Annotated in this window: 102 protein-coding genes and 2 pseudogenes (1 of these 104 running past the window's edge); 74 read left to right on the forward strand and 30 right to left on the reverse strand. The window is 70.4% G+C overall.

Annotation, left to right across the window (positions count from 1 at the left end; genetic code table 11):
* The first annotated feature begins 376 nt into the window (after positions 1-376).
* From uvrC to pgi, 12 genes are all read left to right on the forward strand, one after another.
* Positions 377-2,497 carry an excinuclease ABC subunit UvrC gene (gene uvrC / locus ACFZBP_RS28975; RefSeq protein ID WP_391417340.1) on the forward strand — a complete coding sequence of 707 codons (2,121 nt, stop codon included), beginning with the start codon at positions 377-379 and terminating at the stop codon, positions 2,495-2,497.
* On the forward strand, positions 2,494-3,510 hold the full coding sequence (gene rapZ / locus ACFZBP_RS28980) for an RNase adapter RapZ (protein WP_383445100.1): 1,017 nt from the start codon (positions 2,494-2,496) through the stop codon (positions 3,508-3,510). Before uvrC ends, rapZ begins: the two co-directional genes overlap by 4 nt.
* The gene (yvcK, locus tag ACFZBP_RS28985) at positions 3,507-4,574 is read left to right on the forward strand and encodes a uridine diphosphate-N-acetylglucosamine-binding protein YvcK (protein WP_383445103.1); all 1,068 of its coding nucleotides are present in this window, start codon (positions 3,507-3,509) and stop codon (positions 4,572-4,574) included. The genes rapZ and yvcK overlap by 4 nt, the downstream gene beginning before the upstream one ends.
* A complete protein-coding gene (gene whiA / locus ACFZBP_RS28990; protein ID WP_062719176.1) occupies positions 4,565-5,554 on the forward strand; it encodes a DNA-binding protein WhiA in 990 nt (329 codons plus the stop codon). Before yvcK ends, whiA begins: the two co-directional genes overlap by 10 nt.
* Positions 5,555-5,705: 151 nt before the next feature.
* Complete coding sequence (locus ACFZBP_RS28995; protein ID WP_391417343.1) at positions 5,706-8,660, forward strand: M14 family zinc carboxypeptidase; 2,955 nt, start codon at positions 5,706-5,708, stop codon at positions 8,658-8,660.
* Positions 8,661-8,889: 229 nt separating this feature from the next.
* Positions 8,890-9,900 carry a type I glyceraldehyde-3-phosphate dehydrogenase gene (gene gap / locus ACFZBP_RS29000; protein WP_062713766.1) on the forward strand — a complete coding sequence of 337 codons (1,011 nt, stop codon included), beginning with the start codon at positions 8,890-8,892 and terminating at the stop codon, positions 9,898-9,900.
* A 155-nt stretch (positions 9,901-10,055) separates the two neighbouring features.
* The gene (locus ACFZBP_RS29005; RefSeq protein WP_383445110.1) at positions 10,056-11,267 is read left to right on the forward strand and encodes a phosphoglycerate kinase; all 1,212 of its coding nucleotides are present in this window, start codon (positions 10,056-10,058) and stop codon (positions 11,265-11,267) included.
* Between the two features lie 6 nt (positions 11,268-11,273).
* Positions 11,274-12,050, forward strand: coding sequence for a triose-phosphate isomerase (tpiA, locus tag ACFZBP_RS29010; RefSeq protein WP_062719180.1), 777 nt, complete (start codon positions 11,274-11,276; stop codon positions 12,048-12,050).
* 147 nt (positions 12,051-12,197) lie between these two features.
* Entirely contained in the window at positions 12,198-12,428 is a 231-nt protein-coding gene (gene secG / locus ACFZBP_RS29015) for a preprotein translocase subunit SecG (protein WP_009300451.1), read from the forward strand.
* Between the two features lie 201 nt (positions 12,429-12,629).
* Positions 12,630-12,965: an RNA polymerase-binding protein RbpA gene (locus ACFZBP_RS29020; protein ID WP_003976875.1), complete on the forward strand. Its 336-nt coding sequence runs from the start codon at positions 12,630-12,632 to the stop codon at positions 12,963-12,965.
* 164 nt (positions 12,966-13,129) lie between these two features.
* Entirely contained in the window at positions 13,130-14,389 is a 1,260-nt protein-coding gene (locus ACFZBP_RS29025) for an MFS transporter (protein ID WP_391417346.1), read from the forward strand.
* A 52-nt stretch (positions 14,390-14,441) separates the two neighbouring features.
* Positions 14,442-16,097: a glucose-6-phosphate isomerase gene (pgi, locus tag ACFZBP_RS29030; RefSeq protein ID WP_383445115.1), complete on the forward strand. Its 1,656-nt coding sequence runs from the start codon at positions 14,442-14,444 to the stop codon at positions 16,095-16,097.
* 137 nt (positions 16,098-16,234) lie between these two features.
* On the opposite strand, the gene ACFZBP_RS29035 is transcribed toward pgi, so the two are convergent.
* From ACFZBP_RS29035 to ACFZBP_RS29045, 3 genes are all read right to left on the reverse strand, one after another.
* On the reverse strand, positions 16,235-18,517 hold the full coding sequence (locus ACFZBP_RS29035) for an FtsX-like permease family protein (RefSeq protein WP_391417349.1): 2,283 nt from the start codon (positions 18,515-18,517) through the stop codon (positions 16,235-16,237).
* 1 nt (position 18,518) lies between these two features.
* Positions 18,519-19,283 (reverse strand): ABC transporter ATP-binding protein, encoded by a 765-nt coding sequence (locus tag ACFZBP_RS29040; RefSeq protein WP_383445712.1) that lies wholly within the window; start codon positions 19,281-19,283, stop codon positions 18,519-18,521.
* Between the two features lie 173 nt (positions 19,284-19,456).
* On the reverse strand, positions 19,457-19,972 hold the full coding sequence (locus tag ACFZBP_RS29045) for a PadR family transcriptional regulator (protein ID WP_383445121.1): 516 nt from the start codon (positions 19,970-19,972) through the stop codon (positions 19,457-19,459).
* 136 nt (positions 19,973-20,108) lie between these two features.
* On the opposite strand from ACFZBP_RS29045, the gene ACFZBP_RS29050 reads away from it, so the two are divergent.
* From ACFZBP_RS29050 to ACFZBP_RS29070, 5 genes are all read left to right on the forward strand, one after another.
* Complete coding sequence (locus ACFZBP_RS29050; protein ID WP_391417352.1) at positions 20,109-21,380, forward strand: extracellular solute-binding protein; 1,272 nt, start codon at positions 20,109-20,111, stop codon at positions 21,378-21,380.
* 135 nt (positions 21,381-21,515) lie between these two features.
* Positions 21,516-23,150 carry a glycoside hydrolase family 13 protein gene (locus tag ACFZBP_RS29055; protein WP_383445126.1) on the forward strand — a complete coding sequence of 545 codons (1,635 nt, stop codon included), beginning with the start codon at positions 21,516-21,518 and terminating at the stop codon, positions 23,148-23,150.
* A gap of 59 nt (positions 23,151-23,209) precedes the next feature.
* Positions 23,210-24,547 (forward strand): extracellular solute-binding protein, encoded by a 1,338-nt coding sequence (locus ACFZBP_RS29060; RefSeq protein WP_391417355.1) that lies wholly within the window; start codon positions 23,210-23,212, stop codon positions 24,545-24,547.
* A 6-nt stretch (positions 24,548-24,553) separates the two neighbouring features.
* Positions 24,554-25,918: an ABC transporter permease subunit gene (locus tag ACFZBP_RS29065; RefSeq protein ID WP_391417357.1), complete on the forward strand. Its 1,365-nt coding sequence runs from the start codon at positions 24,554-24,556 to the stop codon at positions 25,916-25,918.
* The gene (locus tag ACFZBP_RS29070; RefSeq protein WP_391417359.1) at positions 25,915-26,754 is read left to right on the forward strand and encodes an ABC transporter permease subunit; all 840 of its coding nucleotides are present in this window, start codon (positions 25,915-25,917) and stop codon (positions 26,752-26,754) included. Before ACFZBP_RS29065 ends, ACFZBP_RS29070 begins: the two co-directional genes overlap by 4 nt.
* Before the next feature lie 368 nt (positions 26,755-27,122).
* Here ACFZBP_RS29070 and pgl read toward each other — a convergent pair whose 3' ends face one another.
* The 5 genes from pgl to tkt are packed head-to-tail and all read right to left on the reverse strand — an operon-like array spanning position 27,123 to position 33,995.
* Entirely contained in the window at positions 27,123-27,905 is a 783-nt protein-coding gene (gene pgl / locus ACFZBP_RS29075; RefSeq protein ID WP_391417360.1) for a 6-phosphogluconolactonase, read from the reverse strand.
* Entirely contained in the window at positions 27,902-29,215 is a 1,314-nt protein-coding gene (gene opcA, locus ACFZBP_RS29080; protein ID WP_391417362.1) for a glucose-6-phosphate dehydrogenase assembly protein OpcA, read from the reverse strand. Before opcA ends, pgl begins: the two co-directional genes overlap by 4 nt.
* The gene (zwf, locus tag ACFZBP_RS29085) at positions 29,212-30,750 is read right to left on the reverse strand and encodes a glucose-6-phosphate dehydrogenase (protein ID WP_383445145.1); all 1,539 of its coding nucleotides are present in this window, start codon (positions 30,748-30,750) and stop codon (positions 29,212-29,214) included. The genes opcA and zwf overlap by 4 nt, the downstream gene beginning before the upstream one ends.
* 4 nt (positions 30,751-30,754) lie before the next feature.
* The gene (gene tal, locus ACFZBP_RS29090; protein ID WP_383445148.1) at positions 30,755-31,873 is read right to left on the reverse strand and encodes a transaldolase; all 1,119 of its coding nucleotides are present in this window, start codon (positions 31,871-31,873) and stop codon (positions 30,755-30,757) included.
* Between the two features lie 34 nt (positions 31,874-31,907).
* Positions 31,908-33,995 carry a transketolase gene (gene tkt / locus ACFZBP_RS29095; protein ID WP_383445152.1) on the reverse strand — a complete coding sequence of 696 codons (2,088 nt, stop codon included), beginning with the start codon at positions 33,993-33,995 and terminating at the stop codon, positions 31,908-31,910.
* Between the two features lie 362 nt (positions 33,996-34,357).
* Here tkt and ACFZBP_RS29100 point away from each other — a divergent pair, with 362 nt between their 5' ends.
* The 4 genes from ACFZBP_RS29100 (at position 34,358) to ACFZBP_RS29115 (ending at position 37,772) form a co-directional block, all read left to right on the forward strand.
* Positions 34,358-35,326, forward strand: a complete 969-nt coding sequence (locus ACFZBP_RS29100; RefSeq protein WP_391417365.1) for a heme o synthase — start codon at positions 34,358-34,360, stop codon at positions 35,324-35,326.
* An 83-nt stretch (positions 35,327-35,409) separates the two neighbouring features.
* On the forward strand, positions 35,410-35,700 hold the full coding sequence (locus ACFZBP_RS29105; protein ID WP_383445158.1) for a hypothetical protein: 291 nt from the start codon (positions 35,410-35,412) through the stop codon (positions 35,698-35,700).
* 206 nt (positions 35,701-35,906) lie between these two features.
* Positions 35,907-37,013 (forward strand): amidohydrolase family protein, encoded by a 1,107-nt coding sequence (locus ACFZBP_RS29110; protein WP_391417368.1) that lies wholly within the window; start codon positions 35,907-35,909, stop codon positions 37,011-37,013.
* An 18-nt stretch (positions 37,014-37,031) separates the two neighbouring features.
* Positions 37,032-37,772, forward strand: a complete 741-nt coding sequence (locus ACFZBP_RS29115; RefSeq protein WP_391417370.1) for a nucleotidyltransferase — start codon at positions 37,032-37,034, stop codon at positions 37,770-37,772.
* 1 nt (position 37,773) lies between these two features.
* Here ACFZBP_RS29115 and ACFZBP_RS29120 read toward each other — a convergent pair whose 3' ends face one another.
* The 4 genes from ACFZBP_RS29120 to ACFZBP_RS29135 all read right to left on the reverse strand — a co-directional run bounded on the left by ACFZBP_RS29120 (position 37,774) and on the right by ACFZBP_RS29135 (position 41,384).
* A complete protein-coding gene (locus ACFZBP_RS29120) occupies positions 37,774-38,766 on the reverse strand; it encodes a heme A synthase (protein WP_383445715.1) in 993 nt (330 codons plus the stop codon).
* Positions 38,767-38,838: 72 nt separating this feature from the next.
* A complete protein-coding gene (locus ACFZBP_RS29125) occupies positions 38,839-39,555 on the reverse strand; it encodes an ABC transporter permease (RefSeq protein WP_391417611.1) in 717 nt (238 codons plus the stop codon).
* 62 nt (positions 39,556-39,617) lie between these two features.
* Positions 39,618-40,541, reverse strand: a complete 924-nt coding sequence (locus ACFZBP_RS29130) for an ATP-binding cassette domain-containing protein (protein ID WP_391417372.1) — start codon at positions 40,539-40,541, stop codon at positions 39,618-39,620.
* 45 nt (positions 40,542-40,586) lie between these two features.
* Positions 40,587-41,384: an AAC(3) family N-acetyltransferase gene (locus tag ACFZBP_RS29135; RefSeq protein ID WP_391417374.1), complete on the reverse strand. Its 798-nt coding sequence runs from the start codon at positions 41,382-41,384 to the stop codon at positions 40,587-40,589.
* Positions 41,385-41,545: 161 nt separating this feature from the next.
* On the opposite strand from ACFZBP_RS29135, the gene ACFZBP_RS29140 reads away from it, so the two are divergent.
* The 8 genes from ACFZBP_RS29140 (at position 41,546) to ACFZBP_RS29175 (ending at position 48,122) form a co-directional block, all read left to right on the forward strand.
* On the forward strand, positions 41,546-42,298 hold the full coding sequence (locus ACFZBP_RS29140) for an ArsR family transcriptional regulator (protein ID WP_391417376.1): 753 nt from the start codon (positions 41,546-41,548) through the stop codon (positions 42,296-42,298).
* The gene (gene sufB, locus ACFZBP_RS29145) at positions 42,295-43,719 is read left to right on the forward strand and encodes a Fe-S cluster assembly protein SufB (protein WP_383445176.1); all 1,425 of its coding nucleotides are present in this window, start codon (positions 42,295-42,297) and stop codon (positions 43,717-43,719) included. Before ACFZBP_RS29140 ends, sufB begins: the two co-directional genes overlap by 4 nt.
* A 62-nt stretch (positions 43,720-43,781) precedes the next feature.
* Positions 43,782-44,963: a Fe-S cluster assembly protein SufD gene (gene sufD / locus ACFZBP_RS29150; RefSeq protein ID WP_383445179.1), complete on the forward strand. Its 1,182-nt coding sequence runs from the start codon at positions 43,782-43,784 to the stop codon at positions 44,961-44,963.
* Positions 44,963-45,280: a non-heme iron oxygenase ferredoxin subunit gene (locus tag ACFZBP_RS29155; RefSeq protein ID WP_031057580.1), complete on the forward strand. Its 318-nt coding sequence runs from the start codon at positions 44,963-44,965 to the stop codon at positions 45,278-45,280. The genes sufD and ACFZBP_RS29155 overlap by 1 nt, the downstream gene beginning before the upstream one ends.
* Before the next feature lie 7 nt (positions 45,281-45,287).
* The gene (sufC, locus tag ACFZBP_RS29160; protein WP_383445182.1) at positions 45,288-46,052 is read left to right on the forward strand and encodes a Fe-S cluster assembly ATPase SufC; all 765 of its coding nucleotides are present in this window, start codon (positions 45,288-45,290) and stop codon (positions 46,050-46,052) included.
* Complete coding sequence (locus ACFZBP_RS29165) at positions 46,049-47,305, forward strand: cysteine desulfurase (RefSeq protein WP_234764571.1); 1,257 nt, start codon at positions 46,049-46,051, stop codon at positions 47,303-47,305. The genes sufC and ACFZBP_RS29165 overlap by 4 nt, the downstream gene beginning before the upstream one ends.
* Before the next feature lie 20 nt (positions 47,306-47,325).
* Positions 47,326-47,793 carry a Fe-S cluster assembly sulfur transfer protein SufU gene (gene sufU, locus ACFZBP_RS29170; protein WP_030049075.1) on the forward strand — a complete coding sequence of 156 codons (468 nt, stop codon included), beginning with the start codon at positions 47,326-47,328 and terminating at the stop codon, positions 47,791-47,793.
* Positions 47,790-48,122, forward strand: coding sequence for a metal-sulfur cluster assembly factor (locus ACFZBP_RS29175; RefSeq protein ID WP_383445191.1), 333 nt, complete (start codon positions 47,790-47,792; stop codon positions 48,120-48,122). The genes sufU and ACFZBP_RS29175 overlap by 4 nt, the downstream gene beginning before the upstream one ends.
* 128 nt (positions 48,123-48,250) lie before the next feature.
* Here the strand turns inward: ACFZBP_RS29175 and ACFZBP_RS29180 are convergent, their stop codons facing one another.
* A complete protein-coding gene (locus ACFZBP_RS29180; protein ID WP_383445194.1) occupies positions 48,251-49,072 on the reverse strand; it encodes an AbfB domain-containing protein in 822 nt (273 codons plus the stop codon).
* Between the two features lie 173 nt (positions 49,073-49,245).
* Between ACFZBP_RS29180 and ACFZBP_RS29185 the strand changes: the two genes are divergently transcribed.
* From ACFZBP_RS29185 to ACFZBP_RS29210, 6 genes are all read left to right on the forward strand, one after another.
* Positions 49,246-49,566: a DMT family transporter gene (locus tag ACFZBP_RS29185; protein ID WP_383445197.1), complete on the forward strand. Its 321-nt coding sequence runs from the start codon at positions 49,246-49,248 to the stop codon at positions 49,564-49,566.
* Positions 49,566-50,102, forward strand: a complete 537-nt coding sequence (locus ACFZBP_RS29190; protein ID WP_391417381.1) for a TetR family transcriptional regulator — start codon at positions 49,566-49,568, stop codon at positions 50,100-50,102. Before ACFZBP_RS29185 ends, ACFZBP_RS29190 begins: the two co-directional genes overlap by 1 nt.
* A gap of 110 nt (positions 50,103-50,212) precedes the next feature.
* Positions 50,213-51,202, forward strand: a complete 990-nt coding sequence (gene dapD, locus ACFZBP_RS29195) for a 2,3,4,5-tetrahydropyridine-2,6-dicarboxylate N-succinyltransferase (protein ID WP_383445203.1) — start codon at positions 50,213-50,215, stop codon at positions 51,200-51,202.
* 121 nt (positions 51,203-51,323) lie between these two features.
* Positions 51,324-51,563 (forward strand): hypothetical protein, encoded by a 240-nt coding sequence (locus tag ACFZBP_RS29200; RefSeq protein ID WP_383445206.1) that lies wholly within the window; start codon positions 51,324-51,326, stop codon positions 51,561-51,563.
* A gap of 167 nt (positions 51,564-51,730) precedes the next feature.
* Positions 51,731-52,288, forward strand: coding sequence for a SigE family RNA polymerase sigma factor (locus ACFZBP_RS29205; RefSeq protein WP_383445209.1), 558 nt, complete (start codon positions 51,731-51,733; stop codon positions 52,286-52,288).
* Positions 52,285-53,505 (forward strand): WD40 repeat domain-containing protein, encoded by a 1,221-nt coding sequence (locus tag ACFZBP_RS29210; RefSeq protein WP_383445212.1) that lies wholly within the window; start codon positions 52,285-52,287, stop codon positions 53,503-53,505. Before ACFZBP_RS29205 ends, ACFZBP_RS29210 begins: the two co-directional genes overlap by 4 nt.
* A gap of 63 nt (positions 53,506-53,568) precedes the next feature.
* Here the strand turns inward: ACFZBP_RS29210 and dapA are convergent, their stop codons facing one another.
* On the reverse strand, positions 53,569-54,471 hold the full coding sequence (dapA, locus tag ACFZBP_RS29215; protein WP_391417384.1) for a 4-hydroxy-tetrahydrodipicolinate synthase: 903 nt from the start codon (positions 54,469-54,471) through the stop codon (positions 53,569-53,571).
* Positions 54,472-54,634: 163 nt separating this feature from the next.
* Here dapA and ACFZBP_RS29220 point away from each other — a divergent pair, with 163 nt between their 5' ends.
* From ACFZBP_RS29220 to ACFZBP_RS29250, 7 genes are all read left to right on the forward strand, one after another.
* On the forward strand, positions 54,635-54,802 hold the full coding sequence (locus tag ACFZBP_RS29220) for a hypothetical protein (protein WP_391417622.1): 168 nt from the start codon (positions 54,635-54,637) through the stop codon (positions 54,800-54,802).
* Complete coding sequence (locus tag ACFZBP_RS29225) at positions 54,799-55,491, forward strand: hypothetical protein (protein WP_391417386.1); 693 nt, start codon at positions 54,799-54,801, stop codon at positions 55,489-55,491. Before ACFZBP_RS29220 ends, ACFZBP_RS29225 begins: the two co-directional genes overlap by 4 nt.
* A gap of 65 nt (positions 55,492-55,556) precedes the next feature.
* Positions 55,557-55,964 (forward strand): phage holin family protein, encoded by a 408-nt coding sequence (locus ACFZBP_RS29230; protein ID WP_383445721.1) that lies wholly within the window; start codon positions 55,557-55,559, stop codon positions 55,962-55,964.
* Entirely contained in the window at positions 55,961-56,566 is a 606-nt protein-coding gene (locus ACFZBP_RS29235; protein WP_391417388.1) for a DUF3618 domain-containing protein, read from the forward strand. The genes ACFZBP_RS29230 and ACFZBP_RS29235 overlap by 4 nt, the downstream gene beginning before the upstream one ends.
* A 284-nt stretch (positions 56,567-56,850) precedes the next feature.
* Positions 56,851-57,552, forward strand: a complete 702-nt coding sequence (locus ACFZBP_RS29240; protein ID WP_391417390.1) for an antibiotic biosynthesis monooxygenase — start codon at positions 56,851-56,853, stop codon at positions 57,550-57,552.
* A gap of 62 nt (positions 57,553-57,614) precedes the next feature.
* Positions 57,615-58,226 (forward strand): ArsR/SmtB family transcription factor, encoded by a 612-nt coding sequence (locus ACFZBP_RS29245; protein WP_383445232.1) that lies wholly within the window; start codon positions 57,615-57,617, stop codon positions 58,224-58,226.
* Between the two features lie 16 nt (positions 58,227-58,242).
* On the forward strand, positions 58,243-58,977 hold the full coding sequence (locus ACFZBP_RS29250; RefSeq protein ID WP_391417393.1) for an SRPBCC domain-containing protein: 735 nt from the start codon (positions 58,243-58,245) through the stop codon (positions 58,975-58,977).
* Positions 58,978-58,989: 12 nt separating this feature from the next.
* On the opposite strand, the gene ACFZBP_RS29255 is transcribed toward ACFZBP_RS29250, so the two are convergent.
* Positions 58,990-60,819: an endonuclease/exonuclease/phosphatase family protein gene (locus tag ACFZBP_RS29255; RefSeq protein ID WP_391417395.1), complete on the reverse strand. Its 1,830-nt coding sequence runs from the start codon at positions 60,817-60,819 to the stop codon at positions 58,990-58,992.
* A gap of 330 nt (positions 60,820-61,149) precedes the next feature.
* On the opposite strand from ACFZBP_RS29255, the gene ACFZBP_RS29260 reads away from it, so the two are divergent.
* The 8 genes and pseudogenes from ACFZBP_RS29260 (at position 61,150) to ACFZBP_RS29295 (ending at position 69,420) form a co-directional block, all read left to right on the forward strand.
* Entirely contained in the window at positions 61,150-62,595 is a 1,446-nt protein-coding gene (locus ACFZBP_RS29260) for a hypothetical protein (RefSeq protein WP_383445242.1), read from the forward strand.
* Positions 62,596-62,773: 178 nt separating this feature from the next.
* Positions 62,774-64,222 (forward strand): alkaline phosphatase PhoX, encoded by a 1,449-nt coding sequence (locus tag ACFZBP_RS29265; protein WP_391417398.1) that lies wholly within the window; start codon positions 62,774-62,776, stop codon positions 64,220-64,222.
* 75 nt (positions 64,223-64,297) lie between these two features.
* Positions 64,298-65,059 carry an HNH endonuclease gene (locus tag ACFZBP_RS29270; RefSeq protein WP_391417400.1) on the forward strand — a complete coding sequence of 254 codons (762 nt, stop codon included), beginning with the start codon at positions 64,298-64,300 and terminating at the stop codon, positions 65,057-65,059.
* Positions 65,011-66,126, forward strand: a pseudogene (locus ACFZBP_RS29275) (TROVE domain-containing protein); the annotation flags it as partial. The gene ACFZBP_RS29270 and the pseudogene ACFZBP_RS29275, both read left to right, overlap by 49 nt.
* A 90-nt stretch (positions 66,127-66,216) precedes the next feature.
* A complete protein-coding gene (locus tag ACFZBP_RS29280) occupies positions 66,217-66,876 on the forward strand; it encodes an FCD domain-containing protein (RefSeq protein WP_391417402.1) in 660 nt (219 codons plus the stop codon).
* Positions 66,877-66,893: 17 nt separating this feature from the next.
* Entirely contained in the window at positions 66,894-67,910 is a 1,017-nt protein-coding gene (locus tag ACFZBP_RS29285) for a 1-aminocyclopropane-1-carboxylate deaminase (RefSeq protein ID WP_383445255.1), read from the forward strand.
* Positions 67,911-68,090: 180 nt separating this feature from the next.
* Positions 68,091-69,128, forward strand: coding sequence for a substrate-binding domain-containing protein (locus ACFZBP_RS29290; protein WP_391417404.1), 1,038 nt, complete (start codon positions 68,091-68,093; stop codon positions 69,126-69,128).
* A gap of 154 nt (positions 69,129-69,282) precedes the next feature.
* A complete protein-coding gene (locus ACFZBP_RS29295) occupies positions 69,283-69,420 on the forward strand; it encodes a hypothetical protein (RefSeq protein ID WP_391417406.1) in 138 nt (45 codons plus the stop codon).
* A gap of 67 nt (positions 69,421-69,487) precedes the next feature.
* On the opposite strand, the gene ACFZBP_RS29300 is transcribed toward ACFZBP_RS29295, so the two are convergent.
* The 7 genes from ACFZBP_RS29300 to ACFZBP_RS29330 all read right to left on the reverse strand — a co-directional run bounded on the left by ACFZBP_RS29300 (position 69,488) and on the right by ACFZBP_RS29330 (position 77,235).
* Positions 69,488-70,705: a TerD family protein gene (locus ACFZBP_RS29300; protein WP_391417613.1), complete on the reverse strand. Its 1,218-nt coding sequence runs from the start codon at positions 70,703-70,705 to the stop codon at positions 69,488-69,490.
* Positions 70,706-71,081: 376 nt separating this feature from the next.
* Positions 71,082-72,071, reverse strand: a complete 990-nt coding sequence (locus ACFZBP_RS29305; protein ID WP_383445264.1) for a zinc-dependent alcohol dehydrogenase family protein — start codon at positions 72,069-72,071, stop codon at positions 71,082-71,084.
* Positions 72,068-72,922 (reverse strand): ABC transporter permease subunit, encoded by an 855-nt coding sequence (locus ACFZBP_RS29310; RefSeq protein WP_391417409.1) that lies wholly within the window; start codon positions 72,920-72,922, stop codon positions 72,068-72,070. The genes ACFZBP_RS29305 and ACFZBP_RS29310 overlap by 4 nt, the downstream gene beginning before the upstream one ends.
* Positions 72,919-73,857 (reverse strand): ABC transporter permease subunit, encoded by a 939-nt coding sequence (locus tag ACFZBP_RS29315; protein WP_391417411.1) that lies wholly within the window; start codon positions 73,855-73,857, stop codon positions 72,919-72,921. Before ACFZBP_RS29315 ends, ACFZBP_RS29310 begins: the two co-directional genes overlap by 4 nt.
* On the reverse strand, positions 73,854-75,224 hold the full coding sequence (locus ACFZBP_RS29320) for an extracellular solute-binding protein (protein WP_391417413.1): 1,371 nt from the start codon (positions 75,222-75,224) through the stop codon (positions 73,854-73,856). Before ACFZBP_RS29320 ends, ACFZBP_RS29315 begins: the two co-directional genes overlap by 4 nt.
* Positions 75,225-75,310: 86 nt before the next feature.
* Positions 75,311-76,078, reverse strand: coding sequence for a DeoR family transcriptional regulator (locus ACFZBP_RS29325; RefSeq protein WP_391417415.1), 768 nt, complete (start codon positions 76,076-76,078; stop codon positions 75,311-75,313).
* Between the two features lie 347 nt (positions 76,079-76,425).
* On the reverse strand, positions 76,426-77,235 hold the full coding sequence (locus tag ACFZBP_RS29330) for an NAD-dependent epimerase/dehydratase family protein (protein WP_391417418.1): 810 nt from the start codon (positions 77,233-77,235) through the stop codon (positions 76,426-76,428).
* A 191-nt stretch (positions 77,236-77,426) separates the two neighbouring features.
* Here ACFZBP_RS29330 and ACFZBP_RS29335 point away from each other — a divergent pair, with 191 nt between their 5' ends.
* The gene (locus tag ACFZBP_RS29335; protein WP_391417420.1) at positions 77,427-78,380 is read left to right on the forward strand and encodes a 5-dehydro-4-deoxyglucarate dehydratase; all 954 of its coding nucleotides are present in this window, start codon (positions 77,427-77,429) and stop codon (positions 78,378-78,380) included.
* Complete coding sequence (locus tag ACFZBP_RS29340; RefSeq protein ID WP_391417422.1) at positions 78,377-79,540, forward strand: hypothetical protein; 1,164 nt, start codon at positions 78,377-78,379, stop codon at positions 79,538-79,540. The genes ACFZBP_RS29335 and ACFZBP_RS29340 overlap by 4 nt, the downstream gene beginning before the upstream one ends.
* Here ACFZBP_RS29340 and ACFZBP_RS29345 read toward each other — a convergent pair.
* A complete protein-coding gene (locus ACFZBP_RS29345; protein WP_391417424.1) occupies positions 79,477-80,715 on the reverse strand; it encodes an MFS transporter in 1,239 nt (412 codons plus the stop codon). The two genes, ACFZBP_RS29340 and ACFZBP_RS29345, sit on opposite strands and share 64 nt — an antisense overlap.
* Positions 80,716-80,959: 244 nt before the next feature.
* On the opposite strand from ACFZBP_RS29345, the gene ACFZBP_RS29350 reads away from it, so the two are divergent.
* The gene (locus ACFZBP_RS29350) at positions 80,960-81,118 is read left to right on the forward strand and encodes a hypothetical protein (protein ID WP_391417426.1); all 159 of its coding nucleotides are present in this window, start codon (positions 80,960-80,962) and stop codon (positions 81,116-81,118) included.
* Positions 81,119-81,427: 309 nt separating this feature from the next.
* Positions 81,428-82,024, forward strand: coding sequence for a TIGR03086 family metal-binding protein (locus ACFZBP_RS29355; protein ID WP_391417428.1), 597 nt, complete (start codon positions 81,428-81,430; stop codon positions 82,022-82,024).
* A 1-nt stretch (position 82,025) separates the two neighbouring features.
* Here ACFZBP_RS29355 and ACFZBP_RS29360 read toward each other — a convergent pair whose 3' ends face one another.
* Positions 82,026-82,682, reverse strand: a complete 657-nt coding sequence (locus tag ACFZBP_RS29360; RefSeq protein WP_391417430.1) for a hypothetical protein — start codon at positions 82,680-82,682, stop codon at positions 82,026-82,028.
* 192 nt (positions 82,683-82,874) lie between these two features.
* Between ACFZBP_RS29360 and ACFZBP_RS29365 the strand changes: the two genes are divergently transcribed.
* The 18 genes from ACFZBP_RS29365 (at position 82,875) to ACFZBP_RS29450 (ending at position 104,645) form a co-directional block, all read left to right on the forward strand.
* Positions 82,875-83,543 (forward strand): FCD domain-containing protein, encoded by a 669-nt coding sequence (locus ACFZBP_RS29365; RefSeq protein WP_391417432.1) that lies wholly within the window; start codon positions 82,875-82,877, stop codon positions 83,541-83,543.
* A complete protein-coding gene (locus ACFZBP_RS29370; protein ID WP_383445310.1) occupies positions 83,540-84,451 on the forward strand; it encodes a dihydrodipicolinate synthase family protein in 912 nt (303 codons plus the stop codon). The genes ACFZBP_RS29365 and ACFZBP_RS29370 overlap by 4 nt, the downstream gene beginning before the upstream one ends.
* The gene (gene araD / locus ACFZBP_RS29375; protein ID WP_391417435.1) at positions 84,448-86,184 is read left to right on the forward strand and encodes an L-arabinonate dehydratase; all 1,737 of its coding nucleotides are present in this window, start codon (positions 84,448-84,450) and stop codon (positions 86,182-86,184) included. Before ACFZBP_RS29370 ends, araD begins: the two co-directional genes overlap by 4 nt.
* Before the next feature lie 174 nt (positions 86,185-86,358).
* The gene (locus ACFZBP_RS29380) at positions 86,359-87,294 is read left to right on the forward strand and encodes a carbohydrate ABC transporter permease (RefSeq protein WP_062719244.1); all 936 of its coding nucleotides are present in this window, start codon (positions 86,359-86,361) and stop codon (positions 87,292-87,294) included.
* Positions 87,291-88,187 carry an ABC transporter permease subunit gene (locus tag ACFZBP_RS29385; protein ID WP_391417437.1) on the forward strand — a complete coding sequence of 299 codons (897 nt, stop codon included), beginning with the start codon at positions 87,291-87,293 and terminating at the stop codon, positions 88,185-88,187. The genes ACFZBP_RS29380 and ACFZBP_RS29385 overlap by 4 nt, the downstream gene beginning before the upstream one ends.
* Positions 88,184-89,575 (forward strand): polysaccharide lyase family 1 protein, encoded by a 1,392-nt coding sequence (locus ACFZBP_RS29390; RefSeq protein ID WP_391417439.1) that lies wholly within the window; start codon positions 88,184-88,186, stop codon positions 89,573-89,575. The genes ACFZBP_RS29385 and ACFZBP_RS29390 overlap by 4 nt, the downstream gene beginning before the upstream one ends.
* Entirely contained in the window at positions 89,572-90,729 is a 1,158-nt protein-coding gene (locus ACFZBP_RS29395) for a Gfo/Idh/MocA family oxidoreductase (protein WP_391417441.1), read from the forward strand. The genes ACFZBP_RS29390 and ACFZBP_RS29395 overlap by 4 nt, the downstream gene beginning before the upstream one ends.
* On the forward strand, positions 90,729-91,574 hold the full coding sequence (locus tag ACFZBP_RS29400; protein WP_391417443.1) for a DUF6807 family protein: 846 nt from the start codon (positions 90,729-90,731) through the stop codon (positions 91,572-91,574). Before ACFZBP_RS29395 ends, ACFZBP_RS29400 begins: the two co-directional genes overlap by 1 nt.
* Complete coding sequence (locus tag ACFZBP_RS29405) at positions 91,571-93,082, forward strand: family 43 glycosylhydrolase (protein ID WP_391417445.1); 1,512 nt, start codon at positions 91,571-91,573, stop codon at positions 93,080-93,082. Before ACFZBP_RS29400 ends, ACFZBP_RS29405 begins: the two co-directional genes overlap by 4 nt.
* Positions 93,083-93,133: 51 nt before the next feature.
* Positions 93,134-95,122: a pectinesterase family protein gene (locus tag ACFZBP_RS29410; RefSeq protein WP_391417447.1), complete on the forward strand. Its 1,989-nt coding sequence runs from the start codon at positions 93,134-93,136 to the stop codon at positions 95,120-95,122.
* A 66-nt stretch (positions 95,123-95,188) separates the two neighbouring features.
* On the forward strand, positions 95,189-96,541 hold the full coding sequence (locus tag ACFZBP_RS29415) for an extracellular solute-binding protein (protein ID WP_391417449.1): 1,353 nt from the start codon (positions 95,189-95,191) through the stop codon (positions 96,539-96,541).
* A 174-nt stretch (positions 96,542-96,715) separates the two neighbouring features.
* Positions 96,716-97,516, forward strand: coding sequence for a GDSL-type esterase/lipase family protein (locus ACFZBP_RS29420; RefSeq protein WP_391417451.1), 801 nt, complete (start codon positions 96,716-96,718; stop codon positions 97,514-97,516).
* Positions 97,517-97,547: 31 nt separating this feature from the next.
* The gene (locus ACFZBP_RS29425; protein ID WP_391417453.1) at positions 97,548-98,861 is read left to right on the forward strand and encodes a polysaccharide lyase family 1 protein; all 1,314 of its coding nucleotides are present in this window, start codon (positions 97,548-97,550) and stop codon (positions 98,859-98,861) included.
* A 56-nt stretch (positions 98,862-98,917) separates the two neighbouring features.
* Positions 98,918-100,054, forward strand: a complete 1,137-nt coding sequence (locus tag ACFZBP_RS29430) for a pectinesterase family protein (protein WP_391417454.1) — start codon at positions 98,918-98,920, stop codon at positions 100,052-100,054.
* A gap of 4 nt (positions 100,055-100,058) precedes the next feature.
* Positions 100,059-101,096, forward strand: a complete 1,038-nt coding sequence (locus ACFZBP_RS29435; RefSeq protein WP_391417616.1) for a pectinesterase family protein — start codon at positions 100,059-100,061, stop codon at positions 101,094-101,096.
* Positions 101,074-102,336, forward strand: a complete 1,263-nt coding sequence (locus tag ACFZBP_RS29440) for a polysaccharide lyase family 1 protein (RefSeq protein WP_391417456.1) — start codon at positions 101,074-101,076, stop codon at positions 102,334-102,336. The genes ACFZBP_RS29435 and ACFZBP_RS29440 overlap by 23 nt, the downstream gene beginning before the upstream one ends.
* The gene (locus ACFZBP_RS29445; RefSeq protein ID WP_391417458.1) at positions 102,323-103,480 is read left to right on the forward strand and encodes a dienelactone hydrolase family protein; all 1,158 of its coding nucleotides are present in this window, start codon (positions 102,323-102,325) and stop codon (positions 103,478-103,480) included. The genes ACFZBP_RS29440 and ACFZBP_RS29445 overlap by 14 nt, the downstream gene beginning before the upstream one ends.
* A gap of 52 nt (positions 103,481-103,532) precedes the next feature.
* A complete protein-coding gene (locus ACFZBP_RS29450; protein ID WP_391417460.1) occupies positions 103,533-104,645 on the forward strand; it encodes a chondroitinase-B domain-containing protein in 1,113 nt (370 codons plus the stop codon).
* Here ACFZBP_RS29450 and ACFZBP_RS29455 read toward each other — a convergent pair.
* Positions 104,642-106,849, reverse strand: a complete 2,208-nt coding sequence (locus ACFZBP_RS29455; protein WP_383445366.1) for a family 43 glycosylhydrolase — start codon at positions 106,847-106,849, stop codon at positions 104,642-104,644. The two genes, ACFZBP_RS29450 and ACFZBP_RS29455, sit on opposite strands and share 4 nt — an antisense overlap.
* Before the next feature lie 236 nt (positions 106,850-107,085).
* Here ACFZBP_RS29455 and ACFZBP_RS29460 point away from each other — a divergent pair.
* Positions 107,086-108,235, forward strand: a pseudogene (locus ACFZBP_RS29460) (right-handed parallel beta-helix repeat-containing protein); the annotation flags it as partial.
* A 101-nt stretch (positions 108,236-108,336) separates the two neighbouring features.
* On the opposite strand, the gene ACFZBP_RS29465 reads toward ACFZBP_RS29460, so the two are convergent.
* The 3 genes from ACFZBP_RS29465 to ACFZBP_RS29475 all read right to left on the reverse strand — a co-directional run bounded on the left by ACFZBP_RS29465 (position 108,337) and on the right by ACFZBP_RS29475 (position 110,690).
* Positions 108,337-109,170 carry a pectate lyase gene (locus ACFZBP_RS29465; protein WP_391417462.1) on the reverse strand — a complete coding sequence of 278 codons (834 nt, stop codon included), beginning with the start codon at positions 109,168-109,170 and terminating at the stop codon, positions 108,337-108,339.
* Between the two features lie 87 nt (positions 109,171-109,257).
* The gene (locus tag ACFZBP_RS29470) at positions 109,258-110,124 is read right to left on the reverse strand and encodes an anti-sigma factor (RefSeq protein ID WP_391417464.1); all 867 of its coding nucleotides are present in this window, start codon (positions 110,122-110,124) and stop codon (positions 109,258-109,260) included.
* Complete coding sequence (locus tag ACFZBP_RS29475; RefSeq protein ID WP_383445382.1) at positions 110,121-110,690, reverse strand: SigE family RNA polymerase sigma factor; 570 nt, start codon at positions 110,688-110,690, stop codon at positions 110,121-110,123. Before ACFZBP_RS29475 ends, ACFZBP_RS29470 begins: the two co-directional genes overlap by 4 nt.
* A 262-nt stretch (positions 110,691-110,952) precedes the next feature.
* Between ACFZBP_RS29475 and ACFZBP_RS29480 the strand changes: the two genes are divergently transcribed.
* Complete coding sequence (locus tag ACFZBP_RS29480; RefSeq protein WP_391417466.1) at positions 110,953-112,404, forward strand: solute carrier family 23 protein; 1,452 nt, start codon at positions 110,953-110,955, stop codon at positions 112,402-112,404.
* An 18-nt stretch (positions 112,405-112,422) separates the two neighbouring features.
* Here the strand turns inward: ACFZBP_RS29480 and ACFZBP_RS29485 are convergent, their stop codons facing one another.
* Together ACFZBP_RS29485 and ACFZBP_RS29490 are read right to left on the reverse strand one after the other, a co-directional pair.
* Positions 112,423-113,868, reverse strand: a complete 1,446-nt coding sequence (locus ACFZBP_RS29485) for a peptidoglycan D,D-transpeptidase FtsI family protein (RefSeq protein ID WP_383445388.1) — start codon at positions 113,866-113,868, stop codon at positions 112,423-112,425.
* 66 nt (positions 113,869-113,934) lie between these two features.
* Positions 113,935-114,433 carry the 3' portion of a response regulator gene (locus ACFZBP_RS29490; protein WP_391417469.1) on the reverse strand. Its footprint extends 167 nt past the window's final position, so the window shows 499 of its 666 coding nt (coding positions 168-666); its start codon lies beyond the right edge, outside the window; it ends in the stop codon at positions 113,935-113,937.

Genomic DNA, 114,433 nt, shown 5'->3' on the forward strand with positions numbered 1-114,433 from the left:
TGCGGAGGGACTTCCCTGGCCGGTCGACGTCGCTGTCGCCGTGGAGATCGACGTGACCGTGAGGAGGACGATGCCGCCGCCCACGCCGCCCACGCCGCCCACGCCGCCCACGCCGCCCACGCCGTGAGGTCCGCGGAACCGGGCCGATCATCGGCGGGCCCGGCGCCATGGAGGACCCCGCCGCCCACACCGCCATCCCGCCGACGTCGAGGGCCGCACCGTCGCGCTCGCAGAAGCGCAGCCCCTCACCCGCCACCTGCTGGATTCCGGACGTTGCCGCCCGCCGTCCCGTGGGTCACGGGCCTCGCGGCCCGATGGCCGGGCCGTTGTCCACAGCCTCGTCGGACTGTCACTGCTCGCCAGTAGGGTGTGAGACATGGCCGACCCCTCCAGCTACCGCCCCAAGCCGGGACAGATCCCCGACTCACCCGGGGTGTACAGGTTCCGTGACGAGCACCGCCGGGTGATCTACGTCGGAAAGGCGAAGAGCCTGCGCCAGCGCCTGGCGAACTACTTCCAGGACCTGGCGGGCCTCCACCCGCGCACCCGTTCCATGGTCACCACGGCCGCGTCCGTGGAGTGGACCGTGGTGTCCACGGAGGTCGAGGCGCTTCAGCTGGAGTACTCCTGGATCAAGGAGTACGACCCCCGGTTCAACGTCAAGTACCGCGACGACAAGAGCTACCCGTACCTCGCGGTGACGATGAACGAGGAGTTCCCGCGGGTGCAGGTGATGCGCGGTCACAAGAAGAAGGGCGTGAGGTACTTCGGGCCGTACGCGCACGCGTGGGCGATCCGGGACACCGTCGACCTCCTCCTGCGTGTCTTCCCGGTCCGCACCTGCTCGGCCGGCGTCTTCAAGAACGCCTCCCGCACCGGCCGCCCCTGCCTGCTCGGCTACATCGGCAAGTGCTCCGCCCCCTGCGTGGGGCGCGTCTCCGACGAGGAGCACCGTGAACTGGCCGAGGAGTTCTGCGACTTCATGACCGGCCGCACGGGCACCTACCTGCGCCGCCTGGAGAAGCAGATGATGGAGGCGGCCGACGAGATGGAGTACGAGCGGGCCGCCCGCCTGCGCGACGACATCGAGGCCCTGAAGAAGGCCATGGAGAAGAACGCGGTCGTGCTCGCCGACGCGACCGACGCCGACCTCATCGCGGTCGCCGAGGACGAGCTCGAAGCGGCCGTGCAGATCTTCCACGTCCGCGGCGGCCGGGTGCGCGGCCAGCGCGGCTGGGTCACCGACAAGGTGGAGGAGATCACCACCGGCGCCCTCGTAGAGCACGCCCTGCAGCAGCTCTACGGCGAGGAGACCGGGGACGCCGTGCCCAAGGAAGTCCTCGTCCCGGCCCTGCCCGACCCGCTGGACCCGGTCCAGGAGTGGCTCACCGGCCGCCGCGGTTCCAACGTCTCGCTGCGCATCCCCCAGCGCGGCGACAAGCGCGCCCTCATGGAGACCGTCGAGCGCAATGCCCAGCAGGCGCTCGTCCTGCACAAGACCAAGCGGGCCTCCGACCTGACCACCCGCTCGCGCGCCCTGGAGGAGATCGCCGACGCCCTCGACCTGGACAGCGCCCCGCTCAGGATCGAGTGCTACGACATCTCCCACCTCCAGGGTGACGACGTCGTGGCCTCCATGGTCGTCTTCGAGGACGGGCTGCAGCGCAAGAGCGAGTACCGCCGCTTCCAGATCAAGGGCTTCGAGGGCCAGGACGATGTCCGCTCCATGCACGAGGTGATCACCCGCCGCTTCAGGCGCTACCTCGCCGAGAAGGAGAAGACAGGTGAGTGGGCCGACGGCGACAACACGCTCGCCGACACCTCCACCGAGCCCCTCACCACCACCTCCCCCGAGCCCCTCACCACCACCTCCCCCGACGCCCTCGCAGGCGGTCTCAAGGACGACGAAGGCCGCCCCAAGCGCTTCGCCTACCCGCCCCAGCTCGTCGTCGTCGACGGTGGACAGCCGCAGGTCGCGGCCGCCCAGCGGGCTCTGGACGAGCTCGGTATCGACGACATCGCCGTCTGCGGTCTCGCCAAGCGGCTGGAGGAGGTCTGGCTGCCGGGCGAGGACGACCCGGTCGTCCTGCCCCGCACCAGCGAGGGCCTCTATCTGCTCCAACGGGTCCGGGACGAGGCCCACCGCTTCGCGATCACCTACCAGCGCACCAAGCGAGCCAAGCGTTTCCGGTCGAGCCCGTTGGACGACGTGCCCGGCCTCGGTGAGACTCGCAAGCAGGCGCTGATCAAGCACTTCGGTTCGGTGAAGAAGCTGCGATCCGCGACAATCGACCAGATCTGCGAGGTCCCGGGCATAGGCCGCAAGACGGCCGAGACGATCGCCGCGGCCCTCGCCCAGGCGGCCCCGGCCGCACCCGCCGTCAACACGGCGACTGGAGAGATCATGGAAGACGAGGAACCCGATACGACGGCGGAGACCTCGGGGGAGCGCGTGTCCGCGGGCGCCCCGGACGAACGACGGGGGCAGGAGAGATGAGCGAGCACGACACACAACCCACGGCCGACCGAGATCCACAGGCTCAGGAAGCACACAGCGAAGGCGGCGAGGATCTCACCCAGCAGGACGCACGCCAGGAAAACGGAGCACAGGTGAGTACGGGCATCGACTCGGCCGGGGTCCCCGAAGCGGCCATCCCCGAGCTGGTGATCATCTCCGGCATGTCCGGAGCCGGCCGCTCGACGGCCGCCAAGTGTCTGGAGGACCTCGGCTGGTTCGTCGTCGACAACCTCCCGCCCGCGCTGATCCCCACCATGGTGGAGCTCGGCGCCCGCTCCCAGGGCAACGTGGCGCGGATCGCGGTGGTCGTCGACGTCCGTGGCCGTCGTTTCTTCGACAACCTCCGCGAGTCGCTCTCCGACCTCGACACCAGAGGCGTGACGCGCCGGATCGTCTTCCTGGAGTCCTCGGACGACGCCCTGGTGCGCCGCTTCGAGTCGGTGCGCCGCCCGCACCCCCTCCAGGGCGACGGCCGTATCGTCGACGGGATCGCCGCCGAGCGCGAGCTGCTGCGCGAGCTGCGGGGCGACGCCGACCTGGTGATCGACACCTCCAGCCTCAACGTGCACGAGCTGCGGGCCAAGATGGACGCCCAGTTCGCCGGCGAGGAGGAGCCCGAGCTGCGGGCCACGGTGATGTCCTTCGGCTTCAAGTACGGCCTCCCGGTCGACGCCGACCTGGTCGTGGACATGCGGTTCCTGCCCAACCCGCACTGGGTCCCGGAGCTGCGCCCCTTCACCGGCCTCAACGAGGAGGTGTCGGCGTACGTCTTCAACCAACCCGGCGCGAAGGAGTTCATCGACCGCTACTCCGAACTGCTCCAGCTCATCGCGGCCGGATACCGCCGCGAGGGCAAGCGGTACGTGACCATCGCGGTCGGCTGCACCGGCGGCAAGCACCGCTCGGTCGCCACATCCGAGAAGCTCGCGGCGCGCCTGGCCTCCCAGGGCGTGGAGACGGTGGTCGTGCACCGGGACATGGGACGGGAATGACGGGACGTACTCCGCGGCTGAGCAGGCTGCGTCGGGCCGTGCCCGAGTCGCGTGCCGGCCGGCCCGTCGAGGCCCGGGGTGCGAGGCCCCGCCGCCGGGGCACCCAGCCGAAGGTCGTCGCCCTCGGCGGCGGCATGGGCCTGTCCGCCTCGCTCGCCGCGCTGCGCCGGATCACCGGTGACCTCACCGCCGTCGTCACCGTGGCCGACGACGGCGGCTCCAGCGGGCGCCTGCGCGACGAGCTGGGCGTACTGCCGCCCGGCGACCTGCGCAAGGCGCTGGCCGCGCTGTGCGGCGACGACGACTGGGGCCAGACCTGGGCCCGCGTCATCCAGCACCGCTTCCACTCCAAGGGCGACCTGCACGACCACGCGGTCGGCAATCTGCTGATCGTCGCCCTGTGGGAGCAGCTCGGCGACCATGTCCAGGCCCTCGACCTGGTCGGCAAGCTGCTCGGCGCGCACGGGCGGGTGCTGCCCATGTCCGCCGTACCGCTGGAGCTCCAGGCCCTGGTCAAGGGGCACGACCCGGACCAGCCCGAGGCCGTGGACACCGTCCGTGGCCAGGCCAACGTCGCCCTCACCCCCGGTGAGGTGCAGTCCGTGCACGTCGTACCGTCCGACCCGCCCGCCGTGCCGGAGGCCGTCGCCGCCGTCCGGGACGCGGACTGGGTGGTGCTCGGCCCCGGTTCCTGGTTCTCCTCCGTCATCCCGCATCTGCTCGTGCCGGAACTCCTGGACGCCCTCACCGAGACGAAGGCGCGCCGGGTACTCTCCCTGAACCTCGCCCCGCAGCCGGGAGAAACCGAAGGCTTCTCACCGCAGCGTCATTTGGAGGTTTTGGGACGACACGCCCCTAAACTCGCCCTGGACGTGGTGCTGGCCGACGAGGCCGCCGTGCCGGACCGGGATGTGCTCACCGAGGCCGCCAAGCGGCTCGGTGCCGCGGTCGAGCTGGCCCCGGTGGCCCGGACGGACGGGACGCCCCGGCACGACCCGGAGCTGCTCGCCGCCGCGTATGACCGTATTTTTCGGATGCATGGAAGGATCGGCCCATGGCGATGACGGCAGCGGTGAAGGATGAGATCTCCCGGCTCCCCGTCACCCGGACCTGCTGCAGAAAGGCGGAGGTCTCCGCCATTCTGCGGTTCGCCGGCGGCCTCCACCTGGTCAGCGGGCGCATCGTGATCGAGGCGGAGCTGGACACCGCGATGGCGGCCAGACGGCTCAAGCGGGACATCCTGGAGATCTTCGGCCACAGCTCCGAGCTGATCGTGATGGCGCCGGGCGGGTTGCGGCGCGGCTCGCGCTACGTCGTGCGCGTGGTCGCGGGCGGTGACCAGCTGGCCCGCCAGACCGGCCTGGTCGACGGGCGCGGCCGCCCGATCCGCGGCCTGCCCCCGCAGGTGGTCTCCGGGGCCACCTGTGACGCGGAGGCCGCCTGGCGGGGCGCCTTCCTGGCGCACGGCTCGCTGACCGAGCCCGGCCGCTCTTCCTCGCTGGAGGTGACCTGCCCCGGCCCCGAGGCCGCGCTCGCCCTGGTCGGCGCCGCCCGCCGGCTGTCGATCGCCGCCAAGGCCCGCGAGGTGCGCGGCGTGGACCGCGTGGTCGTCCGGGACGGCGACGCGATCGGCGCCCTGCTGACCCGCCTCGGCGCACACGAGTCGGTGCTGGCCTGGGAGGAGCGCCGGATGCGCCGCGAGGTCCGCGCCACGGCGAACCGTCTCGCCAACTTCGACGACGCCAACCTCCGGCGTTCCGCGCGCGCCGCCGTCGCCGCCGGAGCCCGGGTCCAGCGCGCCCTGGAGATCCTCGGCGAGGAGGTCCCCGAGCACCTCGCCGCCGCCGGACGCCTGCGCATGGAGCACAAGCAGGCCTCCCTCGAGGAGCTGGGTGCGCTCGCCGATCCGCCGCTGACCAAGGACGCCGTCGCCGGCCGAATCCGCCGACTGCTGGCCATGGCCGACAAGCGGGCCCAGGACCTCGGCATTCCCGGCACGGAGGCCAACCTCAGCGAGGAGCTGGCGGACAACCTCGTGGGCTGACCTGAAAGATCGTCAAGATGCCGGTGCCGATGTCCACTTGGGACGTCGGCACCGGTGTTTGTCAGTCTTTGCGGCACTCTTGACTGAGCCGTGAAGTGGCATGAGCCTGGCAGTCATTCGTCACTGTGGCGAATCACTGCTAGGGGGGTTCATGAGACACAGAGCGAGATCGATCCTCGCTGTCGGCGCGCTCCTGATAGGCGGAGCGAGCATCGCACCCATCGCCCAGGCCCAGCAAGGAAGTGCGCAGGACACCGACCCGAACGAGGTCAAGGTCTTCCGCGCCGAGGTCACCAAGAAGCAGATACCCCTGCTGCTGGAGGCCGGCCAGGACGGGCACGAACTCAGTGAGCAGGCGCCCGAGAAGGGCACGGCCACCGTCGAGGTCTACCTCACCGACGACCAGGCCAAGAAGCTGGAGAAGAAGGGCGTCGAACTCACCGAGCACGACCTGTCCGCCAAGGCCGAGGAGCGCACCGCGAAGGCCGCCGAGGGCGTGTACCGCCCGTACAGCGGAAGCGGTGGCCTCAAGGAGGAGATCCTCCGGACCGGGCAGGAGAACCCCGGACTCACCAAGGTCGTCTCCATCGGCAAGACGGTCGGCGGACAGGACATCCTGGCGCTCAAGCTCACCAAGAACGCCAAGAAGACCAAGGACGGCTCCAAGCCCGCCGTCCTCTACATGTCCAACCAGCACGCGCGCGAGTGGATCACGCCGGAGATGACCCGGCGCCTGATGCACCACTACCTGGACAACTACAGGACCGACAAGCGCATCAAGAAGATCGTCGACTCGACCGAGCTGTGGTTCGTCCTCTCGGCCAACCCCGACGGCTACGACTACACCTTCCAGGACCCCGGCAACCGCCTGTGGCGCAAGAACCTGCGGGACAACAACGGCGACGGTGCCATCAGCACCGGTGACGGTGTCGACCTCAACCGCAACTTCGCCTACAAGTGGGGCTACGACGACGAGGGTTCGTCTCCCAACCCCACCAGCGAGACCTACCGCGGCGCGTCCCCGGCCTCCGAGCCCGAGACCAAGGCGATCGACGCCTTCCAGAAGCGCATCGACTTCACCTACGGCATCAACTACCACTCCGCCGCCGAACTGCTCCTCTACGGCGTCGGCTGGCAGGTGGCCACCGAGACCCCGGACGACGTCCTCTACAAGGCGCTCGCCGGCACCCCGGACAACTCCGCGATCCCCGGCTACCACCCGCAGGTCTCCTCGGAGCTGTACACCACCAACGGCGAGGCGGACGGCCACGCGTCGAACGTCAACGGCCTGGCGATGTTCACACCCGAGATGTCGACCTGCCAGACCGCGTCGAACATCGACCCGAACGACCAGTGGAACGCCCGGGACTGCCAGTCGGTCTTCAACTTTCCGGACGACGAGAAGCTGATCCAGGACGAGTTCGCCAAGAACGTCCCCTTCGCGCTCTCCGTCGCCGAGTCCGCGGCCAGGCCCGACCAGCCCAAGTCCTCGCTCGGCCTGAAGGCCGCCGACTTCACCCCGGCCCCCTTCACCACGTCGTACTCCCGCGGCGCCGACCAGGAGGTCTCCGTCGTCGTACGCAAGTCGGTGCGCGACAAGGAGCTCAAGTACCGCGTCAACGGCGGGCGTACACACGACATGGCGCTGCGGCCCTGGAAGGGCGGCGAGACGTACGGCGGTGAGGACAACCTCTACTTCGACGAGTACCGGGCCAAGGTCGCCGACGGCGACGTGGGCGACAAGGTCGAGGTGTGGTTCACCGGCGAGACGAAGAGCGGCAAGCCCACCTCCAGCGGGCACTTCACGTACACGGTCGCCGAACGGCCGCGCGCGGACGTCCTCGTCGTGGCCGAGGAAGGCGCCACCGCCACGCACGCGCAGAAGTACGTCGACGCGCTCAAGGCCAACGGCCGCCGGGCGAGCGTCTGGGACGTCGCCGCACAGGGCGCGCCCGACGCGCTCGGCGTGCTGGGCCACTTCGACACCGTCGTTCACTACACGGGCGCCAACGTCCCGGGCAACGCCACCCAGCTCGAACTGCGCGCCTTCCTCAACGAGGGCGGCAAGCTGATCGAGGCGGGCGAGCAGGCCGGCGGCGCCGTCGACCTCGGCGGCGGCACCCTGTCGGACGACTTCAGCCAGTACTACCTGGGCGCCTACTCCCGTACGTCCATCCCCGGGGCCACCGGCTTCACCGGCTCCGGCAGGCTCGGCGGCTTCACCGGCGCGCTCGGCGACGCCACCGGAAACCCGCTCGACAAGGCCGGGACCTACAGCGTCACCTCGGACGAGCTGCCCGCCGACCAGTACCCGCAGTTCGCCGGCGCCGGCGCCGGCCAGTTCGCCGGGACCGTCAACCCGTACGGCCCGTACGCCGGTTCCTCCATGGTGGCCGCCGTCCACACCGACGACGCCTACAAGCGGCTGACCAGGACCGTCGACCTCACCGGGGTGACCGCGGCCCAGAAGCCCACCCTGCGCACCCAGTTGCTGTGGGACGTCGAGCCCGGCTACGACAACGTCCTGGTCGAGGCCCACACCACCGGGGCCGAGGACTGGACGACCCTCCCCGAGGCGAACGGCGCCACCAGCACCACGGTGCCCGCCGACTGCGAGGCCGGGTTCTACGCGGGTGAGCACCCCTGGCTGAACCACTACCTGACCGTGGCCACGAGCGGGTGCACCGCGAGCGGCAGCAGCGGCCAGTGGAACGCCTTCACCGGCGCCTCCGAGGGCTGGAAGCAGGTCGAGTTCGACCTGAGCGCGTACGCCGGCAAGTCGGTCGAGCTCTCGATCGCCTACGTCACCGACCCGAGCAGCGGCGGCCACGGCGTCCTCGCCGACGAGACCGCGCTCGTCGTCGGCGGCACGGCCACCGAGACCGAGGGCTTCGAGACGTCCCTCGGCGCCTGGAGCGTGACCGGACCGCCCGCGGGCAGCCCGGCCGTCCTCAAGGACTGGACGCGCACCGGCACGCTGTTCCAGACCTACGGTGCGACCACCACGGACGACACGGTGCTGTTGGGCTTCGGCCTGGAACACGTCACCGCGGCGGCCGACCGGAAGGTGCTCATCGGAAAGGCCCTGGACTCACTTGACGACTGACACGCCGAGGTCAACCGCGTAGTACGCAGGGTGACCAAATCGAGTGATCCGGCCTTCATGGCGGGGCGGTCCGTACCCCTACTGGCGGGTACGGACCGCCGTGCCGTCTATGAGGCATCTGAATGTCACCACGGCGGCTTCAGAGAGGTAGGGTCGTAGGCGGTCGGGGACATCCCAAACAGAGCTCGCCGGCACCGCATGGCCGGCGTACCAACGAGGAGATCGGTTCGTGACGATCCGCGTAGGCATCAACGGCTTCGGTCGTATCGGTCGCAACTACTTCCGCGCGCTGCTGGAGCAGGGCGCTGACATCGAGATCGTGGCTGTCAACGACCTGGGTGACACCGCGACCACGGCTCACCTGCTGAAGTACGACACCATCCTGGGTCGCCTCAAGGCCGAGGTCTCGCACACCGCCGACACGATCACCGTCGACGGCCACACCATCAAGGTCCTTTCCGAGCGCAACCCCGCCGACATCCCGTGGGGCGAGCTGGGCGTCGACATCGTCATCGAGTCGACGGGCATCTTCACGAAGAAGGCCGACGCCGCCAAGCACCTCGCCGGCGGCGCCAAGAAGGTCCTCATCTCGGCTCCGGCCAAGGACGAGGACATCACCATCGTGATGGGCGTCAACCAGGACAAGTACGACCCGGCGAACCACCACGTCATCTCGAACGCCTCCTGCACCACCAACTGTGTGGCGCCGATGGCCAAGGTCCTCGACGAGAACTTCGGCATCGTCAAGGGCCTGATGACGACGGTCCACGCGTACACCAACGACCAGCGCATCCTGGACTTCCCGCACTCGGACCTGCGTCGCGCCCGCGCCGCCGCCGAGAACATCATCCCGACCACCACGGGTGCCGCCAAGGCGACCGCGCTGGTCCTCCCGCAGCTCAAGGGCAAGCTCGACGGCATCGCCATGCGCGTCCCGGTCCCGACCGGCTCGGCCACCGACCTGGTCGTGCAGCTGCAGCGCGAGGTCACCAAGGACGAGGTCAACGCCGCGTTCAAGAAGGCCTCCGAGGACGGCGACCTGGCGGGCTACCTGTCGTACACCGAGGACCCGATCGTCTCCTCGGACATCGTCAGCGACCCGGCCTCCTGCACCTTCGACTCCTCCCTGACCATGGTCCAGGAGGGCAACTCGGTGAAGATCCTCGGCTGGTACGACAACGAGTGGGGCTACTCCAACCGCCTCGTCGACCTCACGGTCTTCGTCGGCAACCAGCTCTGATATATCCAGAGCAGGCGCATTGATGTGAGTCAGGGCTCGGGCGGCGCAGGGACGCGCCGCCCGAGCCCTGACGCGCGTGCAGAACAGACCTGTTGGATCACGAGCGCTTCCGAGCGATCACGAGAGATCACGAGCCCTCCTCAGGAGTCCCCTTCATGAAGACGATCGACGAACTTCTCGCCGAAGGCGTCGCCGGCAAGCGGGTCTTCGTCCGCGCCGACCTGAACGTGCCGCTGGACGGCACCACGATCACCGACGACGGCCGTATCCGCGCCGTCCTGCCCACCGTCAAGGCGCTCGCCGAGGCGGGCGCCCGGGTGGTCGTCGCCTCACACCTGGGCCGCCCCAAGGGCGCCCCGGACCCCGCCTTCTCCCTCGCCCCGGCCGCCACGCGCCTCGGGGAACTCCTCGGCGCCGACGTGGCCTTCGCGACCGACACGGTCGGCGACTCCGCCCGGGCCGTGGTCGCGGGCCTCGCCGACGGCCGGGTCGCGGTCGTCGAGAACCTCCGCTTCAACGCCGGCGAGACCAGCAAGGACGACGCCGAGCGCGCCGCCTTCGCCGAGCAGCTCGCCGCCCTCGCCGACGTCTACGTCGGTGACGGCTTCGGCGCGGTGCACCGCAAGCACGCCTCGGTGTACGACCTTCCGGCCAAGCTGCCGCACTACGCGGGCCACCTCATCGCCACCGAGGTCGCCGTCCTCAAGAAGCTCACCGAGGACGTCAAGCGGCCGTACGTCGTCGCGCTCGGCGGCGCCAAGGTCTCCGACAAGCTCGCCGTCATCGACCAGCTGCTCGGCAAGGCCGACCGGCTGCTCATCGGCGGCGGCATGGCGTACACCTTCCTCAAGGCCAAGGGCTACGAGGTCGGCATCTCCCTGCTCCAGGCGGACCAGATCCCGGCCGTCACGGAGTACATGGAGCGCGCCGAGAAGCTGGGCGTGGAGCTGGTGCTCCCCGTCGACGTCCTGGTCGCGGGCGAGTTCCCGGACCTGAAGACCAAGGCGCCGGCCAACCCCACGACCGTCGCCGCGGACGCCATCCCCGCCGACCAGGAGGGTCTGGACATCGGTCCGGAGACCCGCAAGCTGTACGCCTCGAAGCTCGCCGACGCCGCCACCGTCTTCTGGAACGGCCCCATGGGCGTCTTCGAGCACCCCGACTACGCCCAGGGCACCGCCGCGGTCGCCCAGGCCCTCGTCGACTCGGACGGCTTCACCGTCGTCGGCGGCGGTGACTCCGCCGCGGCCGTGCGCACGCTCGGCTTCGACGAGAACGCGTTCGGCCACATCTCGACCGGTGGTGGCGCCTCCCTCGAATACCTCGAGGGCAAGACGCTCCCCGGCCTCGCCGCACTGGAGGACTGACCCCTTATGAGCACGCGCACGCCGCTGATGGCGGGCAACTGGAAGATGAACCTCAACCACCTCGAGGCCATCGCCCACGTCCAGAAGCTCGCCTTCGCCCTCGCGGACAAGGACTACGACGCCGTCGAGGTCGCCGTCCTGCCGCCCTTCACCGACCTGCGCTCCGTGCAGACCCTGGTCGACGGCGACAAGCTGAAGATCAAGTACGGCGCCCAGGACATCTCGGCACACGACTCCGGCGCCTACACCGGCGAGATCTCCGGCCCGATGCTGGCCAAGCTGAAGTGCACGTACGTGGCCATCGGCCACTCCGAGCGTCGCCAGTACCACGCCGAGACCGACGAGATCGTCAACGCCAAGGTCAAGGCCGCGTACAAGCACGGTCTGACCCCGATCCTGTGTGTCGGCGAGGAACTGGAGGTCCGCGAGGCGGGCAACCACGTCTCCCACACCCTCGCCCAGGTCGAGGGCGGTCTGAAGGACCTCCCGGCCGAGCAGGCAGAGACCGTCGTGATCGCCTACGAGCCCGTCTGGGCCATCGGCACCGGCAAGGTCTGCGGCGCCGAGGACGCCCAGGAGGTCTGCGCCGCCATCCGTGGCAAGATCGCCGAGCTGTACACCCAGGAGCTGGCCGACAAGGTCCGCATCCAGTACGGCGGCTCCGTGAAGTCGGGCAACGTCGCCGAGATCATGGCCCAGGCCGACATCGACGGCGCCCTGATCGGCGGCGCGTCGCTCGACGCCGACGAGTTCGTCAAGATCGTGCGGTTCCGCGACCAGTGAGCCGACCGGCTCGGAGCGCCCCGTAGGCGACCCGACGAACTGCGAGTATGCGGTAGCGGCGATCCGTCGTACCCTTGCGGGGGCGCAGCCACGGTGCTGTGCCCCCGTCGTCCATCCGAATCCGAGGAAGTTGGTCCAGCCGTGGTTATGGGGTTCTCCATCGCCCTGATCGTCTTCAGCCTGCTGTTGATGCTGCTGGTGCTGATGCACAAGGGGAAGGGCGGCGGTCTCTCCGACATGTTCGGTGGCGGCATGCAGTCGTCCGTCGGCGGCTCCTCGGTCGCCGAGCGCAACCTCGACCGGATCACCGTTGTGGTCGGTCTGCTGTGGTTCGCGTGCATTGTCGTGCTCGGCATCCTGATGAAGGTGAACAACTGACCGGCACGCACGATCCGCACGTAAGGCCCCATGTTCGGTACGCGCAGCTGAGCGCGGCCTATCATGGGGCTTGCGTCTAGGTGTGAGGGCTCTGTAACTCCAATCACTGGACGCGCGTTGGGCCTTACGTAGACTGAGGCGCTCGCAGCGAAGCGAAACGCCGACTCGCTTTGCGGCACCATCACGCAGGGAGTTACGACCGTGGCAAGTGGCAACGCGATCCGAGGAAGCCGGGTCGGGGCGGGGCCGATGGGCGAGGCCGAGCGCGGCGAGTCCGCGCCGCGCCTCCGCATCTCCTTCTGGTGCTCCAACGGGCACGAGACGCAGCCCAGCTTCGCCAGCGACGCGCAGGTTCCCGAAACCTGGGACTGCCCGCGCTGCGGCTTCCCCGCCGGACAGGACCGGGACAACCCGCCGGACCCGCCGCGCACCGAGCCCTACAAGACGCACCTGGCGTATGTACGGGAACGACGCAGTGACGCTGACGGCGAGGCGATCCTCGCCGAGGCACTCGCCAAACTGCGGGGCGAAATCTAGGAGTTGAGGTCCGGCCGGGCACCTGAGGGTGTCCGGCCGGACCTGTATGACACACCGGCCCAGCGCCGGTGGACTTCCGCTCCGAGGCCGATTGTCAGTGGCGCCCTCTACGGTTTGTGTATCGATCTTCTGCATCGATGGACCGAGGGGGAGTTGTGACGGCGATGGGCACGGCGGGGGTGTGCGCGCCCGCATGGCGCGGAGGGTTCGGACGGCTGTGGAGCGCCGCCGTGCTCTCCAGCTTCGGCGACTCCCTGCGTACGGCCGCCCTGCCGCTCCTCGCCGTGACGCTGACGGACCGGCCGCTGCTGATCGCCGCGGTCACCGCCTGTGGCTATCTGCCGTGGATCCTCTTCGGACTGCTCGGCGGCGCCGTCGCCGATCGGGTGGACCAGCGCCGCGCGATGTGGACGGTGGACGCGTTACGAGCCCTGCTGGTCGGCGCGTTCGCGGTGGCGGTGGCCTTCGGGCACGCCTCGATCGGGCTGCTCGTCGCGCTGGCCTTCACCCTGACCGCGCTCCAGACACTGTTCGACAACGCGGCCACCTCCCTGCTCCCGGTCCTGGTGCACCGCGAGGCCCTCGGCAGTGCGAACGCCCGCCTGATGACCGGTCAGCGCATCGCTGGCGGACTGGTCGGCGGACCGGTGGTGCCGGTGCTGCTGGCAGCGGGAGCCGCCGTTCCCTTCGCGGCCGACGCCGGCACCTACGCGGTGGCGGCTGTGCTGGTGGCGTCGCTCCGGATCGAGGCACCCGAGCGCAGGCCGGCCCCGGCGGGCAGCACCCTGCGCCGGGAGATCGCGGAGGGACTGCGGACCCTGTGGCGCGACCGGGCCCTGCGCGGCCTGTGCGCCGCCACCGCCCTGTGCAACATCGGCATGGGAGCCCAGCTCGCCACCCTGGTCGTCCTGGTCACTGGATGGCTGGACGCCGGCCCGCTGGGATACGCGGCGGCGGGTGCCGCGTTCACCGTCGGAGGCCTGGCCGGGGGAGTGGCGAACGGTCGGATCGTGAAGCGGCTGGGCGCCATCCGCGCCGTGCTGCTCGCCGGTGCGGTGCAGATCGGGGCCCTCGTCGTCATGGGCACCGTGCGCAGCCTGACCGCGCTGGTGGCCGCGCTGGTCGTCTTCGGCCTCATGGGCATGGTGTGGAACGTCAACACGACGACTCTCATGCAGCAAAGCAGCCCCGCCGAGCTGCTCGGCAGAGTCGCCTCCGCCTTCCGGACCCTGGCCTTCGCCGGGGTGCCGCTCGGCGCTCTGCTGGGCGGGGCCGTCGCCACCGCCTGGGGCCTCAACACCCCGCCCCTGCTCACAGCGGCCTTCTTCGTGCTGGCCCTCGGCGCGCTGATACCTGTGCGCAAGCCGGACGTACCTGTTGTTGCGCCGGACGACGACGCCACGACGGCTCACGCCGCGCGCTGATCAATTAGGTTGGAACAGCTGGGACAGGCACGAAAGAAGGCTGAAGTCGGACATGAACGCAGACGGCCGTACCAGGCTCAACCAGACGCCCGAGTGGACCGCGTTGGCCAAGCACCGCGAGGAGCTCGGCGAAGTGCGGCTGCGGGAGCTGTTCGCCGCCGATCCTGGCCGCGGTGCCGGGTACACGCTGCAGGTCGGCGACCTGCACATCGACTACTCCAAGCACCTCGTCACCGACGAGACGCTGCGGCTGCTGCGCGAGCTGGCCGCCGCGGCGGACGTGTTCGGGCTGCGGGACGCCATGTTCCGCGGCGAGAAGATCAACACCACCGAGGACCGCGCCGTGCTGCACACCGCGCTGCGCGCACCGCGTGACGCGGTGATCGAGGTCGACGGGGAGAACGTCGTCCCGGCAGTGCACGCCGTCCTCGACAAGATGGCCGACTTCGCCGAGCGGGTCCGCTCCGGTGCCTGGACCGGCCACACCGGCAGGCGCATCAAGAACGTCGTCAACATCGGCATCGGCGGCTCCGACCTCGGTCCCGCGATGGCCTACGAGGTGCTGCGCAGCTACACCGACCGCGACCTCACCGTCCGCTTCGTGTCGAACGTCGACGGCGCCGACCTGCACGAGGCCACGCACGACCTGGACGCGGCGGAGACGCTGTTCATCATCGCCTCGAAGACCTTCACCACCATCGAGACGATCACCAACGCCACCTCGGCCCGCAACTGGCTCCTCACCGAGCTGGACGCCGGCCCGGAGGCCGTCGCCAAGCACTTCGTCGCGCTGTCGACGAACGGCGAGAAGGTCGCCGACTTCGGCATCGACACGGCCAACATGTTCGAGTTCTGGGACTGGGTCGGCGGGCGCTACTCCTACGACTCGGCGATCGGGCTGTCGCTGATGATCGCCATCGGGCCGGACGACTTCCGGGAGATGCTCGCCGGCTTCCGGACCGTCGACGAGCACTTCCGCACCGCGCCCGCCGAGTCCAACGTCCCGCTGTTGCTCGGTCTGTTGGGCATCTGGTACGGCAACTTCCACGACGCCCAGTCGCACGCGGTGCTGCCGTACAGCCACTACCTGTCGAAGTTCACGGCGTACCTCCAGCAGCTGGACATGGAGTCCAACGGCAAGTACGTCGGCCGGGACGGGCGGGAGGTCGACTGGCAGACCGGGCCCATCGTGTGGGGCACTCCGGGCACCAACGGGCAGCACGCGTACTACCAGCTGATCCACCAGGGCACCAAGCTGATCCCGGCGGACTTCATCGGTTTCGCCGAGCCGGTCGCCGAGATGAGTGAGGAACTCAAGGCGCAGCACGATCTGTTGATGGCGAACTTCTTCGCACAGACGCAGGCGCTGGCCTTCGGCAAGACGCCGCAGGAGGTGCGCGCGGAGGGGGTGCCGGAGGAGCTGGTGGCCCACAAGACGTTCAAGGGCGACCACCCGACGACCACGATCCTCGCGCGGGAGCTGACCCCGTCCGTGCTCGGTCAGCTGATCGCGCTGTACGAGCACAAGGTGTTCGTCCAGGGCGCGGTGTGGAACATCGACTCCTTCGACCAGTGGGGCGTCGAGCTCGGCAAGGTCCTCGCCAAGCGCGTCGAGCCCGCGCTGACCGAGGGCGCCGAGGTGCCGGGTCTCGACGCGTCGACGAAGGCACTCGTCGCGAAGTACCGCGAGCTGCGCGGCCGACGGTGACGGGTCCCTCCGGGGGGTGCGTGGGCGTCTATGAGCTCGGTGCTTTCTGATTGACGGCGGCCGCGGGGATCGTGGGTGGTTGCTCGCGCCGTCCCTCGCGCCCCTTGGCTGCGGCGGCTGCGCCGCTGCAGCCACCCTCAGGCGACCGCGCTCAGCGTGTCCGCCAGCCGGCGTCGTGCCGCGCGGGATGCCGGGAGGGCGGCGAGCGCGGCGGCGCCGAGCACCGCCGCCGCGCCGAGCGGCAGCAGGAGAGCCAGCGGTGGACCTTGGGCGATGCCCGCGCCGATGCCGCTCGATCTGCCCTGGGCGTCGATCAGCCAGTGCGAGAGGGGTGCGCCGAGGGCCGTGGCGATGACGACCGCGGCCAGGGCGGTGCAGGCGGTGGAGGTGACGGTGATCGCGGTGATCTGCCGTGGGGAGAGGCCGATGGCCTTCAGGGCCAGCAGGTCGCGTTCGCTCTCGCGGACGGTGCCGCCGATCGCGGTGAGTAGTTCGATGAGCCCGATCAGGGCCAGGACGACGATCAGGCCGACGACGACTCCGCGCAGGGGCGAGAGCCCGTCGGCGGGATTGGGGACGGCATGGACGTCCAGGCTGCCGTGCCCGGCCGTGGAGAGTCGGTCGGCCACCCGGGCGGGGTCAGCGCCCGGGTCGAGCCGCAGCTCGTAGAGGGTGGGGCCGAGGCCGGGGTCGTTCTCGCGGAGGGTGTCGAGGGAGGTGGAGATGACCCGGCCGGCGTTCTCCGGTTCGATGCTGCGGCCCACGATGTGCAGGATCTGCGGCTGGTCGCCGACGGTCATCCGCACCCAGTCGCCGACCCGCACGTCCAGCAGCTCCAGCAGCCCCTGACCGGCCACCGCCTCGTCGCGGCCCTGGGCCGGGCGCCCCTCGGCCAGGGTGCACGGATAGGGGTCCGCGTGGGTACCGAGGCCCCGCAGGGCGATCGTGGCGGTCTGGCCCGGGACCAGGGCGGCCACCTCGACGCCCGGGTAGGCGGCGGCGACCTGCGGGTCGCGTTCCAGCAGGGCGCGGGTGTCGCGTTCGGCGAGACCGGAGTCGGCGTGCACGGTGAGCGAAGTCGGCAGGCCGATCTGCTCGGGTCGGCTGTCGAACCGCTCAATGGTGGTCCACGCGCCCATAGCCACCACGATCAGCAGCAGCGGCAGCGCGAGCCGGGCGACGGTCGCCAGGGACCGCGGGCGGCGGGTGAAGGCCCGGTGCCAGCCCAGTACCAGCGCGGGCGGCAGCCGTAGTCCGAGCGCGCCGCGCGCCACCCCCGAGAGCCGCCCGCCGAGCGGCGCCGCAGGCCGTGACACCGGCACCGGGGGCACGCGCCCCGCCCGCCACGCCGCCAGCCCCGTGGTCGCGCCGATCAACAGCACCGCCCCGACCGGCACCACGACCAGCGCCAGAGTGTGTCCGGGCAGCCCCTGCCAGACCCCGACCGCGTCCCCGAGCCGTCCCGGAATGCGGCTGCCGAGGGCCTGGAGGACGGATGCGGCGGCCACCGCGCCCAGCAGGGCGTAGGCCAGGTGCTGGAGCAGGAAGACGCGGACCACCTGGCCAGGAGTGAAGCCGATCGCCTTGAGCACCGAGATGTCCCGCAGATGCCCGCGGATCCGGGTGCCGATCGCCCCGTGCACGGCAAGCCCCGCGGCGACCAGCGCGCCCAGCCCGAACAGGCCCAGCACCTGCCCGAGCAGCCGGTTGTCGCCCTGCGCCTCCGCCCGGCCCTGCTTCCAGGTGGAGACCTCGCTGACCGCGCCGGCGCCGAGGACGGTCACGGCGCGCTGGACGGCGTAGTCCGTGTCGTCGGGGTCGGTCAGCCGAAGCCCGATCACCTGCCCGCCCGGGTCGCGCACGGCGGACGGCGGAGCCCAGACCAGGCCCGGCTGCTCGCCCGGCCGGTAGCGCGGCTCGGCGCTGTCGGCGATGCCGAGCACGGTCAGGCTCCGGTCGGTGCCGGGGAGGGTGAGGGTGTCGCCGGGGGCGGCCAGCAGGGCGCGGGCCAGGCGGGTCTCCAGGACCACGCCGTCGGGGTTCGCCGGGTCCAGCCAGTGACCGGAGGTGAGGAGCGGGCGGCCCACGGTGGGGCGCTCGGGGGTGCCGCGCAGTTCGACGGAGGCGCGGGTTCCGCGGGAGGCGAGCGTGGTGGAAGAGGTCGGGTAGGGGCCCGCGACGGAGTCGACGCCCTCGAGGTCGGCCAGCTTCCCGGTGTCCGCGGACGGGCCGGTGTGCAGCCATACGTGCGCGCCGTGGGCCTGGGTGAAGACGCGCTGCCAGGGGTTGGTGGCGTAGCCGAAGAGGGCCGTGGCCAGCAGCAGGGAGACGACGATCCCGGCCGTGGCGAGCACGAGGAACAGCGCCTCGCCGCGGTGCGTGCGCAGATCGGAGTGCGCCCAGCGCAGGGTGGCCCGCATCTCAGTCCCGGAGCTCCAGCACACCGGATATCCCGGTGCGGCGCGGCGGCGCGCCGGCGTCCAGCTCGGCGTCGTCGGCGATCCGGCCGTCGAAGAAGCTGATCACCCGGTCCGCCGCGCTCGCCAGCCGTGCGTCATGCGTGACCAGCACGATCGTCTGGCCGCGCTGGTGGAAGCGGGACAGCAGCCGCATCACCTCGCGGGTGCCCTTGCTGTCCAGGCTGCCCGCGGGCTCGTCGGCCAGCAGCAGCGGCGGACGGTTGACCAGGGCCCGGGCGAGTGCGACCCGCTGCTGCTCGCCGCCGGACAGCTCCCCCGGCATGCTCCGCTCCTTGCCGGTCAGGCCCAGCTCGGCCAGCAGCTCGGCCCGCTCGGCGCGCGCCCGCTTCGGCGGGACACCGGCCAGCAGGGCGGGCAGCTCGACGTTGTCGGCGACGGACAGGTCGGAGACCAGGTTGAAGAACTGGAAGACGATCCCTATGCGCTTCCTGCGCTCGACCGCCCAGCGGGCCTCGCTCCACCGGTCCGCGCACTCGCCGTCCAGCCAGATGCTCCCGCTGTCCGGGCGCTGAAGCCCGCCCAGCAGATGCAGCAAAGTCGACTTGCCGGCACCGGACGGACCGGTGACCGCAACGAACTCGCCCTGCCGCACGGAAAGATCCACGCCACGCACGGCGTGCGCCGGAGCGCCCTCACCGTGATGCGTCTTGACCAGGCCCTCGGAACGCAGCACAGGGCTCTCGGCGCCGGCCCCGGCACCCTTCACACCCCGCCCGGCACCCTTCGCTCCCGGTCCGGCACCCTTCACACCCCGCCCGGCACCCTTCGCTCCCGGTCCGGCACCCGTCGCGCCCCGCCCGGCACCCTTCGCGCCCGGCCCGGAAACCTTCGCGTCCGCCTCGGAACCACCGGCGCGCAGCTCAGGAGTGGAATCGTCGCTCACTCCAACTCCTCCAGCTCTTCCTGGCACCGCTCCAGCCAGTCGAGATCGGCCTGAAGGTGCAGCATCGCGCCCTCGATCAGCAGTTGCGCGATGCGGTTGTCCCGGTTCTCGGCGGCGGCCAGTTTCGACAGTTGACGCATGGTGTTCAGGTACTGGCGCCGCTGTTTGTTGATGAGGACGATCTGGTCGGCGAGACCGGTCTGCGGTGCGACGGCCAGTTTCATGAAGAACTCGTCCCGTACCCGCGGCTCGTCCTCGGGCTCCTCGAACCAGGCGCGCAGCGCCTCACGCCCGGCGTCGGTGAGGTGGTAGACCTTCTTGTTGGGCCGGCTCGACTGCTCGACGTCCTCGCCCTCTATCAGCCCCGATTTCTCGAGACGGCCGAGAGTCACATAGATCTGGCCGACGTTCGGCTGAGGGTACGCGGAGCCCAGCAGTTGCTCAAGGTCCTGCTTCAGCTCGTAGCCATGCGCCGGGCCGCGCGCCAGCAGGGCCAGGAGGGGCAGCCGCACTCGACCTCTCCTCCTCGCATCCTGGTTAATGTGCCGCGAGGCCTAGTATCGCGCATACCTAACAGGTATACATGGCCTCTGACCCCGGACGAAGACGTTCGGCGCCAGTTGTACAGGGTTGTACAGGGAGGAACCTATGCGGTGGATCCACGCCGCCGGTAGGGGCCTTCTCGTCCTCGTTGTGATCCTGACCGGCTACGTCGCCTCCGGCGCACGTGCCGACGAGGGCCCCGCGAGCGGCCGGGGGCCGATGACCCTCGCCACCGCCGGGGACCTGACGGGCTATCTCGGGTCCGTGCTGGATGGCTGGAATCGCACCCACCCCGACGAGAAGGTCACTCTCGTCGAGCTGCCCGACTCCGCCGACGAGACCCATGCGCAGATGACCACCGACCTGCGCGCCGGTGACCGCAGCCGCTTCGACATCCTCAACATCGACGTCAGCTGGACCTCGGAGTTCGCGGCGCAGGGCTGGATCCGTCCGCTGGACCGCGACCGCTTCCCCCTGGGCACCTTCCTGCCACCGGTCGTGGACACGGCGACCTACGACAGACAGCTCTACGCCGTCCCGTACGTGACCAACGCCGGCCTGCTCCTCTATCGCAAGGACATCCTCGCCAAGGAGGGCGTCGACCCGCCGCGCACCTGGGCCGAACTGGAACGGGCCGCGAAGACGATCGCCCCGAAGTACGGGCTCGACGGCTACGCGGGCCAGTTCCTGCCCTACGAGGGCCTCACCGTGAACGCCGCCGAGGCCGTCTACTCGGCGGGCGGCTCGATCCTCGGCGACGAGGGCGAGCGCGTCACCGTGAACTCGACGGCGGCCCGCGAGGGCATCGACTTCCTCGCCCGGGGTGTGCGCGAGGGCTGGATCCCGAAGCGGGCGCTGACGTTCAAGGAGGAGGAGTCCAAGCAGGCCTTCCAGGACGGCCGCCTGCTCTTCCTCCGTAACTGGCCGTACGCCTATGTCGGCGCGTCGGCCAAGGGCTCGCCGGTCTCCGGGAGGATCGGTGCCGTGCCGCTGCCGGGTCCGGACGGACCGGGCAGGAGCGTGCTGGGCGGCTCCAACCTGGCCGTCAGCGCCCACGCCCGGCATCCCGACTCGGCCGCCCGGCTGATCGCGTACCTGACCAGCGAGCGCGTCCAGCGCCAGGTCCTCACGCGCGGCGCGCTGCCGCCCGTACGGGCCGACCTGTACGAGGATCCCGCGCTGGTGCGGGAGTTCCCGTATCTGCCGACCCTGCGCGAGAGCGTGCGCACGGCCGCGCCGCGCCCCAAGAGCCCCCGCTACGACCAGGTGAGCCTGGTGGTGCAGGCGGTCGTGCGGGACGCGATGACCGGACACGAGACGCCCGCGGCAGCCGTGCGTCGGCTGGCGAGAGACCTCGCCGCCGTCTCATCCCGCTAGTTACTCGTTAAGTAACGCCAAGGTCTCTTCTATGGTCGCTCTCGCCTGAAATGGGCGGATATAAAGCCCTGACTCCTCGGTAGCTTACGTCCAGTTCATTGACACCCTCCTGAAACTGCTACTTAACATGCATGCATGCTGAGTAAGTACCACTGGTGGCGTGACGCGGTGATCTACCAGGTCTACGTCCGCAGCTTCCTCGACAGCACCGGCGACGGAGTCGGCGATCTCGCCGGGGTCCGGGCCGGGCTGCCGTATCTGAAGAAGCTGGGCGTCGACGGGATCTGGCTGAGCCCCTTCTATCCCTCGCCGCAGCACGACCACGGCTACGACGTCGCCGACTACTGCGACGTCGACCCGCTCTTCGGAGATCTCGCCGAGTTCGATCTGCTGGTCGCGGCGGCCCGGCGGCTCGGGATCAAGGTGCTGCTCGACATCGTCCCGAACCACTGCTCCAGCGAGCACCCGTGGTTCGAGGAGGCGCTGGCAGCCGAGCCCGGCAGCGCGGCCCGCGCCCGCTTCCACTTCGCCGACGGCCAGGGGGCCGCCGGCGAGGAGCCGCCGAACAACTGGCACTCCATGTTCGGCGGCCCGGCCTGGAGCCGGGTGACCGAGGCGGACGGCCGGCCCGGCCAGTGGTACCTGCACATGTTCGCGCCCGAGCAGCCCGACTGGAACTGGCGCAACCCCGAGATCGGCGCCGAGTTCGACCGCGTCCTGCGCTTCTGGCTGGACCGGGGCATCGACGGCTTCCGCATCGACGTGGCCGCCGGCCTCTTCAAGCACCCCGAGCTGCCCGACTCCGACGACCCGGAGGCCGACGCCCGCACCCGCGACTCGGTCAACCCGCTCGCCTGGAACCAGCCCGAGGTGCACGCGGTGTGGCGCAAGTGGCGTTCCATATGCGAGGAGTACACCGCCCGCGACGGCCGCGAGCGCCTCCTCGTCGGCGAGGTCTCCGTGCCGACCGCCCGCGAGCACGCCCTGTACGTCCGCGACGACGAACTCCACCAGGCCTTCTTCTTCGACCTGCTCAGCGCGCCCTGGGAGGCCGACGCCTTCCGCAAGGTGATCTCGGAGGCCATGGAGGACATAGCCGGCACGGGCTCGACGGTCACCTGGGTGCTCAACAACCACGACCAGGTCCGCACCGTCACCCGCTACGGCGAACCCGCGCTCGAAGGCAGCGGCCTGGGTACGGCCCGCGCCCGCGCCGCCGCGCTACTGATGCTGGCGCTGCCCGGAGCCGCGTACATCTACCAGGGCGAGGAACTGGGCCTGCCCGAGGTCGTCGACCTGCCCGACGACGTCCTCACCGACCCGATCTTCCACCGCACCGGCAGCCGGGCCCGTATCCGCGACGGCTGCCGGGTGCCGCTGCCGTGGTCCGGCCAGGCGTCCCCGTTCGGCTTCACCTCCGGTGTCGAGAGCGCCAAGCCGTGGCTGCCGCAGCCGGAGTACTTCGCCGAGTACGCCACCGACCGCGCCCTCGCCGACACCCGCTCCTTCTGGCACCTGTACCGCGACGGCCTCCAACTGCGCGACGCGCTGCCCCAGTTGGGCGAGGGCACGCTGCGCTGGCTGGACAGCCCGCCCGGCGTCCTGGCCTTCGTCCGCGGCGACGGCCTCGTCTGCGCCGTCAACTTCGGTACGGCCCCCACCCCGGCGCCCGTCTCCGGCACGCCCTTGCTGTCCAGCGGCCCCTGCCCGGCCGGAGTGCTGCCCGGCTCGACGGCCGCGTGGTGGATCGGCGACGACGCCGACCTCTGAAGCCCCCCAGGAGCCCCGAGCTCCCGTCAACTCCCCATCCCCCCGAAGGGACATCAACGATGATGCGACGACGTACGACCCTGCTCACCGGCTGCACCGCCCTCGTCCTGGCGCTCGGCGCGACCGCCTGTGGCGGCGGACCGGTCTCCGCCGGCGGCGGGGACAAGGCGCTCAGCGGACAGACGATCACCGTGGCCGGCGTGTGGACCGGCACCGAGCAGAAGAACTTCCAGAAGGTCCTGGACGCGTTCACCGAGAAGACCGGCGCCAAGACGACGTTCGTGTCCACCGGCGACAACGTCTCCACCGTCGTCGGCAGCAAGATCGAGGGCGGCAACGCCCCCGACGTGGTGATGGTCCCGCAGGTCGGCGTGCTCCGGCAGTTCGCGAAGAACGACTGGCTCAAGCCGCTGTCCAAGACCGCCCAGCAGTCCGTGGACGCGGGCTTCGCCCCCGTGTGGAAGGACTACGGCAGCGTCGACGACACCCTCTACGGTCTCTACTTCAAGGCCGCCCACAAGTCGACCGTCTGGTACAGCCCCGACGCCCTCGCCCAGGCGGGCGTCGAGCCGCCGAAGTCGTACGACGACCTGCTGAAGGCCGGACGGACCGTCTCCGACTCCGGTCTCGCCGCGTTCTCGGTCGCCGGGCAGGACGGCTGGACGCTGACCGACTGGTTCGAGAACGTCTACCTCTCCCAGGCCGGACCCGAGAAGTACGACGCCCTCGCCGCGCACAAGCTGAAGTGGACCGACGCGTCGGTGGTCGAGGCGCTGACCACGCTCGGCAAGCTGTTCAAGGACAAGCAGCTGATCGCGGGCGGCCAGAAGGGCGCCCTGAACACCGACTTCCCGGGCTCGGTGGAGAAGGTGTTCGGGCCGAAGCCCGAGGCGGGCATGGTCTACGAGGGCGACTTCGTCGCGGGCGTCGCCAAAGACCAGTTCGGCAAGAAGATCGGCGAGGACGCGAACTTCTTCCCCTTCCCGGCCGTCGGCGGTGGCAAGGCGCCGGTCGTCAGCGGCGGAGACGCGGCCGTCGTCCTGAAGGACGGTAAGAACCAGAAGGCCGGGATGGCCCTGCTGGAGTACCTGGCGACACCGGAGGCCGCGGCGGTGTGGGCGGAGGCGGGTGGCTTCCTCTCCCCGAACAAGAACGTCGACCTCGCCTCCTACGGCGACGACGTGACCCGCGCGACCGCCAAGTCCCTTGTCGCCGCGGGCGATTCCGACTCGGTCCGCTTCGACATGTCCGACCAGGCACCGGCCGCGTTCGGCGGCACCAAGGGCGCGGGCGAGTGGAAGCTCCTCCAGAACTTCCTGCGCGACCCGTCCGACCCGAAGGGCACCGCGGCGAAGCTGGAGGCCGCGGCGGCCAAGGCGTACGAGGGCCAGGGCTGACCCGACATGACCGCCACTCTCCTGAAAGAGGCGAGCCACGGGCCCGCCGTGAGCCCGGGCAGGGAACGTGCCCGGCGCTCGCGGCGGCGCGCGCGGATCATCGCCCTGCTCTTCGTCTTCCCGGCGCTGCTCCTGCTGGGCGCGCTGGTCGTGTACCCGGTGCTGTTCTCGGTCGGCCGCAGCTTCTTCGACGCCTCCGGCACCCGTTTCGTGGGCGGCGAGAACTACGCCGAGATGTTCCGCGACCCGGCCACCCTCAAGGCCATCCGCAACACCACCATCTGGGTCGTGGTGGCCCCGGCCCTGCTCACCGGCCTCGGCCTGATCCTGGCCGTGCTGGTGGAGAAAGTCCGCTGGGCCACCGCCTTCAAGCTGCTGCTGTTCATGCCGATGGCCGTGTCCTTCCTCGCCGCCGGCATCATCTTCCGCCTCGCCTACGACGAGGACCCCGACAAGGGCGTGCTGAACGCCGCCGTCGTCTCCGTGCACGACGCCTTCCAGGGCACCTCGACCTATCCGACGGCCCGGGCACGCGACGGGCAGGGGCTGGCGAAGGGGACGGACGGCTCGTACCGCACGAGTACGACCGCGTCGCCGGGTGAGTCGGTCACGCTGGGCCTGGTCGGCGTCCTGCCCGACGACCTGCCCGGGGGCACCGAGTCGGCGTATGCGGCGGTGGCGCGGAAGGCGAGCCCCGATGAGCTGCGCGGCGTCGTGTACCTGGACTTCACGCCCGGTGGGGGAGGGGAGCAGGGCAAGGTCGACCGGCGGGAGAACGGGCTGCCGGAGATGAAGGTCGAGGCGGTACGGGCCGGGAAGACGGTCGCGTCGACGACCACGGCGTCCGACGGCTCCTTCACTTTCGACGGGCTGGACGACGGCTCGTACACGGTGAAGCTGCCGGCCTCGAACTTCGCCGCCCCGTACGAGGGCGTCTCCTGGCTCGGGCCGACGCTCGTCACCCCGGCGATCATCGGGGCCTACCTGTGGATCTGGACCGGCTTCGCGATGGTCCTGATCGGCGCGGGCCTGTCGTCCCTCCCGCGGGACGCGCTGGAGGCGGCGCGGATGGACGGGGCCAACGAGTGGCAGATCTTCCGGCGGATCACGGTGCCGCTGCTGGCGCCGGTGCTGACGGTCGTCTTCGTCACCTTGGTCATCAACGTGATGAAGGTCTTCGACCTCGTCTACATCATCGCGCCCGGGCCGGTGCAGGAGGACGCGACCGTGCTCGCGACGCAGATGTGGCTGGTGTCGTTCGGCGGCGGCAACAACCAGGGGCTGGGCAGCGCGCTCGGCGTACTGCTCCTGCTGCTCGTCATCCCCGCCATGGTGTTCAACGTCCGCCGTTTCCGAGGGAGTCAGCGATGAACGCGGTCAAGCGCGGTCTGGGCCACGGGGTCGTCCAGTCGCTTCTCGTGGTGGTCGGGCTGGTGTGGCTGACGCCGCTCGCCGGACTGTTCCTGTCGTCCCTGCGGTCCACCGAGGACACGGCGACGGGGGGCTGGTGGACCGTGTTCACCAGTCCCGGTCAGCTGTCCTTCGACAACTACTCGGCGCTGCTGGGGAACGCAGGGATCAGTCAGGCGTTCTGGAACACCGTGTTGATCTCGGTGCCGGCGACCGTGTTGGTCGTCGTGCTCGCTGCGCTCGCCGGGTACGCGTTCGCGTGGCTGGACTTCCCCGGGCGGGAGGCGGTCTTCCTGGTCGTGGTGGCGCTGCTGGTGGTCCCCGTGCAGATCGGGCTGCTCCCCGTCGCCAAACTCTTCGGTCAGCTGGGGCTGTTCGGCACGATTCCGGGTGTCGTCCTCTTCCATGTGGCGTACGGGTTGCCGTTCGCGGTGTTCCTGCTGCGGAACTACTTCGCCGAGATGCCCAAGGAGATGCTGGAGGCGGCTCGGATGGACGGGGGCAGTGAGTGGAGGATCTTCACGCGGCTGGTGCTTCCGGTGGGGCGTCCCGCGATCGCCTCGCTGGCCATCTTCCAGTTCCTGTGGGTGTGGAACGACATGTTGGTGGCGTTGCTGTTCGCCGACAGTGCGTCTCAGCCGTTGACCGTTGAACTCCAGTCACAGATACGGCAGTTCGGCAGCAACATCGATGTGCTGGCGCCGGGGGCGTTCGTGTCGCTGGTGGTGCCGGTGGTCGTGTTCTTCGCGTTCCAGAGGCATTTCGTACAGGGGGTCATGGCGGGGTCGGTCAAGTAGGGCTTTCCTCGCCCCCGCCGCCCCTACCCGTCCCATCCCCAGGGGCTCCGCCCCTTCGACCCCGGGTCGGTCTTCGGGTGCGGGACGGTGGGGGCTGGTCGCGCCCACGCGGCGGAGCCGCATATCGACACAGCCCGGCGCCCCTTTCTGGGGCCCCGCCCCAGACCCCGCTCCTCAAACGCCGGAGGGGCTGGATTTGCCGGGCGGGGGCTGAACTTTGCCGGGCCGGGGCTGGATTTTTTTCAGCCCGTCCGGCGTTTGAGGACGAGGCCCTCAGGGCCGATCAGGGGGTCTGGGGGCGCAGCCCCCAGGGATGGGACGGGTAGGGGCGGCGGGGGCGAGAACGAACGCCCGCCGCCCCTACCCGTTCACGGCGAAGCCGGCGGATACAGCGACCGCGGAAGCTGCGAGGCCGCCGCCGAGTCCAGCAGCCACAGGGTCCTGGAACGCCCGTACGCCCCGGCAGCCGGCGCCTGGATCTCCCCCGCCCCCGAGAGGGCGATCGCGGCCGCCTGAGCCTTGTCCTCACCGGCCGCCAGCAGCCACACCTCCCGCGCGGCCCGGATCGCGGGGAGCGTGAGCGTCACCCGCGTCGGCGGCGGCTTCGGCGCGCCGTGGACGCCGACGACGAAACGGTCCGTCTCCCGTACCGCTGGGAGTTCCGGGAAGAGGGAGGCCACATGCGTGTCGGGCCCCACGCCCAGCATCAGGACGTCGAAGGTGGGGACGGAGCCGTGGTTCTCGGGCCCCGCAGCCCTCGCCAACTCCTCCGCGTACGAGGAAGCCGCCGCCTCCACATCCGCGCCGAACGGCCCGTCCGACGCCGGCATGGCATGCACCCGCTTCGAATCCAGCGGCACGGAGTCCAGCAGAGCCTCGCGGGCCTGCGTGACGTTGCGCTCGGGGTCGCCCTCGGGCAGGAAGCGCTCGTCGCCCCACCAGAGGTCGAGCCGGCCCCAGTCGATGGCGTCACGGGCGGGGGCGGCGGCCAGCGCGGCGAGGAGGCCGTTGCCGTTGCGGCCGCCGGTGAGGACCACGGACGCGCTGCCCCGGGAGGCCTGCGCGTCCACGATCTTCGTGATCAGCCGCGCCGCCGCGGCCTGCGCCATCAGCTCCTTGTCGTGGTGCACGACCAACTGCGGAGTACTCACTTGGCCGCCGCCTTCGTCACCGGTTCCTGTGCCTTCGCGGCCGCTTTCGCAGCGAGCTCGGCCGGCGTTCCGACCGCTGCTCCTTTGGCCGGGGCCGACGATCCCTCCCCGCCCCCGCTCGCCTCCGGGTCCGCGGCCACGCTCGCCTCCGGGTCCCCGGCGCCGCTCGCCTGCGAGTCCGCGACCCCGCTCGCCTCCGGGTCCGCGGCCACGCTCGCCTCCGGGTCCCCGCCCCCGCTCGCCTCCGAGTCCTCAGCCCCGCCCGAAGGCGACTCCTCCGCCCTCGCCACAGCGGCCTCGGCCAGCGCCACGGCCTGCACGGCCTTCGCCACCGCCGCCTCGGCAGCCTCGGCCGCTCCCGCGCCCCGAACCGCCGAGGCGAGCCCGGAGTTCAGTCGTTCCACCCCGAACCGCAGCGCCGAAGCGTATGTGTCGTCCGGGTCGAGCCGCCGCAGTTCCTCCGCGATCAGCTCGGCCGTCTCGCGCCGCTTCAGCGCCACCGCACGGTTCGGCTGGCCCTGGATGGAGAGGGTCGCCAGGGAGCCGTCCGCACGGTCCAGTGTGATCGGGCCGCAGTCGGTGTCCATCCGGACCGCCGTCAGACCGGGGCCCGACGACAGCGACCGCTTGACGGGGACGTCCAGCCGGTCCGCGAGCCACATCGCCAGCAGCTCACAGCTCGGGTTGAACTCCTCGCCCTCCACCTCGACGGCCTTCACCTCGCAGACCACCTGGTCCAGAGCCGCCGCGAGCATCGAGCGCCACGGCGTGATCCGGGTCCAGGACAGGTCGGTGTCGCCGGGGGTGTACGTGTCGGCGCGCGCCGACAGCTCCCGTACCGGCTGCTCCGAGGCGTACGTGTCCGTCACCCGGCGCTGGGCCAGCGCGCCCAGCGGGTCCTTCGCCGGGTCGAGCGGGGCGTTCACCGGCCACCAGACCACCACCGGGGCGTCCGGCAGCAGGAGCGGCAGGACCACCGACTGTGCGTGGTCGGACACCTCGCCGTACAACCGCAGCACCACCGTCTCGCCGCTGCCCGCGTCCGCGCCCACCCGCACCTCGGCGTCCAGCCGGGACTGCGTACGGTCGCGGGGCGAGCGCGAGACGCGCTTGATGACGACCAGCGTGCGCGAGGGGTGTTCGTGCGAGGCGTCGTTCGCCGCCTTCAGGGCGTCGTAGGCGTTCTCCTCGTCCGTCACGATGACCAGCGTGAGCACCATGCCGACGGCAGGCGTGCCGATGGCCCGACGGCCCTGCACCAGCGCCTTGTTGATCTTGCTGGCCGTGGTGTCGGTCAGGTCTATCTTCATGGCCGGCGCCAGCTCCGTCCGTCTCGCTCGAGCATTTCGTCCGCCTCGACGGGGCCCCAGGTACCGGCCGGGTACTGGGCGGGCCTGCCGTGCTGGTCCCAGTACTCCTCGATCGGGTCGAGGATCTTCCAGGACAACTCGACCTCCTCGGTGCGCGGGAAGAGGTTCGAGTCGCCGAGCAGGACGTCCAGGATCAGGCGCTCGTACGCCTCGGGCGAGGACTCGGTGAACGACTCGCCGTAGGCGAAGTCCATCGACACGTCCCGGATCTCCATCGAGGTGCCGGGCACCTTCGAACCGAAGCGGACCGTGACGCCCTCGTCCGGCTGGACGCGGATGACGATCGCGTTCTTGCCGAGCTCCTCCGTCGCCGTGTGGTCGAAGGGGGAGTGCGGCGCGCGCTGGAAGACGACCGCGATCTCGGTGACACGGCGGCCGAGACGCTTGCCGGTGCGCAGATAGAAGGGGACGCCCGCCCAGCGGCGGTTGTCGATGCCCAGCCTGATCGCGGCGTACGTGTCGGTCTTCGAGTTGGCGTCGATGCCCTCCTCCTGGAGGTACCCGACCGCCTTCTCGCCGCCCTGCCAGCCGGCCGCGTACTGCCCGAACACCGTGTCCCGGCCCAGGTCCTTCGGCAGCCGTACGGCACCGAGCACCTTGGTCTTCTCCGCCGCCAGCGCGTCCGCGTCGAAGGAGGCGGGCTCCTCCATGGCCGTGAGGGCCATGAGCTGGAGCAGGTGGTTCTGGATGACGTCACGGGCGGCGCCGATGCCGTCGTAGTAGCCGGCGCGGCCGCCGATGCCGATGTCCTCGGCCATGGTGATCTGTACGTGGTCCACGAAGGACCGGTTCCAGATCGGCTCGAACATCGTGTTGGCGAAGCGCAGCGCCAGGATGTTCTGGACGGTCTCCTTGCCCAGGTAGTGGTCGATCCGGAAGACCTGGTCCGGGGCGAAGACCTCATGGACGACCTTGTTGAGCTCCTCGGCCGACTCCAGGTTGTGCCCGAACGGCTTCTCGATGACCGCGCGCCGCCAGGAGCTGGGCGTCTGGTCGGCGAGGCCGTGCTTCTTCAGCTGCTGGATGACCACCGGGAAGGAACTCGGCGGCACCGACAGGTAGAAGGCGAAGTTGCCGCCCGTGCCCTGGGCCTTGTCCAGCTCCTCGATGGTGCCGCGCAGCCGCTCGAAGGCGTCGTCGTCGTCGAAGGTGCCCTGCACGAAGCGCATGCCCTGGATGAGCTGCTGCCAGACCTCCTCGCGGAAGGGGGTGCGGGCGTGCTCCTTGACCGCGTCGTGGACCTCTTGGGCGAAGTCCTCATGGGCCCACTCGCGGCGGGCGAAGCCGACCAGCGAGAAACCCGGTGGCAGCAGACCCCGGTTGGCGAGGTCATAAACCGCTGGCATCAGCTTCTTACGTGACAAATCGCCCGTAACGCCGAAAATCACCAGGCCCGACGGCCCCGCGATACGCGGGAGCCGTCGGTCGGCGGCGTCACGAAGCGGGTTCGCTTCCGTGACGGTAAAGGGTGGCAAGGGATCAGCCCTCCGAGGGGGCGAGGCGCTCCAGCTCCGCCTCGGTCGACTTGAGCAGGTCGTTCCAGGACGCCTCGAACTTCTCTACGCCCTCGTCCTCCAGCAGCTGCACCACCTCGTCGTACGAGATGCCGAGCGCCTCCACCGCGTCCAGGTCGGCGCGCGCCTGCTGGTAGGTACCCGCGATGGTGTTGCCGGTGATCTCGCCCTGGGCCTCGGTGGCCTCCAGGGTGGCCTCCGGCATGGTGTTGACCGTGTTCGGCGCGACCAGGTCGTCGACGTACAGGGTCGGCTTGTAGGCCTTGTCCTTCACGCCGGTCGAGGCCCACAGCGGACGCTGCTTGTTGGCGCCCGCGTTCTCCAGCGCGCTCCAGCGGCCGTCCGAGAAGATCTCCTCGTACGCCTGGTAGGCGAGCCGCGCGTTGGCCACGCCCGCCTTGCCGCGCGCGGCCTTGGCCGCGTCGGTGCCGAGCGCGTCGATCCGCTTGTCGATCTCGGTGTCCACCCGGGACACGAAGAAGGACGCCACGGACTGGATCTTGGACAGGTCCAGGCCCCTGGCCTTCGCCTTCTCCAGGCCCGCGAGGTAGGCGTTCATGACCTCGCGGTAGCGCTCCAGCGAGAAGATCAGCGTGACGTTGACGCTGATGCCGAGGCCGATGACCTCGGTGATCGCCGGAAGGCCCGCCTTGGTGGCCGGGATCTTGATCAGGGTGTTCGGGCGGTCGACGAGCCAGGCCAGCTGCTTGGCCTCGGCGACGGTCGCCCGGGTGTTGTGGGCCAGGCGCGGGTCGACCTCGATCGACACGCGGCCGTCCTGGCCGCCGGTGGCGTCGAAGACCGGGCGCAGGATGTCGGCGGCGTCCCGGACGTCCGCCGTGGTGATCATGCGGATCGCCTCTTCGACGGTGACCTTGCGGGCGGCGAGGTCGGCGACCTGCTGCTCGTAGCCCTCACCGCCGCTGATCGCCTTCTGGAAGATCGACGGGTTGGTCGTCACACCCACGACGTGCTGCTGGTCGATCAGCTCGGCGAGATTGCCGGACGTGATGCGCTGGCGCGACAGGTCGTCCAGCCAGATCGCCACGCCCTCCTCGGAGAGGCGCTTCAGTGCGTCTGTCATGGAAAATCAAACTCCTACGTCTCGTATATGAGCGTCAGCGCTGGACTGCGGCGAGGGATTCCCGCGCGACGGCCGCCACGTTCTCGGCAGTGAAGCCGTACTCCCGGAAAAGGACCTTGCCGTCGGCCGAAGCACCGAAGTGCTCCAGGGAAACGATGCGACCCGCGTCCCCGACGTACTTGTGCCAGGTCAGACCGATCCCGGCCTCCACCGCGACCCGCGCCTTGACCGCCGGCGGCAGAACGCTGTCCCGGTACCCCTGGTCCTGCTCCTCGAACCACTCCACGGACGGCATCGACACGACCCGCGTCGGCACCCCGTCGGCCTGCAGCTGCTCGCGCGCCTCCACGGCCACGTGCACCTCGGAACCGGTCGCGATCAGCACGACCTGCGGCTCGCCGCCCTCGGCCTCGAACAGCACGTAACCGCCGCGCGCGGCGTCCTCGTTGGCCTCGTACGTCGGCACACCCTGACGGGTCAGCGCGAGGCCGTGCGGGGCGCCCTTGCCGAACTCCTTGGTCCAGCGCTTGAGGATCTCGCGCCAGGCGATCGCGGTCTCGTTGGCGTCGGCCGGACGGACCACGTTCAGCCCCGGGATCGCCCGCAGCGACGCGAGGTGCTCGATCGGCTGGTGGGTGGGGCCGTCCTCGCCGAGCCCGATGGAGTCGTGCGTCCACACGTACGTCACCGGCAGGTGCATCAGCGCCGACAGACGCACGGCGTTGCGCATGTAGTCGGAGAACACGAGGAACGTGCCGCCGTAGACACGGGTGTTGCCGTGCAACGCGATGCCGTTCATCTCCGCGGCCATGGAGTGCTCGCGGATGCCGAAGTGGATCGTGCGGCCGTACGGGTCCGCCTCCGGGAGCGGGTTGTCCGCCGGGAGGAACGACGACGTCTTGTCGATCGTCGTGTTGTTGGAGCCCGCCAGGTCGGCCGAACCGCCCCACAGCTCCGGGATGACCGCACCCAGCGCCTGGAGGATCTTGCCGGACGCGGCACGCGTCGCGACACCCTTGCCGGGCTCGAAGACCGGGAGCTTCTCCTCCCAGCCGGTGGGCAGCTCGCCGGCCGCGATGCGGTCGAACTCCGCGGCGCGCTCCGGGTTGTTGTCCCGCCACTGCTGGAACGACTTCTCCCACACGGCACGGGCGGCCTGGCCGCGCTCCAGGGCGCCGCGGGTGTGGCCGATGACCTCGTCGGAGACCTCGAAGGACTGCTCCGGGTCGAAGCCGAGGACGCGCTTGGTCGCCGCGACCTCGTCGTCGCCGAGCGCCGAGCCGTGGGCGGCCTCGGTGTTCTGCGCGTTCGGGGCCGGCCAGGCGATGATCGAGCGCATCGCGATGAAGGACGGCTTGTCGGTGACCGCCTTCGCCTTCTCGATGGCGGCGTAGATGGCGGCCGGGTCGAGGTCGCCGTTGGCCTGCGGCTCGACACGCTGGACGTGCCAGCCGTACGCCTCGTACCGCAGAGCGGTGTCCTCGGAGACGGCCGTCTCCGTGTCGCCCTCGATCGAGATGTGGTTGTCGTCCCACAGCAGGACCAGGTTGCCGAGCTTCTGGTGGCCGGCCATCGACGACGCCTCGGCGGAGATGCCCTCCTGGAGGCAGCCGTCACCGGCGATGCAGTAGATGTAGTGGTCGAAGGGGGAGGTGCCCTCGGGGGCCTCCGGGTCGAACAGACCGCGCTCGTAGCGGGCGGCCATCGCCATGCCGACGGCGTTGGCGACACCCTGGCCCAGCGGGCCGGTCGTCGTCTCCACGCCCGTGGTGTGGCCGTACTCCGGGTGGCCGGGGGTCTTCGAGCCCCACGTCCGGAACGCCTTCAGATCGTCCAGCTCCAGGCCGAAGCCGGCCAGGTACAGCTGGGTGTAGAGGGTCAGGGACGAATGGCCGGCGGACAGCACGAAGCGGTCGCGCCCGACCCAGTCGGCGTCCGCCGGGTCGTGCCGCATCACCTTCTGGAAGAGGGTGTAGGCGGCAGGCGCCAGGCTCATCGCCGTACCCGGATGGCCGTTACCGACCTTCTGTACGGCGTCGGCGGCCAGGACGCGGGCGGTGTCCACGGCCCGCTGGTCCAACTCGGTCCACTCGAGGTCTGTGGTGGTCGGCTTGGTGCTCACCCTGGGTCAGGGCTCCTCTCCACATGTCGGTTGCCGGTGTCACGGGCACACGCCCACCGGCTGCCGGCGTTCTCGGCGTCGGCCGGCCGTTGTCGAGCCTACCCCCGGAAGTACGTGCGTTTTTTCGAGTCATTCCAGACTGCCGGGAGTCACCGGGATGTGCCTCCCGACCGGGTCGTTCCGCATTCGGCAAGTGAATACGCAGCCGCTCATCCGGGTGCTCAATCGAGCTTCGGCGCGCCCGTCGGACGGTGCCCTCCAACACGACCCCACCCCCGCGAATGTCCGGGTCTGGGCAACGTCTACAGTGGCGTGGTACGCGCGAGCCTTTACCGGGACTTCACACGGGGAGGCTCGCTGGGATGTCTCTGTCAGGGGTGTGCGTGACGGCCGTTGAATCCCGTCCAGCGGGGATTATCGGGACGAGCCAGAGCCCGAGCCGGCGGCCGGTAGGGGCCCGGGTCAAGGCGTTCGTGGCGCTGACCAAGCCGCGGATCATCGAGCTGCTGCTCATCACCACCGTTCCGGTGATGTTCCTTGCCGAGCAGGGGGTGCCCGACCTCGGTCTGGTGCTGCTCACCTGCGTCGGCGGCTACCTGTCCGCGGGCGGCGCCAACGCGCTGAACATGTACATCGACCGCGACATCGACGCGCTCATGGACCGCACCTCGCAGCGCCCCCTGGTCACCGGCATGGTCAGTCCGCGAGAGTGCCTGGCCTTCGGCATCGCGCTGGCCGTCGCCTCCACGCTGCTGTTCGGCCTCACCGTGAACTGGCTGAGCGCCTGGCTCTCCCTCGGCGCGCTCCTCTTCTACGTCGTCGTCTACACGATGATCCTCAAGCGCCGCACCTCGCAGAACATCGTGTGGGGCGGCATCGCGGGCTGCATGCCGGTGCTGATCGGCTGGACGGCCGTCACGAACTCCCTCACCTGGGCGCCGCTCATCCTCTTCCTGGTCATCTTCTTCTGGACGCCGCCGCACTACTGGCCGCTGTCCATGAAGGTGAAGGAGGACTACGCGCGCGTGGGCGTGCCCATGCTCCCCGTCATCGCCTCCAACAAGGTCGTCGCCAAGCAGATCGTCATCTACAGCTGGGTGATGGTCGCGGTGTCCCTGCTGTTGACGCCGCTCGGCTACACGGGCTGGTTCTACACCGCGGTCGCACTGGCCGCGGGCGGCTGGTGGCTGTGGGAGGCGCACGCCCTGCAGAACCGGGCGAAGGCGGAGGTGACGGGTGGGAAGCTGAAGGAGATGCGGCTGTTCCACTGGTCGATCACCTATGTCTCGCTGCTGTTCGTGGCCGTGGCGGTGGACCCCTTCCTGCGGTAGGGCCGCCGAGGCGGCGCCGTTGAGGCGCGGGTCACGCACCCCGCCCGTCGCCATTCGATCTACTCGTCGGTAGCATCCTGGCCATGGCAGACAAGGTGGCCAAGCTGGCCAAGCAGATCAACGCCTTCGCGAAGTCCCACGGCGGCGCCGAGGCCCAGGTCGCGTACCTCGGACAGCGCGGCGCCCGCATCGTGCTCGTCGGCGAGGACGGCGGCTGGGGCGACCTGGTGGCACCGACGTACGAGATCGCCGAGCAGGCGGTCGGGAAGGCCGGCGTCACCGTCCACGAGGACTTCGACGGCGAGTTCGCGGCGAAGGTGAAGACCGGCCCGTACGAGTGGAAGCGGATGGCGGGCATCCAGATCGGCGGCTGAGCATCGCCCGTCTCGCGGACGCGGGGCCGGGTCCGTCCGCGGCTCTGCCGCGCCCGTGCGACGAGCCACGAGTCACCCGCACCCGCCCGACAACCTGAGCCGCCCTCCCCGCCGTTTCGCACGGGGTGTGCGACACCAACACCTGAGGCCCGGTTCACCCGTTAGGACCTGTGACAAGCACACGGTCCTGCTGACGGGGAGCCCGGATGATCGAAACGCCGTCCCTCGTGGACCAGTACTGCCACGGGGTGCTCAGGACGGAACTGGGCCTCGGCACCTTCGAGGCCCAGCTGGCCCGCACCGAGGGCCCGCCGGCGCCCGGCACCACGCTCTTCGACACCCAGACCGGGTTCGCCGTACGCCGCTGGTGCCCGCCGTTACTCGGCCTGGAACCGCACTGCGCGCCCGCCCGCTATCTGGCCAGACGCCGTGAACTCGGCGTACTGGAGGCGGGCCGGCGTCTGCTGCGGGGCAGCGGCATCACGACGTATCTGATCGACACCGGCCTGCCCGGCGACCTCACCGGCCCCCCGGAGATGGCGTCCACCGCGTCCGCCGAGGTCCACGAGATCGTGCGGCTCGAACTCCTCGCCGAACAGGTCGCCGACACCTCCGGCACCGTCGAGTCCTTCCTGGCCAACCTCGCCGAGTCCGTGCACGGCGCGGCGGCCAACGCGGTGGCCTTCACCTCCGTGGCGGGCGTACGGCACGGTCTCGCGCTCGCGCCCGAACCGCCCGGCCCGGGAGAGGTACGGGGCGCGGCGGGGCGCTGGCTGGCCGCGCGCAGGGTCGGCGGCGAGCTGAGCGACCCGGTGCTGCTCCGGCATCTGCTGTGGATCGCGGTGGCGTCGGGGCTGCCGCTGCAACTGCACGCCGGGCTGGGGGAGCCGGGGCTGCGCATCGACCGTACGGACCCGGTGCTGCTCACGGACTTCGTCCGCGCCACGGCCGGCCTCGGCACCGACCTGATCCTGCTGCACGGCTACCCGTACCACCGCCACGCCGCCCACCTGGCCGGCGTCTTCCCGCACGTCTACGCCGACTCCGGCGCCGCCCTCATCCGCACCGGCGCGCGTGCCGCCACCATCCTCGCCGAGATCCTCGAGATGGCCCCCTTCGGCAAGATCCTCTTCTCCAGTGGCGCGCAGGGCCTGCCCGAGCTGCACGTGGTGGGCGCCCGGCTCTTCCGCGAGGCGCTCGCCAGGGTGCTCGGCGGGTGGGTCGCCGAGGGGGCGTGGTCCTTGGGGGACGCGCAACGGGTGGCCGGGATGGTGGCGGCGGGCAACGCCAGACGGGTGTACGGGGTGGAGTGAGCTGTACAGACTGGGCCCATGCCGACCGATGCCCTACTCGACCGCTTCCTTCACGAACTGACCGCCCTGGACCCCGTCGCCGTCTGGGCGCACGGCTCGCTCGCCGGCGGCGACTACCAGGAGGGCCGCAGCGACCTGGACCTGATCGCCGTACTGGAGGGCCCGTTGACCCCCGGAACCGTCTGGCGGGTGGCGAAGCTCCACGCCAGGCTGCGGGCCGAGCCGCTCGCGGAGCTGCTGCACTGCACGTATCTGACGCCGGACACGGCGGACGACGCCGGCCGGCGTCACCTCACCTGGGCGCACCAGGAGTTGTTCAGACGGACGGTGACCCCGGTGACCCGGCGCGAGTTGCACGCCTTCGGCCGGGTGCTGCACGGCCGGGCGCCCGCCGGTCTGCTGCCGCCGGTGCCGGACCGGGAGCTCGCCGAGTTCGTCGTACGCGATCAGCGGGACTTCTGGCGGCCGGCCGTCGACAACGCCCAGCTGTGGACCCGCGAGGTGTGGGTCGACCTGGGGACGATCACCTTCGCCCGGGCGAGCGTGACCCTGCGCGACGGCCGGCTGATCTCCAAGCGGGAGGCCCTGGACCTGCTCCCCGGTCTCGGGGCACCCGCCGAGGTCGTCGAGGACATCCGCAGCCGCCGCTACGACGCTGCCGCGCCGCCGCCGGCTGACGGGTGGGCGGCGCGCAGGGCCGCGCTGACGCGGGACTACCTGGGGCCGGCGATCGACGGGCTGGTGGCGGCGTACGGCTGACTCACGCGCGCGTGCCGACCGCCGCCTCGGCCGCCGGGGCCGGGATCGCCGTCTCGTCGAACGGCCGTTCCCGCAGGGCCAGCATCACCCGCAGCACCGCGATCCAGGTCACGGCCGAGCCGAGCATGTGCAGGCCGACCAGGATCTCCGGGAGGTCCGTGAAGTACTGGACGTAACCGATGACGCCCTGGGCGAGGAGGATCAGGAAGAGGTCGCGGGTGCGGTTCAGCGGGCCCTTCGGGGCGTCGACCGCCTTGAGGACGAACCACAGGGCGAAGGTCAGCGTGACCACGATCCAGGCCAGCACGGCGTGCAGCTTGGTGACCGTCTCCCAGTCGACCGGCATCCGCTCGACCTCGCTGGAGTCGCCCGCGTGCGGTCCCGCGCCGGTCACCACCGTGCCGACCAGGATCAGCAGCGCCGAGGCCCCGACCAGCACCCACACCAGCTGCTGCACGGCCTTGCCGACCAGCGGGCGCGGTGTGGTGTCACCCTCACGGGTGCGCTGCCACATCACGGTGGCCACGGCGATCAGGGCGGACGTCGCCACGAAGTGGGCGGCGACCGTGTACGGGTTCAGGCCGACCAGGACGACGATGCCGCCGAGCACCGCGTTGCTCATCACGATCCAGAACTGGGCCCAGCCCAGCCGGGTCAGACCGCGCCGGTACGGCTTCTCGGAGCGCGCGGCGATGATCGCCCAGCCGACGGCGGCGCACAGCACGTACGTCAGCATGCGGTTGCCGAACTCGATGGCGCCGTGCAGGCCCATCTCGGTGGTCGCGGTGAGCGAGTCCTCGGTGCACTTGGGCCAGGTCGGGCAGCCGAGCCCGGACCCGGTGAGCCGCACCGCGCCGCCGGTGATCACGATGATCACCGACATCACGAGTGCGGCGAGGGCCGCCCGTTGGACCGTCCTCGGGGTCGGGGTCCAGCGTGCGGCGATGAAGGCGAGCGGGTTGCGCACGGCCGCTACGGCGTCGGCGCGGGTCAGCTTTGGCACGCGCCCTATCGTAGGCGGACGCTTGTGCACGCTTTCACGAGGGTCCCGCCCGGCCCCGGCGGGTCACTCCCAGCGGAACCAGCGCCCGGCGGCCGCCAGCCCGGCGACCGCCCACACGGCCAGGATCCCCAGGTCGCCCCACGGGGTCCCGGCCCCGTGCTGGAGCACGTCGCGCAGTCCGTCGGAGAGCGCCGAGATGGGGAGCAGACCGAGCACGTCCTGGGCGCCGGAGGGGAACTTGTCCAGCGGCACGATCACGCCGCCGCCGACGAGCAGCAGCAGGAACACCAGGTTGGCGGCGGCCAGCGTGGCCTCCGCCTTGAGCGTGCCCGCCATCAGCAGGCCGAGCCCGGAGAAGGCCGCCGTGCCGAGGACCAGGAGCAGCAGGACGGCCAGCGGGTTGCCGTGCGGCGACCAGCCCAGCGCGAACGCGATCACCGTCAACAGGGCGATCTGCAGCACCTCGGTGACCAGCACCGACACCGTCTTCGCCGTCATCAGGCCCCAGCGCGGCAGCGGTGCGGAGGCCAGCCGCTTCAGCACTCCGTACCGGCGCTCGAAGCCCGTGGCGATGGCCTGCCCGGTGAACGCCGTCGACATCACGGCGAGCGCGAGAACGCCGGGGGCCAGGAAGTCGACGGCCTCGCCGGAGCCCGTGTCGACGATGTCCACCGAGCTGAACAGGACCAGCAGCAGGGTGGGGATCACGACGGTCAGCAGCAGCTGCTCGCCGTTGCGCAGCAGCATCTTCGTCTCCAGGGCCGCCTGCGCCGCGATCATGCGGGGGAGCGGGGCGGCGCCCGGCTTCGGGGTGTACGTACCCGGACCTGTACCGACGGCGGTCACGCGCGCAGCTCCTTACCGGTGAGCTCCAGGAAGACGTCTTCGAGGGTGTGCCGTTCGACCGAGATGCGGTCGGGCATCACGCCGTGCTGCGCACACCACGACGTCACGGTCGCGAGCAGCTGCGGGTCGACCTTGCCGACGACGCGGTACGAGCCCGGCGTGAGCTCCGCGGCCGTGCAGTCGGCGGGCAGGGCCTTCAGCAGGGACCCCACGTCGAGGCCGGGGCGGCCGGTGAAGCGCAGGGTGTTCTCGGCGCCGCCCCGGCACAGCTCCTCCGGGGAGCCCTGGGCGATGACCCGGCCGGCGTCGATGATCGCCACGTCGTCGGCGAGCTGCTCGGCCTCGTCCATGTAGTGCGTGGTGAGGATCACGGAGACCCCGTCGGAGCGCAGGTCCCGGATCAGGTCCCAGGTGGCCCGGCGGGCCTGCGGGTCGAGTCCGGCGGTGGGCTCGTCGAGGAACACCAGTTCCGGGCGCCCCACCACGGCCATGGCGAGCGCGAGCCGCTGCTGCTGGCCGCCGGAGAGACGGCGGTACGTGGTCCGGCCGCAGCTGTCCAGCCCGAGCCGCTCGACGAGGGCGTCGACGTCCAGGGGATGCGCGTGCAGCCTGGCGACATGGCGCAGCATCTCGTCGGCCCGCGCGCCCGAGTAGACGCCGCCGGACTGGAGCATCACGCCGATCCGGGGCCGCAGCTCGCCGGACTGTCTCACCGGGTCGAGCCCCAGGACACGCACGGTGCCGGAGTCCGGCTTGCGGTATCCCTCGCAGGTCTCCAAGGTCGTGGTCTTGCCCGCGCCGTTGGGTCCGAGTACGGCGGTGACACCGGCCCGGGCCACCAGGTCGAGGCCGTCCACCGCGGTTTTGCCGCCGTACCGCTTCACCAGGGCCTGGACCTGGAGCACGGGCTCAGTTCGCATGGCTCCAGAGTCTAGGTACGGGGCGGGTGACCCGAACGGCCGGGTTCACATCACCTCCGCGCGGGACCGGTGTATCCCCAGCCACCGCTCCGCGTACGCCACCGCCTCCGCCACCGGGAACAGCCGTACGTCGGCCGCGCCCACCTTCCCGCGGACGACGGGCCGGTCCCGCTCGAAGTCGTGACCCAGCTCGTCGAACCGCTCCGAGCTGATCGATACCTCGGTGACCACCTCCCATCCCGCTGGCCCCGGCCGCCCCACCCTCACCAGTGGCGTCGGGATCCGGTACTCGGCCAGATGGAAGCTGGTACAGGTGTCGTAGCCGGCGCCGAGCAGCAGCACGCGCGCGTGGAGCGCCTCCAGCCGGGCCAGCGGGCTGCGCTCACCCAGCCGGCAGTCGACGGCGTGGCCGTCCAGCACCTCGGCCGCGCGCGGGCCGACGGCGGCGAAGGAGGTCTGGGGGTGCGCGCTGCGCAGGGCTCCGGGCCAGGTCCGTACGGTTTCGGGGATGACGCCGACCCCGCGCGTGGGCGTGATCAGGGGGTCGTACGCGGGCATGGTGGCCCGGATCACCGGCCACCACTCCTCGGGCACGGGCGGGTTGCTCCACACCGCCGGGTCGGACAGGTCACCGCTCTGGGTGGGGACGACCAGAGTGCCGTCCGGGCCGAGGGCGTCGAGCAGACCTTGGACGACCGCCACGGGGCCTCCGCAGACCCAGCCGAGCGAGCTGAGCGAGGAGTGCACGAGGAGGGTCTCACCGCTTCGGACGCCCAGCTCGCGCACTTGCTCGGCGAGGGTGTCCCGAGTGACAAGAGGGCCGGTGGGAGGGGGTGTGGACATGCTTCGGGAGTGTTCCGGACGGGTCCGTACGCCGCCACCGAATTGATCGATCAGAGATCATTTCCGCAGGTCAGATTAGGTATGCCTAAGTGACGCAGCGCACCGTCGGGGCGGCCGGGCGCGGCTTGCCCGGTCCTGAGGAATTACGCAACAATGGCGTTGTGAAAAACGTCGGCGAGGCTCGGGAGACCCCTACGGGGGCCCCTCAGGAGGAGCTCGCGACCGGGGAGCGCTCGACGCGCAACCGGGTCGCGCGGTCCATCCTGGACCACGGGCCGTCGACCGTCGCGGAGCTGGCGCGCCGGCTGGGGCTCACCCAGGCCGCCGTCCGCAGGCATCTGGACGCGCTGGTCGCGGACGATGTCGTGGAGGCCAGGGAACAGCGGGTGTACGGCACGCGCACGCGTGGCCGTCCCGCCAAGGTCTTCGCGCTCACCGACTGCGGCCGCGACGCCTTCGACCAGTCGTACGACAAGCTGGCCGCGGACGCCCTGAAGTGGATCGCCGAGCGTGAGGGCGGGAGCGAGGCGGTCGCCGCCTTCGCCCGCGCCCGGATCGCCGCCCAGGCGAGCGCGTACCGCAAGGCGATCGAGGCCGTCAGCCCGGACGAGCGCACCGAAGCCCTGGCCAAGGCCTTGAGCGCCGACGGGTACGCTGCTACGGCGCGCAGCGCACCCCTCCCTCAAAAGGGCGAGCAGCTCTGCCAGCACCACTGCCCGGTCGCCCATGTGGCGGAGCAGTTCCCCCAGCTGTGCGAGGCGGAGACGGAGATCTTCGCCGAGCTGCTCGGAACGCACGTCCAGAGACTGGCGACCATTGCGCACGGCGACGGCGTCTGCACGACGTTCATCCCGAAGATTTCCCAGCACACCGATAACGCATCTGCAAGCACGGCCGGGAGGAACCCCGCATGACTCTCCCCATCGAGGAGACTGCCCACCCTGAGCTCGATGGCCTGGGCAAGTACGAATACGGCTGGGCCGACTCCGACGAAGCCGGCGCCTCTGCGAAGCGTGGTCTGAGCGAGGACGTCGTCCGTGACATCTCCGCCAAGAAGAACGAGCCGGACTGGATGACCAAGCTCCGTCTCAAGGGCCTGCGGCTGTTCGACAAGAAGCCCATGCCGAACTGGGGCTCGGACCTCTCCGGCATCGACTTCGACAACATCAAGTACTTCGTGCGTTCCACGGAGAAGCAGGCGGAGTCCTGGGAGGACCTGCCCGAGGACATCAAGAACACGTACGACAAGCTCGGCATCCCCGAGGCGGAGAAGCAGCGCCTCGTCGCCGGTGTCGCGGCCCAGTACGAGTCCGAGGTCGTCTACCACCAGATCCGCGAGGACCTGGAGGAGCAGGGCGTCATCTTCCTGGACACCGACACCGCCCTGAAGGAGCACCCGGAGCTCTTCAAGGAGTACTTCGGGACCGTCATCCCGGTCGGTGACAACAAGTTCGCGTCGCTGAACACCGCCGTGTGGTCGGGCGGCTCCTTCATCTACGTCCCGCCGGGCGTCCACGTGGAGATCCCGCTCCAGGCCTACTTCCGCATCAACACGGAGAACATGGGCCAGTTCGAGCGGACCCTGATCATCGTCGACGAGGGTGCCTACGTGCACTACGTCGAGGGTTGCACGGCCCCGATCTACAAGTCGGACTCGCTGCACTCCGCGGTCGTCGAGATCATCGTCAAGAAGAACGCCCGCTGCCGCTACACGACCATCCAGAACTGGTCGAACAACGTCTACAACCTGGTCACCAAGCGCGCCGTCGCCTACGAGGGCGCGACCATGGAGTGGATCGACGGCAACATCGGCTCCAAGGTGACGATGAAGTACCCGGCCGTCTACCTGATGGGCGAGCACGCCAAGGGCGAGACCCTGTCCATCGCCTTCGCGGGCGAGGGGCAGCACCAGGACGCCGGCTCCAAGATGGTCCACATGGCGCCGAACACCTCCTCCAACATCGTGTCGAAGTCCGTGGCGCGTGGCGGCGGCCGTACCTCGTACCGCGGGCTCGTCGAGATCGGCGAGGGCGCCCACGGCTCGAAGTCCAACGTGCTGTGCGACGCGCTGCTCGTCGACACCATCTCCCGCTCCGACACGTACCCCTACGTGGACGTCCGTGAGGACGACGTGTCCATGGGCCACGAGGCGACCGTCTCCAAGGTCTCCGAGGACCAGCTCTTCTACCTGATGAGCCGCGGTCTGAGCGAGTTCGAGGCGATGGCGATGATCGTGCGCGGCTTCGTCGAGCCGATCGCCAAGGAGCTGCCCATGGAGTACGCCCTCGAGCTCAACCGGCTGATCGAGCTGCAGATGGAGGGCGCGGTCGGCTAGGGCCGGTCTCCGTACAAGCAGCTAGCGAAATCTGACGTAGGAAAGAGAGCAGACCGACAGCCATGGCTGAGGCTCAGAACATCCCCGTGGGCTCCACCACCGCGGGCCAGATCGCGGTGGCCGCCGAGTCGACCGTCGCCACGCGCATGAGCGCGCCCCCGTCCTTCGACGTGGCGGACTTCCCGGTCCCGCACGGCCGCGAGGAGGAGTGGCGGTTCACCCCGCTGGAGCGCCTGCGCGGGCTGCACGACGGCACCGCCGCCGCGACCGGTGACGGTGTGAAGGTCGACGTGCAGGCCCCCGAGGGCGTCACCGTCGAGACCGTCGGCCGTGACGACGCCCGGATCGGCAAGGCGGGCACCCCGGTGGACCGCGTCGCCGCCCAGGCGTTCTCGTCGTTCGAGAAGGCCGGCGTGGTCACCGTCCCCAAGGAGACGGTCCTCACCGAGCCGATCCGCATCGCCGTGCACGGCGAGGGCGGGGTCCGCTACGGCCACCAGGTCATCGAACTCGGAGCCTTCGCCGAGGCCGTCGTCGTCATCGACCACACCGGTGACGGGGTACTCGCCGCCAACGTGGACTACATCCTGGGCGACGGCGCCAAGCTGACCGTCGTCTCCGTCCAGGACTGGGACGACAAGGCCGTGCACGTGGCCCAGCACAACGCCCTCATCGGCCGGGACGCGAGCTTCAAGTCGGTCGTGGTGACCTTCGGTGGCGACCTCGTGCGCCTCCACCCGCGCGTCACCTACGCCGGCCCCGGCGGCGAGGCCGAGCTGCTCGGTCTGTACTTCACGGACGCCGGTCAGCACCAGGAGCACCGCCTCCTGGTCGACCACAACGTCCCGCACTGCAAGTCCAACGTCGTCTACAAGGGCGCGCTGCAGGGCGACAACGCCCACGCGGTGTGGATCGGCGACGTCCTCATCGAGGCCAAGGCCGAGGGCACGGACACGTACGAGATGAACCGGAACCTCGTCCTCACGGACGGCGCCCGGGTCGACTCCGTGCCGAACCTGGAGATCGAGACCGGCGAGATCGTCGGCGCCGGCCACGCCTCGGCGACCGGCCGCTTCGACGACGAGCAGCTCTTCTACCTGATGGCCCGCGGCATCCCCGCCGACGAGGCCCGTCGCCTGGTCGTGCGCGGCTTCTTCGCCGAGCTCGTCCAGCAGATCGGCGTCGACGACATCGAAGAGCGCCTCCTCGTGAAGATCGACGAGGAGCTGGAGGCCACGGTCTGATGGCTTTCGTACGCGCCTGCGGGCTGAGCGAGCTGGAGGAGGACACCCCGAAGCGGGTGGAACTCGACGGCACGCCGGTCTCGGTCGTGCAGACCGAGGGCGAGGTGTTCGCGATCCACGACATCTGCTCCCACGCGAACGTCTCGCTCTCCGAGGGCGAGGTGGAGGACTGCCAGATCGAGTGCTGGCTGCACGGCTCCAGCTTCGACCTCCGCACCGGCAAGCCGTCCGGCCTCCCCGCGACGCGCCCCGTCCCCGTATACCCCGTAAAGATCGAAGGGGACGACGTACTCGTCTCCCTCACCCAGGAGTCCTGAGGCACCCATGGCAACGCTTGAAATCCGAGACCTGCACGTCACCGTCGAGGCCGACAACGCCACGAAGGAGATCCTCAAGGGCGTCGACCTCACCGTGAAGCAGGGCGAGACGCACGCCATCATGGGCCCCAACGGCTCCGGCAAGTCGACCCTCGCCTACTCCCTCGCGGGTCACCCGAAGTACACGATCACTTCCGGCACCGTCACCCTCGACGGCGAGGACGTCCTGGAGATGTCCGTCGACGAGCGCGCCCGCGCGGGCCTGTTCCTGGCGATGCAGTACCCGGTCGAGGTCCCCGGCGTCTCCGTCTCCAACTTCCTGCGCACCTCCGCCACCGCCGTCCGCGGCGAGGCCCCCAAGCTGCGCACCTGGGTCAAGGAGGTCAAGGAGGCCATGGAGCGCCTCAACATGGACTCCTCCTTCGCCGAGCGCAACGTCAACGAGGGCTTCTCCGGCGGTGAGAAGAAGCGCCACGAGATCCTTCAGCTGGAGCTGCTCAAGCCGAAGATCGCGATCCTCGACGAGACCGACTCCGGCCTGGACGTCGACGCCCTGCGCGTCGTCTCCGAGGGCGTGAACCGGGTCCGTGAGACCGGCGAGGTCGGCACCCTGCTGATCACGCACTACACGCGCATCCTGCGCTACATCAAGCCCGACCACGTGCACGTGTTCGCGAACGGCCGTATCGCCGAGTCCGGCGGAGCCGAGCTCGCGGACCAGCTCGAGGCCGAGGGCTACGACAAGTACGTGAAGGGTGGCGCATCCGCGTGACACAGCTGCCGGGCCTCCTCGACACCGAGGCGCTCCGCAAGGACTTCCCGATCCTGGACCGCGTCGTCCACGACGGCAAGAAGCTCGTGTACCTGGACAACGCGGCGACCTCGCAGACGCCGCGCCAGGTGCTCGACGTGCTCTCCGAGTACTACGAGCAGCACAACGCCAACGTCCACCGTGGCGTGCACGTCCTCGCCGAGGAGGCCACGGCGCTGTACGAGGGCGCGCGCGACAAGGTCGCGGAGTTCATCAACGCGCCCTCGCGCGACGAGGTGATCTTCACCAAGAACGCCTCCGAGTCGCTGAACCTCGTGGCCAACATGCTCGGCTGGGCCGACGAGCCCTACCGGGTGGACCACGAGACCGAGATCGTCATCACGGAGATGGAGCACCACTCCAACATCGTGCCGTGGCAGCTGCTCGCGCAGCGCACGGGCGCGAAGCTGAAGTGGTTCGGCCTCACCGACGACGGCCGTCTCGACCTGTCCAACATCGACGAGATCATCACGGAGAAGACGAAGATCGTCTCCTTCGTGCTGGTGTCCAACATCCTGGGCACGCTCAACCCGGTCGAGGCGATAGTGCGCCGTGCGCAGGAGGTCGGCGCGCTGGTCTGCATCGACGCCTCGCAGGCAGCGCCCCACATGCCGCTGGACGTGCAGTCGCTGCAGGCCGACTTCGTGGCCTTCACCGGCCACAAGATGTGCGGCCCGACCGGCATCGGCGTCCTCTGGGGCCGCCAGGAGCTGCTGGAGGACCTGCCCCCGTTCCTCGGCGGCGGCGAGATGATCGAGACGGTGTCGATGCACTCCTCGACCTACGCCCCGGCCCCGCACAAGTTCGAGGCGGGCACGCCTCCGATCTCGCAGGCCATCGGCCTGGGCGCGGCGATCGACTACCTCAACTCGATCGGCATGGACAAGATCCTCGCCCATGAGCACGCCCTCACCGAGTACGCGGTGAAGCGGCTCGGTGAGGTCCCGGACCTCAGGATCATCGGCCCGACCACGGCCGAGGACCGCGGCGCCGCGATCTCCTTCACCCTCGGCGACATCCACCCGCACGACGTGGGCCAGGTCCTCGACGAGCAGGGCATCGCGGTCCGGGTCGGCCACCACTGCGCCCGCCCGGTCTGCCTGCGCTACGGAATTCCTGCGACCACGCGAGCGTCGTTCTATCTGTACTCCACGCCGGCCGAGATCGACGCTCTGGTGGACGGCCTGGAGCACGTACGGAACTTCTTCGGCTGACGGGACGGGACGAGCGACGCATGAAGCTGGATTCGATGTACCAGGAAGTCATCCTGGACCACTACAAGAACCCGCACGGGCGTGGTCTGAGGGATGGCGACGCCGAGGTGCACCACGTGAACCCGACGTGCGGCGACGAGATCACCCTGCGTGTGAAGTACGACGGCACAAAGATCGAGGACGTCTCGTACGAGGGCCAGGGCTGTTCCATCAGCCAGGCGAGCGCGTCCGTACTGAACGAGCTCCTCGTCGGCAAGGACCTCTCCGACGCGCAGAAGATCCAGGAGACCTTCCTGGAGCTGATGCAGTCCAAGGGGAAGATCGAGCCGGACGACGCGATGGAGGAGGTCCTGGAGGACGCGGTCGCGTTCGCCGGGGTCTCCAAGTACCCGGCCCGGGTCAAGTGCGCCCTCCTCAGCTGGATGGCGTGGAAGGACGCGACGGCCCAGGTGCTGGGCGGAGCCGACGCCGAAAGGAAGACGGCATGAGTGACACCGTGGAGATGAAGCCGGCCTCGGAGGAAGAGGTCCGCGAGGCCCTGTATGACGTCGTCGACCCCGAGCTGGGTATCGACGTCGTCAACCTCGGCCTGATCTACGGCATCCACATCGACGAGGCGAACATCGCCACGCTCGACATGACCCTGACCTCGGCGGCCTGCCCGCTGACGGACGTCATCGAGGACCAGGCCAAGTCCGCCACGGACGGCCTCGTCAGCGAGCTGCGCATCAACTGGGTGTGGATGCCGCCGTGGGGCCCGGACAAGATCACGGACGACGGGCGTGAGCAGCTTCGGGCGCTGGGCTTCAACGTCTGAGTGCATGTGAGAGCGGCGGCACCTTCCGGGTGCCGCCGCTTTTGCGTGCGCCGCTTTCTGCGCGCCGCTCTTCTGTGCGCGGATTCTCTGGGCGCGGATTCCTTGTGCGCGCCGTTCTTCCCGAGCGCTCAGGCCAGCCCGCCCACCAGCCGGAACGACGAATCCGCCAGGTACAGGGAGCTGTACTCGAAGCGTTCGAGGCGGACGACGAAGTTCTTGTGGCGGAGGAAGTAGCCCGGGTAGTTGACCGACTCCAGCATGACGGCGCCGGAGTAGGAGGAGCTCCGGGCGCAGAAGGTGGCGTCCTGGCCGAACATTGCGGAGCCGTCGTTGCGCTCGGGCCGCAGGACGAAGTTGCGGTGGCGCAGGTAGCTGCCGTCCTGGGTGACGAAGGAGTGGCAGGAGCGGTCGGCGAGGCCCTTGACCTGCTTGAAGGTGGAGTCCTCGCGGGACTCGGAGCCGCGGACCGGGTCCAGGGCCACGGAGCCGCCGCTCGCATGCCAGTAGCGGTCGGGATAGTTGACCGAGCGGACGGACCGCCAGGTGGTGGCCGGCGGCTTCGGGTCGCCGGGTGGTGAACTCGCCTCGTGGGGAGCCGACTTGGACGGCTCCGGCGCGGGTTCGGGGGTGCCGGCGTCCTGTTGGCGAGGCGCCTTGCTGGTCGGCTTCTCCGTCGCCAGGCCGCTCTTGCCCTCGGGGGGAGTCTCCGACGGCGTGGCGAAGGAGATCAGGCCGGGGACCGATGCCTTGTCGCCGGCCGGCGCGGAACGCGACTGGCCGTCAGGCGCCCGGTCCGTCACGACGATCGCCGTGGCGCACGCGACGATCGTCGCCACCGCCATCGTGCCGGCCAGCCACAGGCGGCGCGTTCCCGGCGCCCGCGAGGTGTCCGGGGCCCAGCCGTTCTCCCAAGGCTGGTCCTGGGGTGGCCGGGGCTTGTTTTCTGACATGCGCTGTTCCTCCAGCGGGGGCACGCGACGACAGCCGCGGCTGCGAAGGCCCGGTATGTGAACGGTGAAACACTAGTGGCTGCAGGGGTGTTGGAGTAGCTGTTCGGAACGAGCCGTATCCAGATCGAATCCATTGTGTACGGTCGTACGCAACGTTGTGTACGCTCGTACATATGGGATACCTGCTGCTCGCCGGAGCCATAGCGGCCGAGGTGGCCGCCACCACGGCCATGAAGTACAGCGACGGTTTCAGCAGGCTGTGGCCGTCACTGCTGACCGCCACCGGATACCTCGTCTCCTTCACGCTGCTCGCCCAGACGCTGAAGTCCGTCTCCATGGGCACGGCGTACGCGATCTGGGCCGGGGTCGGCACTGCGGCCATCGCCACCATCGGGATCCTGTTTCTGGGGGAGGGGATGACCGTCGTCAAGGCCGCGGGCATCGCCCTGATCATCGTCGGGGTCGTCGTGCTGAACCTGGGGGGTGCGCACTGATGGGCCGGCGCTACGACCCCGAGCGTCGGCAGCGGATCATCGACGCGGCGATCCGGGTGGTCGGGGAGAAGGGGATCGCCGGGTTGAGCCACCGCACGGTGGCGGCGGAGGCGGATGTGCCGCTCGGATCGACCACGTATCACTTCAAGACCCTCGATGATCTGCTGGTCGCGGCTCTGCGTCAGGCGAACGAAGGGTTTGCCAAGGTGATCGCTTCGCGCGGTGCGCTGGAGGATCCGGAGGTCGATCTGGCCGGTGAGCTCGCGGGGCGGATGGGGGAGTGGCTGGCGGGCGACCGTACCGGTGTGGAACTGGAGTGCGAGCTGTATCTCGCTGCTCTGCGTCGGCCGGCGTTGCGGCCGGTCGCCGCCGAGTGGGGGCGTGATCTTGCCGATCGGCTGGCCTGTCGTACGGATGCGGTTACGGCGCGGGCGTTGGTGGCGTTGTTGGACGGGATCTGTCTGCAGGTGCTGCTTACGGAGGTGCCGTACGACGAGGAGTACGCGCGGGAGGTGCTGGCTCGGGTCATTCCGTGACCGCCGCCGGTTCCTTGCCCCCGCCGCCGCTGTCTCGCCGTACCGCCCGGCACGTGAGACGCGCCCCCGTCGGTTCGCCCCCGCGGTGTGGGCCACGTTAGGTTGCCCTTATGACCGACACGACTGCTCCTCGTACCACCGGCGCCGTGGCCGCCGGCCTTGCCACGATCGCTGGCGACGGCACTGTTCTCGACACATGGTTCCCCGCGCCCGAGCTCGTCGCCGAGCCCGGTCCCTCCGGCAGTGAGCGGCTTTCGGCCGAGCAGGCCGCGGAGCTGCTCGGTGGCGGTGCCACCGCGGCGATCGGGCCGGACGCGCGTCGGGGCGTCGAGGTCGTGGCGGTCCGTACGGTCATCGCCTCGCTCGACGAGAAGCCGATCGACGCGCATGACGTCTACCTGCGTCTGCACCTGCTCTCCCACCGCCTGGTCAAGCCGCACGGCCTGAGCCTGGAGGGTCAGTTCGGGTTCCTCGCGAACGTCGCCTGGACCTCGCTGGGCCCGGTCGCCGTCGACGACATCGAGAAGGTCCGGCTGAACGCGCGGGCCGAGGGCCTGCACCTCCAGGTGACCTCGGTCGACAAGTTCCCGCGGATGACGGATTACGTCGCCCCCAAGGGCGTCCGCATCGCCGACGCCGACCGGGTCCGCCTCGGCGCGCACCTCGCCGAGGGCACGACCGTCATGCACGAGGGCTTCGTCAACTTCAACGCCGGCACCCTCGGCACGTCGATGGTCGAGGGCCGTATCTCGGCCGGCGTCGTGATCGGCGACGGCTCCGACATCGGTGGCGGCGCGTCGACCATGGGCACCCTCTCCGGCGGCGGAAACGTGATCATCTCCATCGGCGAGCGCTGCCTGATCGGCGCCGAGGCGGGCGTCGGCATCGCGCTCGGCGACGAGTGCGTCGTCGAGGCCGGGCTGTACGTCACCGCGGGCACCCGGGTGACCATGCCCGACGGGCAGATCGTCAAGGCCCGCGAGCTGTCCGGCGCCTCCAACATCCTCTTCCGCCGCAACTCGGTCACCGGCACGGTCGAGGCCCGCCCGAACAACGCGGTGTGGGGCGGCCTGAACGAGATCCTGCACAGCCACAACTGAGCCACCCGACAACCCCACTCCCTCACGTACGGGTTACTCCACGTGACCTCACCCCGGTCCAGGCAGATGAACGGTTGGACGCAGTTTCCGATCACACGCCGAACCGACGAGATGAGGGCCGATGACGGGTCGAGGGCAGACGAGGGCGCGGAGCAGGGTCGTGCTCCGGCTGGTGGTGGGGGCGTTGGCCGTGGGGGCGGTGTGCTGGCTGCCGGCGGGCGGCGCGTATGCCGACGAGACCAACACGGGCTCGCACAACGGCCCCCGGATCGGGCTGGTCAACGTCGGACAGGTGGACGATCCGATGGAGGACGTGCTGGAGCACTTCCTGCTCTTCGGTGACGGGTACAAGTGGGGTTGATCAGCCGTACAGCACGGGTCGGGGCCCGTACCGCTTCCTCTGCGGTACGGGCCCCGACCCGTTTCCTGATTATTTTCTGTGAGGTGGCATAGCGGCCACCCGTCGCACGCGTCACCAGGAGTAGGAGTGGCGGGCGCCGGGCCGGCCCGGGGGAAGAGAAGGTGACGATGGATGCCGAAGCGCAGGACAGGTTTCGCGAGTTCGTGGAGAACCGGTCGTCCGCGCTGTTGAGGACCGCGGTGCTGCTGAGCGGCGGCGACCGGCACGCCGCGGAGGACCTTCTGCAGAACGCCCTGGTCAAGGCTGCCGACCGCTGGCACCGCATCGACGAGCCGGAGGCGTACGTACGGCAGATCCTGTACCGGCAGCAGATCAGCCGTTGGCGGCTGAAGTGGCGCCGCCGCGAGTTCACCGTCGCCGAGCCGCCCGAGACCGGCGCGAGCCCGGACGCCGCGCCCGACGCGGAGCTGCGGCTGCTGATGCGCGGCGCGCTGGCCCGGCTGACGGCAAGGCAGCGGATGGTGCTGGTGCTGCGCTACTTCGAGGACCTGCCCGAGGGCGACGTGGCCCGTGTCCTGGGCTGCTCCGTGGGCACCGTACGGTCCACCACCCACCGTTCGCTCGCCCGGCTGCGCGCGCTCGCCCCCGAGTTGGCGGCCCTGGGCCCGGCCGAGGTCGAGTCGCAGTCGTCCCGTGACTTCTCGCCCGTGGAGGTGCGACCGTGAACGTCGAGGAACTCGTGCGTGACTCCCTGCGGGAGTTGGCAGACGAGCAGACGTCGGCCGGACCCGGGCTCGCCGAGCGAGTCCTGCTGGTGCGGCGGCGCCGGCGCACCCGGCGGATCGCCTCCGTCGCCGCGGCCACGGCGGCCGTCGTCGCCATCGGCGTCGCGGTGCCGCTGCTGGACTCCGGCAAGGAGGACGTACGGCCCGCGGACGTCGTCCAGAAGAGCAAGGACGTCGCACACCCGGACCAGTCGCCGCCACGCGATCTGATCTCGGCCGGGAACACGGTGCTGGCCGCCTACTACATCCCCCGGACCGTCAAGCACTCCGCCGGCCGGGCCGAACGCGTCCGCGACTACTGGCTGCTGGACCAGCGGACGGGCAAGTACGTGAAGACCACCAAGTGGTCCTACGTCGCCGTCGCCCCCGGCCTGAAGACCGCCGCCGTGCTGGAGCGCGACCTGCCCGCCTCCCGGATCGGCATGCTCGACCTCGCCACCGGCGAGGTCGAGCGGTGGATCGAGCTCGACCACAAGGTCGCCGGGCTCTCCTTCTCGCGCGACGGTCTGAAGCTGGTCGCGACGACCTACGGCGAGAACCCCGACCAGCTGGTCAAGACGGAGGGCTCCGACTTCTGGGACCAGATGCAGCCCTCGACCCGTACCGGCTTCTACGTCCTCGACACGGTCTCCGGCAAGGGCTCCTGGAGCGAGGTCAAGCTGAAGGGCGACCCGAACGACCCCATGGGCGCCGGTTTCATCAACGCCCGCCAGGACTTCGCCCTCAGCCCCGACGGCAGACATGTCTGGGCCGGCAACCCCATGGGGGAGATCGGCAAGCAGTTCTACGACTTCACCGGCGCCGAGGTCCCCGTACCGGCGGACCAGAAGCACCTCCAGTGGTACGTCGACGCATGGCAGTCGCCCAGCGGCAGGCTGGTCGCGGGTGACTTCGCCGGCAAGAAGTGGAAGACGTCCTCCTGGGTCCTCGACGCGCGCACCGGCCGCAAGACCGAGGTCCGCGGGCAGCAGCTGCTCGCCTGGGTCGGCGACACGTCGCTGATCGCCTGGGACATGGGGCCGGACAGCAAGAACGAGTTCCATCAGCGGCTCGTGAAGGTCACCATCGGCAGCGACAGGACGGTCCCCCTCAGCGGCTTCCGCAAGGGCAACGACGGGGACGCCGGACGCTGGGAGCCCGTCTTCGCCGAGCGCTGAGCACCGAGTGCTCGGCGCACCGGACGCTGACCGGGAAACGGCCCTGACCAAGCCGGGTCCCGATCAGCCGGTGACGTACTCCTGGTAGACCGCCAGCAGCCTGTCGACCGCCTCGCGGTCGGCGGGCCGCAGCGGTGCCCGGACGGGACCCGCCGGCAGGCCCAGCTCGTTGAGCAGGGCCTTGGCGGTGACCGTGCCGGGCAGACCCGCCGACATCATCGACTCGATGAGCGGCGTGGCGCGTTGTTGGAGGCGGGCGGACACGGGGGTGTCGCCCGCCTCGAACACGTCCAGTACGGCCCGCATCCGGGCCGGCACGACATTGGCGACCGTGCTGATGTAACCGGCGCCCCCCACCGCGTACAGCGCCAGATTGTGCTCGTCGCAGCCCGCGTAGTACGCCAACTCCGTGCGCGCCAGCACCTTCTGGGCGCCGAGGAAGTCGTAGGAGCAGTCCTTCACGGCCACGATCCGGGGGTGCTCGGCGAGCCGGATCAGCGTCTCCGGCTCGATGCGGGTGCCGGTGCGGCCCGGGATGTCGTACAGCGCGAGAGGCAGTCCGGCGGCGTCCGCGACCTCGCGGAAGTGCGCCTCGACGGCGTCCTGCGGGGGCCTGCTGTAGTACGGCGCGACCACCAACAGGCCGTCGGCGCCCGCCTTCTCGGCCGCCAGGGCCAGCTCGACCGTGTGCCGGGTGTCGAAGGTGCCGACGCCCGCGACGACCGACGCCCGGCCCGGCACCGCCTCCCGGACGGCCCTGATCAGCTCCGACTTCTCGGCGTCCGTCGTGGTCGGCGACTCGCCTGTCGTACCGGAGAGCACCAGCCCGTCACAGCCCTCGTCCACCAGCCACGCGGCGAGCCGCTGCGCCCCGTCCAGGTCGAGCGCGCCGGCCTCGGTGAAGGGCGTGATCATGGCGCAGAGGGCGCGGCCGAAGGGCGGGGCGGGGGAGGGGTTCGTCGTCATGGCAGTAGTGTCGGCAGGATGACTGTGAAGCTCTACTTAATTCTTCTACAGTGTGTTGGTAAGTAATGCTGCGGCATGGGGGCTGATCAGGGTGGTCGTACGCCCTATGTCCAAGTCGGGCGCCATGGGTCACTATGGCCAGGACGGTGAAGGACCCCTGGTCATGGGAGGCGTCATGAAGCTCGGCAAAGCACTCGCCACCGGAGTCGCGCAGGAGCGGCCGCAGGACCACGACGAGGAAACCGAACTCGCCGAGGAGATCGCGGAGATCGCCGGGACCGGGACCGTCGAGACGGCGTCGGCGCACGAAGAGGTCCCGGTCACCCGATGAGACTGCGGCTTCCGGAGGAACGCCCGACGGAGCCGCCGACCGGATACAAGATCGCCCACCCGATGCTGTCCCAGGACGGTACCCGGGCCGGGTTCACCGGTGTGTCGCTGGGCGGCGCGCTGCCGTACGGGGTCCTGGCCGACGCGTCCTGCGTCTACGGCCTGCGGCACCCGGCGCCGAGCCGCCGCTGCGACTGCGGCTTCCACTGCGTCCACGACCGTACGACGGCGGAGGCGCTGCTGTGCACGGCCGAGCACCGGGCGGCCGTACTGCTCGAGGTCACCGTGCTGGGCCGGTACATCCGCTTCGAGCGCGGCTTCCGCTACGCCCGTCAGCGGGTGCGCACCGCCACGGTCGGCCCCTGCGCCTGCGGTACGGTCGCCGCCGCCCTGGCCGACACCGGCTGGGGCCGCCCCGGCTGGAAGGCCCTCGCGCCCTCCTGTGCGGGCTGCCTGCGCGGCCGTACGTCCGTCTCGCTCGCGGAGTTCGCCCGGCTGGCGGGGCAGGGGCTGCGGGTGGTGGCCGGGCAGGGGGCCTCCGTGGCGGTCGCCGGCCTCGCCGCGGCCGGTGAACCGGGCGTACCCGAACTCACCGCCGAGGCCGCCCTGTTGCAGGCCCGCCTCGACTGGTTCCAGGCTCAGCTGGCCCGGCTGGGCGAGCGCGGACCGGGCGGCGGCCGGCAGGGATAGCGGGGGCCGCGACGGGTACCCGGGTGTTCCGAACCGAGAGGAGGCGGAACACCGTGACCGGTTCCATGGCTCCCGAGCGGCAGCGCGACGAGCATCGCTCGGTGAGCGAACTCGTAGGACAGGCCGGCGAGCAGCTCTCCCGGCTCGTACGGCAGGAAGTCGCCCTCGCCAAGGAGGAGCTGGCCGAGAAGGGCCGGCGCGCCGGCCGCGGCGGTGGCCTGCTGGGGGCCGCGGGTGCGGTCGCGTACGCCGGTCTGCTGTTCCTGGCCGCGGCGGCCACCGCCGCGCTCTCGCTGACGCTGCCCCTGTGGGCCGCGGCGCTGATCGTGACGGGGGCCCTGTTCGCCCTCGCCGGCCTGCTGGCCGCGACCGGCCGCGCACAGTTGCGCCGCGCCGCCCCTCCCACCCCGGAGGAGGCTCTCGGCAGCGTCAGGGCCGATGTCGAGGAGATGAAGGGAAGGGCGCACCGATGACGGACAAGAAGGCGGGGGCGACGGGCGGCGGAGAGGCCGCGAAGAAGGGCGCCGCGAAAGCCGCGGCCGCGGGGAGGAGCGCGGCCAAGAAGGCGGGCGGCGGGGCCAAGGGCCCCGACGAACTGCGCCGCCAGATCGAGCGGACGCGGGGCGAACTCGGCGACACCGTCGAGGAGTTGGCGGGCAAGGCCGACGTGAAGGGCCGCGCCATGGCTCGCGCCGCCGACCTGAAGGACAAGGCGGGCGCGATGACCGTGCAACTGCGCAGCAGCGCGACCCAGGCCGGGCACGTGGTCCAGGACCGGGCGGCGCGCGCCGGGCACGTCGTGCAGGACAAGGCGGCGCAGGCCGGGCACGTCGTGCAGGACCGCGCCACGCAGGCCGGGCACACCGTGCAGGACCGGGCCACCCGGACCGGCCACACCGTCCAGGACAGGGCGACGCACGCGGGCCATGTGGTCGAGCACAGTGTCCCGCGTCCCGTCCGCACCGTCGTGCAGGCCGGTCTGCGGCATCCGCGGCCGGTGCTGATCGTCGGGGCGGTGGTGGGAGCGGTCGTCGCGACCCGGGTGCTGCGCAGGCGGGGGCACGGAGCCTTCTGACCGGCGTCCGCCCGAGAACGTGCCTGGGGGCTGCCGCCCCCAGGCCCCCGCGTCTGCCCTGAAGGGGCCTCGTCCTCAAACGCCGGACGGGCTGAATGATGCCGGGCGGTGTGAGGCAGGCGCGGTCGCAGAGGCACACCGGTACGGCGGAGTCAGGGGCCGGCCCCGCCCCGGCCGGGGTCGGTCCGGCCGAGGTCGGTCGCCGGGCGGCGTCTTGACCTCAAGTCCGGTTGAGGGCGAAAGGTGATCGGTGCACGCATCGACCACCCCTCCCGGAGGCCGCCATGCCCCGCCGTACCGACGCCCACCCCGACCTCACCCGCCCCGACATGGGCGCCCCCTTCTTCAGCACCTGGCGGGTGGGCACCCCTCTGCGGCAGAAGCAGACCGTCGAGGCCATCGCCGGCACCTGGGAGGCCCGCCCCTGGCCCGCCGACGACCTGCTCGGCTACCACGTCTACACCGGCCACGACGGCTCCACCCTCCTCCACCACGCGCAGTGGCGCGATGAGCAGGCCTACGAGTCGTTCGTACGGACGCACCGGCAGGAGCGCGTCGACGAGATCGACACCGCCGTACCGGGCATCGAGCGGCTGGGGCTCGGCCGGTACCGGCGCTACCGCGGTGTCCGGCGGGACGGCGACCCCCGGGTCCCCGGCTGTGTCGTGATCGTCGACATCGAGTTCGAGGGACCCGACCCCGAGCGGCAGCGCGCCTGGGTGGACGCCGTCCTGGAGGCGCTCGCGGCCGAGCCGAACCCCCACCCCGGCGGCATCTCCGCCCACTTCCACCTCGGCACCGACGGCACCCGCGTCCTGAACTACGCCGAGTGGGAGAGCGCTCAGGCCCACGCCGACGCCCTCGCCGCCCCCGGCGACGGTGTGGGCTCGGCGACGGAACCGTGGCATCGGGTGCAGAACTGGCCGGGGCTGAAGCGCAGCACGGTCAGCCGGTACGACCACGCGCTCGGACTCCTGCCCGGCTGAAGCGACTCACCGAAAATTTGAACCGCCTGGACAAAAAAAGTTTTCGGTGAGACGGTGGACGCATGCTGGACGTCACCGTGATCGAGGACCCCGAGGCCGCAGCCGTCTCCCTGGACCCCACAAGGGCCCGGCTGCTCGCCGAACTGGCGGCCGGACCCGCGTCCGCCGCCATGCTGGCCGGCAAGGTCGGACTGCCCCGGCAGAAGGTGAACTACCACCTCAAGGCACTGGAGCGGCACGGCCTCGTCGAGCTGGCCGGGGAGCGTCGCAAGGGAAACGTCACCGAACGGCTCATGCGGGCGACGGCGGCGTCGTACGTCATCTCGCCGCTCGCGCTCGCCTCCGTGCAGCCGGACCCGGACCGCTTCCGCGACCAGCTCTCCGCCCGCTGGCTGCTCGCACTCGGCGCCCGGCTGGTGCGGGACGTCGGTTCGCTGATCACCGGCGCCACGAAGGCCCGCAAACGGCTGGCGACCTACGCGCTCGACGGCGAGGTCCGCTTCGCCTCGGCCGCCGAACGAGCCGCCTTCATCGAGGAGTTGACGGCCGGCGTGAGCGCCCTGATCCGCAAGTACGACGCGCCCGGCACCGAGGGCGGCCGTGACCACCGGATCGTCGTCGCCGTCCACCCCACGGTCAAGGACCAGCAGCCCACCCAGGAAATCGAGCAGTAGGACCCAGGAGCCCGCCATGTCCAAGGAATTCGAGATCGCCCGCGAGTTCGAGGTCGACGCCACGCCCGAGGAGGTCTGGGAGGCGGTCACCACCGGCACCGGAGGCTACCTCTGGCCGATGGAACCGCCGGAGCCCCGGGTCGGCGGCCGCGGGCCGTTCGGGTCCAAGGTCACCGCCTGGGACCCGCCGCACCGCTACACCAACCTCGTCGAGGACGTCGAGGGCATCGCCGAACAGTCGAGGAACCAGCTCGACTACACCATCGAGCCCCGCGACGAGGGTCGGCGCGCCTGGGTGCGGTACGTGCACAGCGGCATCTTCGTCGACGACTGGGACAACCAGTACGACGGCGCCGCCAAGCACACCGACTTCTATCTGCACACCCTGCGTGAGTACCTTGTCCACTTCGCGCCCCGCCCGGCCGCCTTCGCCACGTTCGACGGCCCCGAGGCGGCGAAGGCCGCCGATGCCCTGGCCGTGGTCGGGCGGGCCCTCGGCGTCGGGGAGGACGTGACCGCCGGGACGAGCGTGCGGGTGCACGGCCCCGACGACTTCGACGCCGTGGTCGACTTCCGCGACCCCCACTTCATCGGGCTGCGCACGGAGCGGGGCCTGACCCGCGTCTTCGGACGCAACCACTGGGGCCACCCCGTCGGCATCTCCCTGCACGACTTCACGCCCGGCGCCGACATCAAGGAGTGCGAAGCCGCCTGGCAGAGCTGGCTGAACGGCGTGTTCAGCCAGCCCTGAGCCCGGGCGTGACTACGGGCGGAACCGCAGCACCTGCGGGTCGTGGTCGCTGATCTGGTCGTTGAACTCCGAGTTGATGTGCACGCTGTCGTACTCGAAGTCGCAGGACTTCCGGATCGACGGGCTGATCAGGATCTGGTCCAGCGTCTGGGCGTTGCCCTGGTAGACGTACGAGTAACGCTCGCTCCTGGGCAGCGACTTGATCGCCGACCACAGCGCCCCGTCGTCCTCCAGCAGCTTGGCGGTGCCGGAGAACTCGAAGTCGTTGATGTCGCCGAGCGTGACGACATCCGCGTTCTTCTGGACGGCCAGGATGTCCTTCACGAACGAGTTCACCGCGGTCGCCTGGAGGTGGCGCTGGGTCTCCGAGCTGCGGACCGGCGGCTGGAACTGCGCGTGCAGCGGCTGGTCGCCTCCCTTGGAGGCGAAGTGGTTGGCGATCACGAAGACCGTCCGGCCACGGAAGGTGAACTCGCCGGCCAGCGGCTTACGGCTGTTCGTCCAGGCCGCGTTCGCCGGGTCGACCCGCCCCGGGGAGACCGTCAGCGCGGCCTTGCCCTTGACCTTGGTAACGCCGACGGCCGTCGCGGCGTCGCCGCCCGCACGGTCCACGAAGGACACCCGCTCCGGGTTGAACAGGAACGCCTGCCGGATGTTGCCGCCCGGCTCACCGCCGTCGGCCTTGTCCACCGGGTCGATCGAACGCCACTGGTACGCCGGGCCGCCCGCGGCGACGATCGCGTCGATCAGCTTCTGCATCGTCTGGTCGGCGGCGACCGTACCGTCGTCCTTCGCGCCGTTGTTGTCCTGGATCTCCTCCAGGGACACGATGTCGGGCGACTGGAGGCTGTTCACGATCGCGGAGGCGTGCTCGGCGAAGGTGGCGTCGGACGGGTCGAGGTTCTCGACGTTGTACGTCGCGACCGCCAGCTCGCCGCGCCCCTGCTTCCGCGTGGTCTCCCGCTTCAGGCCACCGCTCTTGAGCGTCCCCAGCTCGCTCGCGACCAGGGTGTAGCCGCCGAACTGGGTGTAGTCCAGCGGACCTGTGGTGGTGCCGGCGAGGGTGTCACCGACGTTCGCGACCGGGAAGTCGGCCGGCTTGCCCAGGGACTGGATCTGGAGGCGTCCGGTGTTCTGGGACTCGTAGGAGCCGTAGACCGTGCCGCCGCGCCGGTTGCGGTGCTCCCACGGCTTCACCGTGACCCACAGCTCGGTGTACGGATCGGTGGCGGTGACCACGCGGGCGTCGGCGACCTGGACGTTCATGTGCTCCAGGGACTCGTAGTAGTCCAGGGCGTACGCCCTGGGCCTGAGCGTCAGGCCGTTGACCGAGCCGTTCGCGGCCGCGTCGCCGGCGGGGGCGTAGGCGGCCGGCACGGATCTGTCGGAGATGACCACGGCCGCCGGCAGGGCGTTGCCGCTGGAGACGACGGTGAACGTCGGCTTGGTGATCTCGGTGATCGACTGGTTGCCGGTGGCGGCGCCGCCCGGGACGTACTCCTGGACCGTACCCGACACCGTGACCGCGTCGCCGACGGCGACACCCTTCGGCGTGGAGTTGGTGTAGACGAAGATGGCCTCGCTGGTGGCCGGGTTGTCGTCCGCCTGCGGATCCTGGATCCAGAAGCCTCTGGACGAACCGTAGGTGCGTACGCCGGTGACGATTCCGGCCACGTCCGTGACCTCCTTGCCGGCGTACGGGGATATGCGCGTGCTGCCCTGGACGTCATGGATGCGCACGGAGTCGGCGTGCGCGGGGGCGGTGAGGACGACGGTGGACGCAGCGGAACACACGGCGGCGACGGTGAGCGCGGCGAGACGCGCGGACTTCTTGCTCGGCAACGGAATCCCTCCGGGGACGTGAATGAGCGCCGGGACGAGGGTGGTGCGTGGAACGGTCGGTGCAAACGCTGGGTGCAGGCGCGACCGGTGGGGCGGTGGCGACGCGCGTAGAAAATACAGTGAACAGATGTCCGCCCGGTTTCTACGCGCGTCAATCTCCTGCCTGGTCAAGTCACTTGTCAAGGTTTCGGCCATGTACAGCGCCCGACGGGGAGATGAACCGGGTGGCATGGGTCGAAATCCGTCTAGGCTGAGCGGTCGAGCCGTGATGCGTACGGCCGAGGGCCGTGTCGCTTACGGCCATGCAGAACGCCCTAGGAGAAACAGCCGATGTCAGACAGCTCCTCCCTGCCGCCGGTGCGGCTGCACCCCGAAGCGGAGCTGGCGCGGGACGCGCTGTCCACGCCGTTGCTCGCCCGGGCCACGCGGCTCGCCCGCTGGGCCGGACCCGACACCCGGGTCGACGCCGGGGGCGGCCTCGTGGAGGAGCAGCTGCCGGCGGCCGCCGAGGCACTCGGGCTGAGCGGCGACGACGCCGCCGCGTACGCGAGCGAGGCCTGGCGCGTGGCCGTCGACGCCGGGCTGGTCGAGATCGTCGACGAGGAGGCCGGCACGGTCGAGCCCGGCGCCGACCTGGCGCTGCTGACCGGCGGTTCGCCGCAGGACGTGCTCGCGGTGTGGCTGGCGGCGCTGGAGACGGTCCTCGCCGACGCGAGCGTGCCCGACCTCGACGACCTCGTCGACGCCATCGACACGGGCGGCGAGATCGACTTCTCCTCGCTGGACTGGGACCCGGAGGCCGAGGCGGAGTTCCTCGACGGAGTCCTCGGCAACCTGTACCTGCTCACCGTCGGCGAGGACGGCCCCGGCGAGGCACCCGTGCCGCTGCCCGCCCTCGCCGCGTCGATGATCGTGCCCAGCGACATGGGCGAGCCCACGAACGACGTGCTGGAGCAGGTCTCCGACGCGATGATGCGCCTCGACGACCAGTTCCGGGTGCTGGCGCCGGTCGGGCTGGTGGAGTACCAGCCGGTGGACGAGGCGCTGATGGCCGACGCGGACGCGGAGGCCGAGGGCGCCGGAGAGGCGTCGGCCGCCGTCGACGACACCGACGTATCGCGCTACGGCATGGTGCGGCTGACCCCGCTCGGCCTGTACGGGCTGCGGTCGCGACTGCTGGAGGCCGGGTTCGAGGCGCCCGCCGTCGGGGACCTCGCGGACAAGGGCGCCGACGCACTGCTCGACGGCACCGCCACCTTCCCGCAGGTCGCCGCGCGCACCGAGACCGAGATGTGGCTCGCCCGGCGCGAATCCCTCGCCGCGGCACGGGAGTTGCTGGCGGCGGCGCGCGGCCTGGACGCCGGGGCCCCGCTGCGGCGGCTGCGCTGCCAGCAGGCGCTGTCCCTGCTGGGCGCGGACGCCGAGCCGGCGCTGCGGGAGGTCCTCGACGATCCCGAGCTGGGCGGGCTGGCCCGGGTCTGGCTGACCGAGGCGGGGTTCTCCGACGTTCCCGCGCCCTCCCAGGACCTGGTGTTCTGGCTGACCGTCGACACGGTGGCGGCGCAGCTGGCGGCGGAGGGGAACTCCGACGAGCTGCGGGCGCTGGTGGAGGGGCTGGCCGCGCAGCACGGTGGGTTCTTCGCGGCGGCGTGGCGGGTGGATCATCCGGCCACCGCGGATGTGCTGGAGGCGATGGGGCGGTTGCATCCGGACAAGAAGATCGCGAAGGAGGCGCGGAAGGCCGCGTTCAAGGCGCGGTCGCAGCAGGGGGGCTGAGCCTGTCCTGCGAGTGCCGGTCGAGTGTCGCTGGTCGCGCCCGCGCGGCGGAGCCGCATATGGATACCGTCCCGCGCCCCTTAGGGCGTTGTTCAACCGGTGTTCACGCATGGGCGGCACCGTTGCGCCGACTCGAGGTCCGCCACCCTCCACGGCACCCACTGTCTCAGGAGACACCATGTCGCTCACCCGTAGGGACTTCGCCAGGAACTCCGCGATCACCGGTGCCGGTGTCGCGCTGGCGGGCAGCGCCGGCGTTCTGGCCAGCGCGCCCAACGCGCTCGCGTCCACGGAGGCCGCGGCCGAGGGCGAGAAGTCGGCGGACGCCCACGGTGGCGGCGTCGGGTACGGCCCGCTGATCCCGGACCCGAAGGGCATCCTCGCGCTGCCCGCCGGGTTCGAGTACCGCGTCATCACCTACAGCGGCAGGACCAAGCTGGAGTCGGGCGAGTTCACCCCCTCCAACCACGACGGCACGGCCGCCTTCGACGGGCCGCGCGGCACGACCCTCCTCGTCAACAACCACGAGCTGAAGGGCCCCCGCGCCAACTGGAAGCACCCCGTCCCGCTCACCGAGGGACTCGTCTACGACCCCGCCGCCTCCGGCGGTTGCACGGTCGTCGAGGTCCGCCCCGGCGGACAGGTCGCCGAGTGGGTCGGCATCGCCGGCACCTCCACCAACTGCGCGGGCGGCCGCACCCCCTGGGGCACCTGGCTCACCTGCGAGGAGAACTCCGACCGGGCCGGCACCAACGGCATGACCAAGGACCACGGCTACGTCTTCGAGGTCGACCCCGTCGACCGGCGCGCCAACCAGGACCCCAAGCCGCTGAAGTTCTTCGGCCGCTACGACCACGAGGCCGTCGTCATCGACCCCAGGCGCGGCCACGCCTACCTCACCGAGGACGCCGCGGGCCCCAACGGACTGCTGTTCCGCTGGACCCCGCCGAAGGGCTTCGAGTACGGCCACGGCAGGTTCCGCACGCTGGCCGACGACGCCGGTGTCCTCCAGGCCCCCAAGTGCTTCGACTCGGGCGGCAAGTTCGTCGATGACCTCTCCCGCGCCACGAGGATCGGCACGGTGTACGGCGTCGACTGGGTGGACGTCCCCGACCGCGACGCCAGGACCACGCCCGTGCGCAAGCAGTTCGCCGGCGATGAGATCACCCGCGCCCGCAAGCTCGAGGGCATGTGGTGGGGCGACGGCGGCACCTACATCGTCTCCTCCTACGCCCGCGAGGAGAGCCCCCTCCAGCACGACGGCCAGGTCTGGTTCTACGACCCCAAGCGCCGCACCCTGACACTGAAGGTCCTCCTCGGCGTCAACCCCGACCCGTCCAAGGACGGCGCTTTCGACGGCCCCGACAACATCACCGTCTCCCCGTACGGCGGCCTCGTCATCGCCGAGGACGGCGAGGGTGTCCAGCACCTCTTCGGCGCCACCGACAGCGGCCGCACCTACCCCATCGCCCGCAACGAACTCAACATCGGCACGGACGACGAGCCCGAATACAGCGAGTTCACCGGCGTCACCTTCTCCTGCGACGGAAAGACCCTCTACGCCAACATCCAGACGCCGGGCATCATGCTGGCGATCACGGGGCCCTGGAAGCGGCAGCGGCGTTAGAACGCTGGGTCACTCGAATAGGTGAGCCTGTCCGATTCGAGGGGCGGTGCCTGGCGCTCGACATACCGTTCACGCATGTCCAAGTTGTGTGAGCAGTGCGCCACGCCGGTGAAGAGGCAGGGCAGACGCTTCTGTAGTAACCGGTGCAGCCTCGTGGGGACAGCCGTGCAACGTGCTGAAGGCAGGCGCAGGCCGAAGCCGGTGTGCCCTCAGTGCGGGGAACCTGTACTGACCAGGGGCGCGATCCATTGCAGCCGAACCTGCGCCAATACAACCCGAAGGCAGCAGGCGGCGGCACGTCGTGGGAATCCCGCGCCGTGCCGCCGTTGCGGAGCGACGGGGCGTCGTCCTCGCTGCGACGGGCCGTACTGCTCTTGGGAGTGTTTCAACGAGGATCGCTATGAGCGGACGGGCACGTTCGCGCGATGGCTCGCTGCCTGGCAGGCGGGTGAGGTCAGCGGAACCCGAGAGGACGGCAGCCCGGACTGGCGTGTGCGCCAAGCCTTGGTCCTGCTCAGAGGGCAGTGCTGCGAGAAGTGCGGCTGGGCCGAGATCAACCCCGTGTCCGGACGTGTCCCCCTGCACGTTGATCACGTCGACGGAGATCGTACGAAGAACCGTCCGGAGGACCTTCGACTGCTGTGCCCGAACTGCCACGCGCTCACGCCCAACTACCAGCACTTGAACAACCCCCGAGTACAGCCTGTGCGGCAGCAGCAGAGCCGCCGCTATCAAGAGGTCTGGCTTGGCCAACGCAAGGCAGCGGACACTCGCTCAAGGGGAGATGAGGCGTCGCCGACGCCGTACGCCGCCTCTACGGCGGCAAGGCGCTGCTGAAGTACGACACCGCGTCCAAGGGCTACCGCTTCGGCGACATCCTCAACCTGGTGCACGCGGCGCCGGACCCGGACAAGCCGTGGCAGGGCGAGCTGTTCCAGTACGCCCTCGCCCGCCGGCACAACCCGGACACCGCCGTGCCGCCCGCGTCCGCCCGGACGCTGGTCGCGCACCGCGAGCTGATGGCGCTGCCCGTCGAGGAGCGCCGTGCCGTGGTCACCTCGCGGGGCGGGGCCGAGCGGCTCGCGGCGGCCGGGATGACGTGGGAGGCGCTGGCGGGCTGGCTCCAGGGGCCGATGGACAGGGCGGCCTGGGAGTCGGTCATCCCGTCCATGGGCGCGATGGCGCTGATCCGCAACCTGCGGAACTTCGACGAGGCAGGGGTCTCCGACGAGGTGGCGGCCCAGGTCGCGGCGCGGATCAGCGACCCCGCCGAGGTCGTACGGGCGCGGCAGTTCCCCTTCCGGTACCTCGCCGCGTACCGGCACGCGCCGTCGCTGCGCTGGGCGTACCCGCTGGAGCAGGCGCTCGGTCACTCGCTGGCCAATGTGCCCACGCTGCCCGGCCGGACGCTGGTGCTCGTCGACCGTTCCGGCTCCATGTGGGGTCCGCTGTCCGACCGTTCGAAGCTCAACCGCGCCGACGCGGCGGCGATCTTCGGCACGGCACTGGCGTTGCGGGCGAAGAACGCGGACCTTGTGGAGTTCGGCACCACGAGCGCCCCGGTGAGGTTCCGCGGGGGCGAGTCGGTGCTGAAGATCCTCGGCCGCTTCGGTGGCCTGGGCGGCACCGACACCACCGGGGCGGTCCGCCGGCACTACCGGAAGCACGATCGGGTGCTGATCGTCACCGACGAGCAGTACGCGTACAGCCGCCACGGCGACCCGACCGAGCAGGTCCCCGCCGACGTGCCGGTCTACACCTGGAACCTCGCCGGCTACCGGGCGGGACACGGCCCGTCGGGCAAGGCGAACCGGCACACCTTCGGAGGGCTCTCGGACGCGGCTTTCCGGATGGTTCCCCTGCTGGAGAGCGCTCGGAACGCCGACTGGCCCTGGGTGAACTGAGGTCCGGCACGAGCCGGGAGCGTGGCCCGCACTCACGGGGTGCGGGCCACACTCTTGTCCGCACTCGAACTGACATCTAACATTTCAGTCGTGGAGGCCATACGACCCGTAGCCCGGACCCTGCTCAGGGACCGCGCGTACGAATCGATCCGGGACGCCATCGTGGCCGGGGAGATCGAGCCCGGTGCGGTGGTGCGGGACGCCGATCTCGCGGAGCGGCTCGGGCTGTCGCGGGCGCCGGTGCGGGAGGCGTTCTCGCGGCTGGTGGACGAGGGGCTGCTGGAGAGCAAGCCGCAGAGCTACACGCGGGTGACTCCGGTCGTGGCGGCCGACGTACGGGACGCCGCCTCCGTGGTCGGCGCGATGCACGAGCTGGTGACACGGGTCGCCGTGCCCCGGCTGACGGCCGCGGACGTGGAGATCATGCGTGCCGCCAACGACCGGTTCGCCGCAGCCGTCGCGTCCGGCGCAGTGGACCTCGCGCTCCGGGCCGACGACGAACTGCACGACGTACTGGTACGGGTGAGCGGCAACCGCGCCGCCGCCGCCACCGTCGCCCGCTACACCCCGCTCATCCGCCGCCTGGAGCGCCGGCGCTTCGGTGAGGGCGGGACCTGCCGTTCGGCAGGGCTGCACGAGCGGCTGATCGAGGCGTGCGCCGGCGGTGACGTGGACGGAGCGGTCCAGGTCACGGCGGAGATCTGGCGCACCCTCGCCGACCTGGCCGACTCCGACCGACCGACGCCGTGACCCCGTGGAGGCACCCCATGTCCCTCTCTTCCTACGAGCGTTACCCCCTCCTCTTCGGCCCGTCCCCCGTGCACCCCCTGGAGCGCCTGACCGCGCACCTCGGCGGCGCCTCCCTCTGGGCCAAGCGCGAGGACTGCAACTCCGGTATCGCGTACGGCGGGAACAAGACCCGCAAACTCGAGTACCTGGTCGCCGACGCGCTGGCCAAGGGCTGCGACACCCTCGTCTCGATCGGTGGCGTGCAGTCCAACCACACCCGCCAGGTCGCCGCCGTCGCCGCCCGCGCGGGCCTCAAGTGCGTGCTGGTCCAGGAGAGCTGGGTGGACTGGCCCGACTCCGTGTACGACAAGGTCGGCAACATCCTCGTCAGCCGCCTCGCCGGCGCCGACGTACGCCTGGTGCGGGCCGGGTTCGGGATCGGCTTCAAGGAGAGCTGGGAGCAGGCGCTCAGGGAGGTCGAGGAATCGGGCGGCAAGCCGTACGCCATCCCGGCCGGCGCCTCCGACCACCCGCTCGGTGGACTGGGCTTCGCCGGCTGGGCCTACGAGGTCGCCGAGCAGGAGCGGGAGCTGGGCGTCTTCTTCGACACGGTGATCGTGTGCTCGGTCACCGGCTCCACCCAGGCCGGAATGGTCGCCGGCTTCGCCGCCCTGGAGGAGGCCGGCGCCCGACCGCGCCGCGTCCTCGGCATCGACGCCTCCGCCAAGCCCGCCACCACCCGCGAGCAGATCGCCCGCATCGCCCACAACACCGCTCAACTCATCGGCGTCAAGCGAGAGTTGACCGAGGACGACATCGACCTCGACGACCGGTACCACGCCGGCACGTACGGCATCCCGGACGAGACGACCCTCCACGCCATGCGCCTCGCGGCCGGGACAGAGGGCATGATCACCGACCCCGTGTACGAGGGCAAGTCGATGGCCGCAATGATCGACCTGGTCGGCCGCGGCGAGATCAGCCAGGCCTCAACCGTCCTGTACGCCCACCTCGGCGGTCAGCCGGCACTGAACGCGTACAGCGCGCTGTTCTGACCGCTAGGGGCGCCCCCTGAAAGGGGCGCGGGGAACTGCGCGACGAGCCACGATGGTGCCGCGGACGACCCACGACCGCCCCGTCAGGGGCGCGGGGAACTGCGCGACCAGCCACAACGGTCCCGCAGACAACCGACGACCTTTTGCGCGGCCAGTCAAGCGGAGCGCTACAGTGCCCCCGTGCGGCCGGACGATCAGCAGTGGGAGACGAGTGTCGGGCGACCTGACGGCACGCGCCGCCGGGCCACGATCCACGACGTCGCGAAGCTCGCCGGAGTGTCCCGGCAGACGGTCTCCCGCGCGGTCAACGACAAGGGCGAGATCGACCCGGCCACCAAGCAACGGGTGCTGGAGGCGGCTCGGCTGCTGGACTACCGGCCGAGCCGTTTCGCGCGCGGCATGGTGCAGAAGGGCGCCGTGACGGCCGGTCTGGTGATCCCGGATCTGATGAACCCCTTCTTCCCCGAGGTGGCCGCCGGTGTGCTGGAGGCGGCCGAGCAGCGGGGCTGGCAGGTGGTGATGTGGGACTCCCGCATCGACGAGGCCCGCGAGCGGGACGCGCTCGACGTGCTGTCCCACCAGGCCGACGCCATCGTCGGCTACTTCAAGAGCCCCGACGAAGTGCTGGCCCGGCACCTCGGAGGCGTACCGCTGGTGCTGCTGGAGCGCGGCCCCCAGCACACCCGTTTCGCGGCCGTGGGCATCGACGCCGCCGCCGGCCTCGAACAGGGCATGGCCCATCTGGTGGGCGCGGGGCATCGCAGGATCGGCATGCTGGACGGAGTGCACGGACCCGGCCCGCGCAGGGAGGCCTTCCTGGAGCAGGCCCGGCGCCACGGCCTGCCGGTCGACGACAGCTGGATCGCGCTGTGTGCCGAGCACAGCGTGGCCGGGGGCGAGGCCGCCATGGAGCGGCTGCTCGACGCCCGGCCCGACGTCACCGCCGTCTTCGGCTTCAACGACCTGATCGCGGTCGGCGCCATGCGCGCCGCCCGGCGCCGGGGCCGACGCGTACCGGAGGACCTGGCCGTGCTGGGCTTCGACGGACTGTCGCTGGGCGAGCTGGTGGAGCCCGCCCTGACCACCCTGCACATCGACAAACGGCGACTGGGGCGGCTGGCCGTCGAACAGGTCGCCCGCCTACGAGCAGGCGAGGAACCGCTGCGGGGCGCCGAGGCCTGGGTGGTTCCCGAGCTGGTGGTGCGGACCTCGGCCTGAGTGCGGTTACGCCTAGCGGCGGGGCTTGTGCCGCGACTTGAGGCCCGAGCCCGGGTACGCCTCGGCGCGCCGGAAACGCCCCCCGCCTCCGGCCCGAACCCTCTCGACGAGTTCCCGCAGGAAGTTCCTCTTCGGCACGCTTCTCGTCCCGTACATGATCCCCGCGCAGCTGTCGCTGGTGCCGCAGCTTGTCACCCTGGCCGAGTTCGGCTGGGTCGGCTCGCTGAAGGCGCTGATCATCCCCGGTGCGGCCAACGCCTTCGGCACCTTCTGGATGCGCACGAAGATGTGAAGCCTTCCCGTGTGCGAGCCGGGCGCCCCCTTCGGCCGGGGGCGCCCTGGGCGTCGTACGCGTGGGTCTACAGCGCCTGGGCCGCCGGCTTCACCATGCCCCGGACCGTGCGGGACTTCACGAAGTCGCCCATGGCCGTCATCTCCCACTCGCCGGAGAACTGCCTGATCAGCTTGGCCATCATGACGCCGGTCTGCGCCTCGGCGCTGGTGAGGTCGAAGCGGACGAGTTCCTCGCCGGAGGCGGCGTCGATCAGGCGGCAGTACGCCTTGGCCACCTCGGTGAACTTCTGGCCGGAGAACGAGTTGACCGTGAAGACGAGCCCGGTGACCTCCTGGGGGAGACGGCCGAGGTCGACGGTGATGACCTCGTCGTCCCCTCCGCCCTCGCCGGTGAGGTTGTCGCCGGAGTGGCGGATCGCGCCCTGCACGATCTGGAGCTTGCCGAAGTAGCAGCTGTCGATGTGGTTGCGCTGCGGGCCGTAGGCGATGACGGAGGCGTCCAGGTCGATGTCCTTGCCGCGGTACGCCGGCTCCCAGCCGAGGCCCATCTTGACCTGGGAGAGCAGGGGGCGGCCGCCCTTGACGAGGGACACGGTCTGGTTCTTCTGGAGGCTGACGCGGCCCTTGTCGAGGTTGATCTTCCCGGCGCCGGGGGCGGGGGGCGCGGGCGGGGCCGGGGGAGCGGCGGGGGCCTGGGGTGCCGGGGGAGTGGACATCGGCGGGGCGGGCGGGGCGGCCGGGGGCTGCATGGTGGGCTGAGGCGGGGCGGCGGGGGTGGCGGCCGGGGCCGGTTCCTCGACCGTGACGCCGAAGTCGGTGGCGATGCCGGCCAGGCCGTTGGCGTAGCCCTGGCCGACCGCGCGGGCCTTCCAGGCGCCGTTGCGGAGGTAGACCTCGACGATCACCAGTGCCGTCTCGGTGCCGAGCTGCGGGGGTGTGAAGGTGGCCAGGACGCTGTTGTCGTCCGCGTTGCGGATGGTGGCCGTGGGTTCGATGCCCTGGAAGGTCTGGCCGGCGGCGTCCGGGCTGGCGGTGACGACGATCTTCTCGATGCCGGGGGGTACGGCCGTGGTGTCGACGGTGATCGCGTCGGGGCTGGTGCCGCCGCCGGAGCGGTACGTCACGCCCGTGCCCTGGGGCTGGTTGTAGAAGATGAAGTCGTCGTCGGAGCGCACCTTGCCGTCGGCGGTGAGCAGCAGGCCCGATACGTCGAGCCGCACCGGGGCGGCGACGTCCACCGTCACGCGCGCGGCGGAGAGAGGGATGTTCGAGCCGGGGGTCATAGCTGTCATGCCGGGTGAACGAGCGGGGGCGTTTTACCGTTCCCTTACCTGCCGACCATTTGGCGGACCCGACTCGGCGGAGCGCCCCCAACAGGGCTCGCCCCCGCCGCCCCTACCCGTCCCATCCCCAGGGGCTCCGCCCCTTCGACCCCGGGTCGGTCTTCGGGTGCGGGTGGGTGGGGGCTGGTCGCGCCCACGCGGCTGAGCCGCATATCGACACAGCCCCGCGCCCCTTTCTGGGGCTCCGCCCCAGACCCCGCTCCGATCTTCCAGCCCGTCCGGCGTTTGAGAACGAGGCCCGGAGGGCCGATCAGGGGGGTCTGGGGGCGCAGCCCCAGGGATGGGACGGGTAGGGGCGGCGGGGGCGAGGAAACCGCTATGGGATCACGACGATCTTTCGGCCAACCCCGGACGCGAACTGTTCCAACGCCTCCGGATACCGCTCCAGCGGGATCCTGTCGCTGATGAAGATGTCCGGGTCGAGAACCCCGTTCGCGAACAGCTCCGCCGCGCGTTCGAAGCTGTGGAGGACGGCCATGGAGCCGGTGATGGTGATCTCCTGGTTGTAGATGCGGTACGGATCGATCGTCACGCGGGTCGAGTAGTCGGCCACCCCGAACTGGAGGAACGTGCCGGCCTTGGCCACCCGGTCCAGGCCGTCCTGGATCGCGGCGGCGTTGCCGGTGGCGTCGATGACGAGGTCCCAGCCCTGGGGGCGGTCCAGTTCGTCGGGGTTGGCGGCGGATGCCGAGACGCCGAGCGTGCGTGCCGTTTCCAGGCGGGCGGGGTTCACGTCCACCACGTCCACGCTCGCCGCGCCCGTCCGCTTGGCGAGCTCCAGCATCATCAGGCCCATCGTGCCGGACCCGTAGATGAGGACGTGGGCGCCGAGGCGGGACCGGAGGACGTCGTAGCCGCGGACCGCGCAGGACAGGGGCTCGACCAGGGCCGCGTCCTGGGTGCGGACGTGCTCGGGGAGCCGTACGCAGTTCGCGACCGGTGCCACCGCGTACCGCGCCGCACCGCCCGCCGTGGTCACGCCGATCGCCGCCCAGCGTTCGCAGAGGTTGTTGTGGCCCGTGCGGCAGTAGCGGCACTCGTAGCAGTACAGGGACGGGTCGACCGCCACCCGGTCGCCCACCGACAGCTCCGTGACCCTGGTCCCGACCCCGACCACCTCGCCCGCGAACTCGTGCCCGGGCACGATCGGCAGCTTGGGCGCGAACTCGCCCTGGAGGATGTGCAGATCCGTGCCGCACAGGCCGCAGGCCGCGACCTCGACGACCACCTCCCGGGGGCCTGGCGTCGGGTCGGGGACCTCGGCGACGACTGCCTTGCCCACGGACTCGATGACGGCGGCCTTCATTTCACGGCTCCCAACGACAGGCCCTGGACCAGCTTGTCCTGGGCGGCGAACCCCGCGGCGAGCACCGGCAGGGAGATGACGAGCGACGCGGCGCACACCTTCGCCAGGAACAGGCCCTGGCTGGTGATGAAGCCGGTCAGGAAGACGGGGGCTGTCTCCGCCACCACGCCGGTCAGCACGCGGGCGAAGAGAAGTTCATTCCAGCTGAAGATGAAGCAGATCAGGGCTGTCGCGGCGATGCCGGGCAACGCGACGGGGGCCACCACGCGCGTGAGGATCGTGGGCAGCTTCGCCCCGTCCACCCTCGCCGCCTCGATGATCGCGACCGGGATCTCGGCGAGGAAGGACTGCATCATCCACACCGCGATCGGCAGGTTCATGGAGGTGTAGAGGATGACCAGCAGCCAGATGTTGTCGAGCATGTCCGTGTTCTTCGCGAACAGGTACAGGGGCAGCAGGCCCGCCACGGCCGGCAGCATTTTCGTGGACAGGAAGAAGAACAGGACGTCCGTCCATTTCTTCACCGGGCGGATGGACAGGGCGTACGCCGCGGGGAGCGCCAGGACCAGGACGAACAGGGTCGACGCGATCGACGCCACCGTCGAGTTGACCAGTGCCGGCCAGGGGCTCGCGCCACCGCCCGCGCCGAAGAACTCGCGGTAGCCGTCCAGCGTCAGCGACGCGGCGAAGGACGGCGGGTTGGTCGCCGCGTCCTCCTCGGAGTGGAAGGACGTCAGGGCCATCCACGCGATCGGCAGGAAGAACAGGATCCCGAGCAGCCAGGCCACCAGGCCGAGGCCGACTCCCTTGCGGCGGCTGCGTATCGCCGGTCGTACGGCTGCTGCACTCATGCGCGCGACACCTCCTCGCGGAACAGGGACGACACCACGCGCAGCGCGAAGGTCGCGATGATGATCGAGCCGATGACCACCAGGACGCCCGCGGCCGAGGCGAGGCCGTTCTCGTGGGCCTGGTAGAAGCTCTGGTAGACGGTGTAGGGGAGGTTGGCGGTGCCCAGGCCGCCGGACGTGATCGTGAAGACCGCGTCGAAGTTCTGGACGATGTAGATCGAGCCCAGCAGGGCGCCGAGTTCGAGGTAGCGGCGCAGATGGGGGAGGGTGAGGTGGCGGAAGATCTGCCAGTCGCTCGCGCCGTCGACCCGCGCCGCCTCGATCTGCTCGTGGTCACGGCTCTGCAGGCCGGCCAGCAGGATCAGCATCATGAACGGCGTCCACTGCCAGACCAGGGAGGCCTCGACCGCGAGGAGCGGGGTGTTGGAGATCCAGTCCGGCTGTGGGCCGCCCACATAGTGCAACAACCCATTGAACAGGCCGTATTCGGGGTTGTAGAGCACATGTTTCCAGAGCAGGGCCGCCGCCACCGGGACCACCAGGAACGGGGCGATCAGCAGGGTGCGGACCACCCCGCGGCCCTTGAACCTGCGGTCCAGCAGCAGGGCGAGCACCAGGCCGAGGACCAGGCTGGCCAGCACCACCGCTGCCGTCAGCAGCACGGTCGTCCAGACCGAGTGGCGCAGGTCGGCGTCGGTGAGGACCTCCTGGTAGTTGCCCAGGCCGGCGAACTTCCGGGCGTCCGGGTAGAGGGAGTTCCAGTCGAAGAACGAGATCACCAGGGTGGCCACGAACGGCAGCTGGGTCACCGCGATCATGAAGATCAGAGCGGGGAGCAAGGGGGCCCGGGTCGCCCAGGCGCGCAGCCGGGCGGAGGGCGGACGGGTGGTGCGTACCTCAGTCGTGGCCACCGGGGCCGTGGTCGTCGCTGTCATCGCCCCTCGTACTCCTCGGAGATCTTCTCGGCGAGCTGCTGGGACTTCTTCAGGGCCGAGTCGACGGACTGGCGTCCGGCGATGGCCGCGCTGATCTCCTGGGAGACCTTGGTACCGAGGTCGGTGAACTCGGGGATGCCGACGAACTGGATGCCGGGCGCGGGGCGCGGCTGCACGCCGGGGTCGTTCGGGCGGGCGCCCTCGATGGCCTCCTTCGTCATCTCCTGGAAGGCCGCCGCCTCCTCGCGGTACGCCGGGTTGGCGTAGGTGGAGGCACGCTTGCCGGCCGGCACGTTGGACCAGCCGATCTCGTCGCCGACCAGTTGCTCGTACTGCTTGCCGGACGCCCAGGAGACGAACTTCCAGGCCTCGTCGGGGTTGCGGGACGCCTGCTGGATGCCCCACGCCCAGGTGTAGAGCCAGCCGGCGGACTCGGTCTTCTCGACGGGGGCCGGCGCGTAGCCGACCTTGCCCTTGACCGGGCTCTTCGCCGACTCCAGGGAGCCGGCCGCCGAGGTGGCGTCGTACCACATGGCGACCTTGCCCTGGGTCATGTTGTTCAGGCACTCGGCGAACCCGGACTGGGCGGCTCCGGACTCACCGTGTTCACGGACCAGGTCGACATAGAACTTCGTCGCCTTCTCCCACTCGGGGGAGTCCAGCCGCGCCTTCCAGTCCTTGTCGAACCAGGTGCCGCCGAAGGTGTTCACGACGGTGGTGAGCGGGGCCATCACCTCGCCCCAGCCGGGCAGCCCGCGCAGACAGATGCCCTTCATGCCGGGCTCGGCGCCGTCCGTCCTGGCCGCGAGGTCCGCAACCTGCTGCCAGGTGGGGTGCGCGGGCATCGTCAGGCCCTGCTTCTCGAACACGTCCTTGCGGTACATCAGGAAGGACGACTCGCCGTAGAAGGGCTGGCCGTAGAGCTTGCCGTCGTCACCGGTCAGGGACTGGCGCATCGGCTTGAGGACGTCCTGCTCGTCGTACGCCGGGTCCTTGGCGACGTAGGAGTTCATCTCCTTCAGCCAGCCGTTGCGGGCGTAGATCGGTATCTCGTAGTTGGAGAGGGTGGCGACGTCGTACTGGCCGGCCTGGTTGGCGAAGTCCTGGCTGATCTTGTCGCGGACGTCGTTCTCGGGTAGGACGGTGAAGTTGACCTTGATGCCGGTCTCTTCGGTGAAGCGGGGGGCGAGCTTCTGCAACTCGGTCATCTGGGGGTTGTTGACCATCAGGACGTTGATCGAGTCGCCGCCCGACCCCGCCCCGCCGGCTCCGACCCAGCAGCCGGAGAGCAGCGGGGCGAGCAGCGTCCCTGCGGCGGCCATGGCGAGCGTGGCTCGCGGTGGCCGTCGTCGGCTCTGGGTTCGCATGGATCGCTCCTGGACGATTGGGGTGAATAGGGAGATATGGGGTGCGCGGAGGCGTGCGGATGCCCCCTGGGGAGTGACTTCGGTGGTCAGACGCGGATGACCTGGGGGCCCTGGAGTGAGTAGCGGTGGGCCTCGGCCGCCGGGAGCAGGGTGCTCGTCACGATCGTCTCCAGTGCGCCGATGCCGGCGAACCGGCAGAAGCTGACCGCTCCGAACTTGGTGTGCACGCCCGCGAACACCGTGCGCCGCGAGGCCCGGATCGCCTGCGCCTTGACCTCGCTGACGGCCGGGTCGGGGGTGGTCAGGCCGTGCTCGCGGGAGATGCCGTTGGCGCCGATGAACGCCAGGTCGATGACGAATCCGGCCAGCATCTTCGTCGTCCAGTGGTCGACGGTGGCGAGGGTTCCGGACCGCACCCGGCCGCCGAGCAGCAATACGGAGACCTGCTCGGCCTCGGCGAGGGCGCCCGCGACCGGAAGGGACGCGGTGACCACGGTCAGCGGCCGGTCGGTGGGCAGGGACTCGGCGATGAGCTGCGGGGTGAAGCCCTCGTCGACGAAGACGGTCTCGGCGTCCCCGAGCAGCTCGGCCGCCGCGGCGGCGATCCGGCGCTTCTCGGGGACGTGGCTGGTGGCGCGGAAGGCGAGCGTCGTCTCGAAGCCGGCGCTCTCCACGGGGTAGGCGCCGCCATGGGTACGGCGGAGCAGGCCGTGGTCCTCCAGGACGCGCAGATCCCGTCGTACGGTCTCCTTGGCCACGCCCAGTTCGGCGGCCAGCGCGGTGACGTCGACGGAGCCGCTCGCGCGGGCGGTGCGGACGATCTCGCGCTGGCGTTCCTCCGCTGTTCTGTTCATGGTCGTCACCTGCCTTCTCGCTGGGCTGCCCGTTCGGGCCCTCCTGTGGGCCTTGGGGGAAGTTCTACAGCGGGTGCGGTGTGGTGACCAGGTCTGTTACGGGGGTGATACTGCCCGGTGTGTGCCCGTTCGGTCTTGTGTGTGCCCGGGGCGGACCCGGAGCTCGGGGGATGCGGTCGTGTGGTGTCCGCGGGTGTGTTGTGGCTGGTGGCGCAGTTCCCCGCGCCCCTCGGGTGGGTGGTGGTCTCGTGTCCTGGTCTGCGGGAGGCGGGCCCGGGTTCTGCCCGAACACGGCGGCGGGCGGGCCCGTTCGGTGCCCGCCCGCCGTCTGTGACGACTCTTTCCGGTCAGTACGGCCAGATCGGGGGGTCGCTGACGAAGTGGCCGCCCAGGTAGGCGTGCGCGATGTTGTCCGGGTCCAGCTCGCCCTGCTCGGCGATGAGCTTCTCGGCGTAGGGCTCGGAGTCGTCCCGCGGGTCGTAGCCGAGGGAGCGGGCGGTGGTCAGGTCCCACCACAGGCGGGTGTTCGCGGAGGAGCCGTAGACGACCGTGTGCCCGACGTTCTCGGCGGTCAGGGCCGCGTGGAAGAGGCGGGCGCCGTCGGCCGGGCTCATCCAGACCGAGAGCATGCGCACGCTGGTCGGCTCGGGGAAACAGGAGCCGATGCGCACGGACACCGTCTCCAGGCCGTGCTTGTCCCAGTAGAACTGCGCGAGGTCCTCGCCGAAGGACTTGGACAGGCCGTAGAAGGTGTCCGGGCGGCGCGGGGTGTCGACGGGGATCAGCGGGTCGTCGCCCTGGGGGCGGGGCGTGAAGCCGACCGCGTGGTTGGAGGAGGCGAGGACGAGGCGTCCGACGCCCTCCTCGCGGGCGGCCTCGTAGAGGTTGTAGGTGCCCTCGATGTTGGCGCGCAGGATCTTCTCGAACGGGGCTTCCAGGGAGATGCCCGCGAGATGGATGATCGCGTCGACGCCCCGGACGGCCTCGCGCACCGCCTCCCGGTCGCCGAGGTCGGCGACGATCGCGTCCGGCTCGCCCTCGATGGGGCGCAGGTCGAGCAGCTGCAGCTCGTAGCCGTACGCCGGGAGCAGGTCCCGCATCAGGGTGCCGAGGCCGCCGGCGGCGCCGGTGAGCAGAACGGTGCGGGGTGCGGGCATCCTCGGGGCTCCTTGAGTGATCGGCCGCGTGCGTGCACGGTATTCACATTCGTGGACTAGTTAAGGATCACCACCTCCCTACGTCAAGGGTGGTGCGGACTGTGTTCATAACCATAAACTCTGATCAGAGACCTGCATCAGACCTGTATCCCATCCGTCCCTCTTGCTCCGTTCTCGTTCAGGGAGAGCCCGTGACGCCAGCCCCCCTCGCCGCACGCCTCAGCGTCCCCGGCGGGCCGCTGTTCTTCCCCGTCACCGCCTACGGCCCCGACGGCACGGTCGACCTCGACACCTACCGGACCCATGTGCGCCGGGGCGTCGAGGCGGGGGCCGCGGCCGTGTTCGCCTGCTGCGGCACCGGGGAGTTCCACGCGCTGACGCCCGAGGAGTACGAGGCGTGCGTACGGGCGGCCGTCGAGACGGCGGACGGACGGGTGCCGGTCGTCGCGGGCGCCGGATACGGCACCGCGCTCGCCGTGCGGTACGCGCGGCTCGCCGAGGCGGCCGGGGCGGACGGGCTGCTCGCCATGCCGCCGTATCTCGTCGTCGCCGGGCAGGAGGGGCTGCTGCGGCACTACCGGGAGATCGCGGCGGCGACCGCGCTGCCCGTGATCGTCTACCAGCGCGACAACGCCGTGTTCACCCCGGCCACCGTCGTCGAGCTGGCCCGCACGGACGGTGTCATCGGCCTCAAGGACGGCCTCGGCGACCTGGACCTGATGCAGCGGATCGTCAGCGCCGTACGCTCCGAGGTCCCCGGCGACTTCCTGTACTTCAACGGCCTGCCGACCGCCGAACAGACCCAGCTCGCCTACCGCGCGATCGGCGTAACCCTCTACTCCTCCGCCGTGTTCTGCTTCGCCCCGGAGATCGCCCTCGCCTTCTACCGGGCGCTGGAGGCGGGCGACGACACCACCGTCACCCGCCTCCTGGACGGCTTCTACCGCCCGTTCGTCGAACTGCGCGCCCAGGGCCGCGGATACGCCGTAGCCCTGGTCAAGGCCGGTGTACGGATGCGCGGCCTGGACGTGGGGGAGGTCCGGCCGCCGCTGCACGAGCCGGGCGAGGATCATGTGAAGCAGCTCGCCGAGGTGATCGAGCGCGGCTACGCGCTGCTGGAGAAGGAGCCGGAGGACACCAAGTGAAGGCGTCGACATTCGTCTACCCCTGGGACATCAACGGAGACCCGCAGGCGCCCGGCCGGATCGCCGCGCTCGGCGTGCGGCAGGTGACGCTCGCCGCCGCCTACCACTCCACCCGGGCCCTCACCCCCCGCCACCCGCGCCACCGCATCGTCACCGCCGAACACGCCGCCGTGCTCTACCCGACGGACGACCGGTGGCAGCGCCACGCCCTGCGCCCGTACCCGGCCGGTGACTGGGCGCCCGGCGACGCCTTCGGCGAGGCGGCCGCCGCGCTCACGGCCGCCGGTCTGGAGGTGCACACCTGGGTGGTCCTCGCCCACAACTCCCGCCTGGGCGCCGAGCATCCGGACACCTCGGTCGTCAACGCCTACGGCGACCGCTACCCCTGGGCCCCGTGCATCGCACAGCCCGCCACGCGCGCGTACCTCGTCGAACTGGCCGCCGAGGCCGCCGTACGCCCCGGAGCGCGCGGCACGGAGCTGGAGTCCCTCGGCTGGTACGGCCTCCAGCATCTGCACGCGCACGACAAGACCGGCGGGGTGCCGCTCGGCGACGCCGGGATGTACCTGATGGCGCTCTGCTTCTGCCCGACCTGCGAGGAGGGCTACGGCGCCCAGGGTCTGGACGCCGACGAACTGGCGGTCGCCGTACGCGCCGCCCTCGAACCGCTCTGGCAGGGCACCGTCGCCGACGAGGGCTGGGCCGGCGTCGAGAAGCTGCTCGGCGAGTCGAACGCGGCGGCCACGCGCGCGTGGCGCGACGAAACCGCCCGTACGCTCCAGGAGACCGCGGTCCGCGCGGTACGCCAGGCCGCCCCCGACGGCTTCCAGGTGCTGCTGCACGCCGACCCGGTGACCTACCACGTCGGCGCCAACCCCGGCGTCGACCCCGAGCACATCCTCTCCGTGGCGGACGGCGTCGTCGTGCCCTGCGCGGGCGGCCCCGGCCTGCTGACGCCCTTCGCCGAGCAGGGTCGCGCGGGCGCGGTCATCGCCGCCAACCTCGGTGTGGTCTCCGGGATGGGCGGCAGCCCGGCCACCCTGGCGTCGGACGCGGCACGCGCGCGTGAGCTGGGCGCGACGGAGATCCGGCTCTATCACGCGGGGTTGGCGTCGGACGGGGACCTGGTGGCGGTACGGGAGGGACTCGCCGCGCTCTGAAGCAGCGGTACGGCCGTCACCAGCCACACCACGCCGAGGACGGGCGACACGAGCCGGATGTCGAGCAGTTCGACCAGCGCCGCCCCCGCCGCCAGCCCGATGACGTTCGGTGTGAAGACGAGCGTGTTGGCGGTGGCGGCGGTCCGGCCGAGCAGGGCGTCCGGTGTCTCGCGCTGCACGGCCGTGAGCGCCGCGATCAACACACAGGGCAGCCTCACGCCGCTCGCCGCGCTGCACGCCAGGGCCACGGCGTCGGACGGGATCGCCCGCAGGCCCGCCGCGACGGCCGTCAGGGCGATGCCGTACGCGGCGAAACGGAGCTCGCCCAGGCGGCGCAGCGCGGGCCCCGAGAGCAGCCCGATCGCCACCGACCCGGCGCCCTGGACGGCGTACAGCACACCGGCGTACGCGGGGGCGTGCCCAAGGCCCTCGATGACGGCGTAGAGCATCGCGCCGTTGAGGCCGGCGCAGAGCATGGTGCTGCCGCCGGCCAGGGCGAGGGGGCGCAGCCGGGGGTGCGTCCAGAGGAAGCGGGCCCCTTCGGCGGTCTGGGCCCGCCGACCGCCCTTCACAGGTTCGGGCCTGCTCTCGCGCACCCGGAGGCAGGCGTACAGGCCGGTCGCGACCACGAACGTCACCGCGTCGAGCAGGGCGACGCTCGCGCCGCCGTACGCCGCGTAGACGCCGGCGCCGGCCGGCGGGGCGAGGAGTTTCATGCCCTCGGAGGCCGTGATGCGCAGCCCGTTGAAGTCGCCGAGCAGGGGGGCGGGGACCGCGGCGGCGACGAGGGCGGACTCGGCCGCGTCGTGGACGACGCCCGCGGCGCCGTACACGAACAGGACCGCGAAGAGGAGCCAGAGGCCGTCGGGGGACTCGACGGTGAAGAGGGTGAGCAGGAGGGCGGCCAGGAGGAGGTTCGCGCCGATCAGGAGGGGTTTGCGGCGGGTACGGTCGGCGAGCGTGCCGAGGACCGGGCCGGCCAGGGTGGGTGCCCACATGGCGAGCATGCACAGCGCGGCGAGGCCGTCGGAGCCGGTGAGGTCCTTGACCCATACGCCGGACACCAGCCACAACGCCGAGGTGCCGAAGCCGGAGACCACGACTCCGGCGAGGTAGAAGGCGGCGTTGCGGTCGCGCAGGACGCGGGGGAGTGCCCAGGTGGTGGTGGTCGTCATGCCACGCCATCGTGGGTCTAAGGCGGGGGTGTGCGGATGGGGGAAGTGCCTTAGTCGTGGCAGCGCACGCGCACCGGCCGATGCGGCACGCGGGGGGCGTGCGGCGAGGTGAACAGTGCCCCAATTCCCTGTGTGCGACCGCAATTTGATCGTGACTCGGGGGTGGATCACAAGGTAATGTTCAGGCAAAGAGGCGCTCGCGGCGGTCAAGGGAGCCGCGGCTCGACAATGCTTGAAGGAGGCAATGGTGTTCGATCTCCGGACCGAGGCTGAAATGAGGCTGTTCTCGGAAAAGACGGCCAGGGAACTCGCTCTGAAGAAGCAGCGGGAAGAGGGCGTGGAGTCCGACGAGTCGACGATCGCGGAGTCATCGGCCGCCATTGCGGTGGAGCCGGTCGGCTGACGTCCGACCGGAAGTACGGTGACGGTCCGTCGGGTTCTCCGGCGGGCCGTTCTGGGTTTCCGGAAGCCGAATCGATGCCCCCCCGGCTGCGCCCTCTGCGCCCTCTGCGCCCTCTGCGGCCCGGTGATCGCCCTGTGGTGCTTCGCGGGCGGGAAGACGCCGAGGGAGTTGCTGGGGGTGGAGGCGAGGGTGGCCGGCCCGGGTGGGGGAGGCGGGGCCGGGGGCGTGGTCGGGGGGTACGGCTGACCGATGAGTTTCGCCGGCCCCGTCGGTCCACCCTTCAGGACCACATCTGTGAGGAGCCGGACCATGACCGACACGAGCAGCATCGACCTCGGACCGCAGACGCGTGTCATCGCCCGTCTCGCCGACGGCGTCGCCGACGACCAGCTCACGGCGTCCACGCCCTGCCCGGACCTGGCGGTGCGCAACCTCCTGGGGCACCTGCTCGGCCTGACGGTCGCCTTCCGTGACGCCGCCCGCAAGGACCTCGGTGTCACGACCGACACCAGCCCCGGAGCCGCCGTGCCGGACATCGGGCGGGGCTGGCGCGAGGAGCTGCCCAAGGTGCTCGACGAACTGGCCGAAGCGTGGCGCGACCCCGGCGCCCGGACCGGCATGACCCGTGCGGGCGGCGTGGACCTGCCGGGCGAGGTGGCGGCCGCCGTGGCCGTGGACGAGCTGGTGATCCACGGCTGGGACCTGGCCCGCGCGACCCGCCAGGAGTACACCCCCGACCCCGCCGCGTTGCAGGCCTCGCACGACTTCCTCCTGGCCTCCGTCGACGACCCCGGCCGAGGCCAGATCTTCGGTCCCGTGGTGCCGGTCCCCGCCGACGCGCCCCTGCTCGACCGGGCGATCGGCCTGAGCGGACGGGACCCGGGCTGGGGGCCCGAGCGACGCTGACCTAGCCGACCTGATGCTCCACCCGGTGCCGCAGATACTCGTCGGGGTGCGTACGCGCGATGTGTACCGCCCGTGCGACCAGGTCGTGGAGCTCGCTGGGGTAGTGGCGCGGGTTCAGGGGGAGCCCGGAGAGGATACAGCGGCGTACGTCGAGGTCGTCGTTGGCCACGAACTCGCGCAGGGTCGCCTCGTGCCAGGTGGCGCGGAGGTCGGCCACGGCGTCGGACTCGGCCTTGCTCTCGGGCGTCGGCACACGCGTCTGCCCGCCACGGAATCTCAGCGGTGCCTGCGCCCAGTACCAGGCGCGGGCCGCTCCGGCACGCTCGCTGTCGGTTCCCGACCGCACATACTCGATCAGCGCGGTCTGCACCCGGCGGCGGCCGAACACCCTCACCGCGGCCTCCACGAACATCCGGTTGTGGCTGGGGTCGGGATCGAGGACGGCCGCGTCCAGCAGGGGCTCGAAGAGCTGGTCGGGGAGGGCGTCGACGTCGCGCAGCGCCCGCCGGAACGCCATCCGTGCCTGCCCCTGCCACTCCCGGTCGTACGGCACCCCGGTGGGGAGGCCGACACTCATCAGCCGGGCCAGCGCGGCCAGTTGCAGACGGAACGCCGATGTCCGGTCCTGCGGTCGGCCGGGAAGCGGTGCGAACGTCATCGGCTGTTTCCCTCCTGGGGTGTTGTGGGAGCAGCGTAGGCCCGCGCAACCCCAACTTCCTTTGTCAGAAGCATTGACGAAACATGCGCCCCCTCCTACCTTCATCGCGTCGTACTTCGTACGTCATATATGAGACGCGATACGTGAGATCCCATACGCGAGAGCCATCCCGCGAAGATCCGAGAGGCGCGCATGACCTCTGTGCCCACGCCGATCCCCTCGCGCACGCAGTTTGTGCAGGAGGAGATCAAACGCCGCATCCTCACCGGACAGTTGACGCCCGGTCAGGCCCTGGTGGAGACCGAGCTCGCCGCGCAGTTCGGGGTGTCGAAGACCCCGGTCCGCGAGGCGCTCAAGACGCTGGCCGGGACCGGTCTTGTCGTGATGAGCCAGTACAAGGGCGTCACGGTGCGCATGGTGGACGCGGACATGGCGCGCGAGGTCTACGACGTCCGGCTGCTCCTCGAACCCGAGGCGCTCAAGCGGGCCGTGCGACGGGGCGCCTCCCTCGACGCCGCCCGGGACGCGCTGACCCGCGCCGACGCGGCCGGCGACACCGCCGAACGCTCCCTCGCCAACCGGGAGTTCCACCGCGCCCTCTATCTGCCCTGCGGCAACCCGCTGCTCGGCCGGATGCTCGACGAGGTCCGCGACCAGGCCGCCCTCGTCTCGGCCGTCGCCTGGGCCGCCTCGCCCTCCTGGGAACGGGAGGCCGGCGAGCACCGGGAGATCCTGCGGCTCGCGCTGGAGGGCGACGCGGACGGCGCCGCGCGCGCCCTGCACGCCCACATCGCCTCGTTCGTGCAACGGGCCTTCCTCGACGCGGAGGTCGAGGCCCAGGGAGAGGACGGTCCGGCATGACCACGACTTTCGAGACCCAGCGGACGGCCCTGGCCGACGTGGTGGCGATCCCGGTGACCCCGTTCACCGAGGACGGCCACGTGGACCAGGACGCCCACCGGGCCCTGCTGCGTCGACTGCTCGACGGCGGCATCACCACCCTCACCCCCAACGGCAACACCGGCGAGTTCTACGCCCTCAGCCCCGAAGAGCGCCGCCTGGTCACCGAGCTGACCGTCGAGGAGACCCGCGGCCGTGACGCCGTCCTCCTCGTCGGCGTCGGCCACGACGTGCCCACCGCCATCGCCTCCGCCCGGCACGCCCGCGAGCTCGGCGCCCAGATGGTCATGGTCCACCAGCCCGTCCACCCGTACGTCTCCCAGAACGGCTGGGTCGACTACCACCGCGCCATCGCCGCCGCCGTGCCCGAACTCGGCGTCGTCCCCTACATCCGCAACGCCCAGCTCGGCGGCGCCCGCCTCGCCGAACTCGCCGACGACTGCCCGAACGTCATCGGCGTGAAGTACGCCGTGCCGGACGCCGCCAAGTTCGCCGCCTTCGCACGGGACGCGGGCCTGGAACGCTTCGTCTGGGTCGCCGGCCTCGCCGAGCCCTACGCCCCCTCCTACTTCTCCGCGGGCGCCACCGGCTTCACCTCCGGACTCGTGAACGTCGCCCCGTCCGTCTCGCTGAACATGATCGAAGCGCTTCGATCCGGGGACTACCCGGCCGCCATGAAGGTGTGGGAGCAGATCCGCCGCTTCGAGGAACTGCGCGCCGCGAACGGCTCCGCGAACAACGTCACCGTGGTCAAGGAGGCCCTGGCCTCGCTGGGCCTGTGCCGCCGGGACGTGCGCCCGCCCAGCCGGGAACTGCCCGAGGACGAGCGGGCCGAGGTCGCCGCCATAGCCGCCGGGTGGTCGATATGACCGATGAAAAGCGCATGAGTCCGCAGGAACTGCGCAGCCACCAGTGGTACGGCACCGAGGGCCAGCTGCGCACCTGGTCGCACAACGCCCGGATGCGCCAGCTGGGCTACGAGGCGGAGGAGTACCGGGGCCGCCCGGTGATCGCCGTCCTCAACACCTGGTCCGACATCAACCCCTGCCACGTCCATCTGCGCGAGCGGGCCGAGGCGGTCAAGCGGGGGGTGTGGCAGGCCGGGGGCTTCCCGCTCGAGTTCCCGGTCGCCACGCTCTCGGAGACGTACCAGAAGCCGACCCCGATGCTCTATCGCAACCTGCTCGCGATGGAGACGGAGGAACTGCTGCGGTCGTACCCGATCGACGCGGCGGTCCTGCTCGGCGGCTGCGACAAGTCCACCCCGGCGCTGCTCATGGGCGCCGCCTCGGCCGACGTACCGTCGATCTTCGCTCCCGCGGGGCCGATGCTGCCCGGCCACTGGCGCGGTGAGACCCTCGGCTCCGGCACCGACATGTGGAAGTACTGGGACGAGCACCGCGCGGGCAACCTGACCGACTGCGAACTGCGGGAACTCCAGGGCGGGTTGGCTCGCTCCCCCGGGCACTGCATGACCATGGGGACCGCCTCCACGATGACCGCGGCGGCGGAGGCCCTCGGCATGACACTGCCGGGCGCCTCCTCGATCCCGGCCGTCGACTCCGGGCACGAGCGGATGGCCGCCGCCTCCGGGCGCCGCGCCGTGGAACTCGCCTGGACCGGGCTCAAGCCGTCCGAGATCCTCACCCGGGACGCCTTCGAGGACGCCGTCACCACGGTGCTCGGGCTCGGCGGCTCCACCAACGCGGTCATCCACCTGATCGCGATGGCCGGCCGCGCGGGCGTCAGCCTCACCCTCGACGACTTCGACCGCATCGCCCGCACGGTCCCGGTCCTGGCCAACGTCCGGCCCGGCGGACAGACGTACCTCATGGAGGACTTCCACTTCGCCGGCGGTCTGCCCGCCTTCCTCTCGCGGATCACCGACCTGCTGCACCTCGACCGCCGCACGGTCAACGGCACCCTGGGCGGGCAGCTCGAAGGCGCCGTCGTCCACAACGACGCCGTCATCCGCACCCGCGACAACCCGGTCGCCCGCGAGGGCGGGGTCGCGGTCCTGCGTGGCAACCTCTGTCCGGACGGCGCCGTCATCAAGCACATCGCCGCCGAGCGGCACCTGCTCAAGCACACCGGGCGGGCGGTCGTCTTCGACGACTACAAGTCGATGCAGCGGACCATCAACGACCCGTCCCTCGGCATCACCGCCGACAGCGTGCTCGTCCTGCGCAACGCCGGCCCCAAGGGCGGCCCGGGCATGCCCGAGTACGGCATGCTGCCGCTGCCCGACCATCTGCTCAAGCAGGGCGTACGGGACATGGTCCGGATCTCCGACGCCCGGATGAGCGGCACGAGTTACGGCACCTGCGTGCTCCATGTGGCGCCCGAGTCGTACATCGGCGGCCCCCTGGCCCTCGTGCGGACGGGGGACTCGATCACCCTTGACGTCGAGTCCCGCCTCCTCCAACTCAACGTGAGCGACGAGGAGTTGGAGCGCCGAAGGGCGCAGTGGACTCCTCCGCCCACCCGCTACGAACGCGGCTACGGCGCCCTCTACAACGACCAGATCACCCAGGCCGACTCAGGCTGCGACTTCGAGTTCCTGGCAAGAGCAGGCAAGGTCCCAGACCCCTACGCCGGTTGACCGGGCCCACCCGGGAGCGCGGGGAACTACGCGACCGACACAACACACCCGCAGCCGCCGCACCACAGCCAGAGGCACCCCGTCCCGCGTGTCCGGGGCCGGGCCGACCTCCGCACATCGAGAAAGCGCTTCCTGAACGACCTCGCACGACGTACCGAGATCGGAGACCCTGTCATGGCCCAAGCCGCAGCCGTGGCGAAACCGCCCACGCCACCCCGGCGACGCCGTGCCTCCGCCACGCCGCGCAGGCTCCCGTACCTGCTGATCGCCCCGGCCGCCCTGCTCATGCTGGGCTTCATCGCCTACCCCGTGATCAGCGTCTTCTACTACAGCCTCCAGGAGTACAACCCCACCAAGCCGTGGCGGAACGGCTTCGCGGGCTTCGACAACTTCGTCCACGCCTTCACCGACGACCCGCTGTTCTGGGACACGCTGGTCTTCAGCGCCAAGTGGGTGTTCGTCGAGGTCGGGCTGCAACTGCTGTTCGGGCTCGCGCTGGCGCTGATCGTGAACCAGACCTTCGCGGGCAGGGCGCTGGGACGCGCCCTGGTCTTCTCCCCGTGGGCCGTCTCCGGCGTGCTGACCTCCGCGATCTGGGTGCTGCTCTACAACTCCCAGACGGGCATCACCCGTTACCTCGCCGACGTCGGCATCGGCTCCTACGGCACCAGCTGGCTGTCGGACACCTCCACGGTGTTCTCGGCGGCGGTGGTCGCCGACCTGTGGCGCGGCGTGCCGTTCTTCGCGATCCTCATCCTCGCCGACCTCCAGTCCGTCTCGAAGGACCTGTACGAGGCCGCCGAGGTCGACGGGGCCAGCCGGATCAAGCAGTTCTGGCACATCACACTGCCCCATCTGAAGGACGCGATCGTCCTGTCCACGCTGCTGCGCGCGGTGTGGGAGTTCAACAACGTCGACCTGCTGTACACGCTGACCGGCGGCGGGCCGGCGGGAGTCACCACCACCCTGCCGCTCTACATCGCCAACACCAGCGTCGACGCGCACAACTTCGGCTACGCGTCCGCCCTGACCACGGTCGCGTTCGTGATTCTGCTCTTCTGCTCGATCGTCTATCTGCGGCTGAGCAAGTTCGGAGGTGAGGACAAGTGAGCGTGAAGGAAGCCACCAAGGCCGCGCCCGCGCCCGTGCGCGTCGCCCCCGAACCGCCGCTTGCGAAGAAGCGGAACCGCTCCTGGGACGAGGTGCCGCGCTGGCAGATCTACCTGCCGCTGTCGATCTACCTGGTCTTCACCCTCATCCCCTTCTACTGGATCCTGCTGTTCTCCCTGCGCCCGGCCGGCTCGACCTCGCTCGTGCCCTGGCCGATGACCTTCGACCACTTCGAGAAGGTCTGGACGGAGCGGAGCTTCGGGACGTACTTCCAGAACAGCGTCCTCGTCGGCGTCGTCACCCTGCTGATGACGACCCTCGTCGCCCTGGCCGGCGGGTACGCCCTCGCGCGCTTCAACTTCAAGATCAAGCGCGCGTTCATGCTGGCCCTGCTGTGCTCCCAGTTCGTGCCGGGCGCGCTGCTCCTGGTGCCGCTGTTCGAGATCTTCGCCGAGCTCCAGATGATCAACTCGCTGGGCAGCGTCATCATCGCCGAGACGGTGTTCCAGCTGCCGCTGTCGATGATCCTGATCAGCAACTTCATCAAGAACGTGCCGTATTCGCTGGAGGAGGCGGCCTGGGTCGACGGCTGCAACCGGATGACGGCGTTCAGGATCGTCGTCCTGCCGCTGCTGCGGCCGGGTCTGATCGCCGTCGGGTCCTTCGCCTTCGTGCACTCCTGGAACCACTTCCTGTTCGCCCTGATGTTCCTCAACAACCAGGAGAAGCAGACGATCCCGGTCGGCCTCAACACGTTGATGGGGGCGGACAGTGTGGATCTGGGGGCGTTGGCCGCGGGCGGGATCATCGCCGCGGTGCCGGTGGTGGTTGTGTTCGCCTTCATTCAGAAGTGGCTGATCACCGGGTTCAGTGCGGGGGCGGTGAAGGGATGAGGCTCCGTCAAGTAGCTTTGGCAACAGCCTTGTTCGGGCTGCTCTGCGTCCCTGCTCAGGCCGGCGCCGCTGGAAGTGCCGCGATCGGTGGTCGGGCGTCCACTGCGCCGTCGTGGCTGTTCGCGCAGTTCGCCGCCCCCCTTGGGGACGCTGCCGCGGACGTCCCTCGTAGCGACAGCCGCGAAATCCTGCCGGAGAACGACGGCTGGGCCGCCGCCGACGGTGGTACCACGGGGGGTTCCACCGCCGACGCCGCCCATGTCTTCACCGTACGCAACCGCAGTGAGCTGGTCCGCGCCCTCGACGGGGGCAGTGCCACCCCGAAGATCATCCAGGTCGCGGGCACCATCGACGCCAACACCGACGACCACGGCGACCACCTGGACTGCGCCGACTACGCCACCGACGGCTACGACACGAAGAATTACCTGGCGGCCTACGACCCCCGCACCTGGGGTTCCGCCAAGCCGAGCGGCCCGCAGGAGGAGGCGCGGCAGGCGTCGGCGGCGCGGCAGGCCGAGCGGATCGAGCTGACCGTCGGCTCCAACACCACCATCGTGGGCCTTGGCGACAAGGCCGTACTGAAAGGCGCGAGCCTCCAGCTCAAGGGCGCGGACAATGTCATCGTCCGCAACCTCGAACTCCGGGACGCCTACGACTGCTTCCCGGTGTGGCAGCCCAACACAGGTGGCCTCGGCGACTGGAAGACGGCCTACGACAACATCTGGCTGCGCGGCGCCACCCATGTGTGGATCGACCATGTGACCCTCAGCGACAAGGGCCACCCGGACGAGAACGAGCCCACCCACTTCGGCCGCAACTACCTCCGTCACGACGGCCTGCTCGACATCACCAACGCCTCCGACCTGGTCACCGTCTCCTGGAGCCGGTTCGCCGACCACGACAAGGCGATCCTCATCGGCAACGGCGACACGGCGACCGGGGACCGGGGCAAGCTGCGGGTCACGCTGCACCACAACGAGTTCGACTCCGTCGTCCAGCGCGCCCCGCGCGTCCGCTTCGGGCAGGTGCACCTCTACAACAACCGGTACGTCGTCCCGGCCGACGCCCACGACTACCGCTACTCCCTCGGCGTGTCGACCGAGTCCGCCCTCTACGCCGAGAACAACGCCTTCCACACGCCCGGCCACATCGAGGTCGCCGACCTGGTCAAGAGCTGGAACGGCACCGCCGTCCACCAGTCCGGCACCCTCTTCAACGGCTATCCGGTGGACCTGCTGGCCATCTACAACGCCTACAACTCCGGCAGCGAGCGTGATCTCACGGCCGACGTCGGCTGGACCCCTACCCTGCACACAAAGATCGACAGCGCCGCCACGGCCGACCGTGAGGTGGCACGCGGCGCGGGCGCAGGGAGGATCCCATGAGCACTGCCGTACCCGTCGTCCTCGCGGGAGCCCGCGGCCACGGCCGCTGGCACCTGGACAACATCCGCCGGCTCCAGGACAAGGGGATCGTCCGGCTCGCGGGGATCTGCGAGCTGACCCCGGTGGGCGCGGACGAGCTCCCCGACGGCCTGGGAACACCCGAGCAGTCCGCCGACTTCGGCGCGCTCCTCGACTCCACCGGGGCGAGCGTCGCCGTGATCTGCACGCCGATCCCGACCCACACCGACCTGGCGTTGACGGCTGCCCGCAGGGGCGCGCACATCCTGCTGGAGAAGCCGCCCGCCCCGTCGTACGCCGAGTTCCGGCGCATGGCGGACGGGGTCGCCGAGGCCGGAGTCGTCTGCCAGATCGGCTTCCAGTCGCTGGGCTCGCGCGCGGTGCCCGCGATCCGGGAACTGATGGCCGAGGGCGCCATCGGCGAGATCGCCGGGATCGGCGGGGCCGGTGCCTGGGCGCGTGCCGAGGCGTACTACCGGCGGGCGCCCTGGGCGGGCAAGCGGCGCCTGAACGGCGTCGACGTCATCGACGGCGTACTGACCAACCCGCTCGCGCACGCCGTCGCCACCGCCCTCGCGCTCGGCGGCACGGTGCGCGCCGAGGACGTCACCGCCATCGAGACCGAGCTGCTGCGCGCCAACGACATCGAGTCCGACGACACCTCCTGCGTCCGCGTCACCACCGCGCACGGCCCCCAGGTCGTCGTCGCCGCGACCCTGTGCGCCGAGGACCCCGACGAGCCGTACGTCGTCGTCCACGGCGACCACGGCCGGATCACCTTCTGGTACAAGCAGGACCGCGTCCTGCTCCAGCGCGCCGGCCACGGCCCCGAGGAGTTCGAGTACGACCGCACGGACCTGCTGGAGAACCTCGTCGAGCACCTGACCGACGGCACCCCCCTGCTGGCCGCGCCCGACGCGACCGGCGCCTTCATGAAGGTCGTCGAGGCGATCCGGCTGGCCCCCGACCCGACCCCGCTGCCGGACGGCACCTGGCACCTGCTCCCCGACGAGCAGCGCCGGGTCGTGCCCGGCATCGACGGCCTGGTCGCGGCCGCCGCCGACACCCTCGCCCTCTACTCCGAGCTGGGCGCCGCCTGGGCGCCGCCGGCGAGAACGAAAGAGGTGAGCACCTGATGACCCCCCACGACACCGCGGTGCTGCGCGTCGCGGGCCGCCCCGTCGGCCGGTACGTCACCCGGCCCGAACTGCCGCCCCGGCTCGCCCCCCGCCCCTACCTGCACCCCGTCACCACCCTGGCCGGCACGGCGGTCACCGAGCTCAGCCCCGCCGACCACATACACCACCTCGGCGTCGGTGTCGCGGTTCCCGACGTCGAGGGGTCCAACTTCTGGGGCGGACGCACCTACGTCCGCGACCAGGGCCCGACCGAACTGGACAACCACGGCGCCCAGCGGCACACCGCCTTCCAGCTGCGCGACCCCGACGGCTTCGTCGAGGAACTGCGCTGGGTGGCCGCCGGAGCCGAGCTGCTGCGCGAGCGCCGTACGGTCGCGGCCACCGAACTCACCGACTCCGCCTGGGCGTTGGACTTCACCTTCTCCCTGACCAACGTCACCTCCGGCCCGCTGTCCATCGGCAGCCCCGCCACCAACGGCCGCCCCGGCGCGGCGTACGGCGGCTTCTTCTGGCGGGCCCGCAAGGAGGACTCGGCACCGGACGTGTTCACCCTCGACCGGGAGGGAGAGCGGGAGATCCACGGCACCCGCGCCCCCTGGGTGGCGCTCACCGGCTCCACCTGGACCCTGATCTTCGCCGGGGCCACCGAGCAGACCCGCCGGGACCCGTGGTTCGTGCGCGCCGAGGAGTACCCCGGCGTCGGCTCCTCCCTCGCCTCCGAGGAACGGCTGCCGATCCCGGCCGGCGAGACCGCCGTACGCCGGATCGTCACCGTCGTCGCCGACGGCAGGATCAGCCGGCTCGAAGCGGCCTCCCTGGTCCGCAAGGCGGTGAGCCCGTGACCGCCGGGACGACGTACACCAACCCCGTCCTGAACGCCGACTGGTCCGACCCGGACGTCCTCCGCGTCGGCGACGACTTCTACCTCACCGCCTCCAGCTTCGGCCGCGCCCCGGGCCTGCCCCTGCTGCACTCCCGGGACCTGGTCAACTGGACCCTGGTGGGCCACGCAGTCGACCACCCGGAACCGGCCGAGGAGTTCGCGGTCCCACGGCACGACTGCGGCGTGTGGGCCCCCTCCCTCCGCCACCACGACGACCGGTTCTGGATCTTCTGGGGCGACCCCGACCAGGGCATCTTCCAGGTCAACGCCCCCGAGATCCGCGGCCCCTGGACCCGCCCGCACCTGGTCAAGGCCGGCAAGGGCCTCATCGACCCCTGCCCCCTGTGGGACGACGAGACCGGCGAGGCCTACCTCGTGCACGCCTGGGCCAAGTCCCGGTCCGGCGTCAAGAACCGCCTCACCGGCCACCGTATGCGCCCCGACGGCACCGAACTCCTCGACGAGGGCAAGCTGATCGTCGACGGCGACCGGATCCCCGGCTGGTTCACCCTCGAAGGCCCCAAGCTCTACCAGCACGACGGCTGGTTCTGGATCCTCGCGCCCGCCGGGGGAGTGGAGACCGGCTGGCAGGGCGCCTTCCGCTCCCGCGAGTTCTTCGGGCCGTACGAGGAGCGGATCGTCCTCGAACAGAAGGACACCGACGTCAACGGGCCGCACCAGGGCGGCTGGGTGCGCACCCCGTCCGGTGAGGACTGGTTCCTGCACTTCCAGCAGCGCGGCGCCTACGGCCGTGTCGTCCACCTCCAGCCGATGAACTGGGGCGCCGACGGCTGGCCGGTGCTCGGCGACGACGGCGCCCCCGTCGCCGTACACCGCAGGCCCGACCTGCCGCCGCAGCCGCCCGCCGCGCCCGCCACCGACGACGACTTCCCCGGCGGACGCTTCGGCCGCCAGTGGTCCTGGACCGCCACCCCGCGGGACGGCTGGGCCACCCAGCACTCAGGCGACGGGCTCAAGCTGACCTGCGTCCGCTCGGCCGACGCCCATGACCTGCGGAGACTGTCGAACATCCTCACCCAGCGACTGCCGGGCACGCCCTGCGCCGTCGAGGTGGAGCTACGGCTGGACAGCGAGGAGCCGGGAGCGCGGGCGGGGCTCGCGGTGCTCGGGGACGCGTTCGGCTGGATCGGGCTCCAGCGGGGCACGGACGGACACGTGCAGGTGGTGCACCGGTTCGCGGAGGGCGTCGCGGAGCGGGAGCGGGACGCCGCACACGCCCGGCCTGCTCCCGAGGGGCGCGCACGGCTGCGGATCGAGATCGGGGCGGGGGCGCGCTGCCGGTTCCTCCACGACGTGGGGGAGGGGCTGGTCCCGTCCGGTCCCGTCTTCGCGGCCACGCCGTGGCGCTGGGTCGGCGCCCTGCTCGGCCTGTTCGCCCTCGCGCCCGTCGGCCCGGGACACGCCGGCGCGGCAACCTTCTCGCACTTCAGGATCGACCCCCTGTAACGCATCTGACCCGTAAGCCTGTTGGGACCCGTAAGCCTGTTGGGAGCCGCAATGACGCAGCACCTTGATAGCAAGCGCTTGCACGGACCGGGGCAAGGCAAGGTCCTGGCCGCCGTGCTCGGCCTGGTCGCCGCGCTGAGCCTCGGGGCGATCGGCGAGGCGAAGGCCGTGAGCCCGAGCACGGCGACCCCGGTCTCCGCCGACCGCTGGAGCGACCGGCCGCACGGTTTCGCCTCCCTCGCCGGAGGCACGACCGGCGGGGCGGGAGGCAAGGTCGTCACCGTCACGGACCAGGCCTCGCTGGCCGAGTACGCCGGGGCGAGGGAGCCGTACATCATCCGCGTGGCGGGTTCGATCGACGTCGAACCCTTCGGATCGGACATCGTGGTGGCGTCCGACAAGACCATCGTCGGCGTCGGCGACACCGGCGAGATCGTCCACGGCGAACTGCACCTCAACCCCGGCACCAGCAATGTCATCATCCGCAACCTGACGATCCGCGACTCCTACGTCGAGGGCGACTGGGACGGCAAGACCACCGACTTCGACGCCATCCAGATGGACACCGTCGACCACGTCTGGATCGACCACAACCGCTTCACGCACATGGGCGACGGGCTGCTCGACATCCGCAAGGACAGCCGGTACATCACCGTCTCCTACAACCAGTTCACGAACCACAACAAGGCGTTCGGGATCGGCTGGACCACGAACGTCCAGACCGAGATCACGATCGACCACAACTGGTTCACGGGCACCAAGCAGCGCAACCCGTCCGCCGACAACTGCGCCTACGCCCACCTCTACAACAACTACGTCTCCGCGCAGGTGGCCGACGGCGACCCGACGTGGACGTACGGGAACTGGTCGCGCGGCAGGACCCGGATGGTCATCGAGAACGGCTACTACGACGGCGTCCAGCACCCCTACCAGGCCGACGCCACGGCGGAGTTGGTGCAGCGCGGCTCGATCCTGAGGAACGTCAGCGGACGGCAGGACGAGTGGGGGAGGGCCTTCGACCCGCGTGACTTCTACGACTACCGCCTCGACCCGGCGGCCGCCGTACCCGCGCTGGTGAAGAAGTTCTCCGGACCGCAGCGGCGGATCGGCACGACCCTGCACGTCCCGGCCGACCACCCGACCGTGCAGGCGGCCGTGGACGCCGTGCCCGACCGGAACGCCGTGCCGGTGACGATCGCCGTCGCGCCGGGGACGTACCGCGAGAAGGTGTTCATCCCGGCAAGCAAGCCGAACATCGTGCTGCTGGGGACCGGACGGGACCGCTCCGACACCGTCATCGTCTTCGACACGCCCGCCGCGTTCGGCGGCTCGACGGGCAGCGCGACGGTCCGCATCGCCGCGCACGACGTCACCGCACGCAACCTCACCTTCAGCAACGACTTCGACGAGGCCGCGGTCGAGCTGAACGGTGAGCAGGCCCTCGCCATGAAGACGACGGGCGACCGGATCGTCTTCGAGAACACCGCCTTCCTGGGCAACCAGGACACGCTCATGACCGACAGCCCCAAGCTGGACGTCATCAACCGGGTCTACATCCGGGACTCGTACATCGAGGGCGACGTCGACTTCGTGTACGGGCGGGCGACCACCGTGGTGGAGCGGTCCGTCATCCGGGCGCTGAGCCGGGGCTCGGACACCAACAACGGGTACATCACGGCCGCCTCGACCTGGACCGGCAACCCGTACGGCTTCCTGATCACCCGGTCGAGGATCGTGAGCGACGCCCCGGACGGGACCTACCACCTCGGGCGGCCCTGGCACCCGGGCGGTGAGCCGGCGGCGGTCGCGCAGGTGCTGATCCGCGAGACCGAACTGCCCGCCGCGATCAAGTCCTCCCCGTGGACCGACATGAGCGGGTTCTCGTGGAAGGACGCGCGGTTCGCGGAGTACCGGAACTTCGGGCCGGGGGCGGCCGTCACCGCGGACCGGCCGCAGATGAGCGCCGCCGACGCGCGGACGCACACCGTCGCCGACTACCTCCGGGGCACGGACGGCTGGGCGCCGTACGCGCGCCACTGAGACCCCCACAACCGCATATCTCCACTCGATCCAGAAGTGCTTGATCCAGACGAAGAGAGCCGAGCAATGAAGAGCAGCATTCGCAGAAGCAGGCGCGCCGCCGTGGCCGTCGCTCTGGGGTCCGTCCTCGCCCTGACCGCCACCGCCTGCGGTGACGACGGCAGCGGCGGCGGGGGCGGCGACAGCGGCGCCGAGGGCAGCGGCAAGGGAGAGATCGTCTTCTGGGACAACAACGGCGGCGTCCGCACCGACAGCTGGAAGGAGATCATCGCCGACTTCGAGAAGGCGAACCCGGACATCAAGGTCGAGTACGTCGGGATCCCGTCCACCGACTACCAGTCCAAGGTGGACACCGCCATCCAGGGCGGCGGCCTGCCCGACGTCGGCGGTGTCGGCGCGGCCATGCTGGCCGGGTTCGCCGCGCAGAACGCGCTGGAGCCGCTGGACGACCGGCTCGCCAAGTCCTCCCTGAACGGCAAGCTCAACGAGGACATGGTCACCTCGCTGAAGGCCGCGGGCGGCGGCGACGACAAGCTGTACTCGATTCCGACCTCCGCGAACAACGGGGTGCTGTACTACCGCACCGACCTGTTCAAGAAGGCCGGGCTGGCGGAGCCGACCACGTGGGACAACTTCTACACGGCCGCGGAGAAGCTCACCAACTCCGGCAAGAACGAGTTCGGTTACACCATCCGGGGTGGCTCCGGTTCCATCGCGCAGGCGCTGGACGCGATGTACGGGCAGTCCGGAATCACCTCCTTCTGGGATTCCAGCGGGGAGAAGACGACCGTCAACGACCCGAAGAACGTGGCCGCGCTGGAGAAGTACGCCGCGCTCTACAAGAAGGTCACTCCGGCCGCCGACCTCAACAACGACTTCACCAAGATGGTCGCCCAGTGGGATTCCGGCACGATCGGGATGCTGAACCACAACCTGGGGTCGTACCAGGACCATGTGAAGGCGCTCGGGACGGACAAGTTCCGGGGTATTCCGCAGCCGGTCGGCTCCTCCGGTAAGCGGGTCCAGGTGTCCAACCCCGTGGACGGGATGGGGCTGTTCAAGAGTTCCAAGAACAAGGAAGCCGCCTGGAAGTTCATCGAGTTCGCCACGTCGAAGGCGGAGAACTCGAAGTTCAACGAGGCGGCGGGGCAGGTGCCGTCGAACAATGACGCGGCCAAGGACGCGTGGATCTCGAAGGCCGAGCCGACGAAGCTGGCTGCGGCGGCGTTGACCGACGGGTCGACGACGATTGTGCAGCTGCCGTACTACCTGCCTGACTGGAACACCATCTCCAAGGCCGACAACGAGCCGAACTTCCAGAAGGTGCTGAACGGGGACATGAGCGCCAAGGAGTTTCTGGACACGATGGCCGGTCAGCTGAACGAGGCTCAGGCCGAGTGGAAGGAAAGGAACGGCTGAGAGGCCGGTCGCTTCGCTGCGTGGCCGGCCGCGGGTTCGTGGCGGCTGGTCGCGCCCACGCGGCGGAGCCGCAAATCGATGCAGCCCCGCGCCCCTGGGGCGCTGCCGCACCCCGCGTTGGAAGGCACCGCCGAACGGACCTACCCCAGTGGCTCTGTCGAGAAAGGCACCTCTGTGTCGCTCACCCGTAGACAGGCAACCCTGGCGGCCCTCGCCGCCGCCCCGCTCGCGCTCGCGGTCACCGGTACCGCCCAAGCAGCGCAGCGCCGTCGCAGCCGAACTCTCTACATCGCCGGCGACTCCACCGCCGCCCAGAAATACGCCGACGCCGCCCCGGAGACCGGGTGGGGCATGGCGCTCCCCTTCTTCTTGCGCAAGGACCTGCTCGTCTCCAATCACGCGGTGAACGGGCGCAGTTCGAAGAGCTTTGTCGACGAAGCCCGACTCGACGTCGTTCTCCAGGCCATCAAGCCCGGAGACCTCCTGCTCATCCAGTTCGCGCACAACGACGAGAAGGTCGCCGATCCGACCCGGTACACCGAGCCCTGGACGACGTACCAGGACTATCTGCGGCTGTACATCGAGGGCGCTCGGGCTCGTGGGGCGCGGCCGGTGCTGGCCACCGCTGTGGAGCGGCGGAAGTTCGACGCCGGCGGCAACGCCGTGCCGACGCACGGCGACTATCCGGCGGCGATGCGTGCGCTGGCCCGGGAGGAGCGGGTCACGCTGCTCGACGTCCAGGCCCTGTCCCTCGCGCTGTGGCAGCGGATCGGGGTCGAGGGGACGAAGACGTACTTCAACTGGACGGCGACGGAGCAGGACAACACACACTTCAATCCGCCGGGCGCCATCGCCGTGGCGCGTCTCGTGGCACGGGAGCTGCTGCGGACGGGTGTGCTCGCCCCGCAGGACGTGCGCCGGCTCGGCGAGGACATCCCGGAGTCCTGGATCACCTGGCCGCAGGCCGCCGCGTAACCACCCCGACCGTAGAAAAGAGAGCCGCACAATGAACGCACATGTATGGCATGGGCATGCCACAACTAAGGCCGCTGTGCTGATCGGCTGCACCGCGCTCGTTCTCGCTCTCACCGGCACCAGCGCCGAGGCGGGTCCCCGCGAGCTCGGCCGGCAGGTGCTGGGCGCGAACGACGGCTGGGGGTCGCAGGGCGCCGGGACGACCGGCGGGTCGGCCGCCGACGCCGAGCACGTGTACACCGTCACGACCTGGGCGGAGTTCAAGGCCGCGCTGAAGGCGGGCGGTGACGCGCCGAAGATCATCAAGGTCAAGGGCATGATCGACGCCGTCTCGGAGGGCTGCGAGGCCTTCGTCACCGACGGCTACGACCTCCAGCAGTACCTCAAGGACTACGACCCGGCCGTCTGGGGCAACGACGAGGTCGCCAGCGGCCCGCAGGAGGACGCCCGGGTCGCCTCCGCGGCCAAGCAGGACACCGAGATCAAGGCCAACGTCCCCAGCAACACCACCATCGTCGGCGTCGGCCAGAACTCCGGCATCCTCGGCGGCAGCCTCCAGATCAAGGGCGTCTCGAACGTCATCATGCGCAACCTCACCATCGAGGCCCCGCTCGACTGCTTCCCCAAGTGGGACCCGACCGACGACAACAAGACCGGCAACTGGAACTCCGAGTACGACGCCGTCGTCGTCTACGGCACGGATCACGTGTGGCTCGACCACAACACGTTCACCGACGGGCGCTACCCCGACAGCGAGCGCCCGGTCTACTTCGGCAAGGTCTTCCAGCAGCACGACGGGCTCACCGACATCGTGCGCGGCTCCAACTACGTGACCGTCTCCTGGAACCGCTTCCAGGACCACGACAAGAACATGCTGATCGGCAACGGCGACGGCCTCGCCTCCACCGACGGCGGCAAGCTCAAGGTCACCATGCACCACAACCGCTTCGAGGGCATCCTCCAGCGCTCCCCGCGCGTGCGGTTCGGCCAGGTCGACGTCTACAACAACCACTACGTGGTCACCGAGGAACAGAAGGACGACTACTACGTCTTCGGCGTCGGCATCTCCTCGCAGCTCCACGCCAGCGACAACGCCATCTCGCTGCCGGCCGGCGCGAGCGTCGGCAAGGTCCTGAAGAAGTGGAACGAGTCGCCGCTGACGGCCGAGAACAACTACGTCAACGGCAGGCTGACGGACCTCATCGCCGTCCACAACGCCGAGATCCCGGAGGAGACCCTCCAGTCCGGCGCCGGTTGGAAGCCGACCCTGCGGACCAAGGTCGACAACCCCAAGGCGCTGCCCGGGATCCTCAACCGCTGCGCGGGCGCCGGCCGCCTGCACTGACCCACCCCAGCCGGGCCGGGGCGCGCAGCCCCGGCCCACTGCGAAGGAGCACCCGCATGCCCTCGCCCCACCGCCGACTCCCCCTGCCCCCGTCCAGAAGAGGCTTCCTGCTCGCGAGCGCCGCAGCCGGAGCCGCCGTCGTGCTCACGTCCGGCACCGCCCGAGCCGCCGCCCGCCCCCGCCCCTTCGGCCGCCACGGCTCCCCGGCCGACCGCCTGACCCCGCAGACCCTGTACGTCGACGCGTCTGGCCAGGGCGACTTCACCTCCGTCCAGTCCGCCGTCACCGCCGCCACCGGCAGCGGCTGGACGCTGGTCATCGCGCCGGGCACCTACCGGGAGACCGTCTCCGTCGACGTGACCCGTACGGAGATGACCTGGCTCGGCGCCGGTGAAGACCCGCGTGACGTCGTCATCGTCCACGACAACGCCGCCGGCACCCCCAAGCCCGGCGGCGGCACCTACGGCACCACCGGCTCCGCCACCACCCTCGTCCAGGCAGCCGGCTTCACGGCCCACCGCATCACCTTCGCCAACGACTGGCTGCGCGCGGACCACCCCGGCGTCTCCGGCCCCCAGGCCGTCGCCCTCAAGGTGCAGGGCGACCGCTCGGCCTTCCACCACTGCCACTTCCTCGGCCACCAGGACACCCTGTACGCCGACTCGACGGCCCTGACCGCCTTCGGCCGCCAGTACTTCTCGCACTGCTACGCCGAGGGCGACGTCGACTTCGTCTTCGGCCGGGCCACGGCCGTCTACGAGCACTGCCACTTCCGGACCCTGACCCGCACGGACCTGGGCTCGGCGCCGTACGGCTTCGTCTTCGCGCCCTCGACGGCGGGCGCCAACCCGCTCGGCTACCTGGTCACCGGGAGCCGTGTCAGCAGCGAGGCCCCGGACGCCTACTACAAGCTGGCCCGCCCCTGGGTGCCCAGCTCCGACACCACCGCCCGGCCCTCGCTCGTGGTGCGGAACACGTGGCTCGGCCCCGGCATCGACGCGGTCGCGCCCTACACCAACATGTCGGACAGCTTTCCGTGGCAGGAGCAGCGGTTCGCCGAGTACCGCAACACCGGCCCCGGCGCCCGTATCACCGTCCCGGAGAACCGGCCCCAACTCACCCGTGACCAGGCCGAGTCGGCGACCCGAGAGGCCTACCTCGGTGACTGGCGGCCATGGCGGGAGGTGTGCTGACGTGCTGCGCAGACGCACCCTCCTCGCCGGCGTCACGGCCGGGCTCCTCGCCGCGGGCAGCCGTCCCGCCCTCGCCGGGACCCCGCACACCGGCCGCCGTGTCCTGCACGTCCGCCCCGGCGACTCCGTCCAGGCCGCCGTGGACGCGGTGGACGGGCCCGGCCGGACGATCGTCGTGCACCCGGGGACGTATCGCGAGGTCGTCCAAGTTCCCGCCCACGCGGGTGAGTTGACGCTGCGCGGCGCCTCCCGCGACCCGCGTGACGCCGTCATCGTCTTCGCCAACGCCAACGGCACGCCCAAGCCCGACGGCTCGGGCACCTACGGCACCGCGGGCTCCGCCACCTTCAGCTCGGCGGCCCCCGGACTCACCGTCCGCGACCTCACCCTGGCCAACGACTGGCTCCGTGCCGACCACCCGGACATCACCGGGACCCAGGCCGTCGCCGCGTACGTCACCGGCGACCGGACCCACTTCGAGAACGTCCGTCTCCTCGCCCACCAGGACACCCTCTTCGTCGACACGACGGCGCTCGACGCCTTCGACCGGCAGTACTTCCACCGCTGCCACATCGAGGGCGACGTCGACTTCGTCTTCGGCCGGGCCACCGCCGTCTTCGAGGACTGCCACTTCCACACCCTCCAGCGGAACGTCGACTTCACCCCCAAGGGCATGGTCTTCGCCCCGTCCACCGCCCGCGCCAACCCGTACGGCATCCTCGCCGTCCGCTCCCGCATCACCTCCGGCGCCGAGGACGGGGCGTACAAGCTGGCCCGGCCGTGGGTGCCGTCGTACGAGACGACCGCATGGCCGTCCCTCGTCGTGCGGGACACCCGGATCGGGCCCGGCATCGACCCGGTGACGCCGTACACCGACATGCGGGAGCAGTACCCCTGGCAGACCATGCGGTTCCGGGAGTACCGCAACACGGGCCCGGGAGCGGTGATCACGGTTCCGGAGAACCGGCCTCGACTGACGCCTGCCGAGGCCGAGGTGCACACCAAGGAGACCTATCTGCGTGGCTGGCGGCCCCATGCGTAGAGTCGCCGCCCTCCTCGCGTGCGCCTGCCTGACCCTGGCCGCGGCGCCGGCCTCCGCCGCCGAGCGCGGCCCCGTCGGCTGGGGCGCCGGCACCACCGGCGGCGCGGGCGGCACGACCCGGACCGTGCACACCCGCGCCGAACTCAAGGAGGCCCTCGCGAACGACGGCGACCCGACCGCGCCCAAGGTGATCCGCGTCGTCGGCGCCATCAACGGGCACGAGAGCGACGACGGTTCACTGCTCGGGGAGCAGGACTACGCGCCCGGTTACGACCGGGGGAAGTACATGTCCTGCTTCGGCCAGGACGGTGCCGAGTGGTCGGACACCCGCCACGACTACTGCGCACAGCAGCGCCGGCTCCGGCAGACGGGGTCGAACAAGGAGAAGGCGCAGATCCAGCTGACCGTGCCGAGCAACACCACGCTGGTGGGTGTGGGGGACGACGCCCGGCTCCTCGGGGTCTTCCTGACCGTCAACACCGGCACGAACATCGTGGTCAGGAACCTGCGACTCGAAGCGCCCGTCGACCACTTCACCAGCTGGTCGCCCGACGACGGCACCCGGGGCAGCTGGAACGCCCGCTTCGACGCGCTGACGGTCATCACCGGCAGGAACCTCTGGATCGACCACTGCACCTTCACCGACGGCCGCTTCCCGGACCGCGCCGCCCCCCTCGGCTTCCACGGCGAACGCGTGCAGCGCCACGACGGGCTGCTGGACATCGAGGACGGCTCCGACTTCGTCACCGTCTCCGACAGCCGTTTCGAGGACCACGACAAGGCGATCCTCGTCGGCTCCGGTGACGGGCGCGGTGACCGGGACCGGGGGCATCTGAAGGTGACGTTCGTCCGGAACCTGTTCGACGACATCGTCCAGCGCGGGCCCCGCGTCCGCTTCGGGCAGGTGCACGTCGTCAACAACGTGTACGTGTCCCGGGGCCGGGCCCCTCTCTACGCCCTGGGCGTCGGCGTCGAGTCGGCGCTCTACTCCGAGCGCAACGTCTTCCGTCACGACGCGGTCCTCGCCGCCTACGGAGGCGAGCGCTTCCACGACACCGGCTCCTGGATCGACGGCCGTCCGGCCCGCCTGAACGCGGTGGCCGCCGGGCTCGGCCTGACCGACGACGTGGGCTGGGACCCGGCCGACGTCCACCACCACCGGCCGCTCACCTCCGCCGCGGCGGTCGAGCACCACGTCCTCACGCACGCCGGCACCGGGAGGCAGTATGGGCGGCCATGACGCCCTCGGGCGAAGGGCGTTCGTGCTGGGCGCCGGAGCGGCCGTACTGGCCGGGGGAGCGGTGAGCCCCGCGGCGGCCGGGGTGGTGGACGGCCCGCTGCCCGACTTCCACCCGGCGCTCAAGCAGCGGCTGGACTTCCCGCTCGCCTGGGGGACTTCACCGGTCCGCGACTTCCGGTCCTGGCGCCGCGCGGCCCGCGCCAAGGTCGAGGAGCACCTCCTCGTCGACCGCGAGGACGGGACGCCGTACGCCGCCGAGTCCACCGATGCGCACCAAGAGGGCGGCTACACCAGGGAGTTGGTCACCCTCTCCCTCACCCGCCACGAACGCGTCCGCGCCGCCCTGCTCACCCCGGACGGACCCGGACCGTTCCCCGCCGTGCTGCTGCTGCACGACCACGGCGCCAAGTTCGACATCGGCAAGGAGAAGCTGGTCCGGCCCTGGTACGACGACATCCGGCTCGCCTCCGCCCAGGCCTGGGCGGACAAGTACTTCAGCGGGCGGTTCGTCGGCGACGAACTGGCCCGGCGCGGCTACGTCGTGCTGTGCGCGGACGCGCTCGGCTGGGGCGACCGGGGCCCGCTCGCCTACGACCAACAGCAGGCCCTCGCCTCCAACTTCTACCACCTCGGCTCCTCGCTCGCCGGACTCATGGCCCGCGAGGACGCCCGGGCCGCCGGTTTCCTGGCGGACCTCGACCGCGTGGACGCGCGCCGGATCGCGGCCCTCGGGTTCTCCATGGGCGCCTACCGCGCCTGGCAGACCGCCGCGCTGACCGACACTGTCGCGGCCACCGCCGCCGTCTGCTGGATGACCGGCCTGAAGGAAATGATGGTGCCCGGCAACAACACGCTGCGCGGGCAGTCGTCGTACTACATGCTCCACCCGGGGCTGCCCCGGTTCCTCGACTTCCCCGACGTGGCGAGCATCGCCGCACCCAGGCCGATGCTCTTCTTCGACGGCGGGCTCGACCCGCTGTTCCCCGCCGACGGCGTCCGCGCGGCCCACGACAAGCTGCGCGCCGTCTGGCGTTCCCGCCATGCCGAGGAGCGGTTGCGGCTGAAGACCTGGCCCGACCTCGGCCACGTCTTCGTCGACCGCATGCAGGAAGAGGCCTTCACCTGGCTCGACGCCGTCCTGTGAACCCTCTCCCGCGCACCGTCCCCCCACCCGCACGAGGAAGGACCCGCTCTCCATGTCTCGTCGTACCGCTCTCGCCACCCTGGCGGCCCTCACCCTGGGCGCCGGCCTGGCCGTCCTCCCCACCCAGGCGCAGGCCGCGACCGTGGTCGTCAGCAACTCCACCGACCTCGCCAACGCCATCAAGAACGCCACCGCCGGCACCGTCATCCAGGTCCGCGGCGGCACCTACTACCCGACGGCGACCCTCCAGTCCACGGCGAACGGCAGCTCGTCGTCGCCGGTCACGCTGACCGCGTACGGCTCGGAGACCGTGAGGATCGACGGTTCGAACCTGCCCGACGGCGACTGGATCCTCAAGCTGACCGCCGACTACTGGAACGTCTCCAACCTCACCTTCCAGAACTCCCCGGACAGCGCGGTCGTCTGCCAGTCCTGCACCGGCACCAACTGGAACAACATCAAGACCATCAACGGCGGTGACTCCGGCTTCACGCTCACCGGCGACGGGACGGTCAACAACACCGTCAGGAACATCGACTCCTACGGTCACTACGACGCCGCCAACCACGGCGAGAACGCCGACGGCATCGCCGTGAAGTTCGGCTCCGGCACCGGCAATCTGATCACCGGGGCGCGCCTGTACAACAACTCGGACGACGGTCTGGACTTCTGGTCCTTCTCCTCACCGGTCACCGTCGAGCACACCTGGGCCATGGGCAACGGCAAGAACCGCTGGTCCGACTCGGCCTTCGCGGGCGACGGCAACGGCTACAAGCTGGGCGGCGACGGCGAGACCGTGGCCCACGTCGTCAACAACTCGGCCGCCTGGGACAACGCGGGCAACGGCTTCACCGAGAACAGCAACAAGGGCGCGATCGTCATCAACCGCACCACCGCCTACGCCAACGCCAAGTGGGGCTACTACTTCGCCACCGGCGCCGCCCGCCTCGGCAGGAACCTCGCCGTGAGCAACGGCGGCGGGCAGGTGAACAAGGGCTCCTCGGTCGTCTCGGCCGGGAACAACTGGGACTCCGGGATATCGACGCCGGCGTTCAGGTCCACGGACGCGTCGAGCACGTACAACGCCCGCAGCTCCAGCGGCACGCTGCCCGCGACCACGTTCCTGACCACGGGCAGCACCACCATCGGCGCGACGATGAACTAGCGCCGCACGGGCCTGACGCCCTCCAGCGTCGGCACCACCGGCTCGATCGTGCCGTCGGCCGCGAACCTCAGGCGGTCGACGGTCGTCTCCCGGTGCATGCCGTCACCGCCGGGCCTGCCGGGGCCGTTCAGGGCGAACCGGTGGTAGACGGCGTACCAGTCGTCGGTGCCGGGGGTGTTCACCACGGAGTGGTGGCCCGTGCCGAGGATGCCGTACTCGGGACGCTTGGACAGGATCGTCCCCTTCTTGGTCCACGGGCCCAGCGGGGACGGTCCCGTCGCGTAGGCGACGTGGTAGTTCTCGCTACGGGTGTCGTCCTCCGACCACATGAAGTAGTAGACGCCCTTGCGCTTGATCACGAAGGAGCCCTCGCGGAAGTTGTCCGGGGTGATGTCCCGCACCTTCGAGGCGTCGTACGACACCATGTCGTCGTTCAGCGGGACCACGTACCCGTGCCCGTTGCCCCAGTACAGATACGACGTGCCGTCGTCGTCCGTGAAGACGGCCGGGTCGATCATCTGGCCCTTCAGTGAACCGCCCTTGGCGACCAGCGGCCTGCCCAGCGCGTCCTTGAACGGCCCCGCAGGGGAGTCGGCCACGGCCACGCCGATCTGCTGCTCGGCGCAGAAGTAGAAGTAGTACTTGCCGTCGCGCTCGGCTATCGCGGGCGCCCAGGCGTATGTGTCGGCCCAGCTCACGTCCGGACCGAGGTCCAGGATGACGCCGTGGTCCTTCCAGTGGACCAGGTCCTTCGAGGAGTACGCCTTGAACCGGGTCCCGCTCCAGCCCTGGAAGCCGTCGGTCGTCGGGTAGATCCAGTACTCGCCGTTCAGATAGTGCACGTCAGGGTCGGCGTTGAGGCCCGGCAGCGTGGGGCTGTTGGTGCGCACCGCCTCGACCGTCCAGGTGCGCTTCGTGCCGTCCGCCGCCGTCACCGTGTACTTCTGCGGCTTGCGGAAGTCGCGCCGGGTGCCGGAGCGGGGGCTGACCGAGGCGCCCTCGCCGAGCCACAGCTTCGGGGCGAGGCGGGAGAGGTCCGCGTCCGGCCGCATCGGGAGCACCACCTTCGCGGCGCTGTCCGTGACGATCGCGTACCCCTTCTGGTCCTTCGCCGTCGCGTCCACGACCGATGCGGGGCTCGCCGGGTACGCGGCCAGCAACCGGTCGTACTCCGCCTGTGTCACCGGGATCACCGTGCCGTGCCGGGGGCTCGCGGGCAGCTGGTAGTTCTGCGAGGGCGTCCACTTGCCCGAGTCGAGGTCGGTGGTCTCGAACGGGACGTAGCCGCGGCCGCCGTACTCGTCGACGAACAGGTACCACTTCTCCTCGGTGTTCGACTTGAACACCGTCGGACCCTCACCGCGCTCCATCGCGCCGCTGCCGATGCAGTCGGCCACGAAGTCGTACTTCGTCGAGGTCAGCGTCGTCGACTTCTCGGCGGTGATGAACTTCGAGCAGGGCGAGCCGGAGGACGGGTCGCGCTCGTCCTTGGTGTAGCGGTAGTAGGTGCCCTCGTGCTCGACGACCGTGGAGTCGATGACGGAGTAGCCCGGGTCGTTCCAGACCTTCGGGGCGCTGAAGGTGCGGAAGTCCTTCGTGGTCGCGTACAGCATCTTGTTGTACGTCGATCCGGTGTGGTCGGGGTCGTCGTCGGCGTACAGCTTCGACGCCCAGAAGACGACGAACTCACCCAGGCTGTCGTCCCAGTAGGCCTCCGGCGCCCAGGTGTTGCCCGCGTTGTCCGGGGAGACCTTCACCAGGCGCTGGTCGGTCCAGTGGACCAGGTCGGTGGACTCCCAGACCATGATCGACTTGCTGCCGTGCCGCTGGACCTGGTCCCAGCTGCCGCTGCTGTTCTGGTACATCCGCAGATCGGTGGCGATCATGTAGAACTTGTCGCCCTCGGGGGAGCGGATCACGAACGGGTCGCGCAGGCCCTTCTCACCGATGGTGGAGGTGAGCACCGGCTTCCCGGCGTTCAGCTCCCGCCAGTGCAGCGCGTCGTTCCCGCGGCTGAGGGCGTAGCGGATCTGCTCGCCGTCGGCGGTGCCCTCGCCGGTGAAGTAGGCGAAGAGATAGCCGGCGTACTTGGATTTCTTCACGGGTGGTGCTCCGGAGTTGGCGGTACCGGCGGTACTGGAAGGGGCGGTGAGAAGCGCGACAAGCAGTGAGAGACAGGCGACTAGGAGGATTCGTGGGCGCATGTCACTCCTGTGGGGGTGTGGGGGTTCCTGTTGGGTCGTGTGCGCCTTCGGAGTCTCACCAGTGGGAAACAGCACGTCAATCGGTGAGTGGGCGATGAGCGCCGGCGAAAGTTTCGCTTGCTTTCGGTGAGGCGCGGCAACCTTCCCCGGCATGGCGGCGACCGGAGAGCAGAAGCGGGCCGGGGCGGCCCCTCCGGCCTGCTTCGTCCTCGTTGGCCCAGGAAAGGAACCAACCCGTGCGCCCGAGCACCGGCCGTCACCGCAGGACCCGTACGCTCTCCATCGCCGCGGCGATCGCCGTCGCCTCCGGAGCGGGCGGCGTCTGGCTCGGCCTCTCCGACGGCGGCGCCCGGGCCGCCGCCGCGACGGTCACCGTGTCCGACACCGCGGGGCTGGAGTCAGCCGTCAAGAACGCGGTCGCCGGTACGACGATCCAGGTCCGCGGCGGCACGTACAAGCCCTCGGCGGCCCTCAAGTCCACGGCGAACGGCACGAGTTCGGCCCGGATCACGCTGCGGGCGCACGGCGCCGAGAAGGTGCGGATCGACGGGTCCGAGCTGCCCGACGGGTCCTGGCTCGCCGGCATCTACGGCGACTACTGGACCGTCCAGAACCTCACCTTCGTCAACTCCCCGGCCCAGGGCTTCGTCGCCACGTCGTCCGCCGGCGGCGTCTTCAGGAACCTCGTCACCGCGGACAACGGGGACTCCGGGTTCACTCTGCGCGGCGACGGCACCACGGACAACCTCGTGCAGAACATAGACAGCCACGGCAACTACGACCCGGCCGGACACGGGCAGAACGCCGACGGGATCGCCGTGAAGTTCGGCTCCGGCACGGGCAACCGGATCACCGGGGCGCGCCTGTACAACAACTCGGATGACGGCATCGACCTGTGGCAGTTCTCCTCGCCGGTCACCGTCGAACACACCTGGGCCTTCGGCAACGGCAGGAACCGCTGGGGCGACCCGGCCTTCGAGGGCAACGGCAACGGGTTCGAGCTCGGCGGCGGGGGCGCCTCGGTGGCCCACGTCGTCAATGACAACGCGGCCTGGGGCAACACGCTGCACGGCTTCACCGAGAACTCCAACACCGGCGCGATCGTCCTGAACCGCAACACCGCGTACGCCAACGCCGAGACCGGCTTCTACTTCGCCACGGGCAAGGCCCGGCTGGCCCGGAACCTCTCGGTGGGCAACGGGAAGGGGCTTTCCAAGGTGGGGGCGTCGACGGTGAACGCGGCGAACAACTGGGACGGCGGGGTGGCTGCTCAGGCGTTCAGGTCGACGGACGCGGCAACGGCGTACGTGGGCTCGTGAGGCGGACGGTTCGCTGCCCGCCACGACCTTCCTGACCACGGGCTCCACGGTCATCGGCTCGACGATGGCCCCCGCAGCACGCGCGAACGCCCCGCCGGTCGTCACCGGCGGGGCGTTCTGTTCTGCTGACCGAGGGGGGCTCAGATCAGCAGGTCTCTGGGGATTCGATCACTGGTACGTGATGTCAGATGCCGAGAACCTGCAAGCGGTTCCATCCGGGCCGGTACCGATCTCCTTCGGCTCCTTGCCGCTGCTGTTGCCCTCGAAACGGGTGCAGGTCCTGATCTTCTTGCCGCTGTCGCCGTGGACGCGGATCTTGCGCAGCGCCGCCGTGTCACCGTAGTTGGAGTTGACGCCCACGATCGAGTTGCCGGGCGCGGTGACGTCCACGTCGTTGATGATGATCGACCGCTTGTACTGCGTGGAGCAGTTGCCGCAACTGCGCACCAGCTTGCCGAAGTTCTGCACCTGGAACTTGGTCACGACCAGCTTCCCGGCGCCGTTGAACTGCAGCACCTTGTCGTCGGCGTTCTTCGCGCCGCCGCCGTACACCGTGTACACGGCCGAGGACGACTTGCCCTTGAAGGTCGCGGCGTCCTCGCCGACGTCCTGCCACCACACGTTCTGCAGGGTGCAGGAGCCCTTGCAGTGGACGCCGTCCGCGGCCGGGGTGCCGATGACGACGTTCTTCAGGACCGCCCCGTCGGCCAGCTCGAAGATCGGGTCCTGGCCTTCCTCCTGGCCGCTGCCGCCCAGGTCGCCGGTGCCGTAGAACTTCGCCAGCTTGCCGTCGTACGTGCCCGACACCGGGATCGTCTTCGACACCGGCTTGCTGTCGGTGGGCGTCGGCCAGGACGCGGCCGCACTGGCCGACGACAGTAACGACGTGGTGGTGAAGACGGCCGCGCCGGTGATGCCGAGGGCGGAGACTCCGGCGATCAGCGCCCGCCGCTTCGTGGCCTTACGGCGGTGCCGGACGCGCTGTTCGGTCTGTGCTGTCATGAACCGGTTCCTTGCGTGGAGGGGAAATCCTTGCGTCTCCTGGTCGCCACGCGTGCGGGAAGGGTTGCCGGTCCGGCGGGAACTTCTCTACGAATCCCCGTCCGCCGCCGAGTCGTTGTCGTCGTGCGCCGCGAAGCCGCCCGCCACGGACAGCTGCTCGCCGCCCGCCGTGGCCGTCATCGCATAGCGGTCGTCCTGCGCGTCCCGGCCGCCGCGCTCATGGTCGTACTGCCCGGCGAACACCCACTCGCCCGCGCGGACCGTACGGCCCTCCTTGAGCACCCAGGTGTAGACGAGGAAGCCGTCCTTCTCCTCGACGGTCAGCGTGAAGTCGTCCTCCGGCAGCGAACGCCAGGCGCCCGCGTTGTTGACCCCACCCGTCTGCGCCACCCTCAACCGCACGGTGAGCGCGGTGAGTTGCTCGCTCGTCCTGAGGGTCAGGTTGCTCTGCGCCCAGAAGTCGTTGCTGTGCGGGTCCACGGAGCCGTCCGACCACAGCGGGCCGTCCTCCTCGCCCTCGGCGGCGGGCGGCGCGGCGGTGGGGGTCGGCTGCCGGGTCGGCGCCCCGTTCGTCCCGCGGGACCCCGGTGTGTCTCCGGGCGTCGGGTCCGCCGGCGGGGCGGGCGGGGCCGGGGGTCGGCTCGTGGCGTCCGGGGACGGGGCGGGTGTCGGCGAGGTGGCCACCGTCTGCTGCGGGGTGTCCTCTTTCACTGCGGACGCCACCGCGTAGCCGCCGACCGCGAGGACGCCGGCGACCGCGGCCGTGGCGGTCACCACCCTGGCCCAGCCGTACACGGGCGGCCGGGACGCGCGGTGGTCGCGGTGGGACTGCCCGGACGGGGCCGCCATCCCGCGTTCGATCCGGGCCAGGATCCGTGCGCGGTCGGGCTCGTGCCCCTCGGCCGCCTCGTGCAGCCGGGCGCGCAGTTCGTCGTGCACGTCCCGCCGCATCATCGGTTCCTTCCTCCGGCGTCCCCGGTGCGGGCCATCGCCGCCGCATGCACCTTGAGCGGAGCGCCCTGCGTCCCGAGCAGCCGCTGCAGTTCGGCCATCCCCTTCGAGGTCTGACTCTTCACCGTACCGACCGATATGCCCAGGGTGAGCGCGGTGTCCTTCTCGGAGAGGTCGAACGCATGCCGCAGTACCACACAGGCGCGTTTGCGGAACGGAAGTCTACGCAACGCCTCCTGGACGTCGACGACCCCCGCCACGTCCGGGTTCTCGGTCTTCTCCTCGCGCTGCGACCAGAACAGCGCCACCCGCCGCCGCTCCCGGACCGCGCTGCGGATCCTCGTGCGGGCCAGGTTGGCGACGACGCCGCGCGCGTAGGCCACCGGATGGTCGGCGGCGCGCACCCGGTCCCAGCGGTGCCAGAGCGCGAGCAGCGCGTCCGCCGCCAGATCGTCCGCGGCGTCCGCCTCGCCCGTCAACAGATGGGCCAGGCGGGACAGTTCGGCATAGTGGCGCTCGAAGAAGGCATGGAACTCAACGGAGGCGGCGTCGTCGACGACCGTGCCCACGGGCGACCCCTCCTGCCTGCGAAGTTTCGTTTAGGTGACGAATGTGGTCATCCGGCGATCAATTCGCGATCATCCGGTCGAGGTCCGGAACTGTAGCAGCGATCGAGAGCTCGATTCGTACGGGACTTCGAACACCGTGTGGTACGTCGCACGTGAACAGCCCTGATTCCGTAACACGGAGAAAACCTGAACCCCGTTCAACGCGGGAACAATCCAGCCAGCATCCGCACACCGAACCGTCAGGAAGCAAGGAGCGACAGCCATGTCCGAGACCCAGAAGGTGGCCGACCGGTCAAGTGCCCCGCCGCCAGGCGTGAACAGCGTCGACCGGTACTTCAAGATCTCCGCGCGGGGCTCCACCTTCGCCCGTGAGATACGCGGCGGCTTCGCCACGTTCTTCACGATGGCCTACATCCTTGTCCTGAATCCCATCATCCTCGGCAGCGCGAAGGACAAGTTCGGCCACCAGCTGGACGCCGTCCAACTCACCACCGCCACCGCCCTGGTGGCCGCCGTCATGACGATCATCATGGGCGTCGGCGGCAACCTCCCGCTCGCGCTCGCCGCCGGGCTCGGCCTGAACGCCGTCGTCGCCTTCCAGATCGCCCCGCTCATGGCGTGGGACGACGCGATGGGACTGGTCGTCCTCGAAGGCCTGCTGATCTGTGTGCTCGTGCTCACCGGGCTGCGCGAGGCCGTCATGCACGCCATCCCGCAACCGCTCAAGCAGGCGATCAGCGTCGGCATCGGCCTGTTCATCGCCTTCATCGGCTTCGTGGACGCCGGGTTCGTCAGCCGCATCCCGGACGCCGCCAACACCACCGTGCCGGTTCAGATGGGCGGCACCGGCCAGCTCGGCGGGTGGCCGATCCTCGTGTTCTGCCTCGGTGTTCTGCTGACGATCGCCCTGCTCGCCCGCAAGGTGAAGGGCGCCATCCTCATCAGCATCGTGACGATGACGGTCGTGGCGATGATCATCAACTCGATCGCCGACATCAAGGCCTGGGGCCTGACCACACCCGCCTGGCCCGACAAGATCGTCGACACCCCGGACTTCGGACTCCTCGGCGACTTCAGCCTCTTCGGCGCGTTCGGCGAGACCACCGCCATCACCGTCGTCCTGCTGGTCTTCACCCTGGTCCTGTCCGACTTCTTCGACACCATGGGCACGGTCGTCGGCATCAGCGCCGAGGCCGGACTCCTCGACGAACAGGGCAAGGTGCCGAACCTCGGCCGGGTGCTGCTGATCGACGGCGCCGCGGCGGCCGCGGGCGGCGCGGCCTCCTCGTCCTCGGCGACCTCCTACATCGAGTCGGCGGCCGGCGTCGGCGAGGGCGCCCGCACCGGCTTCTCCAACCTGGTCACCGGCGGCCTCTTCGCCCTGGCCCTCTTCCTGACCCCGCTGCTCACCATCGTCCCGCTCCAGGCGGCCGCCCCCGCCCTGGTCGCCGTCGGCTTCCTGATGATGACCCAGGTCAAGCACATCGACTGGGACAGGTACGAGATCGCCATCCCGGCGTTCCTGACCATCGCCGTCATGCCGTTCACGTACTCCATCACCAACGGCATCGGGGCCGGCTTCGTCGCCTACGTCGTCATCAAGCTCGTGCTCGGCAAGGCGAAGGAGATCCACTGGCTGCTGTGGGGGACCTCGCTGCTGTTCCTGGTGTACTTCGCGATCAACCCGATCGAGCAGCTCCTGGGTGTCAAGTAAGCGTCCCAGGGCCTGTCCCTAGCCGTTGAGCGCCGCCTCCATCACCTTCCTGGCGACGGGGGCGGCCAGCCCGTTGCCGCTGACCTCCGAGCGCTCCGCGTTCGACTGCTCGATGATCACCGCCACGGCGACCTCCTTGCCGTCGGCCTTCCCGTAGGACGTGAACCAGGCGAACGGCGTCTTGCTGTTGTTCTCGCCGTGCTGGGCCGTGCCCGTCTTGCCGCCGACCGTCGCGCCCGAGATCTGCGCGTTGGTGCCGGTGCCCTTCTCCACGACCGTCTGCATCGCCGACTGGAGCTGCTCGGCGGTGTCGGAGCTGACGATCTCCTTGCTGTCGGCGCTGTCGTCGTAGTTCTCCAGGACGTCGCCGCCGCCGTCGGTGATCTGGGACACCATGTGCGGCGAGACCAGCTTGCCGTCGTTGGCTATGGCTGCCGACACCATGGCCATCTGGAGCGGCGTGGCGGTGACGTCGAACTGGCCGATACCGCTCAGAGCGGTCGACGCCTCGTCCATGTCGGAGGGGTACACGCTGGTGTACGCCCGCACCGGCACGTCCTGCTCCTTGTCGTTGAAGCCGAACTTCTCGGCCATCTCCCTGACCTTGTCCTGGCCCAGGGCGACGGCCATGCTGCCGAAGACGTTGTTGCAGGAGTACTGCAGGGCGACCCGGATCGAGGCGTTCTCGCAGGGCGCGTTCGGGTTCTCGTTCCCCAGCTTGTCGCTCGACTGCGGCAGCGGGTACGGGTCCGGGCTGTCCGTCTTCTCGTCCACCGACGAGTACAGCCCGTCCTCCAGCGCGGCCGCCGCCACGACCAGCTTGAACGTCGAACCCGGCGGCAGCGGCTGGCGCAGCGCGCGGTTCGTCATCGGCTTGTCGGAGTCCTTGGTCAGCTGCTTCCAGGCGTCCGAGTCGCCCGTGGTGATCCGCGACGGGTCGTACGACGGGGTGGAGACGACCGCGAGGATCTTCCCCGTGGTCGGGTCGATCGCGACGGCGGCGCCCTTGTTGTCGCCGAGCGCGTCGTACGCGGCCTTCTGGACGTCCGGGTCGATCGTCGTGATCACGTTGCCCGGCTCGGACCGCTTGTTGGTGATGGTGTCCATCACGCTCTTCAGGCGGTTGTCCGTACCGTCGAGCAGGTCCCGGTAGACGCCCTCCAGCTGGGTCGCCCCGAACGCCTGCGAGCTGTACCCGGTCACCGCCGCGTACAGCGCGCCGTCCTTGTACGTCCGCTTGTACGCCAGGTCGCCGCTCTTCATCCGCGCCGAGCCGGTGACGGCCTCTCCGCCCACGATGATGTTGCCGAGCGGCTCGCTGTACAGCGCGATCGTGTTCCGCCGGTTTTCCTTGTCGTCCGCGAGCGCCTGGCCTTCGTAGAACTGCACCCATGTCGCCCTGACCAGCAGAGCCAGCACCAGCAGCAGCGCGAAGACGGACGCCCGCCTGATCGTCTTGTTCATCCCACTCCGAAGGACGATCAGGATGGGGTGGAACGTTCCCTTCCACCCGGTTTTCTCATCGGGCGTTCATGAAGCCGCGTTCATGAAGCCCGCCTCGTACGCGGCGATCACCGCCTGCGTACGGTCCCGGGTGCCGGTCTTCGCGAGGATCGCCGCCACATGCGACTTCACGGTGGCCGGACCGACCTCCATGCGCCGCGCGATCTCCGCGTTGGTCAGGCCCCGCGCCATCAGCCGCAGCACCTCGCTCTCGCGGCAGGTGAGCCGCGCCACCCAGGGCGGCGGCGCCGGGTACGCGCGCGCGTGCTCGGCCGCCAGGGTGCGCACCGCCGCCGGGAACAGCAGGGTGTCGGTGTGCGAGACCAGCCGTACGGCCTGCACCAGCGCGTCGGCGTCCGCCCGCTTCAGCAGGAACCCGGCGGCCCCCGCGCGTAGCGCGTCGTACACATAGGAGTCGTTCTCGAAGGTGGTGACGACCACGATGCGGGGCGGCTCGTCGAGCGTGGCGAGGATCTGCTCGGTGGCCCGGATGCCGTCGACGTCGGGCATACGGACGTCCATCAGG

Source organism: Streptomyces sp. NPDC008086, assembly GCF_042957325.1.
Lineage (GTDB): Bacteria > Actinomycetota > Actinomycetes > Streptomycetales > Streptomycetaceae > Streptomyces.

Coding starts and splice junctions, on each gene's coding strand:
- uvrC (WP_391417340.1), top strand. CDS start 377: ATGGCCGACCCCTCCAGCTACCGCCCCAAGCCGGGACAGATCCCCGAC.
- rapZ (WP_383445100.1), top strand. CDS start 2,494: ATGAGCGAGCACGACACACAACCCACGGCCGACCGAGATCCACAGGCT.
- yvcK (WP_383445103.1), top strand. CDS start 3,507: ATGACGGGACGTACTCCGCGGCTGAGCAGGCTGCGTCGGGCCGTGCCC.
- whiA (WP_062719176.1), top strand. CDS start 4,565: ATGGCGATGACGGCAGCGGTGAAGGATGAGATCTCCCGGCTCCCCGTC.
- ACFZBP_RS28995 (WP_391417343.1), top strand. CDS start 5,706: ATGAGACACAGAGCGAGATCGATCCTCGCTGTCGGCGCGCTCCTGATA.
- ACFZBP_RS29005 (WP_383445110.1), top strand. CDS start 10,056: ATGAAGACGATCGACGAACTTCTCGCCGAAGGCGTCGCCGGCAAGCGG.
- tpiA (WP_062719180.1), top strand. CDS start 11,274: ATGAGCACGCGCACGCCGCTGATGGCGGGCAACTGGAAGATGAACCTC.
- secG (WP_009300451.1), top strand. CDS start 12,198: ATGGGGTTCTCCATCGCCCTGATCGTCTTCAGCCTGCTGTTGATGCTG.
- ACFZBP_RS29025 (WP_391417346.1), top strand. CDS start 13,130: ATGGGCACGGCGGGGGTGTGCGCGCCCGCATGGCGCGGAGGGTTCGGA.
- pgi (WP_383445115.1), top strand. CDS start 14,442: ATGAACGCAGACGGCCGTACCAGGCTCAACCAGACGCCCGAGTGGACC.
- ACFZBP_RS29035 (WP_391417349.1), bottom strand. CDS start 18,517: ATGCGGGCCACCCTGCGCTGGGCGCACTCCGATCTGCGCACGCACCGC.
- ACFZBP_RS29050 (WP_391417352.1), top strand. CDS start 20,109: ATGCGGTGGATCCACGCCGCCGGTAGGGGCCTTCTCGTCCTCGTTGTG.
- ACFZBP_RS29055 (WP_383445126.1), top strand. CDS start 21,516: ATGCTGAGTAAGTACCACTGGTGGCGTGACGCGGTGATCTACCAGGTC.
- ACFZBP_RS29060 (WP_391417355.1), top strand. CDS start 23,210: ATGATGCGACGACGTACGACCCTGCTCACCGGCTGCACCGCCCTCGTC.
- ACFZBP_RS29065 (WP_391417357.1), top strand. CDS start 24,554: ATGACCGCCACTCTCCTGAAAGAGGCGAGCCACGGGCCCGCCGTGAGC.
- ACFZBP_RS29070 (WP_391417359.1), top strand. CDS start 25,915: ATGAACGCGGTCAAGCGCGGTCTGGGCCACGGGGTCGTCCAGTCGCTT.
- opcA (WP_391417362.1), bottom strand. CDS start 29,215: ATGAAGATAGACCTGACCGACACCACGGCCAGCAAGATCAACAAGGCG.
- tal (WP_383445148.1), bottom strand. CDS start 31,873: ATGACAGACGCACTGAAGCGCCTCTCCGAGGAGGGCGTGGCGATCTGG.
- ACFZBP_RS29100 (WP_391417365.1), top strand. CDS start 34,358: ATGTCTCTGTCAGGGGTGTGCGTGACGGCCGTTGAATCCCGTCCAGCG.
- ACFZBP_RS29105 (WP_383445158.1), top strand. CDS start 35,410: ATGGCAGACAAGGTGGCCAAGCTGGCCAAGCAGATCAACGCCTTCGCG.
- ACFZBP_RS29110 (WP_391417368.1), top strand. CDS start 35,907: ATGATCGAAACGCCGTCCCTCGTGGACCAGTACTGCCACGGGGTGCTC.
- ACFZBP_RS29115 (WP_391417370.1), top strand. CDS start 37,032: ATGCCGACCGATGCCCTACTCGACCGCTTCCTTCACGAACTGACCGCC.
- ACFZBP_RS29125 (WP_391417611.1), bottom strand. CDS start 39,555: ATGATCGCGGCGCAGGCGGCCCTGGAGACGAAGATGCTGCTGCGCAAC.
- ACFZBP_RS29130 (WP_391417372.1), bottom strand. CDS start 40,541: ATGCGAACTGAGCCCGTGCTCCAGGTCCAGGCCCTGGTGAAGCGGTAC.
- ACFZBP_RS29135 (WP_391417374.1), bottom strand. CDS start 41,384: ATGTCCACACCCCCTCCCACCGGCCCTCTTGTCACTCGGGACACCCTC.
- sufB (WP_383445176.1), top strand. CDS start 42,295: ATGACTCTCCCCATCGAGGAGACTGCCCACCCTGAGCTCGATGGCCTG.
- sufD (WP_383445179.1), top strand. CDS start 43,782: ATGGCTGAGGCTCAGAACATCCCCGTGGGCTCCACCACCGCGGGCCAG.
- ACFZBP_RS29155 (WP_031057580.1), top strand. CDS start 44,963: ATGGCTTTCGTACGCGCCTGCGGGCTGAGCGAGCTGGAGGAGGACACC.
- sufC (WP_383445182.1), top strand. CDS start 45,288: ATGGCAACGCTTGAAATCCGAGACCTGCACGTCACCGTCGAGGCCGAC.
- sufU (WP_030049075.1), top strand. CDS start 47,326: ATGAAGCTGGATTCGATGTACCAGGAAGTCATCCTGGACCACTACAAG.
- ACFZBP_RS29175 (WP_383445191.1), top strand. CDS start 47,790: ATGAGTGACACCGTGGAGATGAAGCCGGCCTCGGAGGAAGAGGTCCGC.
- ACFZBP_RS29180 (WP_383445194.1), bottom strand. CDS start 49,072: ATGTCAGAAAACAAGCCCCGGCCACCCCAGGACCAGCCTTGGGAGAAC.
- ACFZBP_RS29185 (WP_383445197.1), top strand. CDS start 49,246: ATGGGATACCTGCTGCTCGCCGGAGCCATAGCGGCCGAGGTGGCCGCC.
- ACFZBP_RS29190 (WP_391417381.1), top strand. CDS start 49,566: ATGGGCCGGCGCTACGACCCCGAGCGTCGGCAGCGGATCATCGACGCG.
- dapD (WP_383445203.1), top strand. CDS start 50,213: ATGACCGACACGACTGCTCCTCGTACCACCGGCGCCGTGGCCGCCGGC.
- ACFZBP_RS29200 (WP_383445206.1), top strand. CDS start 51,324: ATGACGGGTCGAGGGCAGACGAGGGCGCGGAGCAGGGTCGTGCTCCGG.
- ACFZBP_RS29205 (WP_383445209.1), top strand. CDS start 51,731: ATGGATGCCGAAGCGCAGGACAGGTTTCGCGAGTTCGTGGAGAACCGG.
- dapA (WP_391417384.1), bottom strand. CDS start 54,471: ATGACGACGAACCCCTCCCCCGCCCCGCCCTTCGGCCGCGCCCTCTGC.
- ACFZBP_RS29220 (WP_391417622.1), top strand. CDS start 54,635: ATGGGAGGCGTCATGAAGCTCGGCAAAGCACTCGCCACCGGAGTCGCG.
- ACFZBP_RS29225 (WP_391417386.1), top strand. CDS start 54,799: ATGAGACTGCGGCTTCCGGAGGAACGCCCGACGGAGCCGCCGACCGGA.
- ACFZBP_RS29230 (WP_383445721.1), top strand. CDS start 55,557: ATGGCTCCCGAGCGGCAGCGCGACGAGCATCGCTCGGTGAGCGAACTC.
- ACFZBP_RS29235 (WP_391417388.1), top strand. CDS start 55,961: ATGACGGACAAGAAGGCGGGGGCGACGGGCGGCGGAGAGGCCGCGAAG.
- ACFZBP_RS29240 (WP_391417390.1), top strand. CDS start 56,851: ATGCCCCGCCGTACCGACGCCCACCCCGACCTCACCCGCCCCGACATG.
- ACFZBP_RS29245 (WP_383445232.1), top strand. CDS start 57,615: ATGCTGGACGTCACCGTGATCGAGGACCCCGAGGCCGCAGCCGTCTCC.
- ACFZBP_RS29250 (WP_391417393.1), top strand. CDS start 58,243: ATGTCCAAGGAATTCGAGATCGCCCGCGAGTTCGAGGTCGACGCCACG.
- ACFZBP_RS29260 (WP_383445242.1), top strand. CDS start 61,150: ATGTCAGACAGCTCCTCCCTGCCGCCGGTGCGGCTGCACCCCGAAGCG.
- ACFZBP_RS29265 (WP_391417398.1), top strand. CDS start 62,774: ATGTCGCTCACCCGTAGGGACTTCGCCAGGAACTCCGCGATCACCGGT.
- ACFZBP_RS29270 (WP_391417400.1), top strand. CDS start 64,298: ATGTCCAAGTTGTGTGAGCAGTGCGCCACGCCGGTGAAGAGGCAGGGC.
- ACFZBP_RS29285 (WP_383445255.1), top strand. CDS start 66,894: ATGTCCCTCTCTTCCTACGAGCGTTACCCCCTCCTCTTCGGCCCGTCC.
- ACFZBP_RS29295 (WP_391417406.1), top strand. CDS start 69,283: ATGATCCCCGCGCAGCTGTCGCTGGTGCCGCAGCTTGTCACCCTGGCC.
- ACFZBP_RS29300 (WP_391417613.1), bottom strand. CDS start 70,705: ATGACCCCCGGCTCGAACATCCCTCTCTCCGCCGCGCGCGTGACGGTG.
- ACFZBP_RS29305 (WP_383445264.1), bottom strand. CDS start 72,071: ATGAAGGCCGCCGTCATCGAGTCCGTGGGCAAGGCAGTCGTCGCCGAG.
- ACFZBP_RS29310 (WP_391417409.1), bottom strand. CDS start 72,922: ATGAGTGCAGCAGCCGTACGACCGGCGATACGCAGCCGCCGCAAGGGA.
- ACFZBP_RS29315 (WP_391417411.1), bottom strand. CDS start 73,857: ATGACAGCGACGACCACGGCCCCGGTGGCCACGACTGAGGTACGCACC.
- ACFZBP_RS29320 (WP_391417413.1), bottom strand. CDS start 75,224: ATGCGAACCCAGAGCCGACGACGGCCACCGCGAGCCACGCTCGCCATG.
- ACFZBP_RS29325 (WP_391417415.1), bottom strand. CDS start 76,078: ATGAACAGAACAGCGGAGGAACGCCAGCGCGAGATCGTCCGCACCGCC.
- ACFZBP_RS29330 (WP_391417418.1), bottom strand. CDS start 77,235: ATGCCCGCACCCCGCACCGTTCTGCTCACCGGCGCCGCCGGCGGCCTC.
- ACFZBP_RS29345 (WP_391417424.1), bottom strand. CDS start 80,715: ATGACGACCACCACCACCTGGGCACTCCCCCGCGTCCTGCGCGACCGC.
- ACFZBP_RS29350 (WP_391417426.1), top strand. CDS start 80,960: ATGGTGTTCGATCTCCGGACCGAGGCTGAAATGAGGCTGTTCTCGGAA.
- ACFZBP_RS29355 (WP_391417428.1), top strand. CDS start 81,428: ATGACCGACACGAGCAGCATCGACCTCGGACCGCAGACGCGTGTCATC.
- ACFZBP_RS29360 (WP_391417430.1), bottom strand. CDS start 82,682: ATGACGTTCGCACCGCTTCCCGGCCGACCGCAGGACCGGACATCGGCG.
- ACFZBP_RS29365 (WP_391417432.1), top strand. CDS start 82,875: ATGACCTCTGTGCCCACGCCGATCCCCTCGCGCACGCAGTTTGTGCAG.
- ACFZBP_RS29370 (WP_383445310.1), top strand. CDS start 83,540: ATGACCACGACTTTCGAGACCCAGCGGACGGCCCTGGCCGACGTGGTG.
- araD (WP_391417435.1), top strand. CDS start 84,448: ATGACCGATGAAAAGCGCATGAGTCCGCAGGAACTGCGCAGCCACCAG.
- ACFZBP_RS29380 (WP_062719244.1), top strand. CDS start 86,359: ATGGCCCAAGCCGCAGCCGTGGCGAAACCGCCCACGCCACCCCGGCGA.
- ACFZBP_RS29390 (WP_391417439.1), top strand. CDS start 88,184: ATGAGGCTCCGTCAAGTAGCTTTGGCAACAGCCTTGTTCGGGCTGCTC.
- ACFZBP_RS29395 (WP_391417441.1), top strand. CDS start 89,572: ATGAGCACTGCCGTACCCGTCGTCCTCGCGGGAGCCCGCGGCCACGGC.
- ACFZBP_RS29400 (WP_391417443.1), top strand. CDS start 90,729: ATGACCCCCCACGACACCGCGGTGCTGCGCGTCGCGGGCCGCCCCGTC.
- ACFZBP_RS29410 (WP_391417447.1), top strand. CDS start 93,134: ATGACGCAGCACCTTGATAGCAAGCGCTTGCACGGACCGGGGCAAGGC.
- ACFZBP_RS29415 (WP_391417449.1), top strand. CDS start 95,189: ATGAAGAGCAGCATTCGCAGAAGCAGGCGCGCCGCCGTGGCCGTCGCT.
- ACFZBP_RS29425 (WP_391417453.1), top strand. CDS start 97,548: ATGAACGCACATGTATGGCATGGGCATGCCACAACTAAGGCCGCTGTG.
- ACFZBP_RS29430 (WP_391417454.1), top strand. CDS start 98,918: ATGCCCTCGCCCCACCGCCGACTCCCCCTGCCCCCGTCCAGAAGAGGC.
- ACFZBP_RS29445 (WP_391417458.1), top strand. CDS start 102,323: ATGGGCGGCCATGACGCCCTCGGGCGAAGGGCGTTCGTGCTGGGCGCC.
- ACFZBP_RS29450 (WP_391417460.1), top strand. CDS start 103,533: ATGTCTCGTCGTACCGCTCTCGCCACCCTGGCGGCCCTCACCCTGGGC.
- ACFZBP_RS29455 (WP_383445366.1), bottom strand. CDS start 106,849: ATGCGCCCACGAATCCTCCTAGTCGCCTGTCTCTCACTGCTTGTCGCG.
- ACFZBP_RS29465 (WP_391417462.1), bottom strand. CDS start 109,170: ATGACAGCACAGACCGAACAGCGCGTCCGGCACCGCCGTAAGGCCACG.
- ACFZBP_RS29470 (WP_391417464.1), bottom strand. CDS start 110,124: ATGATGCGGCGGGACGTGCACGACGAACTGCGCGCCCGGCTGCACGAG.
- ACFZBP_RS29480 (WP_391417466.1), top strand. CDS start 110,953: ATGTCCGAGACCCAGAAGGTGGCCGACCGGTCAAGTGCCCCGCCGCCA.
- ACFZBP_RS29485 (WP_383445388.1), bottom strand. CDS start 113,868: ATGAACAAGACGATCAGGCGGGCGTCCGTCTTCGCGCTGCTGCTGGTG.